The 115,343-nt window shown below is 42.4% G+C and carries 94 protein-coding genes and 11 pseudogenes (1 of these 105 running past the window's edge); 83 read left to right on the top strand and 22 right to left on the bottom strand.

Annotated features, from left to right (window positions below; all coding sequences use genetic code 11):
• The 6 genes and pseudogenes from AB5618_RS10885 to AB5618_RS10860 all read left to right on the top strand — a co-directional run.
• Positions 1-99, top strand: partial view of a hypothetical protein gene (locus AB5618_RS10885; protein WP_259893456.1) — the 3' portion only. It extends 30 nt beyond the left edge of the window; only the last 99 of its 129 coding nucleotides appear in the window; the start codon falls outside the window, past its left edge; the stop codon is at positions 97-99.
• Positions 100-461: 362 nt separating this feature from the next.
• A complete protein-coding gene (locus AB5618_RS10880) occupies positions 462-872 on the top strand; it encodes a TnpV protein (RefSeq protein ID WP_368366725.1) in 411 nt (136 codons plus the stop codon).
• A 1,649-nt stretch (positions 873-2,521) separates the two neighbouring features.
• Positions 2,522-7,429 (top strand): annotated as a pseudogene (locus AB5618_RS10875) (SNF2-related protein); the annotation flags it as partial.
• Positions 7,430-7,482: 53 nt separating this feature from the next.
• Positions 7,483-12,843 carry a DUF3849 domain-containing protein gene (locus AB5618_RS10870; RefSeq protein ID WP_059085541.1) on the top strand — a complete coding sequence of 1,787 codons (5,361 nt, stop codon included), beginning with the start codon at positions 7,483-7,485 and terminating at the stop codon, positions 12,841-12,843.
• Positions 12,840-13,013: pseudogene (locus AB5618_RS10865) on the top strand (transposon-transfer assisting family protein); the annotation flags it as partial. The gene AB5618_RS10870 and the pseudogene AB5618_RS10865, both read left to right, overlap by 4 nt.
• Positions 13,007-13,129, top strand: a pseudogene (locus AB5618_RS10860) (sigma-70 family RNA polymerase sigma factor); the annotation flags it as partial. The pseudogenes AB5618_RS10865 and AB5618_RS10860, both read left to right, overlap by 7 nt.
• Positions 13,130-13,274: 145 nt before the next feature.
• On the opposite strand, the gene AB5618_RS10855 reads toward AB5618_RS10860, so the two are convergent.
• Together AB5618_RS10855 and AB5618_RS10850 are read right to left on the bottom strand one after the other, a co-directional pair.
• Complete coding sequence (locus AB5618_RS10855) at positions 13,275-14,639, bottom strand: sensor histidine kinase KdpD (RefSeq protein WP_059085543.1); 1,365 nt, start codon at positions 14,637-14,639, stop codon at positions 13,275-13,277.
• A 4-nt stretch (positions 14,640-14,643) separates the two neighbouring features.
• Positions 14,644-15,345: a response regulator transcription factor gene (locus AB5618_RS10850; protein ID WP_015515120.1), complete on the bottom strand. Its 702-nt coding sequence runs from the start codon at positions 15,343-15,345 to the stop codon at positions 14,644-14,646.
• A 156-nt stretch (positions 15,346-15,501) separates the two neighbouring features.
• On the opposite strand from AB5618_RS10850, the gene AB5618_RS10845 reads away from it, so the two are divergent.
• The 7 genes from AB5618_RS10845 to AB5618_RS10815 all read left to right on the top strand — a co-directional run bounded on the left by AB5618_RS10845 (position 15,502) and on the right by AB5618_RS10815 (position 23,165).
• Positions 15,502-16,266, top strand: a complete 765-nt coding sequence (locus AB5618_RS10845; RefSeq protein ID WP_118511435.1) for an ABC transporter ATP-binding protein — start codon at positions 15,502-15,504, stop codon at positions 16,264-16,266.
• A complete protein-coding gene (locus AB5618_RS10840; protein WP_059085545.1) occupies positions 16,263-16,988 on the top strand; it encodes an ABC transporter permease in 726 nt (241 codons plus the stop codon). The genes AB5618_RS10845 and AB5618_RS10840 overlap by 4 nt, the downstream gene beginning before the upstream one ends.
• Positions 16,989-17,004: 16 nt before the next feature.
• Entirely contained in the window at positions 17,005-17,775 is a 771-nt protein-coding gene (locus AB5618_RS10835; protein WP_059085546.1) for an ABC transporter permease, read from the top strand.
• Positions 17,776-17,779: 4 nt separating this feature from the next.
• Positions 17,780-17,938: a hypothetical protein gene (locus tag AB5618_RS10830; protein WP_171030307.1), complete on the top strand. Its 159-nt coding sequence runs from the start codon at positions 17,780-17,782 to the stop codon at positions 17,936-17,938.
• Between the two features lie 692 nt (positions 17,939-18,630).
• Positions 18,631-20,733, top strand: a complete 2,103-nt coding sequence (locus tag AB5618_RS10825; RefSeq protein WP_059085547.1) for a penicillin-binding transpeptidase domain-containing protein — start codon at positions 18,631-18,633, stop codon at positions 20,731-20,733.
• Between the two features lie 40 nt (positions 20,734-20,773).
• The gene (locus AB5618_RS10820; RefSeq protein ID WP_148461932.1) at positions 20,774-21,931 is read left to right on the top strand and encodes a DUF6070 family protein; all 1,158 of its coding nucleotides are present in this window, start codon (positions 20,774-20,776) and stop codon (positions 21,929-21,931) included.
• Positions 21,918-23,165 carry a DUF6070 family protein gene (locus AB5618_RS10815; protein ID WP_059085548.1) on the top strand — a complete coding sequence of 416 codons (1,248 nt, stop codon included), beginning with the start codon at positions 21,918-21,920 and terminating at the stop codon, positions 23,163-23,165. The genes AB5618_RS10820 and AB5618_RS10815 overlap by 14 nt, the downstream gene beginning before the upstream one ends.
• 27 nt (positions 23,166-23,192) lie before the next feature.
• Here the strand turns inward: AB5618_RS10815 and AB5618_RS10810 are convergent, their stop codons facing one another.
• Together AB5618_RS10810 and AB5618_RS10805 are read right to left on the bottom strand one after the other, a co-directional pair.
• Positions 23,193-24,989 carry a BlaR1 family beta-lactam sensor/signal transducer gene (locus tag AB5618_RS10810; RefSeq protein WP_015541271.1) on the bottom strand — a complete coding sequence of 599 codons (1,797 nt, stop codon included), beginning with the start codon at positions 24,987-24,989 and terminating at the stop codon, positions 23,193-23,195.
• Positions 24,990-24,999: 10 nt separating this feature from the next.
• Positions 25,000-25,374: a BlaI/MecI/CopY family transcriptional regulator gene (locus AB5618_RS10805; protein WP_026077000.1), complete on the bottom strand. Its 375-nt coding sequence runs from the start codon at positions 25,372-25,374 to the stop codon at positions 25,000-25,002.
• Positions 25,375-25,492: 118 nt separating this feature from the next.
• Here AB5618_RS10805 and AB5618_RS10800 point away from each other — a divergent pair, with 118 nt between their 5' ends.
• Complete coding sequence (locus AB5618_RS10800; RefSeq protein WP_019162151.1) at positions 25,493-25,906, top strand: response regulator transcription factor; 414 nt, start codon at positions 25,493-25,495, stop codon at positions 25,904-25,906.
• A gap of 23 nt (positions 25,907-25,929) precedes the next feature.
• Here AB5618_RS10800 and AB5618_RS10795 read toward each other — a convergent pair whose 3' ends face one another.
• Complete coding sequence (locus AB5618_RS10795) at positions 25,930-27,309, bottom strand: relaxase/mobilization nuclease domain-containing protein (protein ID WP_015541272.1); 1,380 nt, start codon at positions 27,307-27,309, stop codon at positions 25,930-25,932.
• A complete protein-coding gene (gene mobC, locus AB5618_RS10790; RefSeq protein WP_005426517.1) occupies positions 27,258-27,599 on the bottom strand; it encodes a plasmid mobilization relaxosome protein MobC in 342 nt (113 codons plus the stop codon). The genes AB5618_RS10795 and mobC overlap by 52 nt, the downstream gene beginning before the upstream one ends.
• Before the next feature lie 400 nt (positions 27,600-27,999).
• Between mobC and AB5618_RS10785 the strand changes: the two genes are divergently transcribed.
• Complete coding sequence (locus AB5618_RS10785) at positions 28,000-28,359, top strand: MmcQ/YjbR family DNA-binding protein (protein WP_019162150.1); 360 nt, start codon at positions 28,000-28,002, stop codon at positions 28,357-28,359.
• A 47-nt stretch (positions 28,360-28,406) separates the two neighbouring features.
• Here AB5618_RS10785 and AB5618_RS10780 read toward each other — a convergent pair whose 3' ends face one another.
• The 3 genes from AB5618_RS10780 to AB5618_RS10770 all read right to left on the bottom strand — a co-directional run bounded on the left by AB5618_RS10780 (position 28,407) and on the right by AB5618_RS10770 (position 29,263).
• Positions 28,407-28,745, bottom strand: coding sequence for a type II toxin-antitoxin system RelE/ParE family toxin (locus AB5618_RS10780; protein WP_019162149.1), 339 nt, complete (start codon positions 28,743-28,745; stop codon positions 28,407-28,409).
• Positions 28,732-28,905 (bottom strand): hypothetical protein, encoded by a 174-nt coding sequence (locus AB5618_RS10775; protein WP_005426514.1) that lies wholly within the window; start codon positions 28,903-28,905, stop codon positions 28,732-28,734. The genes AB5618_RS10780 and AB5618_RS10775 overlap by 14 nt, the downstream gene beginning before the upstream one ends.
• A 94-nt stretch (positions 28,906-28,999) precedes the next feature.
• Positions 29,000-29,263, bottom strand: coding sequence for a helix-turn-helix domain-containing protein (locus tag AB5618_RS10770; RefSeq protein ID WP_015541275.1), 264 nt, complete (start codon positions 29,261-29,263; stop codon positions 29,000-29,002).
• A gap of 171 nt (positions 29,264-29,434) precedes the next feature.
• On the opposite strand from AB5618_RS10770, the gene AB5618_RS10765 reads away from it, so the two are divergent.
• Complete coding sequence (locus tag AB5618_RS10765; protein WP_059085549.1) at positions 29,435-29,770, top strand: hypothetical protein; 336 nt, start codon at positions 29,435-29,437, stop codon at positions 29,768-29,770.
• A gap of 63 nt (positions 29,771-29,833) precedes the next feature.
• Here AB5618_RS10765 and AB5618_RS10760 read toward each other — a convergent pair whose 3' ends face one another.
• Entirely contained in the window at positions 29,834-30,193 is a 360-nt protein-coding gene (locus AB5618_RS10760; RefSeq protein ID WP_015524620.1) for a helix-turn-helix domain-containing protein, read from the bottom strand.
• A gap of 241 nt (positions 30,194-30,434) precedes the next feature.
• Here AB5618_RS10760 and AB5618_RS10755 point away from each other — a divergent pair, with 241 nt between their 5' ends.
• From AB5618_RS10755 to AB5618_RS10725, 7 genes are all read left to right on the top strand, one after another.
• The gene (locus tag AB5618_RS10755) at positions 30,435-30,581 is read left to right on the top strand and encodes a hypothetical protein (RefSeq protein WP_330655682.1); all 147 of its coding nucleotides are present in this window, start codon (positions 30,435-30,437) and stop codon (positions 30,579-30,581) included.
• Positions 30,568-30,840 carry a helix-turn-helix domain-containing protein gene (locus tag AB5618_RS10750; protein ID WP_059085550.1) on the top strand — a complete coding sequence of 91 codons (273 nt, stop codon included), beginning with the start codon at positions 30,568-30,570 and terminating at the stop codon, positions 30,838-30,840. The genes AB5618_RS10755 and AB5618_RS10750 overlap by 14 nt, the downstream gene beginning before the upstream one ends.
• 423 nt (positions 30,841-31,263) lie before the next feature.
• Complete coding sequence (locus AB5618_RS10745) at positions 31,264-31,485, top strand: excisionase (RefSeq protein WP_021650362.1); 222 nt, start codon at positions 31,264-31,266, stop codon at positions 31,483-31,485.
• 104 nt (positions 31,486-31,589) lie between these two features.
• Complete coding sequence (locus AB5618_RS10740) at positions 31,590-32,804, top strand: site-specific integrase (protein ID WP_022214379.1); 1,215 nt, start codon at positions 31,590-31,592, stop codon at positions 32,802-32,804.
• A 215-nt stretch (positions 32,805-33,019) separates the two neighbouring features.
• Positions 33,020-33,496, top strand: coding sequence for a low molecular weight protein-tyrosine-phosphatase (locus tag AB5618_RS10735; protein ID WP_227201020.1), 477 nt, complete (start codon positions 33,020-33,022; stop codon positions 33,494-33,496).
• Positions 33,497-33,970: 474 nt separating this feature from the next.
• Entirely contained in the window at positions 33,971-35,575 is a 1,605-nt protein-coding gene (gene pckA, locus AB5618_RS10730; protein ID WP_148461930.1) for a phosphoenolpyruvate carboxykinase (ATP), read from the top strand.
• A 474-nt stretch (positions 35,576-36,049) separates the two neighbouring features.
• Positions 36,050-37,036 carry a DUF5688 family protein gene (locus AB5618_RS10725; RefSeq protein ID WP_118578494.1) on the top strand — a complete coding sequence of 329 codons (987 nt, stop codon included), beginning with the start codon at positions 36,050-36,052 and terminating at the stop codon, positions 37,034-37,036.
• Between the two features lie 143 nt (positions 37,037-37,179).
• Here the strand turns inward: AB5618_RS10725 and AB5618_RS10720 are convergent, their stop codons facing one another.
• The 3 genes and pseudogenes from AB5618_RS10720 to AB5618_RS10710 all read right to left on the bottom strand — a co-directional run.
• Positions 37,180-37,974, bottom strand: a complete 795-nt coding sequence (locus AB5618_RS10720) for an ABC transporter ATP-binding protein (protein ID WP_118578495.1) — start codon at positions 37,972-37,974, stop codon at positions 37,180-37,182.
• Positions 37,967-38,893: an ABC transporter permease gene (locus AB5618_RS10715; RefSeq protein ID WP_173735980.1), complete on the bottom strand. Its 927-nt coding sequence runs from the start codon at positions 38,891-38,893 to the stop codon at positions 37,967-37,969. The genes AB5618_RS10720 and AB5618_RS10715 overlap by 8 nt, the downstream gene beginning before the upstream one ends.
• Positions 38,875-39,063: pseudogene (locus AB5618_RS10710) on the bottom strand (DUF6783 domain-containing protein); the annotation flags it as partial. The pseudogene AB5618_RS10710 and the gene AB5618_RS10715, both read right to left, overlap by 19 nt.
• Here AB5618_RS10710 and AB5618_RS10705 point away from each other — a divergent pair.
• Positions 38,980-39,336, top strand: coding sequence for a DUF6783 domain-containing protein (locus AB5618_RS10705; RefSeq protein ID WP_334304647.1), 357 nt, complete (start codon positions 38,980-38,982; stop codon positions 39,334-39,336). The pseudogene AB5618_RS10710 and the gene AB5618_RS10705 sit on opposite strands and share 84 nt — an antisense overlap.
• A 112-nt stretch (positions 39,337-39,448) precedes the next feature.
• On the opposite strand, the gene AB5618_RS10700 is transcribed toward AB5618_RS10705, so the two are convergent.
• Complete coding sequence (locus tag AB5618_RS10700) at positions 39,449-40,426, bottom strand: ABC transporter substrate-binding protein (RefSeq protein WP_173715881.1); 978 nt, start codon at positions 40,424-40,426, stop codon at positions 39,449-39,451.
• Between the two features lie 167 nt (positions 40,427-40,593).
• Here AB5618_RS10700 and AB5618_RS10695 point away from each other — a divergent pair, with 167 nt between their 5' ends.
• Together AB5618_RS10695 and AB5618_RS10690 are read left to right on the top strand one after the other, a co-directional pair.
• Positions 40,594-41,358, top strand: a complete 765-nt coding sequence (locus AB5618_RS10695; RefSeq protein WP_118578498.1) for an N-acetylmuramoyl-L-alanine amidase — start codon at positions 40,594-40,596, stop codon at positions 41,356-41,358.
• A gap of 90 nt (positions 41,359-41,448) precedes the next feature.
• Positions 41,449-42,045 (top strand): YdcF family protein, encoded by a 597-nt coding sequence (locus AB5618_RS10690; protein WP_330590207.1) that lies wholly within the window; start codon positions 41,449-41,451, stop codon positions 42,043-42,045.
• 123 nt (positions 42,046-42,168) lie between these two features.
• Here AB5618_RS10690 and AB5618_RS10685 read toward each other — a convergent pair whose 3' ends face one another.
• Positions 42,169-43,455: an HlyC/CorC family transporter gene (locus AB5618_RS10685; RefSeq protein WP_173718300.1), complete on the bottom strand. Its 1,287-nt coding sequence runs from the start codon at positions 43,453-43,455 to the stop codon at positions 42,169-42,171.
• 423 nt (positions 43,456-43,878) lie between these two features.
• A pseudogene (locus tag AB5618_RS10680) lies at positions 43,879-44,085 on the bottom strand (DUF6783 domain-containing protein); the annotation flags it as partial.
• On the opposite strand from AB5618_RS10680, the gene AB5618_RS10675 reads away from it, so the two are divergent.
• From AB5618_RS10675 to aspS, 14 genes are all read left to right on the top strand, one after another.
• Positions 44,035-44,145 (top strand): DUF6783 domain-containing protein, encoded by a 111-nt coding sequence (locus AB5618_RS10675; RefSeq protein WP_308768498.1) that lies wholly within the window; start codon positions 44,035-44,037, stop codon positions 44,143-44,145. The pseudogene AB5618_RS10680 and the gene AB5618_RS10675 overlap by 51 nt on opposite strands.
• Before the next feature lie 60 nt (positions 44,146-44,205).
• On the top strand, positions 44,206-46,359 hold the full coding sequence (locus tag AB5618_RS10670) for a hypothetical protein (RefSeq protein WP_148461926.1): 2,154 nt from the start codon (positions 44,206-44,208) through the stop codon (positions 46,357-46,359).
• A gap of 88 nt (positions 46,360-46,447) precedes the next feature.
• Positions 46,448-46,798, top strand: coding sequence for a TIGR04086 family membrane protein (locus tag AB5618_RS10665; RefSeq protein ID WP_148461925.1), 351 nt, complete (start codon positions 46,448-46,450; stop codon positions 46,796-46,798).
• Positions 46,799-46,926: 128 nt separating this feature from the next.
• Positions 46,927-47,067: a six-cysteine ranthipeptide SCIFF gene (gene scfA, locus AB5618_RS10660; RefSeq protein ID WP_021926839.1), complete on the top strand. Its 141-nt coding sequence runs from the start codon at positions 46,927-46,929 to the stop codon at positions 47,065-47,067.
• A 92-nt stretch (positions 47,068-47,159) separates the two neighbouring features.
• Positions 47,160-48,521 carry a thioether cross-link-forming SCIFF peptide maturase gene (gene scfB, locus AB5618_RS10655; protein ID WP_118584284.1) on the top strand — a complete coding sequence of 454 codons (1,362 nt, stop codon included), beginning with the start codon at positions 47,160-47,162 and terminating at the stop codon, positions 48,519-48,521.
• A 73-nt stretch (positions 48,522-48,594) separates the two neighbouring features.
• Positions 48,595-51,021, top strand: coding sequence for a protein translocase subunit SecD (gene secD, locus AB5618_RS10650; RefSeq protein ID WP_173769922.1), 2,427 nt, complete (start codon positions 48,595-48,597; stop codon positions 51,019-51,021).
• 704 nt (positions 51,022-51,725) lie between these two features.
• Positions 51,726-53,438, top strand: a complete 1,713-nt coding sequence (gene recJ, locus AB5618_RS10645; RefSeq protein WP_173770070.1) for a single-stranded-DNA-specific exonuclease RecJ — start codon at positions 51,726-51,728, stop codon at positions 53,436-53,438.
• Between the two features lie 204 nt (positions 53,439-53,642).
• Complete coding sequence (locus AB5618_RS10640) at positions 53,643-54,167, top strand: adenine phosphoribosyltransferase (protein WP_118579390.1); 525 nt, start codon at positions 53,643-53,645, stop codon at positions 54,165-54,167.
• A 141-nt stretch (positions 54,168-54,308) separates the two neighbouring features.
• Complete coding sequence (locus tag AB5618_RS10635; protein WP_334285700.1) at positions 54,309-56,588, top strand: bifunctional (p)ppGpp synthetase/guanosine-3',5'-bis(diphosphate) 3'-pyrophosphohydrolase; 2,280 nt, start codon at positions 54,309-54,311, stop codon at positions 56,586-56,588.
• 133 nt (positions 56,589-56,721) lie between these two features.
• Positions 56,722-57,351, top strand: coding sequence for an MBL fold metallo-hydrolase (locus AB5618_RS10630; RefSeq protein ID WP_173735053.1), 630 nt, complete (start codon positions 56,722-56,724; stop codon positions 57,349-57,351).
• Positions 57,344-58,852, top strand: a complete 1,509-nt coding sequence (hemZ, locus tag AB5618_RS10625) for a coproporphyrinogen dehydrogenase HemZ (RefSeq protein WP_330602486.1) — start codon at positions 57,344-57,346, stop codon at positions 58,850-58,852. The genes AB5618_RS10630 and hemZ overlap by 8 nt, the downstream gene beginning before the upstream one ends.
• Before the next feature lie 16 nt (positions 58,853-58,868).
• A complete protein-coding gene (locus AB5618_RS10620) occupies positions 58,869-59,444 on the top strand; it encodes an HD-GYP domain-containing protein (RefSeq protein WP_118579396.1) in 576 nt (191 codons plus the stop codon).
• A gap of 9 nt (positions 59,445-59,453) precedes the next feature.
• Positions 59,454-60,704, top strand: a complete 1,251-nt coding sequence (gene hisS / locus AB5618_RS10615) for a histidine--tRNA ligase (RefSeq protein ID WP_118579399.1) — start codon at positions 59,454-59,456, stop codon at positions 60,702-60,704.
• A gap of 135 nt (positions 60,705-60,839) precedes the next feature.
• Positions 60,840-62,645 carry an aspartate--tRNA ligase gene (gene aspS, locus AB5618_RS10610; RefSeq protein WP_173770072.1) on the top strand — a complete coding sequence of 602 codons (1,806 nt, stop codon included), beginning with the start codon at positions 60,840-60,842 and terminating at the stop codon, positions 62,643-62,645.
• Between the two features lie 197 nt (positions 62,646-62,842).
• Here aspS and AB5618_RS10605 read toward each other — a convergent pair whose 3' ends face one another.
• The gene (locus tag AB5618_RS10605; protein ID WP_173770073.1) at positions 62,843-63,973 is read right to left on the bottom strand and encodes a hypothetical protein; all 1,131 of its coding nucleotides are present in this window, start codon (positions 63,971-63,973) and stop codon (positions 62,843-62,845) included.
• 282 nt (positions 63,974-64,255) lie between these two features.
• Here AB5618_RS10605 and AB5618_RS10600 point away from each other — a divergent pair, with 282 nt between their 5' ends.
• The 6 genes from AB5618_RS10600 (at position 64,256) to AB5618_RS10575 (ending at position 73,806) form a co-directional block, all read left to right on the top strand.
• The gene (locus AB5618_RS10600) at positions 64,256-65,785 is read left to right on the top strand and encodes an efflux RND transporter periplasmic adaptor subunit (protein ID WP_173715893.1); all 1,530 of its coding nucleotides are present in this window, start codon (positions 64,256-64,258) and stop codon (positions 65,783-65,785) included.
• Positions 65,782-66,453, top strand: a complete 672-nt coding sequence (locus AB5618_RS10595; RefSeq protein WP_148461915.1) for an ABC transporter ATP-binding protein — start codon at positions 65,782-65,784, stop codon at positions 66,451-66,453. Before AB5618_RS10600 ends, AB5618_RS10595 begins: the two co-directional genes overlap by 4 nt.
• A 4-nt stretch (positions 66,454-66,457) precedes the next feature.
• A complete protein-coding gene (locus tag AB5618_RS10590; RefSeq protein WP_368366724.1) occupies positions 66,458-68,554 on the top strand; it encodes a hypothetical protein in 2,097 nt (698 codons plus the stop codon).
• An 11-nt stretch (positions 68,555-68,565) separates the two neighbouring features.
• Positions 68,566-69,837, top strand: a complete 1,272-nt coding sequence (locus AB5618_RS10585; RefSeq protein WP_148461913.1) for an ABC transporter permease — start codon at positions 68,566-68,568, stop codon at positions 69,835-69,837.
• A gap of 312 nt (positions 69,838-70,149) precedes the next feature.
• A complete protein-coding gene (locus AB5618_RS10580; protein WP_148461912.1) occupies positions 70,150-72,492 on the top strand; it encodes an ABC transporter substrate-binding protein in 2,343 nt (780 codons plus the stop codon).
• 12 nt (positions 72,493-72,504) lie between these two features.
• Positions 72,505-73,806, top strand: coding sequence for a cell wall metabolism sensor histidine kinase WalK (locus AB5618_RS10575; RefSeq protein ID WP_148461911.1), 1,302 nt, complete (start codon positions 72,505-72,507; stop codon positions 73,804-73,806).
• Between the two features lie 14 nt (positions 73,807-73,820).
• Here AB5618_RS10575 and AB5618_RS10570 read toward each other — a convergent pair whose 3' ends face one another.
• Both AB5618_RS10570 and AB5618_RS10565 read right to left on the bottom strand, forming a co-directional pair.
• Positions 73,821-74,498 carry a response regulator transcription factor gene (locus AB5618_RS10570; protein WP_148461910.1) on the bottom strand — a complete coding sequence of 226 codons (678 nt, stop codon included), beginning with the start codon at positions 74,496-74,498 and terminating at the stop codon, positions 73,821-73,823.
• A 69-nt stretch (positions 74,499-74,567) separates the two neighbouring features.
• Positions 74,568-74,702, bottom strand: a pseudogene (locus tag AB5618_RS10565) (DUF6783 domain-containing protein).
• On the opposite strand from AB5618_RS10565, the pseudogene AB5618_RS10560 reads away from it, so the two are divergent.
• The 9 genes and pseudogenes from AB5618_RS10560 to AB5618_RS10520 all read left to right on the top strand — a co-directional run.
• A pseudogene (locus tag AB5618_RS10560) lies at positions 74,643-74,768 on the top strand (DUF6783 domain-containing protein); the annotation flags it as partial. The pseudogenes AB5618_RS10565 and AB5618_RS10560 sit on opposite strands and share 60 nt — an antisense overlap.
• Positions 74,769-74,800: 32 nt before the next feature.
• Positions 74,801-75,646, top strand: coding sequence for a carbohydrate ABC transporter permease (locus tag AB5618_RS10555; protein ID WP_148461909.1), 846 nt, complete (start codon positions 74,801-74,803; stop codon positions 75,644-75,646).
• A 3-nt stretch (positions 75,647-75,649) separates the two neighbouring features.
• The gene (locus tag AB5618_RS10550; protein WP_256144551.1) at positions 75,650-76,489 is read left to right on the top strand and encodes a carbohydrate ABC transporter permease; all 840 of its coding nucleotides are present in this window, start codon (positions 75,650-75,652) and stop codon (positions 76,487-76,489) included.
• Between the two features lie 133 nt (positions 76,490-76,622).
• On the top strand, positions 76,623-78,029 hold the full coding sequence (locus tag AB5618_RS10545) for an HlyD family secretion protein (protein WP_178090605.1): 1,407 nt from the start codon (positions 76,623-76,625) through the stop codon (positions 78,027-78,029).
• Positions 78,030-78,078: 49 nt separating this feature from the next.
• Positions 78,079-79,062, top strand: coding sequence for an ABC transporter permease (locus AB5618_RS10540; RefSeq protein WP_148461907.1), 984 nt, complete (start codon positions 78,079-78,081; stop codon positions 79,060-79,062).
• A 306-nt stretch (positions 79,063-79,368) separates the two neighbouring features.
• A complete protein-coding gene (locus tag AB5618_RS10535) occupies positions 79,369-80,238 on the top strand; it encodes a DegV family protein (RefSeq protein ID WP_148461906.1) in 870 nt (289 codons plus the stop codon).
• A 172-nt stretch (positions 80,239-80,410) separates the two neighbouring features.
• On the top strand, positions 80,411-82,177 hold the full coding sequence (argS, locus tag AB5618_RS10530; RefSeq protein ID WP_118579438.1) for an arginine--tRNA ligase: 1,767 nt from the start codon (positions 80,411-80,413) through the stop codon (positions 82,175-82,177).
• A gap of 224 nt (positions 82,178-82,401) precedes the next feature.
• Positions 82,402-84,282 carry an ABC transporter ATP-binding protein gene (locus AB5618_RS10525; RefSeq protein WP_148461905.1) on the top strand — a complete coding sequence of 627 codons (1,881 nt, stop codon included), beginning with the start codon at positions 82,402-82,404 and terminating at the stop codon, positions 84,280-84,282.
• Positions 84,263-86,128, top strand: coding sequence for an ABC transporter ATP-binding protein (locus AB5618_RS10520; protein ID WP_330602488.1), 1,866 nt, complete (start codon positions 84,263-84,265; stop codon positions 86,126-86,128). Before AB5618_RS10525 ends, AB5618_RS10520 begins: the two co-directional genes overlap by 20 nt.
• A gap of 207 nt (positions 86,129-86,335) precedes the next feature.
• On the opposite strand, the pseudogene AB5618_RS10515 reads toward AB5618_RS10520, so the two are convergent.
• A pseudogene (locus tag AB5618_RS10515) lies at positions 86,336-86,473 on the bottom strand (DUF6783 domain-containing protein).
• Between AB5618_RS10515 and AB5618_RS10510 the strand changes: the two are divergent.
• The 28 genes and pseudogenes from AB5618_RS10510 to AB5618_RS10375 form a co-directional block, all read left to right on the top strand.
• Positions 86,423-86,542, top strand: a pseudogene (locus tag AB5618_RS10510) (DUF6783 domain-containing protein); the annotation flags it as partial. The pseudogenes AB5618_RS10515 and AB5618_RS10510 overlap by 51 nt on opposite strands.
• Before the next feature lie 58 nt (positions 86,543-86,600).
• Complete coding sequence (locus tag AB5618_RS10505; protein WP_148461903.1) at positions 86,601-87,899, top strand: serine/threonine-protein kinase; 1,299 nt, start codon at positions 86,601-86,603, stop codon at positions 87,897-87,899.
• Positions 87,896-89,191, top strand: a complete 1,296-nt coding sequence (locus AB5618_RS10500; protein WP_173770082.1) for a hypothetical protein — start codon at positions 87,896-87,898, stop codon at positions 89,189-89,191. The genes AB5618_RS10505 and AB5618_RS10500 overlap by 4 nt, the downstream gene beginning before the upstream one ends.
• A gap of 318 nt (positions 89,192-89,509) precedes the next feature.
• Complete coding sequence (locus tag AB5618_RS10495; protein WP_148461902.1) at positions 89,510-90,157, top strand: HAD-IA family hydrolase; 648 nt, start codon at positions 89,510-89,512, stop codon at positions 90,155-90,157.
• A 20-nt stretch (positions 90,158-90,177) separates the two neighbouring features.
• Positions 90,178-90,993, top strand: coding sequence for a CPBP family intramembrane glutamic endopeptidase (locus AB5618_RS10490; protein ID WP_118579453.1), 816 nt, complete (start codon positions 90,178-90,180; stop codon positions 90,991-90,993).
• Between the two features lie 197 nt (positions 90,994-91,190).
• Positions 91,191-91,568: a GntR family transcriptional regulator gene (locus AB5618_RS10485; protein ID WP_330382706.1), complete on the top strand. Its 378-nt coding sequence runs from the start codon at positions 91,191-91,193 to the stop codon at positions 91,566-91,568.
• The gene (locus AB5618_RS10480; protein ID WP_148461900.1) at positions 91,565-92,464 is read left to right on the top strand and encodes an ABC transporter ATP-binding protein; all 900 of its coding nucleotides are present in this window, start codon (positions 91,565-91,567) and stop codon (positions 92,462-92,464) included. Before AB5618_RS10485 ends, AB5618_RS10480 begins: the two co-directional genes overlap by 4 nt.
• Entirely contained in the window at positions 92,442-94,607 is a 2,166-nt protein-coding gene (locus AB5618_RS10475; RefSeq protein WP_148461899.1) for a DUF6449 domain-containing protein, read from the top strand. Before AB5618_RS10480 ends, AB5618_RS10475 begins: the two co-directional genes overlap by 23 nt.
• A gap of 22 nt (positions 94,608-94,629) precedes the next feature.
• The gene (locus tag AB5618_RS10470) at positions 94,630-95,484 is read left to right on the top strand and encodes a pseudouridine synthase (RefSeq protein ID WP_148461898.1); all 855 of its coding nucleotides are present in this window, start codon (positions 94,630-94,632) and stop codon (positions 95,482-95,484) included.
• Between the two features lie 264 nt (positions 95,485-95,748).
• Positions 95,749-96,489, top strand: coding sequence for a 30S ribosomal protein S2 (gene rpsB / locus AB5618_RS10465; protein WP_118579468.1), 741 nt, complete (start codon positions 95,749-95,751; stop codon positions 96,487-96,489).
• 108 nt (positions 96,490-96,597) lie between these two features.
• Complete coding sequence (tsf, locus tag AB5618_RS10460; RefSeq protein WP_148461897.1) at positions 96,598-97,536, top strand: translation elongation factor Ts; 939 nt, start codon at positions 96,598-96,600, stop codon at positions 97,534-97,536.
• A 338-nt stretch (positions 97,537-97,874) separates the two neighbouring features.
• Positions 97,875-98,225: a DUF6075 family protein gene (locus AB5618_RS10455; protein ID WP_118579471.1), complete on the top strand. Its 351-nt coding sequence runs from the start codon at positions 97,875-97,877 to the stop codon at positions 98,223-98,225.
• A gap of 117 nt (positions 98,226-98,342) precedes the next feature.
• Positions 98,343-99,026, top strand: coding sequence for a response regulator transcription factor (locus AB5618_RS10450; RefSeq protein ID WP_148461896.1), 684 nt, complete (start codon positions 98,343-98,345; stop codon positions 99,024-99,026).
• The gene (locus AB5618_RS10445) at positions 99,010-100,569 is read left to right on the top strand and encodes a HAMP domain-containing sensor histidine kinase (protein WP_148461895.1); all 1,560 of its coding nucleotides are present in this window, start codon (positions 99,010-99,012) and stop codon (positions 100,567-100,569) included. Before AB5618_RS10450 ends, AB5618_RS10445 begins: the two co-directional genes overlap by 17 nt.
• A 94-nt stretch (positions 100,570-100,663) precedes the next feature.
• Entirely contained in the window at positions 100,664-101,593 is a 930-nt protein-coding gene (locus AB5618_RS10440) for a hypothetical protein (protein WP_173771875.1), read from the top strand.
• Between the two features lie 363 nt (positions 101,594-101,956).
• Positions 101,957-102,220, top strand: a complete 264-nt coding sequence (locus AB5618_RS10435) for a type II toxin-antitoxin system prevent-host-death family antitoxin (protein ID WP_118579486.1) — start codon at positions 101,957-101,959, stop codon at positions 102,218-102,220.
• A complete protein-coding gene (locus tag AB5618_RS10430) occupies positions 102,213-102,515 on the top strand; it encodes a type II toxin-antitoxin system RelE/ParE family toxin (RefSeq protein ID WP_173715914.1) in 303 nt (100 codons plus the stop codon). The genes AB5618_RS10435 and AB5618_RS10430 overlap by 8 nt, the downstream gene beginning before the upstream one ends.
• A gap of 177 nt (positions 102,516-102,692) precedes the next feature.
• Complete coding sequence (locus tag AB5618_RS10425) at positions 102,693-103,184, top strand: RNA polymerase sigma factor (RefSeq protein WP_173772047.1); 492 nt, start codon at positions 102,693-102,695, stop codon at positions 103,182-103,184.
• A gap of 5 nt (positions 103,185-103,189) precedes the next feature.
• Positions 103,190-104,242, top strand: a complete 1,053-nt coding sequence (locus AB5618_RS10420) for a hypothetical protein (RefSeq protein WP_227199046.1) — start codon at positions 103,190-103,192, stop codon at positions 104,240-104,242.
• A complete protein-coding gene (locus AB5618_RS10415; protein ID WP_226837628.1) occupies positions 104,184-104,684 on the top strand; it encodes a hypothetical protein in 501 nt (166 codons plus the stop codon). Before AB5618_RS10420 ends, AB5618_RS10415 begins: the two co-directional genes overlap by 59 nt.
• Positions 104,685-105,103: 419 nt before the next feature.
• A pseudogene (locus tag AB5618_RS10410) lies at positions 105,104-105,394 on the top strand (TrmH family RNA methyltransferase); the annotation flags it as partial.
• Between the two features lie 119 nt (positions 105,395-105,513).
• Positions 105,514-105,975: a hypothetical protein gene (locus AB5618_RS10405; RefSeq protein ID WP_173715916.1), complete on the top strand. Its 462-nt coding sequence runs from the start codon at positions 105,514-105,516 to the stop codon at positions 105,973-105,975.
• Positions 105,976-105,985: 10 nt separating this feature from the next.
• Entirely contained in the window at positions 105,986-108,226 is a 2,241-nt protein-coding gene (locus AB5618_RS10400; protein WP_368365955.1) for an NHLP family bacteriocin export ABC transporter peptidase/permease/ATPase subunit, read from the top strand.
• A gap of 12 nt (positions 108,227-108,238) precedes the next feature.
• On the top strand, positions 108,239-110,425 hold the full coding sequence (locus AB5618_RS10395; RefSeq protein WP_173772046.1) for an NHLP bacteriocin export ABC transporter permease/ATPase subunit: 2,187 nt from the start codon (positions 108,239-108,241) through the stop codon (positions 110,423-110,425).
• A 24-nt stretch (positions 110,426-110,449) separates the two neighbouring features.
• Positions 110,450-111,856, top strand: a complete 1,407-nt coding sequence (locus tag AB5618_RS10390) for a radical SAM protein (protein WP_173772045.1) — start codon at positions 110,450-110,452, stop codon at positions 111,854-111,856.
• Positions 111,857-111,971: 115 nt separating this feature from the next.
• Positions 111,972-112,310, top strand: coding sequence for a hypothetical protein (locus AB5618_RS10385; protein WP_118579495.1), 339 nt, complete (start codon positions 111,972-111,974; stop codon positions 112,308-112,310).
• A gap of 27 nt (positions 112,311-112,337) precedes the next feature.
• Positions 112,338-112,529, top strand: a complete 192-nt coding sequence (locus AB5618_RS10380) for a bacteriocin (RefSeq protein ID WP_118579498.1) — start codon at positions 112,338-112,340, stop codon at positions 112,527-112,529.
• A 276-nt stretch (positions 112,530-112,805) separates the two neighbouring features.
• Positions 112,806-113,180 carry a hypothetical protein gene (locus tag AB5618_RS10375; RefSeq protein WP_148461890.1) on the top strand — a complete coding sequence of 125 codons (375 nt, stop codon included), beginning with the start codon at positions 112,806-112,808 and terminating at the stop codon, positions 113,178-113,180.
• A 193-nt stretch (positions 113,181-113,373) separates the two neighbouring features.
• Here AB5618_RS10375 and AB5618_RS10370 read toward each other — a convergent pair whose 3' ends face one another.
• Both AB5618_RS10370 and AB5618_RS10365 read right to left on the bottom strand, forming a co-directional pair.
• On the bottom strand, positions 113,374-114,957 hold the full coding sequence (locus tag AB5618_RS10370; RefSeq protein WP_173772044.1) for a glucose-6-phosphate isomerase: 1,584 nt from the start codon (positions 114,955-114,957) through the stop codon (positions 113,374-113,376).
• 168 nt (positions 114,958-115,125) lie between these two features.
• Positions 115,126-115,317: pseudogene (locus AB5618_RS10365) on the bottom strand (DUF6783 domain-containing protein); the annotation flags it as partial.
• Between the last annotated feature and the right edge of the window lie 26 nt (positions 115,318-115,343).

Below are 115,343 nucleotides of genomic sequence, written 5' to 3'. Positions count from 1 at the left end.
GATCCTTACGCATCTGGAAGAGGTCTATGGTCTGGAAGAAAAGGATACGGCAACCTTGCAGGACGCATTGATGGCGGTCGCAAGGGAGATGGTCAGTGACAATCTGGAAGAATATCTGGATGGATTGGAATATGCAGTAGAAAATACTTATCTGGAAGATTTGGATGAGGTGACGATCCGCAGTGATTTCCGTCAGCTGGTAACAGACAGTGTTTACTATATGCTTTCCAGACGATGTGGGATTGAGCCAATGGAACTTCTGGAAGAAGAGGATTTCATGCACATCACAGATTACAACCATCTGTCTGCCCTTACATTCCTTGGAAATGCAGTGAGTCAGCTCAGTGAGAGTATTCTGATCGATATTGGAAGAATTGTACATAAAATTTCTCTGGAAGAAGCGAGAAAAGAGGTTGAAATTTCAAAGGAAAGGAATTATAATAACTTTACCACGTTAATGCATGAAACTAAAAACCGGGATGCAGAAACGAAAAAAGAAGAAAATATTGAAAATGAAGGAGGAACCGATTATGGAACTGACATATCATCGCAAGGGAGATTACCTGTTTCCGAATCTGACCGTCGAAGAGGAAGAAGTGACGATCGGGAAATACGGGATGCTGCGGAGGACATTTCTGAAGGAACACAAGAACAGCCTTTATCAGAGCCTGTTCCTGACCGGGAAGCTGAACAGCCATCTGGAACAGATCGAGAAAGCAGCACAGGAGAGAATGGACAGCCAGATGGAGAAATTACTGGAGAAGAATCCGGCACCGGACAAGGAAGCAGATCCGATGGCATGGACAGCACACATGAACGCACTGATGGCAACAGCGGAAGAGAGCATCTTGACGGAATTGGTATACAGTTAGTCGAAGATACAAGAGAAGATGGATTGAGTAAAGCAGAGGAAGAGATCGCCTCTGCTTTATCTTTGCCCGAATATCCAACCGCAAATGAACAAAGACGGCAGATCGAGGAAAGGGCAGCTGCCCTTTATGCCGGAGAAATCCCGATTCCAGAGGAAGTTGTTGATGAGATCTTACGGACAGGAGGAAACCGGAAAGCCAGCCAGCTCCGGATCATCTATAATTTCATGAGCGAACAGACACCGGAGGAATATACGGAGTTTGTAAAGCGTGAATACCGTAAAGGTGGAAAAGGCTTTCAGATTGATGGAAATGAATATTCAGTCTGGTTTGATGAAACTGGGATGCAGATCTCAGTGGGGCATACGGTTACAGACCATATCTTAGATAAGGCATTTTTATCATGGGAGGATGTCAGCGGACGTATCCATCAGCTTTTAGACCAGGGTGAATATGCACCACAGTCTGTATTGGATGCGGCAAGAAGTAATGCAGTAAAAGAACACGCCCAGGCTCTTGCCTATATGAAAGGGGATATGGCAGAAGGAGTAGCGGAGATTGTCTTTGACGAAGAGGACTTACCACATCTTCGCAGTATTTATCCAGAGATCACGGATTATTTAGAAGAAAAAATAGAAGATCCCCAGTGGCTTTCGGAACTGAATGAGAGACTGGATGCACTGGCAGAAGCCTATGAAATGGACAGCTCTCTTATGCGTTTCCATCACTATAATCCGATAAATATCTCAAAGCAGTTTCAGAAGTTTGCTGCGGAGGTCATCCCTTATCAGGCAAGAGATGGGTTTGCATGGAAAGAACATCAGATGTTCATTACCCAGGATGAGATAGATGCTTTTCTCGCAAGGGGTGGCCCTTATTCAAAAGATAGGCTCAAAACTTATTCTTTTTATTTGTTAAATGAAAATGAAAAATCCAGAACGGATTTTATTAAAGAAAAGTATGGAACCAATAAAAGGATTCATGCACTGCCTGATGTAGATGAGTTTTATGTAAATTATGATAGGAAAGGACTGCTTCTTGCAAGAGGTGATGATAATAGTCCATATACTTCAATTTCATTATCTTGGAAGAAAGTTGCCAATAGAATATCCTATCTGATAAAGAACGACCAGTTCCTGCAGGCAGAAGATTATGTCCATATGTCGGAGTATGAACGGGAACAGATGGCGAATAAGATACTTAGTTTTTATGCTCGTCTTCCGGAAGGAATAGACAGACCATTTACCAATGACTTTTTTGGGGATGTGTCGAGAGCAGAATTGATGGCAGTGTTGGAAGGAACAGAGCAGACAGAGGAACTGTTACAGAAGATGGATGCGGCATTGGCAGCTCTGCCATTGGATTTTGAAGCATATGGGACAAACTATCAGCAGAAAACAGAACTTCTTTCGGAACTTCATCAGTATGTAGAGGGGACTTACACAATATTCCCAACACCGGAAGCAGAACCATCCTTTGCGGGGCCGTCTGGTCATCAGATGACCATGTTTGATTTCTTAGATACTAAGTCGGTAACAGAACCGACCGTAGTAGATATGTCAGATGTAGAGGAAATAGAAGAGGAAGAGGTTACTGCCAAAGAAGATATTCCGGAAAGTCAGGAACAGGAAAAAGCTGTGTTAGAACCACACAACTTCCGTATCCAGGATAATGACCTTGGTGCAGGCGGTCCGAAGGCAAAGTATAAAACAAATATGGAAGCCATCCATTTGTTGCAGACTTTGGAGAAAGAAGAACGTCTGGCAACACCCGAAGAACAGGAAATCTTATCCCGTTATGTTGGATGGGGTGGCATCCCACAGGCATTTGAGGAGAGTAACAGCAGCTGGGCGAATGAGTATCTGGAATTAAAGAATACCTTATCATCAGAAGAATACAGTGCAGCAAGGGCATCGACCTTAAACGCTTTTTATACGTCCCCGACCGTGATCCGAAGTATGTATGAAGTACTGGAAAATATGGGACTGAAACAGGGAAATATTTTGGAACCGTCCTGTGGTGTCGGTAACTTTATGGGACTGATCCCGGAGAGTATGGGCAAAGCCAATATGTATGGTGTGGAACTTGACCCGGTTTCGGGCAGGATCGCAAAACAGCTTTACCAGAAAAATAAGATTGCAGTACAGGGATTTGAGGAAACCAGTTATCCGGACAGCTTTTTCGACTGTGTGATAGGCAATGTTCCATTTGGGGCGTATCAGGTCAGTGACCGCAGATATGACCGGCATCATTTTATGATCCATGATTATTTTATTGCAAAATCCCTTGATCTGGTGCGTCCGGGCGGCGTAGTTGCAGTGGTAACTTCCAGTGGAACGATGGATAAGCAGAATCCGGCAGTGAGACAGTATATCGCAAACCGGGCAGAACTGCTTGGAGCCATCCGATTACCGAATAATGCATTCCAGAGAAATGCCAATACCAGCGTTGTTTCTGATATTCTGTTTTTCCAGAAAAGGGACAGGGCATCCATTGAGGAACCGGAATGGTTAAATCTAAAGGAAACACAGGAAGGCTATTCAGTCAATGCTTATTTTGCAGAGCATCCGGAAATGGTGCTTGGTGAGTTTACTACAGAAAGTACCCAGTATGGAAAGCAGGAAGTGACCGTAAAACCAAAAGAAGGAATTACCTTAGAAGAACAGTTAAAAGAAGCCGTCCAGAATATCCATGGCACGATCACGGAACTGGAACTTTCGGATACAGAGCTGGAGGAGGATGTTGTCTCTATCCCGGCAGACCCGGAGGTAAAGAATTTCAGTTTTACCGTAGTGAATGATGAAGTCTATTACCGGGAAAATTCTGTGATGAACCGCATGGAGCTTCCGGCAATGACAGCGGAACGTGTCAAAGGGATGGTGAAGATCCGTGATGTTACGAATGAACTGATCCAGTGTCAAATGGAAGAGGGAAGCGCTGAACAGATCACAAAGCTGCAGGAAAAACTCAATGAAGAATATGATGCCTTTACAGCAAAATATGGTCTTATCAGCAGCAATGCCAATAAGCGGGCATTCAGCCAGGACAGCAGCTATTGTCTTTTGACTTCTCTGGAATTTCTGGATGATAAGGGAGAACTGAAACGGAAAGCGGATATTTTTACCAAAAGGACAATCCGCAGGGCAGAAACGGTAACTTCTGTAGATACTGCCAGTGAAGCACTTGCGGTTTCTATCGGTGAGAGGGCAGGCGTTGACCTTTCCTATATGGCACAGCTTTCCGGGAAAACAGAAGAGAAGCTTACCGAAGAACTGGCGGGGGTAATCTTTAAGAATCCGATTAGTGAAAAATGGGAGCCATCGGACGAATATCTTTCTGGAAATGTAAGAGAGAAACTGCAGATCGCCAAACAGTTTGCAGAAGATCACCCAGAATATCAGGTGAATGTGCAGTATTTGGAGCAGGTACAGCCAAAAGATCTGGATGCGTCAGAGATTGAGGCAAGACTTGGAGCAACCTGGATTTCAGAGAACTATATCACACAGTTCATGGCAGAGACATTCCATACACCAAGATATTATGTAGGGAGCAAGGTCAAAGTCCAGTATGCCGAAGTGACCGGACAATGGAATGTTATGGGAAAGAATGTGGACAGCTACGGAAATGCCCTTGTCACTTCCACTTATGGAACACAGAGAGCCAATGCCTACCGTCTTTTGGAAGATGCCTTAAACCTTAGAGATACCAAGATTTATGACACGGTACAGGATGCCGAGGGGGAACACCGGGAATTAAACCGGAAGGAAACAATGCTGGCACAGCAGAAGCAGGAGCTGATCAAAGAGGAATTTAAAGAGTGGATATTTAAAGACCTGCACCGACGGGAAGATCTCTGTAAGATTTATAATGAACGATTTAACAGCATCCGTCCACGGGAATATGATGGAAGCCATATTCAGTTTGTCGGCATGAACCCGGAGATCACCTTGATGCCGCATCAGAAAAACGCAGTGGCTCATGTGCTGTATGGAAATAATACGTTACTGGCTCATTGCGTAGGAGCAGGAAAGACGTTCCAGATGATCGCAGCCGGTATGGAATCAAAACGGCTGGGACTCTCACAAAAGAATCTTTATGTTGTGCCAAACCATCTGACCGAGCAGTGGGGCAGTGATTTCCTACGTCTCTATCCGGGAGCAAATATCCTGGTGGCAACGAAGAAAGACTTTGAGCCGGCAAACCGAAAACGGTTCTGTTCCCGTATTGCGACAGGGGATTATGATGCCGTGATCATCGGCCATACGCAGTTTGAGAAAATCCCTCTTTCAAGAGAACGGCAGATTGCCATGCTGGAAGATCAGATCGCAGATATTACGTTTTCCATTGAAGAAGCGGCACATCAGGCAGGGCAGAATTATACCATCAAGCAGTTGGAAAAAACAAAGAAGAGTCTGCAGGCGAGGATGAAGAAACTCAATGACCAGACCAGAAAGGATGATGTGGTAACTTTTGAGCAGTTGGGTGTAGACCGGCTGTTTGTGGATGAGAGCCATAGTTTTAAGAACCTTTTTTTGTATACAAAAATGCGGAATGTGGCGGGTATCTCACAGACGGATGCACAGAAAAGTTCGGATATGTTTATGAAATGCCGGTATATGGATGAACTGACAGGCGGCAGAGGAATCACCTTTGCTACAGGTACTCCTGTATCAAATAGTATGACCGAGCTTTACACTATCATGCGTTATCTCCAGTATGACACACTCATGCGTATGGGTATGGGACACTTTGATTCCTGGGCGGCAACGTTTGGGGAGACAGTAACCGCAATCGAATTATCACCGGAAGGAACGGGCTATCGTGCGAAAACACGGTTTGCCCGTTTTTTTAATCTTCCAGAGCTGATCTCCATTTTTAAGGAAGCTGCGGATATTCAGACATCGGATATGCTGAATCTTCCTGTACCGGAAGCAGAGTTTATCAATGAAGTCTTAAAACCAAGTGAAGAACAGCAGGAAATGGTCAGTGCCTTTTCGGAACGTGCGGAAGAAGTAAGAGCCGGTCTTGTGAATCCAACGGTGGACAACATGCTCAAGATTACCAATGACGGAAGAAAATGTGCATTGGATCAGAGGCTATTAAATGAACTCCTTCCGGATGCAGAAAAAAGCAAGGTCAATACCTGTGTGGAAAATGCTTTTCAGGTATGGGACGAGGGAAAAGCAGATCGGACAACACAGCTGATCTTCTGTGACTTGTCTACTCCAAAAGGGGATGGGACTTTCAATGTATATGATGATGTCCGAAACAAACTGGTTGCCAGGGGAATCCCGAAAGAAGAGATTGCGTTTATCCATGAATACAACACGGAGACAAAGAAAGCAGATTTGTTTGCAAAGGTACGGGCCGGGCAGGTGAGAATCCTTATGGGTTCCACTCCAAAACTCGGTGCTGGTACCAACGTACAGGACAGGCTCATTGCCCTCCATCACCTTGACTGTCCGTGGAAGCCGTCTGATCTGGAACAGCAGGAAGGACGTATTTTAAGACAGGGAAACCAGAATGACAAAGTAAAGATATTCCGGTATGTGACGGAGAACACTTTTGATGCGTATATGTGGCAGATTTTGGAGAATAAGCAGAAGTTCATCAGCCAGATCATGACCAGTAAATCACCAGTCAGGGCTTGTGAAGATGTGGATGATACGGCACTGTCCTATGCGGAAATAAAGGCACTTGCCACAGGCAATCCGTACATTAAAGAAAAAATGGATCTGGATGTGCAGGTGAGTAAGCTGAAACTCTTAAAGGCAAACCATACCAGTCAGATTTACCGTCTGGAATCCGATATTGCAAAGAATTTCCCGGTACAGATCAGTGCATTGAAAGAGCGGATTGCCGGGATGCAGGTGGATTCGCAGGTAGTAAAAAGCGTGGATTTACAGGATAATGACACGTTTGCCATGACGGTAGGGAATGTTCTTTATGAAGATAAGAAAGAAGCAGGCGAAGCGTTGATTGCCGCCTGTGCAGGGTTAAAAACCGTCAGCACCGGCGGAAAAGTTGGGGAATATCATGGGTTTACGTTATCTGCTTCCTACAATATGTTTTCCAATGTGTTTGAACTGACGATCAAAGGAAAATGCTCTTATAAGCTGGAGATTGGAAAAGACCCGGTAGGAAATATGCAGCGTATCCATAACACCCTTTCTTCTATCGACAGGAAGCTGACGGAAAGTGAGCAGAAATTGGAAACTGTACAACAGCAGCTTGCTACTGCACAGGAAGAGGTAAAGAAGCCATTCCCGAAAGAAGCAGAGCTGAATGAAAAGATGGAACGATTATCCGAGTTAAATGCCCTGCTGAACATGGATGAAAAGGGCAATGAGACGATTATGGCAGATGAGGATATTGGCAGAGAAGGAAGCAGCACAGACAGCAGGGATGCCGTAGAAGAAAAAGAACTTCCGGAAACAGCAGACAGAATCCATAAGCCGTCTATTCTGAAACGCTTAAAACAGGAGAAGGCACAGCAGAATACAGCGGAACCGACCGTTACACAGAAAGCTGCAAAGAAAAAACACGAACAGGAGTTATAAAAGATTTCCCGTCAGAGTTTTCTCTGGCGGGACATAAAATGGAGGGTTTGTTTATGGCAAATAATATAGAAAAACAGTTAAAAGAAATATCGGAACGGCTGGAGCAGGGAGTAAAAGAAATCTTTACTTCGGAGAGATATACCGAATATCTGAATACCATGTCAAAGTTCCACAATTACAGCTTTAATAACACGCTGCTGATCACCATGCAGAAACCGGAAGCAACACTGGTGGCCGGGTATCATGCATGGCAGAAGAAATTTAACCGTCATGTAAAACGTGGAGAGAAAGGAATCCAGATCATCGCACCAGCACCGATACGGGAGAAACAGGAGATTGAAAAGATCGACCCGGTAACAAAAGAGCCTGTGATCGGGGATGATGGACAGCCGGAAACAGAGATCGTGGAGATGGTGATACCGAGATTCCGTGTAACGACAGTGTTTGATGTCAGCCAGACAGAGGGGGAACCGATCGCAGAACTGGAGGTGCCGGAGCTTACCGGAAGTGTACAGTTTTATGATACGTTCATGCAGGCATTGCAGAATATTTCTCCTGTGCCGATCCGTATGATGAATGTGGAAGGGGATGCAAAAGGCTATTATCACCAGACAGAAAAATATATTGCGATAAAGGAAGATATGAGTAATGTACAGACGATGAAAACCGGAGTCCATGAGGTGAGCCACGCATTGCTGCATGACCGGGAAGTAATGGATGCGGAAGGAGTCTTAAAAGACCAGACAACAAAGGAAGTGGAAGCAGAAAGTATTGCTTATATTGTCTGCAACCATTTTGGTCTGGATACTTCAGAATATTCGTTTACCTATATCGCCAGCTGGTGCGAGAGCAGGGATATGAAGGCGTTGAAAGCATCTATGGATACCATCCGAAAAACATCGGCAGAGATCATTGAGAATATCGAGGCACAGATGTACGAGTTGGAAATGGAAAGACCAATCCGGGATACCTTCCATAAGGAAGATTTGATTCTGCATCTTTCGGGCAGCATGGGTTCCGAGTTTACTTATGATCTGATCGAAAATATGAGCAGGGAACAGTTAGAACAGAATGTGGGTGAATACGTCCGCCTTCTGGAAAGTGGTGAGATAGAGGAAAATGAGAAACCACTGGAAAGTTTTCTGGAAGAAAAAGGTGCTGCCGTCACACCACTCTATGACAGCAGTGGGCACGGAGAGAACTATCCGATTGATTTTTATGATGTGGAATATGATGCGGACACAGGCGTTACTTCTTTTTCTGACCTTTCTCCGAAAGATCAGGCAGAGATGTTGGTGCAAAAAGCAGAGTTTCCAAGAAATATTTTTTCGGAAAATGAAAAGGCATTTGTAAATGAATATGCAGAAACCTTCCCCGGACAGGTGGAAAGACTGAATGACCTGGTATGGGATATGAGGGAATCTTACGATGAAGCCGGTTCAAAGCTGGTGTATGAAGTGATCCAGGCAGCAAGGGCAAACTTCCCAGTGAAGGAACCGGAGATTGCAGAAGAAACAGCCATGCAGTATGCCCACCGTCTGATTGAAACGGCAGAAGCTGCAAATACAGGAAATTTCACAGATTCCCAGAGAAATCTTATTGTGAATTTTGCATATAAGATGGATGACAAAGACGAAGTGCTTGGACTGGTGAACCGTATGATGACCGCAATCCGCAGACCGGAAAGTGAATATACGAGAAACCTTATGAATGAAACACAGGCACAGATTGACAATTTCCCAGATGGCATGATCGGTTTTATAGAAATGCACGAAGCAGGAATCCGACTGGAACACATGTATCCTCTTGAAAAAAACAGGGCAGTAGAATTGTATCGTGAGGGTGCGGAAGTTTTTCTCTTACATGGAAATCCAGACAATCCAGAGCAGGCAGGACAGATTCTTGCAGAAACAGAAAATGCAATCCTGGGACATGACGGTATTTTTGGTATCACGGAAGCAGAATGGGAAGTACATAAAGAAAGAGAAGCAACTGCCGCCAGACAGGAAAAACTGGAACAGGACAGTGCGGAAAAGATTGATGAGACACTTCTTCTGCATGGAGAAAGCAGAAGGTTTGCCATTTATCAGATGGATAGTGGAGATGAGCATACTTATCAGTTTATGGGAATAGAATCCGCAAAGAGTCTGGGCTATACCATTGATGGAAAGGATTACCGGATGGTTTATGCAGCACCATGGATGCCAACGATCACGTTAGACAATATATTTGAACGATTTAACATTGATCGACCGGAAGATTTCCGTGGTCATTCCTTATCGGTAAGTGATGTGATCGTGATAAACAGGGGTGCAGAGATTACAGCCTATTATGTAGATTCTTTTGGATTTCAGGAACTTCCGGAGTTTGTCCAGCAGAGAATGAACATGCTGGAACATAATTCCGTCAGGGCATATCCGCCAGTTTATAAAGGAACATTGGAACAGGCAATGGGAGAACGGGATGTGGATGCTTATCTGGATTCCAGAAAGTTAAACCTGGACTGTAAGAAAGCCATCGAAGAAGCCATCCGGGAGAATTTTGACGGACTGCACTTAAAGCAGGGTGCGGCAAAAGAAGTCGTGGAACGCTTTGGGGAAGAACGTATGAATTTTGTTATGGCAAACACCATCCGTGAACTTTCTCATGATGGAAGATTTTCCAGACAGAACAAAGACTGGGCGGAGCATATCGAAATCCCGGAAAATATCAGCCGGGGCAGAAATCTGAACCTGGATTATGTGATTGAAAGCCACCCGGCAGTTTTAGATGGGTTTATCGACATGGCAAGAGCTGAGATCCGGATGCAGAGGATAGAACAGGCGATAGGAGAAAACGAAGTGACGATCACAGCAGAGACAAGAGGATATGAAGCAGAAGGACATAACGGGACATGGCATACGGTTGATAAAAAGGAATATGCTGGGGAAAAGTTTTTCTTAATGGAACATGATGAATTTGGCTCCGATGTGGCTGGCATTATCGTAGCAGAAAATGGACAGCTTGTAGCGGAGGACTTATGGAATGGATTTGATGAAGGAGCGTTAGAAACTGTATCAGAATATCTGCAGGAAAATGGAACAACACTTTATGACTTGACGGAATTCCCGAAAGATTCTGTTGTAACCCTGCGGAGTGGACAGACACTTACAATCGAAGAAATACAGGCAGTACAGAAAGACATATGGGAAGAAACGATGGCAGGAAAAAATGAATCGGGAACAGATGTCCGGTTTAATTTTCATGCAGTCAGTGAGGTGCAGCTGCCGGAAGGCATAAAGTTAAAAATGCCAGAGATTCATTACATTGATAATTTTTATGTGATGGAAGATGTAAATGCAGAGGGTGTAGTAAAAGTAAACCGGTATGAATCACTGGATGAAGCGATGCAGGAATATTTACGTCTGCCAAATCATCAGAAAAAAGTGCTTGGTATCCAGAATACGGAAACGATGCAGGAAAGCATGGATTTTATCCGATGTGAAAACGGGATAGATCGGCTGACCCATGCGTATGAACAGATCGGAGGGTGGCTGAATCCAGAAATATATGAAGCGGTAAATAAAATGGAAAACATGCTGGACTGGAATGAGGTACAGATTGCATATCAGATTGGAAAACAATACTTTACAATCCAGACCGCAGAAGATGGCTATGACTATACATTTTACAATGAAGATTATCAGGAGGATGATGGAGGAATCTATGACAATCCGACAATCTATGTGGATGAAGCTGCCAGTGATATTTTAGAAGATAAAGGGTACTCACTGGAAGATGCAAAAGTAGTGGATTATGAAGAACTGATGGCAGATGTGGAAGAAGTTCAGGAAGAACAGATGCAGCGGATACAATTAGAAAAGAACTGCCCGGCAAGTATTTTTGAAGGATTTCGCAGAGAAGAAGCACTGCAAACCTATGAGGGAATCGCAATGCAGTTTACCAGGAGTAAAGGGTATCTGACCATACAGGCAACAGAAGAAGGATATTCTTTTATTTTTTATGACTTTGACCTGCATGAAATCCAGAGAGGTGATTATGATAATCCCGACGCATTTATCCAGGAAGCCGCTTATGAAATTCTTAAAAGTGAGAGAATGGATGACATGGAATGTGTCAAAGTGGATTATAAAGAATTTGAGGAAATGACGATCCAGCACTCTAAAGATTTATTGCAGGAGGGGGAACTTCGTGTGACTTCTGAGATTGGAAGAAATGAACTGGCATTAAATAGCCTGAGCAGGGCAGAAGTAGAAAGAGGGGTTCTGTATCATGCACAGGCAGTATTAGAAGATATGGGAATGGAACAGGAGGTAGAGCTGCTTGCTGCAAGAGTGTATGGTTCCAGAAGCAGACAAGATCTTTACCGGGAAGATTCTGACCTTGATATAGCTCTTTCCTATAAAGGTGATATTCGAGAAGATAGCTTTTTCAATGCCTTAAATGAATCTGGTATAGCGATGGCAGGAATCCAGGTGGACATTAATCCGATAGCAGAGGAGCGAATCACTCTGGCAGAGTATATAAAAGAATCTGAAAAATATCTTGACCAGCAGGAGATTAAAAAGCTCGCTGCGGATCTGGATAATTTTAGTTATGACGTTGATACCTATGAGTATAACGATACGATTGAAAATAGAGAAGAACAGGTGGAAAAACTCACGGAGGATATTTTGAATAAGAAAACAGAAGCTATCAAGGACTGGCTGCTTGAGGTATCCGAGGAATCCGATATAGACAGCGATGTGATAACTGCCCGTTCTTTACTTTCCCGTTTGGAAGATACAGAGCGACTTTCTATCTTTGACAAACAGCCAGAACAGGAACAGCCAGAAGCTACGATCAGTTTTTATGTCGCAGAGTGCATGGAGTTTCCAGTCATGGGAGAGTACCATAATAACCTCACTTTAGAAGAAGCCATTAAAATATATGAGAGTATCCCAGCAGAGAGACTGCATGGGATTAAAGGAATCGGATTTGATCTGCAAGATGGTGATGAAGATTATTCCGGGGAATATGAGTTGATGAGTGCAGACCGGATACAGCGTGATCTGATAGATATGATTCCTCACTATAAAGAAAGCTCTCTGGTGCAGAAAGCAATCGCAGACATGGAAAAGTATCTGGATGAAAAGCATGGAAGGGTAAAGGAAACGGAACATACGGCAGAAACAGTAATAGGAAGTGGACAGAAACCTTCTGCGGTTACGGCAGACAGAAGGGCAAAGCAGGAACCGGTATCTGTAAGTCAGAGCCAGACACAAAAGGCGGAACCTGCAAGCAGAGCAAAAGGTGAAGTGAAGAAGTCTGTGCTGCAGTCTTTAAAAGATTTTCAGGCAAAGGCAAAAGCACAGGAGCAGAATAAGACAACAGAAAAATCCAAGACACATAAGAAAGGAGAGGTGGAATTATGATGGATCTGGCGATGAATTTTGATGCGGATGAATGTTTAGTAACCGCAATGTTTGATAAAGGAAACAGAAATGACACGATGGAGGCAATCGACCATATCATTCCTTTTTTAAAAGGCGATGCGGATATGATTGGTCTTGTCTGCAATACCATAAGAAAACTGTTCTGCATGCCCGATACTATCTGGGAATGGCGGTAAACGAAATTGCCGAAGTAGAAGGTGTAGACCCAAGCCGTGTCCGAGACAGTATCCGCCGTGGATTAAAGCAGCTTGTAAAATATTTTTGATAAAATTTCATTTGATGAGCCTGTTTTTTGTCAGTGTTAATAAGAAGGTTATACCGATTTGAAGTGCGCTTATTAAGACAACGCCAGATCCAGGGGCGTAGCACCTCTGCATCTGGCGTTGTCTTATAGATTTGTACTTGCCTGTTTATCCGATATACGGGAATATTAAAGTGGCTTCACACCCTTTCGGGAAAACATTAGTAAGTTTGAAAGTGCCGTTATGAGCTATGGCGACTTGTTGGACAATCAGCAATCCAAGCCCATGTCTTAAATCAAGCCGTTCATCTGTGCTTTCCATATAATGCGGTTTTTCTTCCAGCTCTTGCAGCTTTTCAGCAGACAGACCCGTTCCGTTATCCGTAACCGCCAAGATAAGATGGTTTTGCGATGCTGTAAGCGAAAGGCAGACTTCACAGCCCTGTGGGTTGTGTTTCATGCTGTTCTGGACAAGGTTGTTTACAGCTCGCGAAATCAATCTGGCATCACATTCCAACACAGCATTTTCGGCGTCAGGAGTGATCTTAATTCCGATGTTGTAGCTATCGGAAATTCCTGTATTCAACAGGTCTGCTACATAGGATCGCAGTAGTTTGGATAAGCGAACCATCTCTTTATGAAGCGGCTGCATCTCATATTCCAACTGCGATACTAAATTCAAATCCTGCACCAGCTCTTTGATTTTTACACTTTGCTTCCGTACTATTTCCGCCTGTTCACGGATGCTCTTGCTGGCAGCTTTACTTTCTGCAATACGGTCCGCATACCCCATAATCATGGAGAGAGGTGTGCGGATGTCATGGGAAACGCCGCTGATCCAGTTCGCCCGCGCTTCATTTTGCCTATTCAAAATGGAAGAAGCTTTGTTTACACTGCTTGCAATTTCCGATAGTTCTCCGCTGATATGAAGTGAAACTGGCTTTCCGTCTGCCAAAGTTTTCACAGCGGACACAATCGGTTCGGTATTGTGAATGATTCTGCGTTTGGAAAAGTAATAGGCTGAAAAGAGGCACAGCAAATCCAAGCCAAGCATCCCCAGCACAAAGATGGGGAGTCGTTGAAGTGCTGCAATGGAATAGTAATTGCTGGTGAGTTTTGTGTAGCTGTCTGTGGGATAGCCCAGCACCAACAACCCATCATCGGTGTTCCAAATAAAAACCGGGTAATCCTCAATATACCCTTTTGAAAATAGTGCGACATCTTGAATTGTGTAATTTTTCGGCACATTGTCCGGCAAATCAACCGACCAATAACATTGACCATCTGTGTTCAAGTAGATCGCCCAAATATGATTCTGTCGGAGCATTTGCACCGCCTCATCCGATAATTGTTCCGGTGTAGCAGCGGTAGCAGTCATTTCCAACATGGCTTGCGGGGATGAATCGCCATAATCCTCGGTCACAATCTTTTGAAAAGTCAGACCGAATACTACTGCATTAAGAAAAAGCAATATCAGAATAAAGGCAACGAACGACACAAGATATTTAGATATATAACTTCCGAATGATTTCATGACATCACTTCCTTGCTATCAGCTTATAGCCTAATCCTTTAATGGTTATTAGGGACACGGGTTTTGATGGATCGGTTTCAATTTTTTCCCGGACGCGCCGGACATGAGCATTGAGGCTGTTTTCGTAGCCAAAAGGATTATCCCCCCAGAGGGCTTCACAAAGCGCATCTACGGTAACAATCTTTCCAGCATTACGGGCAAGCGTTTCAAGTAAAGTATGTTCTTTGGCTGTCAGGGAGATAATTTCGCTGCCCTTATGGACTTCGGCCCGGCTGAAATCAATCGTACATCCATCCAAAACAAGCAGCGGTGAATCCTCTTTGTAGGTCCGCCGCAGTACCGCATAGATACGCAGTAACAGTTCCTGCGGCATAAAGGGCTTAGAAATGTAGTCATCTGCACCAAGCCCCAATCCCGATAATTTGTCTGCTGCTTCGTCCTTTGCTGTTAAGAAAATGATCGGCACATTGGTAAAAGTGCGGAAATGTTGCATCAGAGAAAAGCCATCCCCATCCGGCAGCATGACATCCAAAACAATTAAATCGGGAGTTTCCTCTTTTGCGGTCAAAATAGCTTCTTTGACTGTCATTGCGGTAAGGACAGTTTCAAATCCTGCATCTTTCAATATATCTGAAACCATTTTCAATAGTTCCTGTTCATCATCTACCAACAGGAGCCTTTTAGTATGTAAAAAGGAATTATCCATAGCAGTTTCTCCAATCTGATTTTGTTTGTTTCTATTATATCATGGGCTGTCCATTCTGCGTTCTTGTTCCTTGAAAAGTAAGGTAAAAGTAAGGACGGGAGAATGTAGATGTCAGGTTGAAGTTGTACCATAGAAGCATCGAAAGGAGATGTTTCTATGGACTATATCATTACAACGGAACAGTTGACCAAGAAATATAAGAACTTCACTTCGGTCAATCATGTTTCGCTTCATATTCGCAAGGGCAGCATTTATGGTTTTCTTGGCCCGAACGGGGCAGGCAAATCCACTACCATGAAAATGCTGTTGGGGTTGACCACTCCCACAAAAGGCAGCTTTACCATTGATGGGAAACAGTTTCCGCAGGATCGGATTGCCATTCTCAAAGAGATCGGCTCTTTCATCGAAGCGCCGTCTTTCTACGCGAATCTCACCGGGCGGGAAAATCTTGACATTATCCGCCGCATTTTGGGACTGCCGAAAGCTGATGTGGAAGATGCTCTGGAACTGGTAGGGCTGACCGAGTTTGGCGACCGGCTGGCAAAACAGTATTCGCTGGGAATGAAGCAACGCTTGGGCCTTGCCGGGGCGCTCTTGGGGCGTCCGCCGATTCTGATTCTGGACGAACCCACAAACGGTCTTGACCCGTCTGGTATCCATGAAATCCGCAATCTGGTAAAATCCTTGCCCAGCCTTTACGACTGCACGGTGCTGATCTCGTCCCATATGCTGTCTGAAATCGAATTGATTGCAGATGACATTGGAATTCTCAACCACGGGCGGCTGCTGTTTGAGGGAAGCATGAATGATCTGCGTCAATACGCCCTGCAATCCGGCTTCGCTGCGGACAATCTGGAAGATGTGTTCCTTTCTATGGTTGAGAAAGATAACATGGACAGAAAGCAGAGGGCAAAATTATGAAAACGCTGGCAATCGAACTTCGGAAAGAAAAGCGAACCGGCGTGATTCCTGTGCTGCTGGCCGTTGGTGTCTTGGGAGCCGCCTACGCATTTGTCAATTTCATTGTGCGGAAAGACACACTTCTGAATCTGCCGCTGGCCCCGATGGATGTCTTGTTGACCCAGCTCTACGGCATGATTATGGTGCTGAATCTGTTCGGTATCGTGGTTGCTACCTGCATGATCTACAACATGGAATTTAAGGGAAGTGCCGTAAAGAAGATGTATATGCTTCCCGTCAGCGTCCCAGTCATGTATCTGTGCAAATTTCTGATTCTGACGGTCATGTTTTTGGTTGCAATCGTGCTGCAAAACCTGGCACTTGCACAGATTGGAATGACGGACTTGCCGGACGGAGCATTTGAGATGGGTACGCTGGTACGCTTTGCCGGATACTCTTTTCTCACATCCATGCCGGTACTGTCGTTTATGCTGTTGATTTTCTCGCGCTTTGAAAATATGTGGGTGCCGCTTGGAATTGGTGTTGCCGGTTTTCTGAGTGGTATGGCCCTTGCAAATTCGGGGCTGATGCTTTTGCTGGTGCATCCTTTTGTGATTATTCTGAAACCAGCAGTAGCCATGAGTGCCCAGCCTGATTCGACGGTTGCCCTTGTCGCTTTGGTGGAAACACTGTTGTTCCTTGCTGTGGGCTTGTGGCTGGCGAAGTACAGACGCTACGAGTAAGGAGGGATAATAAGAAATGAGCTTTTTGGATTTACTCAAAATCGAGTTTATGAAAGTAAAACGCTCCAAAATCGTACCCCTGATTTTCATTGCACCTTTATTGGTGGTGGTTTCCGGGGTTGCGAATTTGAGCAACTACTTTACACCGGAATACACCAATGCGTGGCCTGCCATGTTTATTCAAAGTGCGCTTGTTTACGCCTACTATCTGCTTCCATTCAGCATGATCGTGGTTTGCGTGATGATCGCAGGACGAGAAACAGGAAATAACGGGATTCTGAAAATGCTGGCGCTACCGGTCAGCCGCTGCGCATTATCCATTGCCAAATTCTGTGTGCTTACCTTTTATCTGTTTATGGAGATGGTGGTGTTTCTTGTCGTATTTGTAATCGCTGGGCTGATTGCGACACAGACAATGGGAGTAACAGAAACCCTGCCGATCCTATATCTTCTGAAATGGTGCTTGGGGCTGTTTCTGACTATGCTGCCGTGCATTGCGGCTATGTGGGCCATCACTGTGCTGTTTGAAAAACCGCTTCTTTCTGTGGGATTAAATCTGCTGCTTGTGATTCCCGGTGTATTGGTTGCGAATACGCCGCTGTGGATCGCCTACCCGTACTGTTACAGCGGTTATCTCGTTTCCTGCTCTCTCCATGACTTTACAGCAGAAACTTCCGACGCCGCTTTTTCGTTTTCGGTGTTTCCGTTCCTGCCGTGCGCGATTGTAGTGTTTGGCCTGTTTTTCGCGTTGGCTGTCACCCAATTTGGGAAAAAAGAAATGAGGTAAAACTATGGAAAAGAAAAAATTTCAATCAGTTAGTATCGCTGCGCTCATTGTGAGCATCCTACCGCTGGTGGCTCTTGCCCCATCGCTTCTGCACCTTTCGCTGTCGGATGGAGTCCGAACCGCTTGGGCCGGAGCCAATATCGTTTTTGTCCAGTATGTTTAATAGGGTCTGACCCCAATGTCGGGAACTTTGAGAAGTGTTAACAGGTATATATTGGAAGAATTCAGCCAGGGAAACTCTGGCTGATATAAAAACACATCTGCAGAAACAGTGACTGAAGAAATTTTGAGTAGTGGAATTGGGAAGAAGTATTTAGATACTATAATAAAGAGATTAGCTGGCTTGTATACTGACAGAGAGGACATAGTAAACAGATTTGCGTTATTATCAGGGATTGTAGGGAGATTCCGAAGAGCTTTTGTTCAGATGATGAAACAATAGGATTGGTACAGGAAATATATGGAACAAAAGTTAATAAAGGGATTTGTTGCGTTTTCTGCTATAATAATCTGCCAGCAAAGAATGTGTTGTCTGAATATGTTTGTGATTATAAGAAACGAGCAGGGTTATTTCAAAGATCAGCAGATTTAGAGTAGTTCTTTTTTTTCTGAGAGAAAATTAAAAATCGTTTTTGGTTCTTCTGGAGAGTGATTATAGCGTTTGGGAAACATCCGGAGAAACCATTACCTCAGAGTGTCGTAAAGTTCTTTATCAAAGAAGGCTTTGAGATGCCCTTTCTTTTTTATGCAAATCTTTTCTCTTGTCTACATATATAAACCTAAGAAAAAGCTTGACGTTTAAATATTACAAGTGTAATATTTAAGAAAATATGAAAAAAGGAGAAATAAAACTATATGAGAAAAAAGAAAAGAAAAAAACACACGAAGATTATTACAAAAATAGTTTTATTTAGCGGTATATTGATTGGTGGTGGAATCGGTATTGTAACAATAATGAATTGTAATGTTCCTGAAAAAAGACTAATGGAATATATGAAATATATTGAAAAAGGGGAATATGAGCAAATGTATGCCATGCTGGATCAGAAAAAAAGCAGCATGAACAGTAAGGAAGAATTTATAGAACGAAATTCTAAAATATATGAAGGCATTGAGATGTCTGATCTGTCCATAACCGATATTACAGTAAAAAGACAAGAAAACGGAAATGCGGCAGTTTCCTATACAACAAATATGCAGACTGCTGCAGGAAATGTAGAATTTACCAACGATGCGGTATTTTCACATGATTGGACAGGATATCATTTAATCTGGCAGGATCAGTTGATTTTTCCAGAGTTATCTGCAACGGATAAAGTTCAGGTAACGTCAGAAGAGGCAAAGAGAGGAGATATTTTAGACAGAAATGGTCGTCAGTTGGCTGGAGAGGGAACTGCATCTTCGGTAGGAATTGTTCCGGGCAGGATGGAGAACAGAGAAGATACAATAAAAAAACTGGCAGAGTATCTTGGAATTGGAGCAGACGAAATTGAGGATAAGTTAAAAGCCGGTTGGGTAAAAGCAGATTCTTTTGTACCAGTAGCAACAATTCCTAAAATACAAGAGGTCGATCTTTTGACAGTGAATCCGGATAAAACTGTTCTGGAAGAAAAAGAAAAGCAGGACACATTATTGAAGATTCCAGGTATTATGTTATCTGATGTAAAAGTACGAACTTATTATCTAAAAGAAGCTGCCTCTCATCTGGTAGGGTATGTACAGGCGGTTACAGCCGAAGATTTGCAGGAACATAAAGGGGAAGGGTATCGTACAAACAGTGTGATTGGAAAGACTGGACTGGAAACGCTTTATGAAAAAGAACTAAAAGGAACAGATGGGTGTGAAATCTGTATTGTAGATGCAAATGGAAATAAAAAAAGTGTTATTGCATATGAGCCTAGAAAAGATGGAGAAGATATCCATATTACGATTGATGGTGATCTTCAAAGTACTCTTTATGAACAATTTAAAGAAGACAGAGGATGTTCTGTAGCTTTGAATCCTTATACAGGGGAAGTATTGGCGTTGGTAAGTACGCCATCTTATGATAATAATGATTTTGTACGTGGAATGGACAACAGCCAGTGGAGTGCATTAAATGAAAATGAAGACAGGCCTTTATACAACCGCTTTCGCCAGACATGGTGTCCTGGCTCAACTTTTAAACCTGTAATTGCTGCAATTGGATTAAAAGTGGGGGCATTTACTGCAAATGACGATTTTGGAAATGAGGGTCTGGCGTGGCAGAAAGATTCCTCGTGGGGAGATTATACAGTGACTACACTTCATGATTATGAACCTGTGATCTTGAAAAATGCGCTTATTTATTCAGATAATATTTATTTTGCAAAAGCAGCATTAAAAATTGGTGCGGATCAACTGATGCAGTCTCTAAATCAAATAGGATTTAATCAGGAACTTCCATTTGATATTAAAATGTCAGAGTCCCAATATTCTAATATGGACAAGATAGAAACAGAAATCCAGCTTGCTGACAGTGGGTATGGACAGGGACAGATTCTGGTAAATCCTTTGCATCTTGCAAGCATTTATACGGCTTTTCTAAATGATGGAAATATGATAAAGCCATATCTTCACGCGGATGGTGGAAGCACTTCCAGTGAAATCTGGATAAAAGATGCTTTTTCACCACAAATTGTTTCGGAGGTTATGGAGGGGTTAGAGGGTGTAGTGAATAACCCGGAAGGAACTGGTTATGGAGCATGCCGGGAAGACATTAGATTAGCAGGAAAAACCGGAACAGCGGAACTGAAAGCTACAAAAGAAGATACATCTGGAACAGAAATTGGCTGGTTTACAGTTTTTACTACAGATAGAGATACAAAGAATCCTATTTTGCTCATCAGTATGGTAGAGAATGTGAAAGATATTGGAGGAAGCGGTTATGTGGTGGAAAAGGATAAGGCGATACTGGATGAATATCTTGGTAATGAATAATTTTTACCTTTAAATATTACAAATGTAAGAGGAAAATGATATGAAAAAAATTTGGAAAATATTTGTGGGAGTTATTTTTCTTGCTGTCTGTAGTGGATGTGGCATAAAGAAAGAGCAGAAAAAGACAATTGAAGATACGAAAAAAAAAATTTACAGAGAGTGTGAAATGCTAGCAGAAGGCTATCGGAACATATATGAGAATGCTGTGAAAGAAAATGCACTATATGAGCTGAGTACAATACAAAAAAGTATGGATTATTTTGGAAAATATGGATATGCAGTAATTGATTCCTACAATCAGCTGGATATGGTTCAAAGTATTAAAGTAGATGATTTTTTGAAAAAAGCAGAAAAAGAGAAGAATGGAAAAACTACTATATTTCAAGTTATAGCAGGGGATTATTTTATCCGGTATGATCTGAAAACCAAACAGGGGAAAATAGACGTTGAAGTAAGCTCTTTTAAATGGAAAGAGGACACTTGGCAGGAAACATATTATCATGAGTTTAGAGCTAATTCATGGAAATATACAGAAAACGGGCATTTCTTTATAGAAGAATATCATCCGGCAGGATATGATGGACCGTCTGGATATCGGGACTTTCGGGTAGCACCGTTAAATAAAAAATGTCGGGAGTTGAATCGAAAATATATACTTCCTTTTGGATATACACTTAATAAATTGTTTACTTCTAATTGGAGTGAAAAAAATTATGATGGAATAAATTTTTATGATGTTTTTGATCGTTTACTTTCAATGGAAGAAAAAACTGATGAATTTAAGGAAGGAAAGACTTATGAAATCCCAAAAGAATCATTTGAAACGATATTTCAAAAATATTTTAATATAAGCGCAGAGATACTGCAGACAGGAACGGTATTTCACACAGAAATACAGACATATCGGTATCGAACCAGAGGAATCGTATATGATTTTGCTCCCACACCATATATTCCATATCCGGAAGTTGTTTCCTACATAGAAAATCAAGATGGAACAATAACACTGGAAGTAAATGCGGTATGGCCACAAAAAGAATTAGATCAGGCGTTTTGTCATAGCGTAACCATTCGGCTGTTAGATAAAGATAGATTTCAATATGTATCCAATTATGTATCAAGGTCAGAAATAGAGGTTACCTGGTATACGGAAAGATTATCAGACGAAAAGTGGGAGGAATGTTATGGAGATAATTGATATGATTACAAAAAGAAAACTGAAAAAGATGATGAGCGTTTTATTTATTTCGGGATGCTTTTTCATAGGAAATACAAAATGTAAAGGGGCTGATTTAGAATATATTTCACAGGAAACTGCGAATTATGCTGTACAAGAAAGAGGATATGATTTGCCAGTAGATGAAGTCGTGAAAGAAGAAGCTATTGAAGATTGTAAGAATGTTATGAATCAGATGAAAGTCATTTATCAAAAGGCGGATAAAGGGACTTCATCGAATATAGTAGTTTCTGAGACAGTAATGGAAGAAATGCAGGAAGTATTAAAGGAAAAAAATGTCCCCGTTATTACATCAGCACCGTATTCAAATATGGCTAATTATTCTAAAATGGAAGAATTTCTTTTCAGGGCAGAACAGGATCTGACAGGAGATATCGTCTTATATAGGATTAACAGGGATGGTGGGATAGAAAGACTCAAATTCAATTATGATGGGACAGATATGTATTTGCTGGCTGTGAAAGCTGTTTGGGGTATGAACGACAATCCATCTATTGTATATGTTTCGTATACAAGGATAGAAGAATGGAAATATACAGAAAAAGGCTGGTTTGGTTATACGCTATGCGTTCCAAAGTATCCGGAAGTATCAGAAGCGGTTGATGGCAGTTCTATGATAAGAATTAAACCTTTAAGTGATGAATGCAGGGAAGTTTCAAAGAGGTGTGTGTATTTGCTTGGATATCAGGGGAATAATCTTTTATGTTCTGATTGGGATAGATCTGATATGGAAGGGTTAGATTATAATGGTTTATATGAATATTTATATCGAATGAAATACGGGGAGAGATATGAGTTTTCAGGTAACTCAAGTGGAATTCCGGCAGAAGAGTTTGAAAATCTGATAATGGAGTTTTTGCCGATAACAGCAGATCAAATTAAAAAATGGGCAGTATTTGATTCGGAACATCAAACTTATGACTGGGAACGATTAGGCTGTTTAAATTATAGCCCTACTCATTTTGGAACATCTTTACCGGAGGTCGTTGAAATAAGAGATAGCGGAGAGGGAAACAGTGTGTTGGTTGTTGATGCTGTATGTGATACATTTATATGTAATGATGCCGTTATTACAAGTGAGCTGACTGTTAAGTTCAACGATGATAAGAGTTTTAAATATATGGGGAATAAAATTCTGAATAATGGTACGAAAGAAGTTCCCAAATATCAATATAGAATAAAAAGAAAGAACTGATAACAACTATCAGCCCTTTCATATTTGTTAATTCCATATATGTAATTTTTTTAAGATATCAGAAGTGATTTCAAATGCTTTTTTGCCAGTTGCATTAGAATCACTTTGGATATTGGTTGCAAAATAATAGCTGTTATCGGAAGTTTCTACATATCCGATAAACCAGCCGTTGATATCCTGTCCGTTGACACGACCGGTTCCAGTTTTTCCGTAGAAATTACCATTAGGTGTACTGGCAATTTTTATAGCATTTTTAACAGAAAATACATTTTGGAAATTTAGATGGAATTCATTTGTGTTAAATTTTTTTAATAATGTTACTTGCTCTAAAGGCGAGATTTTTAATGAAAAATCGGACCAGTATAAATCCAGATTTGAACTGGTTGTTTGGTTTCCATATTCTATTTTATTCAAAAATTCCTGGACTCTGTTAATTCCGAGCTGCGAATCAATTGCCTGGAAATACCAGTTAACGGAATTTTGCATAGCAGAGTTTAAATCCTGATCAGCTTCCCAGGATGGAAAAGGAAAGGCATCACCATTCCATGTCATGGAAGAGTGTTCTGGTGTGATGATTCCGGATTCCAACCCTAATAATGCATCGTATATTTTGTAGGTAGACTCTGGCGGAATACGTTTGGTGGCTTCTTCAAGATCGTATATTTTCCAGGAATCCAAATTATTGTCATACAAAACAAATGATCCATCATATGTTCCAAATGTTTCGGATATATCTAACAGGGAGATATTTTTGTCTGTATCACTAAAATGATATACGTTTTGAGTAGAGGCATCAATGGATAAAATGGGTGTACATCCAATAAAAACAGCACTAATGACCAGATAAATTATCAATGCTCTCATTTTTTGATAAAGAGTTTCTTTCCTAAAAACGGCGATGTTGAGAATACGTCGTTTCATCTGCCTGAAATTTCCGGACATTCCAACTGCCAGTGGAGAGGAAAAAGAGGATATTTTTTCTGCAAAATTAATCAGTGTAGTTCCATAAGCTTGGTATTCATCAGCAGAAATCATCTGCAATACAGCAGAATCACAGGCTATTTCACGGTCACAGAGAATTTCTTTTAAAGTGTACCAAACAAAAGGGTTAAACCAGTAGAGTATATTACTTATGACCATGAGGAAGCCAATAAATGTATCTTTGTGACGGTAATGCTGTAATTCGTGTAGCAGCATAAAACGCATATCATCAGGATTCAGTTCGGAAATTAAATGGATGGGAATGTAAATTCTGGGATGTATTATTCCGATTAAAACTGGTGATTTTAAAAATGCAGTACTGTAGACTGATACTGGGTGAGAGATTTTAAGTTCCTTTAAACAATTGTAATAAATAGTTTTTACCTGCTGATTTTGAAGCGGGAGAGCAGATCTTTTTATGGAACGTACATAGTTTAATGAATGAAGGGTGAGGACTGACATAATCATAACACCCGTTATCCATATTAGAAAGAGTATGGTATTCAAGCCTCCAGAAAATTGACTACTGATGGAAACTGAAAAATCATTCACCTGGTTTAACAAAATATTTTGTGTATTACTGGTAAGTTCGGATAGCGTGTCGGTACCAGAGTTAAGTCCTGAGTCAGTTTGAAAAAAATGTAACCATGAAAAAAGTTGTGAGCCATGAATCTGTACAGGAAAAAATGGCACGGCAAGTAATAAAAATAAAAGAAAACAGAGATGGTACTGTGTAGTCGCAGATAAATATTTTTTCAGAAGTTTTTTTGTTCCGATTATTACAAGTGTAAAAATACATATGAAGATATTACTGATTAAAAAGTGGATGATCCAGTTGCTCATTCAAAACCTCCTATTTCTGATGTTTTGATAATAAATGGCGTAAGTTATCAATTTCTGTTGAAGAGAGCTTATCGTCTTCAAGGTAAGAAGCCAGCATAGAAGAAAGATTTCCATTATAATATCGCTTTAAAAAAGAATTGCTTTCCTGGCGTATATATTCATCTTCTTGGACTAATGGAGTATAGACAAATACCCGGCTTTGTTTTTCGCAGGAAAGAGCTTTTTTGGAAACAAGTCTCTTGATAAGAGTTTGAATTGTTTTTGGACTCCAGCTGGTAGTTAGAGTAAGTTTTTCTGTAATTTCATTTGTATTGATGGGAGCATATTTCCATACAATTTTCATAACTTCAAATTCGGCTTCTGAAATCTGGGGTAGTGACATAATAAAATCCTCCTGCTAAATCCTACATATGTAATAAATATATTATATTACTTGTAGAAGAAAAAAGTCAAATGGCAGATGATATATAGAATATAAAATTAATAATGTAGAGGCAATAAAGGTGAAAAAGATAGAAATTATTGAGAGAATCACAGATGCTAATGGAAGCATAAGTGAAAACATATTGACTAGCTGGGAACATAAAAACCAATTCATACCGGAAATTATAAGGTTTGGAGAATTAAAAATATATCTACAGGAACGAATTGTTAAAAAGAATGATAGTGATGTTCATCTTTCAAAATATGAATATGATATTTTACTTTTTTTAGCGAAAAGTCCAGGTAGAATATTTGGAAAAGAAATGGTTTATGATCTGGTATGGAATGAACCTTATTCCGGTGATTATAATGTGGTTATGCGACATATCTGCAATATCAGAGAAAAAATAGAAGATGATCCTGGACAACCATTATATATACAAACAGTACGAGGTGTAGGATATCGGTTTAATGGGAATTTAGGCAGCGAGTGAAATCGCTGCCTATTATTATGGTTTTACAAAGAAGGGAGTTGGTTATGAGAAGATCTTTGTATTTCAGGAGCATCCTGTTTGAGATATTTGGACAGGTTTTGATGTATCAATTCCAACTCTTTTATTTCTTGCTTAAAAGAAACGTATTGAGTATTTAGAGATTCTTTTCTGGAAATAAGATCTGCAATTTGCTCTTGCAACTTATTGGAATTAAGATGTTTCAGGTTTATACCATTTTCCTGTAAAATATGTTCAGCACCCGCGAAAAGAATAATTTGAGATTCATATTTACGGAAATAACGATCTGGATCTTTGGAGCTTTTATAATGGTCGTCGTAAATTTTATTTTTCTGATATTGTTCGGCATATTTTAGCATTTCTCGAAGATGGCGTATCTGAGACTCGAGAGAAACAACAGAGGTATTTACCTCTTTTTGCTGCATATGTAACAAGGCTATGCGGTCTTCAAGTTCTGAAAAATTATGTAGATTATGTGTGAACATCTTGTTATATTCAGCAGAGACAATTTTTAAATTTTCCTTATTTGCCCATTTCTGAAGTCCAATGTTTCCTGCTATATTGGGAGCATTGGTATCTATTAATTTGTTATGAACAGAAGGAAAAATAGCTTTCTGACGTTTATTTTCAATGCGTTCTTTGATACGTTCTTTAGTAAAATTTTTTCCTAAAGATTTAGCACTTCCACGCACTGGACGGGACATATCGGGAGAACGAAAGGTAATGTATTTTCTGCTGCTTTCGCCAAATTCTGCGTTTTTTATTTCATATCCTTTAGCTTCCATAAATGCAAGAAATTCTGAGTAAGTGGAAACAATTCGGATTGTCTGGTTGATATCTTTTCGCAGCTGCGCTTTTTTACTGGATTCAGATTTATTTGCAGCCCATTCATTGTATTTCATTCCTTTTTTACCATCTGGCATAATTGTGGACAGGTTATGTTCCTGGCATAAAGTGTCGCTGAGATTTCGTATTTTCCAGTAATTCTTTTTACAGTCATGGTAATGAGAAAAAGTGATGTTATCTGCAGAACAGAAAATTAAATGGTTATGTACATGACCTTTATCAGTGTGTGTTGTCAGAACATAGGAGTATTTTCCCTCCAGTAAGCGATCCGCAAGTTCTTTGCCAATTTGATGGGCTTCTTCATAGGAAACTTCACCAGGGGAAAATGCCTGAATCAGATGAAATGCCTTATTTGTATTGTGCGGATCTCTGCAGTCATGTGTATGATCCAAAGTGTATTTAAAGTCAAGAACGGCTGTTTCGGGAGAGCAGGCAAAGGAAGAAATATATAGATTCTGGTCAGTTTTATCTGGATTGCAGATGTATTCTATTGCTTTATTAACGGTTGTTTTGATACCATGGATTTTTGTAACTGCCATATTTTTTCCATTAACTCCTTTATATCGTCCAGGTCCTTTGGGTAAACTGTATTGGTACTGTTTATACGATGGGTGATCTGATTCAAATTGCTGCTGATATTGCCCAACAGGGTATTCATTTTTCGGATATGAGAGTAGTCTACTTCATATACAAATCCATATAAGATCATTTTCCGTAGAAAGGCAGATTTGCTTTTCATCCTGGAAAGACGATATTTTTCTTCTAAAATGTATTGTTCGTCATCATTCAAATAAAATTGTACGGGATGAATTCTGGTACGTTTGCTCATTGAAATCCTCCAATTCGTTTTTTTCTATAAAAAAGAGTACAAAAAAACTGTCTAACCAGTTCGGTTATGACAGTTATATTACTTGACTGTATGATGTTTTGGATAGATGTGTCTACAGTTTATTTTAACAGGAGTAGGCGGAAGCGTCAAATTAAGAAATTATAAAATATGAGAGGGCCAGGGATACTCCCTGATACATTTTGGTAGAATGAACCGGAAAGGGAATTTGACAAAATGAGCCAGGTGTCATGACACTGGCAGTGCTTGCTTCTTTTGGGGTGTAGCCTGCAAAGCAGGCTATGCAAAAGCTATAAAACATAAATAGAACTGTGAGAAGTGGTTGAGAATACAATCCTGATAGCGTATAATCAGAGAAAGAAATCGTAAGTGAGGGATAAATTTGAAACGTGAAGAAATTTTTCAATATGTAAAAGAGCAATATGGAACTGAACCGGAATATTTATGGAAAAAAGATCCTGATTCTGCGGTGCTTCGACATAAAAATGGAAAATGGTATGCTATAATTATGGTAGTGGAAAAGAAAATACTGGGATTAGAAGAAGATGGAAACATTGACATCCTGGATGTAAAATGTGATCCTGATCTGGTTGGGATGATTATTCAAACGTATGGATTTTTACCGGGGTATCATATGAATAAGCAACACTGGATTACGATTCTTTTGGATGATTCTGTCAGTGAAGCTAAGACGCTGGATTTTCTGGATATGAGTTATGATTTAATTGACAGTGGGAAGTAATAAAAAAGGAAGCCTTTCAGAAAAATCTCTGATCGGCTCCCAGGTATTCATTCTGGATATGTATAAGTTGATCTTTGCAACAGGATATTTTCCCAATCTCGTTCATGGCGCAACACTCGGAGAATATGAATCTCTTTTGTTTCTTCCATTATAATATAAAAAATAATAGATGGCGGAAAAGATCTTTTATGTATGGAATATCCTCTGTACAGAATTTGAGTTCGGGGAAAGGCAGTACTGAACTGGCCTAAATTCTGCATTTGTTCTTTCAGATCAGATTGAAAACGGTCAGCACGTTGCTGGCCGAATTCTTCTTCAATATAATCTGCAATGTCTGTGACATCGTAAATTGCTTCCCAGGTTAAAATAATTTTATATTCTTGCATTTCTTCGTGCATCCCTTAATTCTGTGATTTTGCGAAAAGCATCTTCCAGTGGCAATTCACGACCAGCTTCCATATCATCAATTCCCCGGTCTAACATGCGGAGAAGATGATTGTTTTCCTGGTTTTTATCGGTTGTAGGGACTTTTTTTGTTAATTCCATGAAATCACTCCAATCATACGGTTTATAAATAGTGTATGTTGTTCAGAAGTATCTATCCATAGTTTAGCATAGAATGGGCAGCAATACAATTGAATTATTTTGCAGGAGCGTCCGTCAGACCAAGAAGATATTCGCAGGAAACATTAAATACTTCGGCCAGTGCGACAACTTCGTAGTCGGGAACGAAACGTGTGCCTTGTTCAATTCGCAGGATTGCCAGATCATTAAAATCATATCCTGCAAGTTGTAATTTGGCAGCGAGTGTTTTCTGAGTAAGATTATGAGCCTTTCGTAATTCTTTTACCCGTTGTCCTATTCTGTTTTTACTGTTCGTTTTTTTATCCCAATAAATAATCATTCTGATCCTCAAAAGTTTCTAAAGATGAAGTATTATTATTGATTTTAAGGAAAAATATTGTTACTATACTTCTAAAGATGAAGTTTTTGGAAAGTTTATTTGATTTTTGAAATAAGAAAATGATAATGCTGCCTGTAATGAGAAATAATTCTAGTGAGAGGTGGAAAGAAGATGAATGAATTTTATGAAGCAGTATCGAATTTGTTTGAGGAATTGCGCTGTGACTCCGGAGAAAGAGAATATACAGTACAGCCGGAAGAATGGAAAGAAGCAGAGAAGAATTTGAAACAAATACAAAAGAAGCTGCCACTACATCTGGAAAAAATCCCAGAGCGTGAGCAGAATTTCTGGAATAAATATCTGAATCAGTTAGAACATTTCCATTATGAAGAGGAGCAGCGGGCTTATTACCAGGGAATGATGGATGTAGTTGAGTTTCTTATTAATATAGGGGCAATAAAGAAATCCACGAATGTTAAGAGAATGATGGAAAAATACGCACGTTAAGAGTGGCGGTATGGGAAACCATACCGCTTCTTCAGAATAATTCAGATAGAATTCAAATGAATTTCAGGGATCTTGTTTATCGTGGTCTGTAGGAATTTTGTATGTGCGCAGGTATGCTTCTACGATGGCAAGGATAGCGGTAATTTGCTCATCGTTGCATTTTGACAGGTACATGAGCAGGCGTTGATAATCAAGATTATCTGTATGATTGTTTGGATAAAACAATGGTTCAGGAGGAACATTTAAAGCGCGTACCAGTTTTCTGATTTTATGAAAACTGGGAACTCGGCCCCCATTTTCAATTTCCTTTAAATATCGGCTGGACATTTCTGCTTTTTCAGCTAATTCTTCATAAGTCAATTTTTGCTCGTGTCGGGCGTTCTTAAAAAACAATCCCAGTTCTTTATCTGTTTGTTTTGGCATATGATACACCTCCATGTTTAGTGTATAGTTCCCTTTCTTGAAAGAAAATGAACTAATATTTCACTAAAAAAGAGGGTGATATTTCACTTTTTAAAAGACATATAAAATTCTAAATTTCCGTAAAACAGATCCGGAGTATTGGAAAGATTAAGAATTATATTGTCTGGTATCATATCCGTCATTACGTGACGGATTGATTGCTGAAGCACTGCAGACACTTACTGAAAAGAAAAGGAATGTTGTGTTATTATCATATTTTATGGATATGAGTGATGCAGACATTGCCAGAGAAATGAATCTTGTACGCAGCACAATTAATGAGCATCGTAGACGATCACTGGAACTGATGAGAAAAAATATGGAGGAATCTGCAAATGAAAAAAAGTAAAAAACAGAAATGCACATTTGATTTGCTGCCATTCCATGTTATTGAGGCAGCATCAACTGGTGATACTGAGGCAATCCAGGCAGTGTTGAAGCATTATGAAGGGTACATAACAGTTTTGGCTACCAGAAAAATGTTTGACGAATTTGGACAGGTGCATTACTGTGTAGATGAAACTCTGCGTCAACGCCTGGAAGCAAAACTGATTACTAAGACCTTGGGATTTGATACGAAATCATATGTAAGGAAAAGTAATCAGTAAAGGGAGTATTTAATATAGATTCCTTTTCCCCTTCAGGAATTTTGTACCTTGAAAATTGTATATTGTTTTACATACAGGACGTGAAGATATGTAGAGCCACTAGGTAAATCCGCCATGATATATCTGCTCTGTTAATGGAGTAAATACGAGGAAATGCTGAAATATAACATTGAAGTAAAGGTATGGAGCGAGAAGAATTTGACAAAATGTGCAGCAGCTGCACAGGGCGACGAAGCATATCTGTGATAATGATACTTCCAGAAAAAATCTGGTCATATATAATGACGGTGCAAAACCGATGTGGGCAGAGTACTGAACTGCCACCTGTATTGTAATTTTATCTGCCGATGACAGTGTATAAAATTGTAAATTGTCATGGGCAGATAAAAATGTTTTGTCCAAAGAGAAAAGGAGGAGAGAAGAGTGGCGATTAAAATTGAAAAAGGTAAGATTCCAATTTGGGAAAAATATATGCTTACGGTGGATGAAGCAGTGCAATATTTTGGAATAGGTGAAAAGAAAATAAGGATGCTTATTTCGGAACATCTAAATTCAGAATGTTGCTTTACAGTCCAGGTGGGGTGTAAGTCATTGATTAACCGTAAGAAATTTGAGGCCTTTCTGGATCAGACTACGTCTTTGTAAAAAATATACGAACAATTTAGCACTTTAAAGTGGAAATGCTAGCCCTGGTATGATATAATACCTATATCGTGCTAGGGCTTCTTCGTGGAAAGGGGCGAAGACGTTTGGGTAAAACAAAACGTGACCAAAAACGACGGGATAAAAAAGGTCGAATTTTACGAAACGGAGAAAGTCAGAGAAAAGATGGAAGATATGCGTTTGTATATACAGATTGTTATGGAAAGCAGAAGTTTTTGTATAGTTGGAAATTAGAGCCAACAGATTCTCTGCCAACTGGATGCAGACCATGCTTAGCTCTAAGGGAAAAAGAAAAAAATATCCAAAGAGATTTACATGATGGTATAGTACCTTACGGAGGAAATTTAACAGTTTTAGATTTGGTTCAAAAATACATTGGACAAAAAAAGGGGGTTCGTCATAACACTCAGGCGAACTATGATTTTGTGATCAATATAATAAAAAAAGAAGAATTCGGAACCAGAAGAATAGATAAAATAAAATTGTCGGATGCAAAAGCATGGTTTATTAAGCTGCAAGCAGATGGAAGAGGATACAGTTCCATTCACAGTGTGCGTGGAATTGTAAGACCTGCATTTCAGATGGCAGTTGAAGATGATTTACTGCGCAAGAATCCTTTTGAATTTCAATTATGTACAGTTGTCGTAAATGACAGTGTTACAAGACAGGCAATTACAAAAGAACAGGAAGAGTTATTTCTGGAGTTTATCCGAAATGATGACCATTACTCAAAATACTATAATGGAATGTTTATTTTGTTTAAGACTGGACTGCGTATTTCTGAGTTTTGTGGATTGACAGTGAAAGATATTGATCTTCAGGAGAGAAAAATCAATGTGAATCATCAGCTTCAGAGAACCAGAGGAATGCAGTACGTCATTGAAGATACCAAAACTTCAAGTGGAACACGAATGTTACCGATGACAGATGAAGTTTATGAATGTTTTGAACAGATTGTGAAAAACCGTAAAAAAGTAAGGGTTGAGCCGATTATAGATGGATATAGTCGATTTCTATTCCTGGATAAAAAAGATATGCCTGAGGTAGCACTCCATTGGGAAAAACATTTTCAATGGGCGTTAGGAAAGTATAATCGTACTCATGAGAAACAAATGCCAAAGATCACGCCTCATGTATGCAGGCATACATATTGTTCCAATATGGCGAAAGCTGGAATGAATCCGAAAGCACTCCAATATTTAATGGGACATTCTGATATAGGGGTTACGTTAAATGTATATACGCATCTGGGATTAATTGATGCAAAAGAAGAGATGAATAGGATTGCAAAACTGGCATAGTATGATAAAATAATAGAAAAAAGAATTAAAAATAATCTGATTATAAGGTTCTTAGAAAGCCTGTTTTCCAGGCTGATTATTACTAAGAAGTTACTAAATTTGGATAAGAAAATATACGAATTTATGCTGTGATATACAGGAAAATGACAGGATTGAGGATTATCGGAAAATACCTGTAAACAGCGTAAATACAGCATTTCAAGGAGTTTTAAGCAATGATAAGAGTGTTATTTGTCTGCCACGGCAATATCTGCCGCAGCCCAATTTCTGAATTCGTTATGAAGGATATGGTTACGAAACGAGGCATCAAGGCTAAATTTTACATTGCGTCTGCAGCCACTAGTACAGAGGAAATCTGGAATGGAATCGGGAATCCGGTTTATCCGCCGGCAAAGCGGGAATTGGCAAAGCATGGGATTTCCTGCGAGGGGAAAAGAGCGGTACAGATCACCAAAGCAGATTATGGAAAATATGATTATATTCTGGGAATGGAAGAGAGAAACATTCGGAATATCTTGCGAATTGTAGGAAAGGATCCGGAAGGGAAAGTGAAGCTCTTACTGGATTATTCAGATAATTCCAGAGATATTGCTGATCCGTGGTATACGGGGGATTTTGAATCTACTTATAGAGATGTAGTAGAAGGCTGCGAAGGATTTCTTGCGTATCTGGAGAAAAATGAGAAGATATAGGTTGGAAGAGTATACGCAATATGATAAACGTAATGATGAAATAAAAATAGTAAAAACAAAAAAACAATGCAAAAATGTGCATTTTGAACATTTTCTATTCCCTATTCTAGTGACAATTTTATTCAACAGGGCTACAATAACCTCAATCTAAGAATTTCGCAATGACGATCTAATGCAATAAAAATATCATTAGAAACACGTCTCATAAAATGTCAGAGGCGTGTTTTCTATATGATAAAACTTTAACAAAAATACAAAAAAACGGAAAATTGTGTTGATTTTATCCCTCAGATATGTATAATATAGGATAAGGAAAAGAGGAATCAATCCGGTTCCATTCCTTTGGTTTTGTACCATAGAGGCTGTGACCGCAGGTAATATTCTTTGATATGTATTACGGTGAGATGCGGACTGAAGCTATAAATCTGCATTCGCAGATGAATTCCATTTTAGAGAAAAGAGGTTAAGTGTAAGATGGCAAAAATCGATTTAACAAAGTATGGTATTACCGGAACTACAGAAATTGTTTACAACCCCTCTTATGAAATGTTATTTGAAGAGGAGACCAAACCAGGTCTTGAGGGCTTTGAAAAAGGACGGGTCAGCGAGCTTGGCGCTGTTAACGTTATGACAGGTATTTATACCGGACGTTCTCCTAAAGACAAATATATCGTAATGGATGAGAATTCTAAAGACACCGTATGGTGGACATCTGACGAATATAAGAATGATAACCATCCTGCATCACAGGAAGCATGGGAAGCAGTGAAAGAGATCGCTAAGAAAGAGCTCTCCGACAAGAGACTTTTCGTAGTTGATGCATTCTGCGGTGCTAACAAAGATACCCGTATGGCAATCCGTTTCATCGTTGAGGTTGCTTGGCAGGCACACTTTGTAACAAACATGTTCATCCAGCCTACAGAAGAAGAACTGAAAGACTTCGAGCCAGATTTCGTTGTTTACAACGCTTCCAAGGCTAAAGTAGAGAACTACAAAGAATTAGGTCTTAACTCTGAGACAGCTGTAATGTTCAATATTACAAGCCGCGAGCAGGTTATTGTCAATACATGGTATGGCGGAGAGATGAAGAAAGGTATGTTCTCCATGATGAACTACTATCTACCGCTTAAGGGCATCGCTTCCATGCACTGCTCTGCAAATACAGATATGAATGGTGAGAACACCGCTATCTTCTTCGGCCTTTCAGGAACAGGTAAGACTACACTTTCCACAGATCCTAAGAGACTCCTTATCGGTGACGATGAGCACGGCTGGGACGACAACGGAGTGTTCAACTTCGAGGGCGGTTGCTATGCTAAGGTTATCAACCTTGACAAGGATTCTGAGCCGGATATTTACAATGCAATCAAGAGAAATGCTCTTCTTGAGAACGTTACACTTGACGCAGAAGGAAAGATTGATTTCGCTGATAAGAGCGTTACAGAGAACACTCGTGTATCTTATCCGATCAACCACATTGAGAAAATCGTTCGCCCGATTTCTTCCGCACCGGCTGCTAAGAATGTTATCTTCCTTTCCGCAGATGCATTCGGAGTACTTCCTCCAGTATCTATCCTGACACCAGAGCAGACTCAGTACTACTTCCTGTCTGGATTCACAGCTAAACTTGCTGGTACAGAGCGTGGAATCACAGAGCCTACACCTACATTCTCAGCTTGCTTCGGACAGGCATTCCTTGAACTGCATCCGACAAAATACGCTGAAGAGCTGGTTAAGAAAATGGAGAAGAGCGGAGCAAAAGCATACCTGGTTAATACAGGATGGAATGGAACCGGAAAACGTATCTCCATCAAAGATACTCGTGGTATTATCGATGCAATCCTCAGCGGCGCTATCTTAACAGCACCGACTAAGAAGATTCCATTCTTTAACTTTGAGGTTCCTACAGAGCTTACAGGCGTTGACACAGGTATCCTTGATCCTCGTGACACATACGCTGATGCTTCTGAGTGGGAAGTTAAAGCAAAAGATCTTGCAGATCGTTTCGTTAAGAACTTCAAGAAATATGAAGGAAATGCAGCTGGTAAAGCACTTGTTGCAGCTGGTCCTCAGGCATAATCATTTAAGATTATTTATGGGTCTGCCGTATTTACGGCAGGCCCTTTGTTGTTTATACTGGCAATATTTATAAAATGTTTTCTGTGAATGAAGAAAACAACCACCACAGCTTGTTGCTATTCACTGTTAACGTCCCGCGAGGCGTTTTTTTTGGTGAACAAAGTTTAAAGCAAATACGAGAATTACAGCGCGAAATCATGTGAACATGATTTCTGTGCATCGCGAAGCGTGCTGCTGTGAAGGTCGTGAACAGTAATAACAGCTTTTATTGCAAGGGGAAATTGTCGATAGAAAATCCTTTACAAACACATTCATATCTTATATACTATCCATACAGCAACTCAAATGGAAGCCTTATCTATTTCTAAATATCTGCTTCCATCTTTTATTTCAAATACGGATCATTTGCAGTGCACAGCAAGGTCAGTATTCGTTAGGGCATTTCGCCCGTTTTTATCAAGAAAGGAATTATATATGAGCAGAGAGTATGAGGTATTTGTGGAGAGTCTGCGCCAATCTCTAATGGAACGGCTTGGACTTAATGAGAAACAGATTTACTTTGAAGAACGGGACGAAAATGGCATGACACCAAATGGCGACCGGTTGTTTGTAGAGTGCAATGCGTCTTCAGTGGGAAAAGAAGTCTGCGGAATTCACACGGAAGAGCTTTTTGAGGACTATGAGGATGGTGTTTCACTGGAACAGATTGCAAAAACAGTGGAAAGTGAAATACGTAAATTAAAAACAGCTGGATTTTTTGAGAAAACCAAAAATCTGAATAACTACGAAAAGGTGAAAAATGATCTTTTTATCCGGGCACTTAATGTAGAACGCCATGAACGGGAACTGTCGAAGGCAGTATACCGTGTAGTGGGCGATATTGCACTTGTGCTATACATGCAGGTGGGAAATTTGGATGGCCGGATCAGCAGCATGAAAATACGCACGGATAACATAAAAGAATGGGGAAAGGATGAAAAGACAGTTTTTGACGCAGCTCTTCTAAACACGTATTTTATTTCGCCGCCCAGAATTTTTTATTGGGAAAAACTGGTCTACAATCCAGATTATGATGGAGAATGCTTCATGGATCTGAACCATGAATTCTATCTGACAAGGGACAGCATCGGAAGCTGTCTGAGCACTGCCAGAAGGACAAACGGAGCCGTTGCAATATTCTTGCCAGGCGTGGCCAAAAGGCTTGCAGATCTGATGGATGCAGATTTCTATATGGTTTTTACGAGCATTCATGAGGTGATGATCCACAACGCTGATCATTCCTATCCGGAGGATCTTGAAAATGTTTTGAGAGAAACTTTGCGGGAGGCAACTCCGGAAGAAGATTTTCTCACGGACAAAATATACAGATATTGTAGAGAGACCGGAGATTTTCTGATGTATAAAGGCACCGTATTTATTGATTTAAACAAGTTGAAATCTGACAGTGAAGAGAACGGATAAACAGATAGAAACAAGTGTAGTTACGTCATTTTCGGACTTTTTGTACAATGGGTGTTTTCGGCAGAAATTTTGATTGCAAAAAAGAACTGCAGTCAGATTGTAAACCAATCTGCTGCAGTTTCTAAAAACCAAATTATGAATTTCTATCCGAGAATTGCGGAATCGTTGGAGAACTCTTCTCCGCTGGCTTCCTCAAATTTATCAAGAAGCTGTTTTACGGTAAGCTTTTTCTTTTCTTCTCCTTGGATATCAAGAATGATTTTTCCATTCATCATCATGATCAGGCGGTTGCCGTGAGCAATAGCGTCCTTCATGTTATGCGTAATCATCAGTGTAGTAAGGTGATCGCGGTTGACAATCCTGTCTGTGATATCCAGCACCTTGGCAGCTGTTTTTGGGTCAAGGGCTGCGGTATGCTCATCAAGAAGGAGAAGCTTTGGCTTCTGAAGGGTTGCCATGAGAAGCGTAAGTGCCTGTCTCTGACCTCCGGAAAGAAGACCTACCTTAGAGGTAAGACGATCCTCAAGACCAAGATTCAGAATCTTCAGAAGCTCTTTGTACTCTTCACGTTCGGCTTTTGTAATACCAGAACGAAGAAATCTTGTTTTTCCGCGGCGTTTTGCAAGAGCAAGGTTTTCTTCAATACCCATGGTAGCCGCAGTTCCGGTCATGGGATCCTGGAACACACGTCCCAGATAAGCTGCTCTTTTGTACTCGGAAAGCTTGGTGACATCTGTTCCGTCAATGATGATCTGTCCCTCATCTACTGGCCATACACCGGCAACTGCGTTCAGCATTGTGGATTTTCCGGCACCGTTGCCGCCGATGACAGTAACAAAGTCGCCTTCATTTAATTTCAGGGAAAGTCCGTTCAGAGCCACCTTTTCGTTGATGGTTCCTGGATTAAAGGTTTTATATATGTTTTTGATCTCAAGCATTGTTCTTACCTCCGCGTTTTGCTGGTTTTGCGAAATATTTTCCCTTCCAGTAAGGCACTGCCAGGAATACAGCTACTACAAGTGCAGACAGCATTTTCAGAAGGTCAGTGTCGATACCCATCCAGATAACAGTCTGGAGAACCAGATAGTAGAGAATGGAACCAAATGCTACGGCCAGAAGACGGAGCGCGAAATTGCGGAAAATACGGCTGAAAACCGCTTCGCCGATAATAACAGCAGCAAGTCCGATTACGATAGCACCACGTCCCATATTGACGTCTGCAAATCCCTGATATTGTGCAAGCAAGGCACTGGAAAGAGCAACAAGTCCGTTGGAAATCATAAGTCCAAGTACTTTGCAAAAATCAGTGTTGATACCCTGTGCACGGGACATGTTTGGATTGCATCCGGTAGCTCGAAGGGAGCATCCAAGCTCTGTTCCGAAAAACCAGTAAAGAATTGCGATGATCACAACAATAAATAAAGCGACGATAAGAATTGTGTTCTGAGTGATCGGTACATTTTTTATACGGCGTAAGGAAATCAGAATCGGGTATTTATCAACGTTGATAGCCTGGTTTGCTTTTCCCATAATTTTCAGATTAACGGAGTACAGGGAAAGCTGTGTCAGGATTCCAGCAAGGATCGCGGGGATTCCCATAAAGGTGTGGAAAATACCGGTAACAAGACCGGCTGTCATACCAGCCAAAGTGGCAACTAAAAGAGATACCCATACGTTATGTCCGCTGGTCATCATCATGACACAGACAGCACCTCCGGTACACATGGTACCGTCTACGGTCAGATCGGCGATGTCAAGGACACGGAATGTAAGATATACGCCAATAGCCATAATACCCCAGATCAGACCCTGGGCAGCAGCACCCGGAAGTGCCATGATTAAGTTTGCAATTTGCATGTCTTTATCCTCCTGCATGCGTGATTTGTTTGCTGGAGCGTGTTTGAAAAAAACATTTTCGCAATCTGTATGCCCCACTGTGCGGTATGTTTTGTCTGAATTCGGTTGTCGTAGCCCGTTACGACGACCTCACCCGGACAAAATCTTCCACAAATTGTGACACACATCTTGCAGAAAGCCTTTTACAAATACACTCTGGTGTTCACTGTGTGAACATCAACATTTGTTTTGTGGACAAATGTTTGAAAAAGACAGTTACTGGAATCTTTATAGTGTTTTGTATGTGGAGTAACTGGCTTTTTGTTATTTGCGTAAACAGAAATATTCATTTTGGAAGAAATGCTATTTTATGCATAATTATGCATAAAATATACTTAAAAATACATTCCTTCAGAAACGACACAAACAGCGAGAGAGGCTTCCCTTCCCGCTGTCTGTGTTGATTACTGTCAGAGTCTTTTGACAAGCTCTAAAAGCAACTGAATGTCTAAATTAACTGTCAAACAAATATGAAAATTTTTATTGTGCATTACTGCATATGTTATAAACCAGTAATTATTCTGCGTCAGCACCGATTGCAACATAGTCATCCGGAACTTCAATTCCCAGCTCAGCACAGATGTCTGCATTGTATTCTTTTGTGAAGTTTGGTGCATATTCGATTGGCATTGTAGAGATATCTTCACCGTCTTTCAGAATTTTAACTGCCATTTCACCAGTTGCTTTTCCAAGATCATAGTAGCTGATGGAAAGTGTAGCAACACCGCATCCGGAGCAGATTCCTTCTTCACCTGCGATTACCGGAACCTTTGCCGGAAGGCAGATGTTGTTGATCAGCTCTGTGTTGGAAGCTGCTGTGTTATCGGTAGGAACATAGATAACGTCACTGTCTGCAACTGCATTTGTTACAACAGAAGAAATATCGTTGGAGTCAGAGAATGCGTAGTATTCGCAAGTGTATCCAAGATCTTCAAGAGCTGCCTTCACCGTATCAACCTGATACTGGGAGTTTGGTTCTGCGGAGCAGTACAGAAGTCCTACAGTCTTAGCATCCGGGAAAAGTTCATTCAGCATTGCTGCCTGCTGGTCGAGAGGAGCAAGGTCTGAGGTACCGGAAATATTGCCGCCTACAGTACCATCAAAATCTGTAAGGTCAAGAGCTACGCCATACTCTGTAACTGCAGTTCCAAGAATCGGGATATCGCTTGTTCCGGCAGCAGCTGCCTGAAGAGAAGCAGTAGCATTTGCAAGGATAAGGTCTACGTTACTGGATACGAAGTTGTTGATGATCGTACTACATGTTGCGGAATCACCCTGTGCATTCTGCTCATCAAATGTTACGTTTTCTTCGCCAAGACCTTCTTTTACTGCATCTTCAAATCCCTGTGTTGCTGCATCCAGTGCTTCGTGCTGAACTAACTGGCAGATACCAATATTGTATGTTTTCTGCTCTTCAGCGTGTACGGTTACTGTACCTGCAAGACCTGCTACCATAGCTCCGGTCAGAATTACTGACAAAACCTTTCTTTTCATATTTTATTTCCTCCTTAAAAAGTGTTTTCGTGTTTTAAAGTGCTTTTTCTGCTTTAAAGTATTGCCTGAACAAAATAATACCGCTTTAAAGCGCAAAAGTCAAGTCGCTTTTGTAATTTTTTCACATATCCTAATAGAGAAATAGTATTTGAAAAGGAAATTTTGACATGCCATATTCTATTATGATTGACGCCGGGCATGGCGGCAACGACCCGGGAGCGGTATATAAAGGGCGCAGAGAGAAAGATGACAATTTTGCTCTGGCTATGGAGGTTGGAAGAATTCTGTCTGAAAACGGAGTTGATGTTTTATATACAAGAACTACAGATGATTACATTTCTCCTTTTGAGCGGGCAAGGCTGGCAAATGAGGCAAAAGTGGATTTTTTTATCTCTTTTCACAGGAACAGCAGCCCTGAGGTGAATCAGTATAATGGTGTGGAAGTGCTGGTTTATGATAAAAACGGAATTAAGTATGAAATGGCACAGAATATTGTAGGTGCTCTGGGCGAATTGGGATTCCGTGAAATTGGAGTTCAGGCAAGACCGGGCCTTGTTGTGCTGCGAAAAACAAAAATGCCGGCGTTGCTTATTGAAACCGGATTTTTAAATTCTGACAAAGATAATCAGCTTTATGATGAAAAAAATGCTGAGATCGCGCAGGCTATTGCCGGGGCGATTCTTGGAACTCTGGATCAGCAGCAGGGTGAAGAACCTTTGTATTACCGTGTACAGACTGGAGCTTTTCGCAAACGGGAAAATGCGGATCGAATGCTTTACTTGCTTCAGGAAAAAGGTTATCCGGCATATATTTTGCAGGATGGAGAACTTTATAAGGTTCAGGTAGGTGCATTTTTACAGCTGGATAATGCTATCCGTATGGAACAGAAATTGCGGGAGGATGGGTACTGTACGTTGATTGTGACGAAGTGAAAAGAAAGTAGAAAAAAGCAGGAAAAAAAGTTATAATGGAAAATCATAAGTGCAGGGGAAAGTCCTCTGGCAGAAAGAAGGAACAAAAGCGTGAATTATAATGAATTTATGAAAAATGTGGAGGAGTTTGTTTTTGCCGAGAGCCAGCCGGAAAAAGCAGATATCATTTTCGTGCCGGGAAATGGTTTCCCGGATATGGCAGAAAAAGCAGCTTCTTTATATAGAGAAGGATATGCCCCCTATATTTTGCCAAGCGGAAGATACAGTATTACACTTGGCAAATTTGCAGGTGTGCAGTCAAAAAAAGAAATATATGGCGGAGATTATGAGACGGAATGGGAATTCCTGAAAAATGTACTTTTGAAAAACGGAGTTCCGGAAGAGGCTATTCTGATGGAGAATCAGGCTACCTTTACCTATGAAAATGCAATTTTTTCCAGGCAGGTGACAGACCTTCACAAAATTCAGGTGAAAAAAGCGATTCTGTGCTGCAAAACTTACCATGCCAGAAGATCACTGATGTATTATCAGCTTTTATATCCGGAGACGGTAATTATGGTATGTCCGGCCTGCCCGGATGGAATTACCAGGGAGAACTGGAGAGAAACAGAAACTGGTGTGGAGGCTGTTACCGGCGAAATAGACAGGATTGTCAAGCAGTTTTGTTTAATGCTGGGAAATCGGTGAGATAAGAAAAATCCGAATGATCCGTTTTGGAAACATTCGGATTTTTACAATTGAAATCTACCGGAAATACCGGCATTTGCAGGCTTGCAGATTATGAAAAAATCAGCAGTATGACAGATTCATTTATGCGTCAGCAGCTTCTGGATTTTCTTTATGCTCTGGCAGCCAGATATGCACCAGTTCAATACGGTTCTTATCCAGTTCATCTACAACAAGATGCATGCCGTCTTCCAAAGTGACAGATTCGCCCTCGCGTGGGAGGCAGTCAAGCTGTTCAATAATATATCCGCCTACAGAATCGTAGTCCTCTGATTCAAGTTTGGTACCCAGTGCTTCGTTGACATCATCCAGTTTGGCAGAACCAAGAACTTCATACTCCCGTCCAGGCTGAATCTCACGGATCGGTTCTTCCTCATCTTCGTCATATTCATCACGGATTTCACCTACGATTTCCTCCAGAAGATCCTCAAGAGTGACAAGACCGGCAGTGGAGCCGTATTCGTCGAGAACAATTGCAAGGTTTACGGAAGCTTTTCTCATTTCCATCATAAGATCTGTGGTACGCTTATATTCATAAGTGAAATAAGGCTCACGGAGAATCTTACGGATAGAAAACGGTTCATTTTCCGGATAGAGAAGAAGATCCTTAATATTGATAATTCCAATCACATTGTCTGTGTTATCCTCATAAACAGGAAAACGGGTGTGCATATCTTCTTTGAAAATATCCATAAGTTCCTGATAAGTGGAATTCACGTCAATAAAAGTCATGTCAATTCTGGGAATCATTACATCTTTGGCAGCAGAATCACCGAAATCAAACACATTATAGATCATCTGCTTTTCTTCCCGCTCAATAACACCGTTTTCCTGCCCTGCATTTACCATAGAACGAAGCTCATGCTCTGTGATGGTGTCTTTCTTCGCATTGGGGTCAACACGAAGGAGGAAAAGAATGCCGTTAGCCAGTTTTCCCACAATGAAAATAACCGGGGTCAGTACTGTCATAAGCGCATATATAGGTCTGGCATAGGTGAGCGCCAGATCATCCGCTTTCAGTGTGGCAATGGTCTTCGGGGTGATCTCGCCAAACAGAAGTACCAGCAATGTCATAACGCCGGTAGCCACGCCGATATACATGCTTCCAAATACTTTCATGGTAAAAGTGGTAGCAAGGGAAGAGGCTGCAATGTTTACAATGTTGTTTCCGATTAAAATTGTACTGAGCATTTTTCCAGAATTGGAAATTATTTTTTCCAGGATAATGGCTCGCTTGTTTCCCTGTTCAGCCAGGGAATGGATCCGAATGCGGTTGGCAGCCGTCATGGATGTCTCCGCAGAGGAAAAGAAGGCGGACAACAGCACCAGAATCAGTATGGTGACCGCCTGTATAGGGACACTTGAATCCAAACTATATTCACTCCTTTTTTATGTATTAAAAAGAATATACATGATTCAGGCTTAAAATGCAAGGAAAAAGCATTTGAGTTGTTACATTGAGTTGTTACTGTTCAATGGTAACGTTCCGCGAGGTGCTTTTTGTGAACAAAGTTCACAGAAAACCCGAGAATTAAGTTTGCGCAGCAAACGCTACTTCTTGTGCTTGTCACAAGAAGGTTCGTTTTTCTGTGCATCGCGAAGCGCGTTACTGGTCACGGAGTGAACAGTAACTTTGAGTTTATGGATTGCGAAAAGTAACGAAAAAAGTGGAATTGGGGGTGTCGAAAAAAGAAGAACTGTGTTATAATTCAGTTCGGTAAAAATAAATTATTACAGAATATTTACAAAAGAGTAAAGATTTGATATAGTGTAGGTTAAGGGATGAATAAATAACTAACTACTGTGAATCACAGTGTGAAAATTCACCTGTTTATAATTTGAGATTGATTTTGGACAGTTGTACTGCCTTTGGATTATATAGATTTTATGATTGATGTGGATCTGGCTAGAGCGTGTTTGAAAAAGGATTTCTGCAAGATGTGCGTCACAATTTGTGGGAGATTTCGCTCGGATGAGGGCGCCGTAGCGGGCTACGGCAACCGAATTCGGGTGAAATCTCCCGCAAAGTGGGGCGTGCAGATTGCGGGAATGATTTTTTAAACAGGCTCTAGGGATGTGGGCAGTTACATTTAATATACATATTACGACAGAGGTGCCAGGATGAAAAAGAAGAAAAACGTTATGTACAGAAAAAGCGTATCATTACTTGCGGCAGCTGCGATGACAGCAGTACTTATGACAGGACAGGTTTATCCAGTAGCTGCATGGGGGCAGAGTACAGAGACCAGACTTGAGAAATCCAGTCTGATTCCGGAAAATATCACAATTGATCAGCCAGTTGCTCTTTCGGAAGTGGCATTGCCCAAGAGTGATTATGGAACGCTTTCCTGGGCGGATGATTCATATATACCGGATAAAAGAGTGCAGACCTGCGAAGTAGTATTTAAACCAGCAGCAGACGTGGATCTTTCTTATATTTCCGGATGGGATTCTGAGAAAAAAGTTGTGAAAGGTAAGATCACAGTTGTTGTCAGCAGCATAGAAGAGAGTTCTGAAGATCAGCCTTCTGATACTGCTGCAGATGTGGAAACAGGTGACGAGAGCAGTGAAGCATCTGTCCCGGACGACACAACTTCTGACAATAAAGATACAGATATAAAATCAGATGACGCAGCAGTTACAGGTGAGAATCAGCAGAATGATTCAGAAGCTTCAGGGAAGACAGAAGATCAGACTGAGAATGCGGGAAACAAGCAGAACAGTGAATCAGATAAGAAAGAAGAAACCATCGAGAGCACTCCTGCTTCCAATGAAGTAAAATCTGAAGAGAACACCGAAGCGGCTGGAATTACAACCCCGGCAGAAAAAACAGAAGCAACGGCTCCTGCAATGGAAGAAACTGTAGATTCTGAAGATATTCAGGAAGAAGCCCCAGAAGAGTCAAAAGCTGATACAAATTTAGATACAGCTGCAGAAGAGTCAAAAGCTGATACAGGTTCAGATACAGCCGCAGATAGCATAGAGAGTACAAATTCTGATAATGGTGAGGATGCAGCATCTGACAATGTGCAGACCGCAGATTCTTTAGAAGATACTGGAAAACTGAACGAAACTTTTGGTGAGATGATGCCTGGTGCTACCATTCTTGATGGTACAGGGGATTCTGGAAAAAATGAGAACACAGAAGAGAAAAAAGATACCACAGATACAACAGACACCACGGATGTAAAAGACACAACAGACCCTACAGAGGATGACCAGAAAAATATATTTGATAATCCTCTTGACTTTACCACAGCGGATACAAGACCGGCAACTGCTGAGGACGATCTCACAGAAGAAGAGCAGGCTGCAAGGGCTGCTCAGAATCATAGTTGTGAGGGAATTTCTGTATCAGGCATAGATCTTCCCTGGTATGTCCAGTTCCAGGTGACCAGTGGTGAAAATTACGAATTTAAAAATGAAGATAATGCTACGATCTTCCAATCCTATGAATTTAAATTATGGGATCTGAAGAATAATACAGAGTATGAAATTCCGGATGGACAGTATGTAAGCGTAACGATTCCTGTCAAAGAAGGATATAAATATTCGATTGAGCATCTTCTTGATAATGGTGCGACAGAGACCATTATTCCCAGTGTAAACGGAAGCACCATGGTATTCAGCACACATTCTTTCAGCCCGTTTGGAATTGCAGGTTTTCGTCCAATCGTAGGAGAGGACATTGCAAATGGAGCGTATGGCGATGGAAGTACACCAACTCCTACACCTACTGTGACGATCAGTGGAACACCTACCCCGTCTCCATCTGTGACCGGAGCTGGTACGAATGGAACAAATGGATCCGGAACGGGTAAAACGGATAGCAATAGCGGAAATGAAACTGGTGGAAATACAGGTGATTCAAATGGAATCAGCAATGGAAATACAAATGGCTCTTCCAATGGGACTTCAGGAACCGGAAATGGTGGTTCTTCATCTGGTACCGGAAGCTCTGACGGCAGTGACAATTCCGGAACCAGCAATACACCAGGTGTGGCATCTGATGGAACTATAAATTCTGGCACAACAGATGGCAGTTCTTCAAATGGAACAGGTTCCAGTACAAATGCGGGACAGACTGCAGGAAACACTACAGGCAACACTGCAGGAAATACGGCTGCTACCTCAAACGGAAATAACGGTCAGAGTCAGACCTCAAATGCAGTAAAAACTGGTGACAACACTATGATCCTTCCCTTTGTGATCCTTGTGATCGCTGCAGCCGCTGTGATCATTATTGTGATTATTGTCCGCAAAAAGAAAAGATAAAGCAGACAGGATAATTAAAACGGACATTCATAATCCATGAATAACGAAGCCAGCCCTTCCATATATTACATATGGGAGGGCTGTTTTTATGAAGGTAAAAGTCATTTTAAAATCTTTACTTTTTTCCTATGCAGTTACCGGAGCGTTTCTTTTGTTTCTGGCATTCCTTTTATTCCAGTTTGACTTGGGAGAAAAGCCTGTGTCAGCAGGAATTGTAGCTGTGTATATTTTGTCCTGTTTTTCAGGAGGCTTCATGTCAGGAAAAATTCTGCGCAAAGATAAGTATTTATGGGGAATTCTGGTAGGGGCTTTTTACTATTTGCTTTTGATTACGGTATCTTTTGTAGTGCAGGGAAAATGGGAAATGAGTCTGGTACATGCAGTAACTACTTTTTTTATGTGTCTGGGTGGTGGTGCTCTTGGTGGGATGTTGTCTTAGAGCGTGTTTGAGAAATCATTCCCGCATTTTTTGAAAAGATTCGCACTCTGTCCAATAAAAAATGCTTTAAAAATAAAAAAAAATATGATATACTAGGCAAAGATTATATACATAAGGAGGCTAATACTATGCAGCATATCAAAACATTAAATACAAAGAACCTGCAGAACACTGTAAAGAAAGGCGGCTGCGGCGAGTGCCAGACATCATGTCAGTCCGCATGCAAGACATCCTGTACAGTAGGAAACCAGAGCTGCGAGAACAAATAAGTCGGGCAACTGGAAACGTATGTAAGCAGCGGTGTAAAAGCCGCTGCTTATTCATGCAATAGGAAAGAATGAAAGGATATACTAACATGAGTCTGATTCACCGTTATCAGAACAATGGCTACAACATCGTGCTGGACATCAACAGCGGATGTATCCATGTTGTGGATGAAGTGACCTACGAAGTACTTCCTTATATGGAAGAAGGTCTGGACACAGCTGCCATTGTAGGAAAACTGGGAGATCAGTTTTCAGAAGAAGATATTAAGACATCAGTGGCAGAGTGTGAGAAGCTGAAAGCCGATGGCATGCTTTTCACCAGAGATGTATATGAGAATGCTATTGATACATTTACCAAGAACCGTCAGACAGTGGTAAAAGCGCTCTGTCTGCACATCGCCCATGATTGTAACCTTGCCTGTCGCTACTGCTTTGCAGAAGAAGGAGAGTACCACGGAAGACGAGCTCTCATGTCTTTTGAGGTAGGGAAGAAGGCACTGGATTTCCTGATCGCTAATTCAGGCTCCAGACACAATCTGGAGGTGGATTTCTTTGGCGGCGAGCCGCTTATGAACTGGCAGGTTGTTAAGGACCTGGTAGCATACGGCCGTGAGCAGGAGAAAATCCACAATAAAAAATTCCGTTTTACCCTTACTACCAACGGTGTTCTGCTGAACGATGAGGTAATGGAATTCTGCAACAAAGAGATGGGAAATGTGGTCCTCAGTATTGATGGCCGTAAGGAAGTTCACGATTTTATGCGCCCATTCCGCAAAGGGGCAGGAAGCTATGATCTGATTCTTCCGAAGTTTCAGAAATTTGCAGAGTCCCGTAACCAGGACAAGTATTATGTAAGAGGAACCTTCACTCATCATAATCTTGATTTCTCCCAGGATGTTCTTCATCTTGCAGACCTTGGATTCAAGCAGATTTCTGTAGAGCCTGTAGTGGCAGATCCATCTGAGGAGTACGCACTTCGGGAGGAAGACCTGCCGAAGATCATGGAAGAATACGACCTTCTTGCGAAAGAGATGATAAAACGCGAGAAAGAAGGCAAAGGTTTTAATTTCTTCCATTTCATGATCGACCTTACCGGTGGCCCTTGTGTATACAAGAGACTTTCCGGATGCGGAAGCGGCACAGAATATCTTGCCGTAACTCCATGGGGGGATTTCTACCCATGCCACCAGTTTGTTGGGGAAGAAGAATATCTGATGGGAAATGTGGATGAAGGGATTACGAGACCTGACATCCAGAAGGATTTCGGATGCTGCAATGTTTACACCAAGCCAGCCTGCAAGGATTGTTTTGCAAGATTCTACTGCAGTGGCGGATGCGCAGCAAACGGATATCATGCCCATAAGGATATCAGAAGCAATTATGAAATCGGATGCGAGCTCCAGAGGAAGCGTGTGGAGTGCGCCATCATGATAAAAGCTGCACTGGCAGAAGACTGATAGCACTTCGCCAGCTGCGAAGATTTCTGTCAGTCCCTGCTTTTGCGAAAAACAAAAAAGAAGGGACAGAACAATGAAAAAATCAAGAGGTATCTTAGTCCTGATCCTGACTGCCATCGTTACCGTGTTCTTCTGCTATACGGCTGCTGTAGGCATTGGCCCTACAGGAACCGGTGCTATGAAGAATATCAAGACCGGACTTGATCTGGCTGGTGGTGTCAGCATTACATATCAGGCAAAGGACAGTAACCCAAGCAGTGAAGACATGAGTGATACTGTGTACAAGCTGCAGAAACGTGTTGAGCAGTACAGTACAGAGGCTCAGGTATATCAGGAAGGATCTGACCGTATCAATGTAGAGATTCCTGGTGTAACAGATGCAAATGCTATTCTGGAAGAACTTGGCCAGCCAGGTTCCCTGTGCTTTATCACACAGCAGGATGAGGATGGAAACGCAAATTTCCAGGCAGATTCCAGCAGCGAGACCGGATACTCTCTGGCAAGAAGTCTTGACGAGATCCGTGCAGCCGGCTCTGTGGTTTTGGAAGGTACAGATGTGGCAGATGCTACAGGCGGTGCAATCCAGCAGCAGAATTCCAGCAGCAGAGAGTACGTGGTAGATCTGACTCTTACAGACGAGGGAAAAACAAAATTCGCAGAGGCAACTCAGAACAATGTTGGAAAACAGATCGCGATTATCTATGACAACGGCGTATTAAGCGCTCCAAGAGTAAATGAAGCCATCACAGGCGGTAAGGCACAGATCAGTGGTATGGAAAGTGTTGAGAGAGCACAGGAGCTTGCTTCCTATATCCGTATCGGATCCCTGAGCCTTGAACTGACAGAGCTTCGTTCCAGCGTTGTAGCTGCACAGCTCGGTGAAGAAGCAATCTCCACCAGCCTTATTGCAGGTCTGATCGGTCTGATCATCGTAATTCTGTTTATGATCATCGCTTACCGTGTACCTGGTGCAGTTGCAGGCCTTTCCCTGATTTTCTACACAGCGACCATTCTGCTTACCTTAAATGCATTTGACATTACCCTTACGCTTCCGGGTATTGCAGGTATCATCCTTGGCATTGGTATGGCAGTAGATGCGAATGTTATTATTTATGCACGTATCCGTGAGGAAATCGGTACAGGCTCTACCGTAAGATCCGCGATCAAAGCTGGTTTCTCCAAGGCTTTTTCCGCAATCTTTGACGGAAACATCACAACCCTGATCGCAGCATTCGTTCTGATGTGGCTGGGTACTGGTTCTGTTAAAGGATTTGCATATACACTGGCACTTGGTATTGTGATTTCCATGTTTACAGCTCTGGTATTTTCCAGACTTGTGATCAATGCATTATATGCAGTTGGCGTTCGCGATGAGAAATTCTATGGAAAGACTGAAGAGAAGAAAGTCATTAACTTTGTTGGAAAGAGAAGATTATGCTTCACCCTTTCCATTATCCTAATCCTTGCCGGACCAGCCACTATGCTGATCCACAAGGCTACAGGCGGAAAAGCCCTGAACTACAGCCTTGAGTTTTCAGGTGGTACTTCTACCAATGTCACCTTTAACGAAGATATGGACATTAAGACCATTGATTCTGAGGTTACACCTGTAGTGGAAGAGGTTACAGGAGATAAGAATGTACAGCCTACTAAGGTTGTTGGAACAAATCAGGTTATCATCAAGACACGTTCCCTGAATCTTGACGAACGTGAGGCACTGAATAAGGCACTTGTTGACAAGTTTGGTGTAGATGAATCTCTGATCCAGGCAGAGAGTATTTCCTCCACTGTCAGCAACGAAATGAGAAGAGATGCTGTAGTAGCCGTTTTTGTTGCCACTATTTTCATGCTTCTTTACATCTGGTTCCGTTTCAAGGATATCCGTTTTGCAGGCAGCGCAGTACTTGCACTTCTTCATGATGTTCTGGTTGTCCTTACATTCTATGCGATTTCCAGAATTTCCGTAGGAAATACTTTTATCGCTTGTATGTTGACTATCGTTGGTTATTCTATCAACGCCACGATCGTTATCTTCGACCGTATCCGTGAGAATCTTCACGGAAGCAAGCGCGTAGATGAGCTCGAAGAAGTGGTAAATAAGAGTATTACACAGACACTTACCAGAAGTATTTATACTTCCCTTACTACCTTTATCATGGTAGCTGTTCTTTATATCATGGGTGTATCTTCCATCCGTGAGTTCGCAGCTCCGCTGATGGTTGGTATTATCTGCGGTGCTTATTCTTCTGTATGCATTACCGGAGCCCTCTGGCTGGTAATGAAAAAGAAAATTGGCGGCGGACAGGCTCAGACTGTAAAAGCTACAGCTGGTGCTGCTCCGGTTAAACAGTCTGTTTCAAGTGCAAAGGCACCAAGTGCTCCAGCTGCAAATGGACAGACCCAGCCGAAGAAGAAAAATCGTAAGAGAGTTCAGGAGCGTCTTGCAGCCCAGGAGGCGGCTAAGAATACTGAGAATGGTTCTTCTGAGGAAGACAGATAATTAAATAAACTTAAGCCAGGACAGGTGGAAACATCTGTCCTGGCTTGCTTTTTATGTAAAATTCTATTACTATTTAGTGGGTTGAAAAGTTCTTTAGGAGGGACGCATTTGGACAATGTGTATTACTCACTCGCCGGCGCAACGCTCCGATGAACTAATCGCTAACTGCGACTAATGCGTTCGGGAGAGCCCTCACGCATAAGTCTCCGTAAGCGCTGGATTTCATCTGCGCTAAAAACGCGCCTGAAATGGCTCGCTGGAGTAATACACATTGCCCAAATGCTGTGTACTGGCTGGGACTGATGTTATATAAGAACTTTTTACGAAGGGGGAGGATGAGTGACTGGCTTCCCTATACTTTTTTGACAACGATAGATTGACAAAAAATAATAAAGTTGCGGGATACCAATTACTTCCCCCACCCTCGTTGTTGTCGTTACTGTTTCTTTCTTCCCTTTCCAGCATCCAGCGATTTTGCAATGTATATTCGCAAGCCGCGCATTTCAGGAGCGGTTTTAGTGGAGGCGAGATCCATGACTTACGGAGACTTAGGCGCGAAGGCTCTCCTGAGCGTCTTAGTCGCAGTTAGTCATTAGCTTGCCGGAACGTTGCGACGCGCGGCGGTGAATATACATTGTGAAATCGCGTCCGGGATAACGACCAACCAATTAAATAGCAATACAATTTACAACAGGAGACAAAGCATGGAAAAATGGGTATTAGCGGCGAAAAGAGCTGATTTTCAGGAGATTGGCCGGAAGTATGGAATAGATCCGGTGATCGCCAGGATTATTCGGAACAGGGATATTACAGAAGATGCAGAAATTAATCAGTATCTGAACGGAACCCTGGATGACATTCCATCCTGGAAAAGTCTGAAGGATATTGACAAAGCTGTGGAAATTATTTCGCAAAAAATAGATCTGGGAACCAGGATGAGAATTATAGGAGATTATGATATTGACGGTGTAACTGCAACTTATATTCTGTTAAAAGGATTTAAACGCCTGGGGGCGAATGTAGATACTTATATTCCGGACCGCATTGCAGATGGATATGGAATTCATAATCATCTTATAGAGAAAGCAAAAGAGGATGGAGTAGATACGATCGTGACCTGTGACAATGGAATTTCGGCTGCAGATCAGATTGCATTTGCAAAAAAAATGGGCATGACAGTGGTAGTGACGGATCACCACGAGGTCCCTTTTGAAGATACAGAAGAAGGGCGAAAATACAAGCTTCCTCTGGCAGATGCAATTATCAATCCAAAACAGTCTGACTGTACGTATCCAAATAAAAATATCTGTGGCGCAGTGGTTGCAATGAAACTGGTTTTTGCATTGTATGAAAAATATGGAATCCCGGAGAGTGAGAAAGAAGATTATCTGGAACCTGCGGCTATCGCTACAGTTGGAGATATTATGGACCTTCAGGGAGAAAACCGTATTCTTGTAAAAGAGGGACTTTTACGTCTGCCTCATACAAAAAATAAGGGACTGAAAGCTTTGATAAGAGCAATTGGTCTGGAAAATCAGAAAATCAGTTCCTATGATATTGGTTTCCGCCTTGGTCCGTGCATTAATGCCAGCGGAAGACTGGATACAGCCATGCGCTCCCTGTCCCTTTTGCAGTGTGAAGATGAAGAAGAGGCTGCAAAGCTTGCAAACGATCTGAAAGCATTGAATGACAGCCGTAAGGCACTGACGGAACAGGGCACAGAAGCTGCTTACAAGCTGATTAATGGCAGTGATCTGAAAAATGACAGAGTAATGGTTGTATTTTTGCCGGATTGTCATGAGAGTCTTGCAGGAATCATAGCAGGAAGAATCCGTGAAAAATATCACAAGCCTGCTTTTGTTCTTACAAGAGGGGAAAAATCGGTGAAAGGCAGCGGCAGATCTACAGAAAATTATTCCATGTATGAGGAACTTGTAAAATGTGACAGTCTGTTGCTCCAGTATGGCGGCCATCCTATGGCAGCAGGTCTTTCTATAGAAGAAGCAAACGTGGAAGCATTTCGCCGTCAGCTCAATGAAAACTGCACCTTGACAGAAGAAGATATGATCCCAAAAATCGTGATCGATGTACCAATGCCCATTTCTTACATAAACGAGAATCTGATCCGTCAGCTCTCTGTTCTGGAACCCTTTGGAAAAGGAAATGCGAAGCCTGTTTTTGCCCAGAAAAATCTCCGCGTTTTAAAAACCGGAATATATGGAAAGACTCAGAATACAGTGAAATTGCAGCTGATGGACGAATCCGGCACGGTGATGGATGGGGTTTACTGGGGCGAGGCAAAGGAGTTTGCAGAGTTTGCAAGGTCTCATGGAACTATTTCTGTAACCTATTATCCGAAGATCAACTCCTATATGGGAAGAGACTCTTTGCAAATTGTCATACAAAATTATTGCTAAAAAGGGGATAATCATGTAAAACCACGAAAAATGCAGTATTTCCAGTGAGCCTGTCGGTTTTGCGTTGATTCCCGATTTAAAAAGTGTTATACTAAAAAATATTTATGATGCTAGAGCATGTGTGAAAAAGGCTTTCTTTTTTTAAACACGCTCTGGGGTGGCTGAGGCTTTCCCCACAACATCCATTAATCTGAGGAGGCTATTATGAAAAAAATAGAAGAATATATAAGAAGTATACCTGATTTTCCAGAACCAGGCATTATTTTCAGAGATGTTACCAGTATCCTTCAGGACGCAGACGGACTGAAGCTTGCAATTGATTCCATGCAGGATTGTCTGAAGGATGTGGATGTGGATGTAATAGTGGGAACAGAATCCCGTGGATTCATTTTTGGAATGCCAATTGCTTATAATCTTCATAAGTCTTTTGTACCAGTACGTAAGAAAGGAAAACTCCCATGTGAGACCGTTTCTGCAAGCTATGATCTGGAATATGGCAAAGCTGAGATTGAGATTCACAAGGATGCCATTAAGCCAGGACAGAAGGTAGTTATCATTGATGATCTGATCGCAACAGGCGGTACAGTTGAAGCTGCAGCGAAACTGGTAGAGCAGCTTGGTGGAGTGGTAGTGAAGATCGTATTTCTGATGGAACTTGCAGGTCTTGAGGGGCGTAAGAAACTGGAGAAATATGACGTTGCTTCTGTAATCCGTTATGAAGGTAAATAAAGGATGTGTCTGTTTCGCCAGATTCCCCCGGGGAAACAGGTGGGCGGATGCTGACGCAGATAGTATTTAAACAGGCAGGTGTGAAATATGGCTGATATTGTTAACGAGCAGGGCAAGGAGCCTGAAGTATCAAAAGAGGATATGGAGAAGCTGGAGTCTGTGAAGAAAGCAGATGCAGCTGTAAAATCCATGCACGACTTTACAAGCCCTGAAGTATTATATAATGAGCTGATTGCCAGCATAAAGAAATATCATCCTTCTACGGACATAACCATGATCCAGAAGGCATACGAGACTGCAAGGGAAGCCCACAAGGATCAGAAGAGAAAGTCCGGGGAACCCTACATTATTCATCCTTTATGTGTTGCCATTATTCTGGCGGATCTGGAACTGGACAAGGAGACCATTGTAGCAGGCCTTCTTCACGATGCTGTTGAAGATACCTGGATGACCTGTGATGAGATCACCAGAGAATTTGGTCCTGAGGTTGCGCTTCTGGTAGATGGGGTAACTAAGATCGGTCAGCTGTCCTATTCCAAGGATAAAGTAGAGCTACAGGCAGAGAGCCTTCGCAAGATGTTCCTTGCCATGGCAAAGGATATCCGTGTTATTCTGATCAAGCTTGCAGACCGTCTTCATAATATGCGTACTCTTCAGTACATGACTCCTGAGAAACAGAAGGAGAAGGCAAGAGAGACGATGGACATCTATGCGCCTATCGCACAGCGTCTTGGTATTTCCAAGATCAAAGTAGAGCTGGATGACCTTTCCCTGAAATATCTGAAACCAGATGTTTATTATGATCTGGTTGAGAAAGTAGCACTTCGTAAAAGCGTCCGTGAGGAATTCGTAGGGAATATTGTCAAGACTGTGCATCAGCATATGGTAGAAGCCGGAATTAAGGCACAGGTTGACGGCCGTGTAAAACACTTTTTCAGTATCTATAAAAAGATGGTAAATCAGAATAAGACGATTGATCAGATTTACGATTTGTTTGCAGTGCGTATCCTGGTAGATACAGTGAAGGACTGTTATGCGGCACTTGGTGTGATCCATGAGATGTATAAGCCAATTCCAGGACGTTTCAAGGACTATATTGCAATGCCCAAACCAAATATGTACCAGTCTTTGCATACCACGCTGATCGGACCGAATGGACAGCCTTTTGAAATTCAGATTAGAACCTTTGAGATGCATAAGACTGCCGAGTACGGTATTGCTGCACATTGGAAGTATAAAGAGGCTTCTGACGGTAAGGCTTCCTCAGGCAATCGTGAGGAGGAGAAGCTGAACTGGCTGCGCCAGATCCTGGAATGGCAGAGAGACATGTCTGATAATAAAGAGTTCATGAGTCTTCTGAAAAATGATCTGGATCTGTTTGCAGACAGTGTATACTGCTTTACTCCACAGGGAGATGTGAAAACCCTTCCTAACGGCTCCACCCCCATTGATTTTGCATACAGCGTGCACAGTGCTGTAGGAAACAAAATGGTAGGTGCCAGGGTAAATGGCAAACTGGTGCCCATTGAGTACCGGATCCAGAATGGTGACCGTATTGAAATCATTACTTCCCAGAATTCCCAGGGACCAAGTCGTGACTGGCTGAAGGTGGTCAAGAGTACACAGGCCAGAAATAAGATCAATCAGTGGTTCAAGAAAGAACTGAAGGAAGATAATATTCTGAAGGGCAAGGAAATGCTTGCCCAGTATGCCAAGAGTAAGGGCTTTAAATTCGCTAATTACACCAAGACTCAGTATCTGGACGCAGTCCTTCGTAAATATGGTTTCCGTGACTGGGATTCTGTACTTGCCGCCATCGGACATGGCGGACTGAAAGAGGGACAGGTATTTAATAAGCTTGTAGAAGCTTATGATAAAGAGAATAAAAAGAATCTCACAGATGAAGAAGTTCTGGAGGCAGCAGCCGCAGAGAATCAGGATAAGAAGCATCATATCAAGAGCAAGAGCGGCATTGTAGTACGGGGCATTCATGACGTTGCAGTACGCTTCTCCAAATGCTGTAATCCGATTCCCGGTGATGAGATTGTTGGATATGTTACAAGAGGCCGTGGTGTTACCATTCATCGAACTGACTGTGTAAATGTGATGAATATGTCTGAAATGGACAGAAGCCGTCTTTTGGAAGCTGAGTGGCAGGATCCGGAGATCAAGCCGGATGAGCATTACATGGCTGAGATCAATGTATATGCTAATAATCGTACCGGTCTTCTGGTTGATATTTCCAAGATCTTTACAGAGCGTAAGATTGACATCCGAAATATTAACTGCCGAACAAACAAGCAGGAGAAGGCCACTATTTCTGTAAGCTTTAACGTCAGCTGTAAGGATGAACTGAATTCCCTTATCGAGAAGATACGTCAGCTGGAAAGTGTTTTGGATGTAGAAAGAACTACAGGCTGAGAAACAATGGAAATGTGAACTGGTTGGAGATATACAGTACGTTGAGCATTGGATGGTATGTTACCGGTCAGGACACGGACAATAACGGAATAATAACATAAATGGCATATCAGCTGCCATGAAAGGATAATCTATGGGAAAACTTGAATTACAGCAGATGGTTCTTGGCCCTGTATATACCAATTGCTACTTTTTAAAAAATAAAGAAACTGGTGAAACACTGATTGTTGATCCGGCAGATTCACCGAAGAGAATCTTTCAGAAGGTGGAAGATATGGGGGCAAAGCCGGTAGGAATCCTTCTGACTCATGGACATTTTGACCACATTATGGCAGTACAGGCTGTGAAAGCTGAGTATCAGATTCCGGTTTATGCCTGTCGTCAGGAAGAGGAAATGCTTCGGGAGCCTTCTGTGAATATGACTGACCGGATGCATAAACCATGTTCTGTGCGTCCTGATGTTTTTCTGGAGGACCTGCAGGTATTTGAAGCTGCTGGATTTTCTATTCAGATGCTCCACACTCCAGGACACACGAAAGGAAGCTGTTGCTACTATCTGAAAGACGAAAGGGTTCTGTTCAGCGGGGACACATTATTCTGTGGTTCTGTTGGAAGAACGGATTTTCCTGGCGGCAGTTCCCGTGAAATCCGGGAGAGCCTTCATAAGCTGTTAAATGCCCTTCCAGATGAAACAAATGTTTATCCGGGGCATGATACATCTACAACTATCGGTTACGAAAAGAGGTACAATCCATTTGTGTAAAATAGGAATCCTGCTGCTTGACAGGGATTTCGAGCATGATATATATGAATTAATAAAAGCATTTTATCCGGAAGGAGATATCCACAGCCTCTACGAAAAAGACGAAGCGGTATACGATATCTTCTTTACTGTGAAAAAAGATAATGACAATTTTGTTATAAAATATGAGACGAAGGATCAAAAAGGTGTTGCCAGCGCAGAGGTGATCCGGGGGGCAGACGGGGATTCCAGTCAGGAAACTCATGAGAAACTCATGGATGCCCATGAGCTTCGTAAAGCCAACAAGGACAGTCTGAAATATGCACTGTACAATGTTCTGGTGAAGCTTACCGGCAGAACCCTTCCATGGGGGAATCTTACGGGAATCCGTCCGGCCAAGCTTGCCATGGGGATGATCGAGAGTGGTATGAAAAATACCGAGATCGCACAGGAAATGCGGGAGCGTTATCTGGTAAGCGCAAAGAAAACTGCTCTTGCCATCACCATAGCAAACAGGGAGCGGGCACTTCTTCAGGATATTGATTATGAGCATGGTTACAGCTTATATGTAGGTATTCCCTTTTGTCCAAGTATCTGTCTGTATTGTTCCTTCAGCTCCTACCCTTTGAAGCTCTGGGCAAAAAGAGTAGATGAATATCTGGATGCTTTATGTCTGGAAATTCGCGAAACGGCCAGGATGATGAAGAACTACAAGCTGGATACGATTTATATCGGCGGAGGCACACCTACCACGTTAGAGCCGTATCAGCTGAAAAGGCTTCTTGAACAGCTGGGAGAGTCCTTTGGTTTTGATGGACTTGTAGAATTTACCATTGAAGCTGGCAGACCAGACAGTATTACAAGGGAGAAGCTTGAGACAATTAAAGAATTTCCTGTGACCAGAATTTCTGTTAATCCCCAGACCATGAATCAGGATACTCTGGAAATCATTGGAAGACGTCATACTGTGGCACAGACCATAGAAGCTTTCCATCTTGCCAGAGAGCTAAATTATAACAATATTAACATGGATCTCATTGTAGGACTGCCTGGAGAGGATATTTCCAAGGTGAAATACACATTGGAGAAAGTAAAAGAGCTTTCCCCGGACAGCCTTACCGTACATTCTCTGGCTGTGAAGCGTGCAGCACGCCTGAATATGTTTAAGGACAAATATCAGGAGATGACATTTGAAAATAACCAGGAGATCATGGATCTGACACAGCAGACTGCATATTCCATGGAAATGGGACCTTACTATCTGTACCGTCAGAAGAATATGAAAGGAAATTTTGAAAATGTAGGCTATGCAAAGGTTGACAAAGCCGGGATTTACAATATACTGATTATGGAAGAAAAACAACCGATCATTGCTCTTGGAGCAGGCGGTTCTTCCAAACTGGTCTTTGACCATGGCAAACGTATTGAGCGGGTGGAGAATGTGAAAGATGTCACAAGCTATATTGCCCGTATTGATGAGATGATTGAAAGAAAGCGAACAGGAATTGGAACCTGGTTGTAGGAGGGAGGGAAAATTCTTGGAAAAGCTTTCCAGTGAACAGTCAGAAACATCCGACAGAGTTCTGGAATTTGATTTATCAGCAGAGTTAAGGCATGGAATCGCAGTGAGTAATCTGGCGTACGCGTTAAGTAAGGAGCTTGGACTTCCTCATGAGCAGTGTTACGATCTTGCAATTGCAGGAATGCTTCACGACATAGGAAAGCTGAAACTGAGAAGCTATATCAACGGGCAGGAAAGTAATCCCATGGTAATTGAGGAATTGAAATATGTCCGCATGCATTCTACACTTGGCTATGAGGAACTGAAAGACCAGGGCTATTCGGATTTTGTTCTTGAGAGTATTCTTTATCATCATGAAAATTACGATGGAAGCGGTTATCCGTCCAATCTGGCAGGGAAGGAGATTCCCATTGGTGCCCGGATTCTTCGTGTATGCGATGTATTTTGTGCATTGAGTCAGGAGCGGTCTTACCGCAAGGCTTTTGATAAGCATACTGTGATGGAATTGATGATAGACGAAATAAAAAACTTTGATCTGGAAGTATTTCTTGCATTTCAAAGAGTAGTACACGCCAGCCAGGCTGGTAAATAAGGAGGACACATGGCATTAAAGAAGAAGCCGGTTACCGGCATGAAAGATATTTTACCAAAGGAGATGGAAGTCCGTAACTATGTTACAGGACTGATCCGTGAAACATATGGTTCCTTTGGATTTACTTCAATTGAGACTCCGGGAGTGGAGCACATTGAGAACCTGTGCAGCAAACAGGGCGGTGATAATGAGAAGCTGATTTTCAAAATCCTAAAAAGAGGTGAGAAGCTGAAGCTTGACCAGGCAAAAGAAGAAGCTGATCTTGTGGATTCAGGTCTTCGCTATGATCTGACAGTACCTCTTTCCAGATATTATTCAAATAACTCTAATGAACTGCCTGGACCATTTAAGGCACTTCAGATGGGATACGTATGGAGAGCTGATCGTCCGCAGAGAGGACGTTTCCGTCAGTTTATGCAGTGTGACATTGACATTTTAGGTGAGCCTACTTATATGGCAGAAATCGAGCTGGTACTTGCGACTACTACACTTCTTGGCAAGCTTGACTTCCATAATTTCACTATCCGTATCAATGACCGCCGTATTCTGAAGGCTATGGCTGAGTATAGCGGATTTCCGAAGGAAAGCTTTGATACTGTATTTATCATTCTTGACAAAATGGATAAGATTGGTCTTGAGGGCGTAGCGAAAGAACTGGAAGAGGAAGGCTTTGCAAAAGAAAGCATTGATACTTATCTTGCGATGTTTAAAGAAATCAGCTCAGATATCCAGGGCGTAAGATATTGCAAGGAGAAGCTGGCAGATGTTCTTGACGAACAGATCGCAGCAGATCTTGAGACAATCATTTCCACTGTGGAAGCTGTGAAGACTGCTGACTTTAAGATGGCATTTGATCCTACACTGGTTCGCGGCATGTCTTATTACACCGGTCCGATCTTCGAAATTTCCATGGATGAGTTTGGCGGCAGCGTTGGCGGCGGCGGACGTTATGATGAGATGATTGGTAAATTTACAGGAAACAATACAAGTGCATGCGGATTTTCTATTGGATTTGAGCGTATTGTTATGCTCCTTCTTGAAAGAGGATATCAGATTCCTACAGCAAAGACTAAGAAGGCATATCTTATTGAGAAAAATATGCCGTCAGACAAGCTGATTGAGATTTTCCGTCAGGCAGAAGAAGAGAGAAAGACCGGAGTTCAAGTCAATATCTCTATTATGAAGAAGAATAAGAAATTCCAGAAAGACCAGATGACAGCTGAAGGCTATACGGAATTTGTGGAATTCTTTAAACGCTGATAAAGAGATTTAACGTGTTGTTTTTGAAAAACAGCCGTCAATGATATTTTATGGATTATTTAAAGCAATACAGCTGAATGGTTCATAATCTGAGAAAGCTGGGGGAAACCCCATAGAATAAGGAGGCGCCTTAAAATGGCTGAGAGTATGCAGGGACTGCACAGAACCTGTCGATGTGCAGAAGTGACCACACAGATGGTAAGCAGCGAAGTAACACTTATGGGATGGGTTCAGAAAGCAAGAGATAAAGGAGGAATCATTTTCGTAGATTTACGTGACCGCAGTGGTATTATGCAGCTGATCTTTGAAAATGGTTCCATTGATGAGGAAGGCTTTGCCAAAGCCGGCAAGCTGAGAAGTGAGTTTGTGATCGCAGTTACCGGAACTGTTGAGAAACGTGGTGGTGCAGTAAATGAGAATCTTGCAACAGGTGAGATCGAAGTGAGAGCAAAATCTCTCCGTGTTCTTTCCGAGGCAGAAGTTCCGCCATTCCCGGTTGAGGAGAACAGCAAAACAAAAGAGGATGTACGTCTGAAATACCGTTACCTTGACTTAAGACGTCCGGATCTTCAGAGAAACCTGATCCTGAAGAGCCGTGTAATGCAGCTGACAAGATCCTTTTTCACAAACGAGGGATTCCTGGAGATTGAGACTCCTATGCTTGGAAAGAGTACTCCTGAAGGTGCAAGAGATTATCTGGTGCCATCCCGTGTACATCCTGGCTGCTTCTATGGTCTGCCGCAGTCACCGCAGCTGTACAAACAGCTTCTGATGTGTTCCGGATATGACAGATACATCCAGATTGCAAGATGCTTCCGTGATGAGGATCTTCGTGCTGACCGTCAGCCGGAGTTCACACAGATCGATATGGAACTTTCTTTCGTAGATGTAGATGATGTAATCGATGTAAATGAGAGATATCTTTCCTACCTGTTCAAAGAGGTTCTTGGTATCGATGTGAAACTTCCAATCGAGAGAATCACATGGCAAGAAGCAATGGATCGTTTCGGTTCTGATAAACCGGATATGAGATTTGGCATGGAGCTTCATGATGTAAGCGATATTGTGAAGAACTGTGGATTCTCTGTATTTACAGGTGCACTTGAAGCGGGTGGAAGCGTTCGTGGTATCAACGCAGAAGGCCAGGGCAGCATGCCTCGTAAGAAAATTGACAAGTTAGTAGAGTTTGCCAAGGGATATGGTGCAAAAGGTCTTGCATACATTGCAATCGCAGAAGATGGCACCAGAAAGTCTTCCTTTGCCAAGTTTATGACAGATGAGGAGATGGATGCTCTTGTAGCTGCCATGGACGGTAAAGCAGGTGACCTGCTTCTGTTTGCAGCGGATAAGAAGAAACTGGTTTATGATGTTCTTGGCGCACTTCGTCTGGAGCTTGCAAAACAGATGGATCTTCTTGATAAGAACGAATACCGCTTCGTATGGGTAACGGAGTTCCCGCTTCTTGAGTGGAGCGAGGAAGAAAACCGTTTCACAGCTATGCACCATCCATTTACAATGCCGATGGATGAGGATATCCCGCTTCTCGACACAGATCCAGGCGCTGTTCGTGCGAAGGCTTACGATATTGTACTGAATGGTAACGAGATCGGCGGCGGCAGTGTTCGTATCCATCAGGATGACATTCAGGAGAGAATGTTTAAAGAGCTTGGATTTACCCCGGAAGCTGCCCATGAGCAGTTCGGATTCCTTCTGGATGCATTCAAATACGGAGTTCCGCCTCACGCCGGACTGGCTTATGGTCTTGACCGTCTGGTTATGCTCATTGCCAAGGTTGACAGCATTCGTGACGTAATTGCATTCCCGAAGGTAAAAGATGCATCCTGTCTGATGACTCAGGCACCGCAGCGCGTAAGCGAAGCACAGCTGGACGAGCTGGGACTTGAAGTTGAGAAAGAAGCTGCTCCAGAGACTGAGGAATAAGAAAAGAAATACAACAAGAGATAATCTAGCTTATAATTTGGAATAAGCTGACTGAAAAATCCTGCCTGCAAAAATGGGTGGGATTTTTCTTTTGGAAGAATGTTGTCAGGGTCTGTCAGGTATGGACTTTGGATCTGCTGTCAGCACAAATAAAAACGCCCCTGCACAAATTTGCAGAGGCGTAAATTTTAATTATATCATTCATTGGTTTCCTGTTCGTCTTCTACCGGGCTGGAACTTAAAGTTCCAAATAATGCCTGTCCAAACACCGTTCCTGCGTCTTCAAGTTTCCAGGAAGCGCCATCGTTGATCAGTGTGAAAGTTGTTTTCACTGTTTTAGTAGCTGTATTTTCTTCAATATATTCAAGAAGCAGACTGTAGGACTTTTCATATCGTTTTTGGGCACCGTCGATAACAGCATCCACAGAGGCAAGATAGGTATCCAGCTCCTTCTGATAATTTTCCAGAATAGCATCACTGTCAAAGGTGGTAATATTGGCTGTAACTGTGGCTGTATAGCCGGAAACAGTGGTTTCCCCAATAGAATAATCAAAGGTAGAGTGAACCTGTTTTACCAGTGCTTCTGCAAGGCTGATCTTTGCAGGGTCTTCTGTGCTGATAATGGAAGCTGCATTTAAATAATTGCCCAGTTCCTCTGCAGTCATATTTTTCAGGGTATTCAGATAAACTAAGATTGTGTCTTCCGGTGATAAAATATCCGGGTCTGTGAGATCGTTCATAAGACCGCCGACAAGGTCATTTTCCAGTGTATTGGTGCGCCGGATCTCCCAACTGGTTTCGCCGTCTTTATCTGAGGCGTCTAAGGAGATGGTGCAGTTACGCTCCACAGTCTGGTAGTCATTACTCTTAAGCAGTTCATCCAGAAGCGTGTAGCGCTCTTCAAGGGAAATGGTCTGTTCCGTGGCTTCTTCAGAGGAAGCGGACTGGGAAATTTCATGCTTCAGCTGCGCCTTGGAAAAATCTTCGGCAAGCGCATGGGCATCCAGAGTGACCAGCCTGAGATTCGCCTGTGCGGATTGTTTGTCCTTGTCTACGTTAACATCCAGAATTTTATAATCAAAATCCTGGAAAAAGAGAGAAAAGACTTCTTCAATATCAGAAGAAATAGCGATATCTTCGGGTTCACCGGGGAAAAGCTCCTGGTAGGAGATGTATTTCTGTGTGGTAACGGAATCCAGATTCTTTAGCTGATCCAGTTCCTGCTTTACTGCGTCCTCGATTTTTTTCTCCTCTTTGCTGGTACAGCCGCACAGTGAAAAAGTGCAGAGAAGCAAAAGAAGAGGAAGCAGAAATCTGACTGACTTCATACAGAGTTCTTTCCTTTCAAATTATTACGTAAAATGTTTATAAAACTTTTTTATTATACCATTTTTTTTCATAAAAGTCAAAAATGCCTAAAATTTAGACGATATTTCTAAAAAAAGAGTGAATAAATTGTGAAAAATGCATTATCAGCTTAGAATGCTTTTCTTTTGAGGCTGAATCTGTTATTATAAACAGGGTAAATGCAGATGACAGATGTGGAGATATATCTGTTATAATTGCAAAAGATATTGAAAAACCATTGAGTTATCGTATAGGAGGTAACCATGAAGAAAAAAGGTTTTGTCATCGGAGGGCTGATCATTCTTGCTGGAGCAGCTGGTGCCGGTGGCTGGTATTACTATAAAGAAAATTATGGGGATTCTGCAGCGGCTTCTGGTGAAGTTGCATATGTGACTAAGATCAGCACTCTTCTTGGAGAAGATTCCGGAGTGCTGAACCGGTTCGCAGGCGTGGTAGAACCTCAGGAGACGGTAAAGGTAAATATTGAGAACAATCGGACTGTTACCGAAGTAAAGGTGAAGGTTGGAGATGAGGTAAAGAAGGGACAGCTGCTTTTTGAATACGACCTGAGCAGTATCCAGGACAGCCTGAAGGAAGCGCAGCTGGCTCTTGACCGGTTGAAGAATGAAGCGCTCAGCCTTAATGAACAGATTTCCACTCTTGAGAAAGAGAAAAAGAAAGCCAATAAGAACAGCCAGCTTTCTTATACCATTGAGATTGAGACGAATAAGATGAATCTGAAGAAGAACGAATATGACCAGGTGAGCAAGCAGGCAGAGATTGATAAGCTGCAGGCAGCTACCACCAATACAGAAGTACGAAGCGAAATCGACGGAGTCATCCAGAAAATTGATACCAGTAAGCTGGGAAGCGATGATGGAGATACTCTGGATGACAGCATGGGAGCTGATTACGGAAGTGAATCTTCTGATAATTCTTTTATCACCATTCTCAGTACAGGTGCTTACCGTATTAAGGGTCAGGTAAATGAGCAGAATCGTAATACGGTTGTTCCAGGCTCTGCAGTTATTGTGCGTTCCAGAGTTGATGAGAATCAGATCTGGCATGGAACTATGGGGGCTGTGGACGAGCAGAATTCTACGAACAGCAGTAGCAGTAATTCCTATTTTGGAATGTCCAGCGGCGATGATACTACAAGTTCCAGTAGCTATCCTTTCTATGTAACTCTGGATTCATCAGAGGGACTTATGTTAGGACAGCATGTATACATAGAAATGGATGAGGGACAGGAAGAGCAGAAGAAAGGTATCTGGCTGGGAGATTATTATATTGTGGATGCAGATACAGAAAACCCATATGTGTGGGCTGTAGATTCCAAGGGAAGGCTGGAGAAGCGCTCTGTTGTTCTTGGGCAGCATGATGATGATCTTTCAGAATATGAGATCGCAGATGGTCTTACTGAGGATGACAGTATTGCGTTCCCGTCAGACAGCCTGGCAGAGGGAATGCGGACAAAGGACGTATCTGAGATGACAGATGAGGATCTGGAGGCTGTTGATATGGAAAGTAATCTGGATGGCAGTGAGTACTCAGACGGGGATACCATGGAGCCTATGGATGGAGACTATTCCAGTGCGGACTTTGAGACAGGTGTTTCTGATGAGAGCATGGATGCAGCCATTGATGGTGATTATACAGACTTTTCAGAAGATTTCTCAGATGAAGATTTTATAGAGGATGATTCAGAAGGGGACGATTACGAAGATTTTACTGATGAGAGCATTGATGAGCCTGGACAGTATGGTTCTGATGATACGGAGGCCGCAGGATGATACTTGAACTGAAGGGGATTTATAAAGATTACCAGCAGGGAAAAATGATTGTCCCCGTATTGAAGGACGTAAACTTTTCCATGGAAGAGGGCGAATATGTAGCCATTATGGGACCTTCCGGTTCTGGTAAATCTACATTGATGAATATAATCGGTTGTCTGGATCAGGCAACCAAGGGAACTTTTTTCCTGGATGGGCAGGACATCAGCAAATGTTCTGAGAATGAGATGTCAGATATCCGTCTGAACAAGATTGGATTTGTATTTCAGAGTTTTCATCTTCTTCCGAGGCAGTCTGCTATTTCCAATGTGGAAATGCCGCTGAACTATGCTCATGTGCCGAAGAAGGAGCGACGCGAGCGCGCTTTTGCAGCACTTGACAGGGTGGGGCTTGCAGACCGTGTGGATTTCAGACCCAATCAGCTCTCAGGTGGACAGATGCAGCGAGTTGCCATCGCCCGTGCCATTGTAAATAATCCAAGACTTCTTCTGGCTGATGAGCCTACCGGTGCACTGGACAGTAAGTCTGGCAGACAGGTTATGGAGCTTTTCCAGAAGCTGAATGATGAAGGTGTTTCTGTTCTTATGATCACTCATGATCCGGATATTGCAGCACATGCCAAGCGGGTAGTTATGATCCGTGACGGTGAGCTTCAGGAAAAGAGGTGATCCTATGGGAAAAGCGAAGAAAATTATAATAGGTGTGGTAGTCACAGCCCTTGTAGGAACCGGTATTGGCGGCGGACTGCTGTATGTACGGAAAGGAAGCCAGAAGGAAGTGCTGGTGGCAAGCGTCAGTGATCTGGCAGGTGAGAGATATGATTCCGATGCTACATTGAGTGGAACTGTATATGCCAATGCAACACAGAGGATTTCCGTAGAGAAAGACATGATCATCCAGGAAGTTTATGTGAGCAAAGGGGATGAGGTAAAGCCGGGAGACAAGCTGATATCCTTTGATATGACTCTTGTGGAAATGGAACTGAATATTGCCAAGCTGAAGCTTCAGAAGCAGCAGCAGGATCTTGCTGCTGCAAAGAAAAGACTTGCCAGCCTGCAAAATGGCGGACCGATTCTTGATTCCGATTCTTCCTCCGCAGACAATCTGATTGATTCAGGAAAGGATTCTACAGAAGATGACAGCTCCGATCTTACGGGAGATGATGAACTGTCTTCTGCAGTAACCGCTTCTGATCATTATCTGGCGGCTGTTTTGCAGCCAATGCTTCTGGCTGCTGTGACAGATGGATTTGCAGACGCTCAGGCAGTTGGAAATGAGGAAATTACTTCTGCGGATACCCAGGAAGTGGGAAGCGAAGATATTGGTTCTGCAGATGAAATGACAAGCGGTGACACAGGAGATCTTTCTGCTGATACAGAAGCTGATTCCGGAGATGATTCTGAAGACGATTCAGAGTATAGCACCGGCGATCCGGGTACTGCTTCCGGATTTTATGACGAACCTTCCAGTGATGGTTTTAGCAGTGATATTTCAGACACGAATCAGGGAGGATTTTTCGATGGAAGCAATTCTGGTTCCTCACAGAATCATGCTACCGTTGGAAATGACGGATTTGTAGATGGCGAGGAACCTTTTTACCTGACTCTGGATTATGATACAGAACCTTATCAGGGAACAGGAACCGAAGAAGATCCTTATCTGTATCTTTGTTCCAGTGCAAAAGGCAGGGTAAATGTAACCGGTGCCTTTCTGAACAAGATGGCTGGCTATAATGCTGACGGAACCATTCTTCTTCATCCGGGTGGATACTGGTATCTGTTGGAGTTCCATCATAATGATACCATTGCTGATTACACGAATCGAAAGAAATCCTGTACAGGATATTATCTGATTGATGGAAATATGCTCAGCAATCCAGTTGACCGCTTTGCGGAAATGGATTTTACCCTTGACGGGGCTATGCAGTATGATAATGGAGATGAAGAGCCGGATATTCCTGGTGATGGAGGCAGTGGTGGCGGAAGCTCTTCCCTGTCCCGTTCAGAGGCCATTAAGATCCAGAAGAACCGGATCGCCAGTCTGGAACTGGATGTGCAGGAGAGTGAGATCAGTATCAGTAAGCTTCAGAAGAAAGCTGACAGAAAGTTGATCACCAGTAAGCTGGATGGTATTGTAACCACTGTGGGAGATGCAGCTACAGGTACCAATTCAGAATCTGATTCCTTTATGATCATTAAGAGCAAAGACGGCTATTACGTACAGGGAACTGTAGGGGAGCTTATGCTTGACCAGGTGAAGGAAGGCACAATTTTGAACTGCAATTCTTATGGTGAGAATGGATATATGAATTTTGAGGCTGAGGTGATCCAGGTTTCTGATTATGCAGTTGATGGAGACAGCTCCTATTATTACTATGGAGACAGCAATCCAAATGTTTCTTCTTATAATTTTACTGCCAAGATCACAGATGACACCGTGCAGGTAAGTGTTGGAGACTGGGTGGATATCCAGCTGGAGCAGCAGGCGCAGAGCACGGATGGCATTGTTCTTTCCAAGGCTTTTGTCCGTACGGAAGACGGCGTAAGCTATGTGTATAAGGATGACAATGGCGTGCTGAAGAAACAGATCGTTAAGGTAAAAGAGAATGTAAACGGTGGTGCTTATGTATTGGTAAGCGGCGGCTTGTCCATGGATGACAAGATTGCATTCCCTTATTCGAAATCCATCAAAGAAGGTATGAAGACAAAGGAAGGATCGCTGGATACGTTTATGGGATATGATTCCACATCATATGGCGGTCTTGGTTAAGGAGGGATTTCATGTTTGAAAATATACGTCTGGCATTCCAGGGAATCTGGTCACACAAGATGAGATCTTTCCTTACAATGCTGGGTATTATTATCGGTATTGCATCTATTATTGCCATTGTTTCCACGATTAAGGGAACGAGTGAGCAGATTAAGGATAACCTGATCGGTTCTGGAAATAACACGGTAAATGTAACTTTGTCACAGGGTGACAGTGCTTACAGTGTGGATTATTATGATGGCGGTTCTTCCGGCTCTACACCGATCCTCAGTCAGAGCCTGAAAGATGAAGTGTTAAAAACAGACCATGTGGAGAATGCAACATTTTTCTACAGCAGAACAGACTACAACAGCAGTGTTTACTATGAGAACAGCAGTTTTTCCGGCGGTAAGGTCTATGGCATTGATACCAATTATCTGAATACTTGCGGTTATCAGGTACGTTCCGGAAGGGGATTTGTACAGGCTGATTATGATAATTTCCGCAAGGTGGCACTGGTGGACAGCTATGCTGCTGATACCATGTTTCCGGGAGCTAATCCAGTGGGGAAAATCATTGAGATCGGTTCTGAACCCTATACAATTGTAGGAGTTGTACGCCAGTCGGCTGACAGCTTGCCAAACATGGATACACCGAGTGATTTTGACAGCTATTATGAAAATGTGATTGGAACCGTAATGATTCCAAATAAATGTTGGCCGATTTCTTACAAATTTGATGAGCCTGAGAATGCGATCGTCAAAGTAGACAGCACGGACAACATGAGTGAGACTGGTTCTGCAGTAGCGAAGATTCTGAATAAATCCATCAGCAGCACTGGCAGTGGAAGCAGCGGCTTCAAGTACAAAGCAGATGATGTTATGCAGCGGGTAAAGGATCTTCAGGATTTAAGTGAGAGCACCAACTCCCAGCTGATCTGGATCGCAAGTATTTCTCTTCTGGTTGGAGGTATTGGTGTTATGAATATCATGCTGGTATCTGTAACCGAGCGTACCAAGGAGATTGGTCTGAAGAAGGCAATTGGTGCCAGAAAGAAGGTGATTCTGGGACAGTTCCTGACGGAGGCAGCAGTACTTACCAGTGTGGGAGGTATTATCGGAGTTGTTCTTGGAATCGGACTTTCGAAAGTAGTATCCAAGGTAGCAGGCTCACCTACAGCCATCAGTGTTCCGGCGATTATAGGCTCTGTAGTATTCTCTATGCTGATCGGTATTATCTTTGGACTGCTTCCTTCTGTTAAGGCAGCTAACCTGAATCCGATTGATGCACTTAGAAGTGAGTAATGGTTTATATTTGCAATAAATGTTAATATTGTTATAAAAATGAACAGCTGAAAGCATGGATCAGATGATTTGTGTTTGGAGCTGTTCTTTTTTTATGAGTCAATTCATGTGTCAAAGTATGTTTTTGAGTTATTTGTGTAAAGTGGAGCGTGCAGATTGTGAGAATGCTTTTAGGACAGGCTATAGAGAATGTTATGCTTTGCCGGTTAAGATTTTGCAAAATATAAGGGGAAACATGATATACTTGTTTAGAGATTACATAGAGATTCCTTTGGTAGGATTATTGCATACCACTGGAAGGAGAATTTTAATATGCAAAAATATAAAAAATGGAAACAAGTTCTGTCTGTTTCTACAGCAGTAAGTCTATGCATTGCGGGTGCGGGAAGCCTAATGGGCTGCGGCAGTACTGACAGAGGGAAGGACAAGGCAGATTCCGTGGAATCCAAAGCAATGGGACGGTATCTGGAGAATGAACTGTCTGTGCCGGAAGGATGTATGGAGATTGTGGATTTGCAGGTTATGAAAGAGGGAAGCCTGAAAATGCTTGCAAGAAACAGTGACTACGAATTGATGCTCTACCAGTCCTCTGACAAGGGAAAGACTTGGGAAGAAGGGAAGAAGGTTGCCGGTTTTTTCGGTGTGGAAGGGGGATCCATTTATAAAGCAGCGCTTGGGAGAGACGGAAGTATTCTGATTGGCGTGTATATAGAATCTGAAGATGAGAACAGCATGGGAAGTATGGAATATTATTATTGTCCCGCTGACGGTGAAGGAAAGAAGGTTGAAATCGGAGGAGATTTGGATGAAACCATGGCCTGGAGTATAGATATTGGGGAAAATGGCAACCTGTTTTTACAGATTTCAGGAAATGGAATCATGGAAATCAATCCTGTTGACGGGGCTGTGGTTCATGAGTATGAGAAAGGAAAATCCACAGATTATATGTGCGTGACTTCAGAGTATCTGATCGTGATTGCAGATGGAGATGTGCATTATTACGATGTGGCTTCCGGTAAGCCGGCAAGTGGAGGCGATGCACTGACTGCGCAGTTGAAAAAGACTCCTGCAAATCTGGAATTTGGAAATTCCTCCGGTACTGCCTTACTGTTTTTGGAGGGGGATGAGAAAGATACCATATTCTATGTGGATCAGACTGGTTTATACCGCTATGCATTTGGCGGCAATGTAATTGAGCAGGTAATTGATGGAAGCCTGAATTCCATAAGCTCTTCGAATAAGGCATTTAATTGCATGGCAATGGATTCGGAAGGCGTATTTTACATTGGTGAAGTTGATTACAACTCTGGCTTAAATGGTGGAAGGCTGGTTTCTTATAAGTATTCTGCAGATACTCCAACCGTACCGGATACAGAGCTCACAATATATTCCCTGGAAGAGAATTCCGGTATTCGACAGGCAGTTGTTATGTTTCAGAAGAAATATCCGGATATTTATCTTACATTGGAAACCGGAATGTCTGGAAACGATGGTGTAACACGTACAGATGCGTTAAAAACACTGAATACGGAGATTATGGCAGGAAAAGGACCGGATATTCTGATTCTGGACGGAATTTCTTCTGAAACCTATGCAGAACAGGGAATGCTGGAGGATTTAAGTGGAATTCTGAAAGAGGCAGGATTGCTGGACAACATAGAAAGTGCTTATACAAAAGAGGATGGAAGTATCTATGAGATGCCGGTGAAATTTGGAATTCCTATGATAGAGGGAAACAAGGAGGATGTGCAGGCGGTGACAGATCTGGTTTCTCTTGCTGATGTGCTCACGAAGCACAAGGATGAATATGGACTGACTTCGGAAAACATCTATAAGCTGCCCTTACTTTATTCCATGTATCCGCAGGCACTTCTGGAAAAACTGGCAGATAATAATTCCGCAGCATGGCTGAAAGAGAATGGAACTCTGGATGAAAAAAAGATCAAGGAATTTCTGGAACAATCCGAAAGGATTTATCAGGCTGGAAAGGATGCTATGGATGAATTAAAGACTGCTTATCCACAAGCTTTTGATGACAGTGAACAGCCAGTATATGAAAGAGCTGGCAGTATTTCGGGAGAAACTGCCGTGTTGCTTTCCCGAAACTGTGAATTTGCTTTAGGTGATATTTTTTCGCCTTTGGATTTTGCATTTGTAAATTCTATGGCAGAGATAGATACTTCCTTGTCCTATGCACTTTGGAATGGGCAGATGGCAAATTGTTTCATTCCGGTTAACCGAATCGGAATCAGCTCCAGAGCTTCCCAGAAAGCTGTTGCTGAGAAATTCGTGGAATATTTATTTTCCGAGGAAGGACAGATGCTTTCCAGAGAAGATGGTTTCCCTGTAGTGGAATCTGTTTACAATGGAGAGGACTACTGGAATCAGGGAGAGGCTGGAAACGTGTTAGTTACTGGCGGCAGCAGTAACAGTGAGAACGGTCAGGAATTGGTATACAGTATAAAAGTTCCGTCCGCTGATAAGGTGAATGAATTAAAACAGCTTGGAAAAATGCTTACAATTCCGGTTTTGGATAATACAATCATTACCAGTGCTGTCTGTGAAAACGGAGTGCGTTACCTGAATGGGGAAATCAGTCTTGATGAGGCTGCGAATGCAGTCATGCAGCAGGTGAACCTGTATCTGGCAGAATAGAAGGAGTAAGAGATGTTTAAAAAGCTTCACAGGCAAATGACCATATTTGCATCACTGATCACAAGCGGAATACTGATCCTGATGGCAGCTTCCTGTCTTGTGATCTCAGAGAGGGGGCTTACCCATAATACTTACGAGAGATTTATAAATAATGGAAATTCCTGTGTGGCTTATCTGGAAAATCAGACTGTGCTTTCTCACAAGTGGATACTGGAAGCAAAGCAGGAATACAAAGTGGAATTTCGCATTCTGAATAACGGAAAAAAGCTGTATTTTGATAAGCTGGATACAGAAAGCCGGAATCAGGATAAAAAGGAAGATGATCTGAGCTCTGTAGGAAATATGCTGACAGAGGCTGCCAGAATTTCCAGGGAAGAGCAGGGGCTTGATGTGGACTATATGGGAAGCCTCTCTCTTTCCAAAACGGTTTATTTTGAAACTTCAGATTTTTATGCTTGTACAGCCTTGATTCCTAAGGGAAGCGGCGTGTTAAGTCTGGTGCTGGTATATCCTCGTGATGGGTTGAAAATACAGATCTTTCATCAAAGAGTCTGGTTTGGAGTCATGGTGCTGCTTGCAGTTCTGGCTTTGGTTACATTTTCCTGGTTTTTTACAGGAAAAATGCTTCGCCCTCTGGAAGAGAATCAAAGGAAACAAACCCAGTTTATTGCTTCGGCATCCCATGAACTGAGATCTCCGCTGGCTGTGATATTGTCAAGTGTACAGGCAATGGAATCTGACTGGGAAAATGCCGGCAGATTTTTGAAAACCATAAAAAGTGAGGGAGACAGGATGTCCCGGCTTATCGGGGATATGCTTTCTCTTGCAAATGCGGACAATAAATCCTGGAGTATTATGAAGACAGATTGTGAGCTTGATACATTGCTTCTGGATACATATGAGAAATACCAGCCTATTCTGCATGGGAAAAAGATTTCCCTGAAAGTAGTTCTGCCAGAGGAGCCTCTTTCTATCTGTAAGTGTGACAGTGCCAGAATCAGTCAGGTACTGGGAATCCTTTTGGATAACGGGGCAAGCTATGTGTCGGCTGGTGGCAGGATGGAAATGGGAGTAAAAGAAAATGAAAAATATTTTCAGCTTTATGTACAGGATAATGGTCCGGGAATTCCGGATGAGAATAAGGAGGCTGTATTCCGAAGATTTTACAGGGCCGATCCGGCCAGAAAGGAGAAACAGCATTTTGGACTTGGACTTTGTATTGCCAGGGAAATCGTGACGTTACATAAAGGGAGTATCCATATTCTGGATACTCCGGGTGGCGGCAGTACATTTGTGATAAGATTACCGAAATAAAATGAGATTTCTGTTTACTGGCAGACCTCCAACTGATAACCTATCCCGCGTATGGTTTTGAGAACCACTGTGCTTTCCACAGATTTCAGGCGGCGACGGAGAAAATGTATGTAGTTGTCAAGATTTCCTTCTTCTACGTCGGATTCCATGCCCCATACGCGGGAGAGAAGAAGGTTTCTGGGAAGAACCTGACCGGGATTTCGGAGAAATACTTCCAGAAGGGCACTTTCGCGGCCGGAAAGAGTGCATTCTTTTGCACCCTTGGTAAGGCGTCCGCATTCAGGATCAAAAGCAATATCTCCCAGCTTCAGAAGATTTAAGTCACCCCATTTTCCGGGACGGCGCATAATGCTGTGGATTCTTGCAAGAAGCTCTTCAAAGGCGAAGGGCTTTACCATGTAATCATCTGCTCCGCAGTTCAATCCGTTGACCTTGTCCTGTAATTCGCCAAGTGCCGTAAGGAAAATAACAGGGGTTGAGATGTTGGACTGTCTGGCTTCTTTCAAAACCTGAGTTCCATCCATGGAAGGAAGCATGCGGTCCAGAAGTACCAGATCATACATATTTTCCTGCATATAGTAAAGACCTTCCGCACCATCCAGACACATATCTACCGTGAAATTTTCTTTTTCAAGTGCAAGCTTTGTAAGCTGTGCCAGATCTTTGTCATCTTCTATTATTAATATTCTCATAGGAAACACCTCTTCTTATAATCTGTTATCCATTATATACGCAAATCTCTAAAATTTCTCTAATTAATTCTAAAGCCTGTTTGAAAAAATCATTCCCGCAATCTGCACGCCCCACTTTGCGGCATATTTTGCCCGAATTCAGTTGCCGCAGCCCGCTACAGCACCCTCATCCGGACAAAATCTTCCACAAATTGTGGCGCACATCTTGCAGAAAGCCTTTTTCAAACACGCTTTAGAGAAAGAATAGAGATTCCTCTGCTATTTTTATGATGTTGAATGAAAGATAGAAAAGAGGAAATTTTTTGAAAAGAAAACATGCCCTGAAAGGGATTTTATTTATTCTCCCTAGCTTTGCAGGAGTCTGTGTATTCTGGCTGCTTCCTTATGTGGATGTGATCCGCAGATCTTTTTTTGGAGCTTTAAATGGAGTGTTTACTGGATTTATGAATTATCAGATGATATTTTCCAATCAGGCATTTCTTCTTGCTGGGAAAAATACCTTGCGGTTTTTCGGAATCTGTATTCCGTTACTGGTGGTTTTGTCACTGGCAACTGCTGTCCTGTTAAACGGACTTGGGGAAAATCAGAAGCAGCTGATGAAAACAGCATTTCTGCTTCCAATGGCTATTCCAGTTGCTTCTGTGGCAATTATATGGAAAGTACTCTTTAATGGACAGGGACTTTTGAACCATTTTCTGGAAATGCTGTCGTTGAAAAGTATAGACTGGTTGAATACAAAGGCTTCCTTCTGGGTGCTGGTGATCAGTTATATTTGGAGAAATCTAGGGTATGACATTGTACTGTGGCTGGCAGGCCTTTCCACAATCCCGGAATCTCTTTATGAGGCAGCAAAGGTGGATGGAGCAGGTGCCTGGAAATGCTTTACCAGAATTACCTGGCCCAATCTTTTGCCCTCTCTTTTTACCATTGTAGTTCTGTCGCTGCTGAATGGATTCAAAGTATTCCGGGAGGCTTATCTGGTCGCAGGAGATTATCCACAGGAGAACATGTATCTTCTACAGCATCTGTTCAATAACTGGTACAGAGACCTGGCCATGGATAAGATGGCGGCTGCGGCAGTGGTTACCGGAATTGCGATCATGGTACTGGTACTTTTACTGCAAAAAGCATGGGAAAGAGAGGAGTAAGAAGTGAAAAAGATAACTTGTTTTTTTCTTGTACTTTTAGCTTTGATTTTTATATTTCCCATTTTATTTCTGGCAGTTGGTTCTCTTATGGGAAAAAATGAGCTTACGGATCTGCTGTTTCCAGTGCTGCAGGAGGGGGCGAAAGGATATGCTTCCTGGAAGCTGTTTCCGGAATATCCGACTCTGAAACATTATGTGGAAGTATTGCTGGATTCACCGGAATTTTTCGTGATGTTCTGGAACTCGGTGAAGATTACCGCTGGTGCCCTCGCTGGCGGGCTTCTGGTTGGAATGCCTGCTGCCTGGGGATTTGCCAAATTTGATTTTCCCGGGAAAAATATATTGTTTACTTTGTATATTGCGCTGATGATGATGCCGTTTCAGGTTATGCTTCTCGGCAATTATCTGGTGCTGGATAAAATTGGGCTTCTTGACTCGCTTTTGGGGATTATTTTCCCAGCGGTTTTTTCTACATTCCCCATATTTATTATGTACCGCTTTTTCAAAGGGATTCCACAGGCGTTTCTGGAAGCGGCAAGACTTGACGGTGCAGGTGAGCTTAGACTGTTTTTTATAGTTGCCATCCCCTTGGGCTCACCTGGCGTCATTTCTGCCATCGTACTTGGCTTTCTGGAATACTGGAATCTGATCGAACAGCCGATGGTATTTTTGAAAACAAAAGAATTGTGGCCATTGTCTTTGTACCTGCCTAATATTGAGTTGGAGCAGGCAGGTTTTGCATTTGCGGCCTCTGTGGTGGCGCTGGCCCCGGCAGTTCTGGTATTTTTGTCCGGACAGGACTATCTGGAGCAGGGAATTGTCTCTACGGCGGTAAAAGAATAAAAAGAGAAACAACTGGAAAGTGACGATAAAAAAACGACAGTTTGATAAAATATATTGTCAATGGAATTTAAAAGAAATAGTTAGAATGCAGAGTGTTTTACAAATATGTTCAGGAACAGAATGGGAGTTTGACATGAAGAAAAAATTAATTCAGGCAACTTGCCTGTTTTTTGTAATGATGCTGATTTTTACCATATTGTCAAGAGTTTCGGATTCTGTAAATGTGATACAGATCCAGACTAAGAACCCGGTAAATCAGATGATCACTCATGAGGTGAAAGGCTCTGGAAAAGTGGAGGGTAGTCAGGAAGTGGCGGTGTTTGTACTGGAAAATCTGCAGGTGGAGCAGGTGATGGTACATGCAGGGCAGACTGTGAAAAAAGGGGATATTTTGTTGAAGCTATCCCAGAACAGTATTCAGGCGGCTTTGAAGAATCTGGACGATAAAGTAAAAACTCTGGAAGGACAGGAAAAGGATCTGGAAAGCCAGAAAAAGGTGAACAGCCAGAAGCGTGCAGCGGAGCAGGCATGGGCTGGAAACTCTTACGATCTGGCTGTGCAAAGCGGAAATGTTTCTGTGGATAATGCAAGAGCGGAAGTTCAGATAGCCCAACAGCGGATTGACGAATTTTATCGGGAAAAAGAGGCGAAGACTTCCGGAGACGATTTAAGTGGATTTACAGATGGAGAGGAAGGGTTTAATGATGGTGAGACCATTGCAACACAGGAGGACGATTCCGTCACAGAAACTGCTCTTCAGGATGATCTGCGAGCCAAACAGGAAGCATTAAATGAAGTGATCGCGGGAAGAAATCAGACTTTGGCAAGTGCCGGAAAAGCAGTGTCTGATGCCAGTACGCCGGAGGCTTCAGACAGTACCTTGGAGAACTTACAAAGAGAACTGGAAAATGCCAGAGCAGATATGGAAAAGGTCACAGTGCTTCAAAGTACAGAAGGAGTGATTTCGTCTCCTTCTGACGGTGTGATCAAAAGTCTGTCTGTGCAAACCGGAGACCTTACAGGACAGACTGCAGCAGTAGTTTTATATTCAGCCGATGGTGCTCTGCGAATGACTGGTACCATCTCAAAAGAAGATATAAAATATGTATCTGCCGGTGCAGATGTGAAAATCACAGATAATAACAATAATGATATTTCTGGCGCAACAGTGGAAAATATAACAGAAAATAAGGAGGATAATGATATTCGTGACCTGTCCATCATAATGCCGGCGGACAGTCTGTCCATCGGTCAGAGCGGAGATTTTTCCATATCAAAAGATGCTGGACCTTATTCCTGCTGCGTTCCGCTTTCGGCGCTGTACTCGGAGGAGGGAAAGGTCTATGTGTATGTTACAGACACAGAAAATACAGTGCTTGGAACGGTAATGGTTGCAAGAAAAGTGGAAGTTACTGTGCAGGATAAAAACCAGACAACTGCTGCATTGGGTGAGGGAATCCTTTCTACGGATCAGGCTGTGATCGTCCAGGCAGACAGGGAACTGAAGGATGGAAGCAGGGTGAGAATTTCTGAAAATTAGCATGGAAAGTAAAAAGAAGAATTATTTTTTTAAATATATGAGAATAATTATGACAGCATTGCTGGCCTCCTTTTTATTTTATTCTGGAATGAAAGATTATGTGAAGGTGGGAAAAACAGATACAGCGGTGGTTGAACTGTATGGAAATTATCCCACAGTAAACCAGGCGAAGCAGATCTGGGAAAATTATCAAAGTGGTGATGAGATTAAAGATTTCTGTTTTGTGTGGAATGGAGGAGTTCAGGTGGTTACGAATTCAGAGGATTTCAGACAGACAAATGCCCGGGTGACAGGCGCTGTGGGAATGGCTGCCTTGTACGACCGACAGGCCGCTTTATTAGAAGAGAATGATGAAACCGGATGCGTGATCGATAAAGACACAGCCCTGGAGCTTTTCGGCAGTGAAAATTGTGCGGGAAGTCAGTTGACTGTGGGAGAGGAGATTTACGAAGTGCGAGGCGTGGTATCCTGGAATCAGCATATGATCCTTATCCGTCCGTTGCAAAAAAATCTGGTTTGTACTCAGGTTCTGCTCCGAGGGAAAAAAGGTCAGAATCTGGAGGGGATTGCATCTGATTTTCTCATGGGAAACGGACTGTCTGGAATATTAGTGGATGACAGCTGGCTGGATGTGATTTTGCCTTGGTTTCCAGTGGCTTTTCTTGTAATGCTTATAAGAACTGTTTCCAGGTGGCTGTATGAGATAGAGCGCGGAACCTGGGAAAATGGAATTCAAAGAAATAGAGAAAAGAAAATTGATTTTAGAAAATGCAGTTGCTTCGTTATTAGAATTTTACTGTGGGGAATCGGCCTCTTTTTTTGCGTAAGGCTTTTATCCCATATTCCCCAGAGCTGGCTGCCGGACAAATGGTCAGATTTCTCTTTCTGGTCTGCAAAGCTCCGGAAAACAATGGAAGCTTTCCGCTGGTACATCGTGTTCCCGAAAACTATGGCGCAGGCGGAGCGGCTGATGAGCGGAATTGGCTGTATTATAAAATGTGGGGCAGCAGCACTGCTTATAGGGGCGGTGTAGGCTGTCTTTTTTTCTTTTTTGCCAAAAGAATTTTACAGATGAAGAAATATTTTGGTACATTTTTTTTCGAGACTTTTCTTTAAAGTGTTTGCCAGACTGGAGCGCAGGTATTATAATAGACTTTAAGACCCTGAATAGGGAAAGAAGATTTACAGTCGCTGTTTACTGGGAAAAAAGAACCAGCTGCCAGAAGAAAAGGCAGGACAGCGGCGAGTTTGTTACTGTTCATTGGCAAGGTTCGCGAAGCGTATTGCTGTGAACGGAGTGAACAGCAACATGAGTTTTTATGAGATAAGGAGAGATTGAATGAGTAAGATTGCCATTGTAACGGACAGTAACAGCGGCATTACACAGGAGGAAGGACGCAGACTTGGAGTGTCTGTTATTCCTATGCCTTTTTTTATTAATGAAAAAATGTATCTGGAAGGAATTACTTTGAGCCAGGAAGAATTTTATAAGTGGCTGAAAGAAGATGCTTCCATTTCCACTTCCCAGCCAAGTCCGGGAGAGACTATGGGGTTGTGGGATAATCTTTTGAAGGAATATGATGAGATCGTACAGATTCCCATGTCAAGCGGACTTAGCGCTACCTGCGCCACTGCTATGGGACTTGCCCAGGAGTATGAGGGCAGGGTGCATGTGGTTGATAATCAGCGAATTTCTGTAACCCAGCGTCAGTCTGTGGAGGATGCAATCGCCCTCCGCGATGCAGGTAAGAACGGAGCTGAAATTAAGAAGATCCTGGAAGAAGAGAAATTCAATTCCAGTATTTATATCACTTTGGAAACCCTGAAATATCTGAAAAAGGGCGGCAGAATCACACCTGCTGCAGCTGCAATCGGTACCGTTTTGAATTTGAAGCCGGTACTGCAGATCCAGGGTGAGAAGCTGGATGCTTTTGCCAAGGTAAGAGGCAAGAAGCAGGCCAGACGTACTATGCTGAAGGCTATGAAGGCAGATTTTGAGGGACGTTTTGCATCGTTTGTCCAGAATGGAGAAATGTGTCTTCAGGCTGCTTACACAGGTAATCCAGAAGAGGCAGAAGAGTGGAAGCAGGAGATGCAGGAAATCTTTCCTGGTATGGAAATCCATATGGATCCGCTGTCACTTAGTGTGGCATGCCATATTGGATATGGTTCTCTTGCAATCGCATGTTCTAAGAAAGTAACTGCATAGAAGCTAAGAAATGGCTATAGTTTTTAAACATTAGTTTTGGATGTCACCTATAGATAGTAATTGAAAAGAATTGATTTTTTTAGAAAAGATTCCGAAATAGAATATATATTTTCGGAACGAATTCAGAAGAAAACAGAAGTATTCTCTCTGAGAAGAAAATTTAGGAGGATTTATGAAAAAACTTACAGACTACATGGCAGAAGAGCTTTCTGCAGCATTTGAAAAAGCAGGATACGATTCATCCTACGGTAAAGTAGGCGTTTCCAACCGTCCTGACCTTTGCGAATACCAGTGCAATGGTGCCATGGCGGGAGCTAAGGCTTATAAGAAAGCACCATTTATGATCGCAGATGACGTAGTGGGCAATCTGGCAGATTCCAAAGTATTTTCCATGAAAGAAATGGTAAAGCCCGGATTTATCAACCTGAAAGTCAGCGAAGAGTTTCTTGCAGATTATCTGAAAGAGATGGAGAAGGATGAGAAGCTTGGTGCAGACACAGCCAAAGAGCCGAAGACCATCGTAATCGATTACGGCGGACCGAATGTTGCCAAACCTCTTCATGTAGGTCATCTCCGTTCTGCAATTATTGGTGAAAGTATTAAGAGAATCGGTCGTTTCGTAGGCCATAAGGTGATCGGTGATGTTCATCTTGGTGACTGGGGACTTCAGATGGGACTGATCATTACAGAGCTGAAGCACAGACAGCCGGAGCTTGTATATTTTGATGACAGCTATACAGGTGAATATCCTGCAGAGGCACCTTTTACTATCAGTGAGCTTGAGGAGATTTATCCATGTGCAAGCGGCAAATCCAAGGAGGATGAGGCATACCGTCAGGAAGCACTGGAGGCAACTCATCTTCTTCAGCAGGGTAAGCCGGGGTACATGGCTCTCTGGAACCACATTATGAGTGTTTCTGTTACAGACCTTAAGAGAAACTATGCGAATCTGAACGTATCCTTTGATCTGTGGAAAAAAGAGTCTGATGCGCAGCCTTACATTCCGGACATGGTAGAGATGATGAAGGAAAAAGGCTTTGCATATGAGGATCAGGGAGCGCTTGTTGTAGACGTTAAAGAGGAGACCGATACCAAGGAAATCCCGCCATGTATGCTTCTGAAATCAGATGGAGCATCTCTTTATACTACTACAGACCTTGCCACAATTGTAGAGCGTATGAAGCTGTTCCAGCCAGATGAGATCCTTTACGTTGTTGACAAACGTCAGGAGCTTCATTTTATCCAGGTCTTCCGCTGCGCAAGAAAGACCGGTCTTGTGAAAGAAGACACAAGGCTTTCCTTCCTTGGCTTCGGTACTATGAATGGAAAAGATGGCAAACCGTTCAAAACAAGAGAGGGCGGTGTTATGCGCCTTGAGAACCTGATTGCCGATATTGATGAGGAAATGTTCACAAAGATCGTAGAGAACAGAAGTGTCCGTGATAAAGATGCAAGAGATACTGCTAAGATTGTAGGTCTGGCAGCAATTAAATATGGCGATCTTTCCAATCAGGCTACCAAGGATTATATTTTTGATGTAGACCGCTTCACCTCTTTCGAGGGAAATACAGGTCCGTACATCCTTTATACAATCGTTCGTATCAAATCCATCCTGAACCGTTATGTGGAAGCAGGCGGAAACCTTGAAGCAGGTGAGATACTTCCGGCATCTAACGGCAGCGAGAAGAACCTGATGCTTCAGCTCAGTGGATTTGGAAGCATGATCGAGAGTGCATTTGAGGAAAAAGCTCCGCATAAAATCTGTGCATATATTTATGAGGTTTCCAATGCATTCAACAGCTTTTATCATGAGACCAAGATCCTCAGTGAAGAGAATCAGGCGCAGAAGGAATCCTATATCCGTCTTCTGCAGCTGACCAAGAGAGTGCTTGAGACAAGTATTGATCTTCTTGGATTCGAGGCACCGGATAAGATGTAATAAAAGAATAAGCAGATTATGAGGGCATGGTCTGTGGTATGGAGCTGTGGCACTTTCTGGAAAAACTGGAAGTGAGCAGCTCCCTTTTTCTTTACGCAAGCGACGTGACCAGGTTCATGCCTGCATGAGACGCTGACGGCTGCTGTGATAAGAGGTAAAGCTTACATAGTGTGTTTTGTCTCATTTTTGTATCGTTATGCTTTAAGGCAGAAAGGAAATGTCAGATGAAAGCGAAACATCATACAAATTTTCTGCCGGACAGGGTGTTTTCCTATTTTCAGAAAGAATGGAAAGTGCTTCTGGCAGTGACTATATCCGGTTTGATCTATAATATCGGCCTTCTGGCAGGTCCCTGGTTTGAGGGGAAAATGACCGGCTGCCTGGTGGATATCCTGAAAGGGGCTGACCAGTTTTCAGATATGCTGGTTCTGGTGCTGGGCTATGTGACCGCCATTGCAATTGTCCAGACTGCCAGATATATCAAGAGGTTTTATGTGCGGCGTTTTGCCAACAATGTAAATCGCAGAATGAAAGAAATCCTGTATGCTAGTCTGGTGCGGAAAAGTCGTGCAAGCCTTCGGGAAGAGGGGGAGGGAAGCATTATGACCAAGGCAATACTGGATGTGGATGACTGCGTAGAGGGAATGCGTAAATTCACTACGGAGATTTTTGATACAGGAGTTGCCCTGGCTGCTTATGCAGGAATGCTTTTGTGGTATGATTTCAGGCTTGCCTTGCTTTGCATGATTTTCCCGCCGGTTTCTTATATGACGGCGGAAAAAATGAAAAAAATGATCCAGATAACCGGAACTGCATACAAAGAGCAGTCTGGACATTTAAGTACAGCGACTCTGGATCGGGCGGAAAATGCTGTTACATACCGTGTTTTTGGATGTGAAGAGGATCGCCGCAAGGCATATGAAGAAAATCTTACCGCTTATGAAAAGTCAGCAGTAAAAGCGAATATCTGGAATTCCATCATGCCGCCTTTGTACCGGATCATTTCCATGACCGGGGTACTGTTTATCCTGTATTTTGGACAGAAAAATGTTCTGGGAACAGGCTGGAGCACATGGACGATTGCATCTTTTACTACTTTCCTGGCATGTTTTGTGAAGCTGTCCGTGAAGTCATCCAGTGCAGCGAAGCTGTTTAATGCAGTGCACAAGGCGCAGATTTCCTGGAAGCGTATTAAGCCGCTTTTGACAAAGCAGGAAGAAATTCCAAAGAGTGAGAAAAATGTGTCTGGAATTCTGGAAAATGGGAAAGTGGAAAAGATCGAAAATGTGTCTGCTAAACATGCAGAAGAAACATTGTCGCAGAAGGAACTATCTCAGCTAGAGATAGCCCAGTCAGAAATTCGTTACAGGAACGTAAAACAATTGCAGGTCCGTCATCTGAATTTTGCTTATCCGGATGGGAAACAGATTCTGAAGGATATTTCCTTCAAGGCTGAAAAAGGGCAGATGATCGGAATTACCGGACCAGTGGCCTGCGGAAAGTCTACTTTGGGAAAAGTATTTTTGTGCGAGTATCCATATGAAGGTCAGATTCTTGTGGATGGCAAAGAGCTTCAGAATATGCCCCAATCCTGGCAGACGAATATCATAGGCTATCTTGGTCATGATCCGGAGCTGTTTAACGACAGCGTGGAAAACAATGTGCTTATGGGTGAACAGAAAAAGACAGAGGATTTCCTGAAAATGGTTTGCATGGCAGAAGAAGTAAATGAGATGGATGATGGTTTACAGACTCTGGTAGGAAATGGTGGCGTACGTCTTTCGGGCGGACAGGGAAAACGTCTGGCTCTTGCAAGAACTCTTTGCCACAAAAAGCCAGTTCTGGTTCTGGATGATCCTTTTTCGGCTTTGGATAAGAGCACCGAGAGACAGATTTTTGCCAATTTGAAAGCACAGGCGAAAGAGAATATTGTGCTGCTGATTTCCCACCGTCTGTATCTGTTTCCGCAGATGAATCAGATCATCTGGATGGAAGATGGAAAAACAGTGGTGGGTACGCATGAAGAATTACTTGTGAAGGTACCGGAGTATAAGAAATTATTTACTGAGGAAGGAGGTGCAGAGAGTGAAGACAGACAGAAATAAGAACAACGTGAAATCAGAAGAAAATATGATTTTGGAAAAGAGCAGAAGGTCAGATGCAAATGTTTTTCCGGTAGAAAACAAGGGAAAAGGGAAAATTGCAAAAGCGAAAAAAAGACAGGTAAAAGGTGTGATCTGGAAAACAGTTCTGCAGCAGAAATGGCTGTCTATGGGTATTGTCTTTGCTGTAGCAGGCGCAGTGGTAACGGCTCTTATCCCGCCGCTGATCCTGGCAAAAATCGTAGATACAGTCACAGCGGGAAAAGCCGTGACATTCTGGGTGATTTTCCTTTATTTTGCAATGCTTGCACTTACCGGATTCATGGAATCTGCCAGGGAAGGTCTGCTTACCGTATTTGGGCAGAAAATCACACATGCACTTAGAAGCAGCCTTATGGAAAAATTCATATGCCTTACTTCTGACAAACTGACAGGGCTGGAACCTGGAACTCTGGCTTCACGCTTTGTTGGTGATGTAGATACTGTGGAAAATCTTTTTACCTCAGGGATCATCAGTATGTTTGCTGACGCCTGCAAGATTATCAGTATTCTGGTGGTGATCTGGTTTGAAAATAAGGGTCTCGCTGTGGTGCTTCTTGTAATACTGCCATTTCTTTTCTGGTTTACCAGACATGTGCAGAAAAACATGCTGGCAGCCCAGATCGAAAACCGTAAGGCTGTGGGAAGAGCCTCTGGACATGTGCCGGAAACCCTTCATAATATCCGTACCATCCATTGCCTTGGCAGGGAAAAATATATGGAAGAGCGTTACGACACTTACATCGGTGAAAGTTACCAGGCAATGGAGAGAACCAATTTTTATGATGCAGTATATTCACCGGTGATCTTGATTTTAAATGCAGTCGTGGTTGCAGCTGTGATGCTGCTTTCAGCATCTGGAAATAAGATGGTGCTCACGTTTTTTGGAATGTCTGCGGGAACTGCAGTGGCTGTGATCAACTATATTTCACAGATTTTTTCGCCGGTGGAAAGTCTTGGAATGGAGATTCAGACCATCCAGTCCGCGGTAGCTGGAATCCATAGGATTAATGAATTCTTTGGGCTGGAGGAGAAAGAAAATGGCGCACAGGAGAATGGAGATACCGAGAAAACCTGGAATAATCCGGCAACAAAAATAGAAGAAAACAGAAATGAAAAGATTAGCCGAAAGGAAGCGATGGCTGATATGGAAGAAAGGCACAGACTGGGAGCTTCTGGCAGTAATAGTTTTCCGTTTGTAGAATTCCGGAATGTAACCTTCGGCTATGATGAGCATGTGGTGCTGGAACATCTGAATTTCAAGGTGATGGATACCGATCAGGTGACTCTACTCGGACGAACTGGTGCAGGAAAGAGTACGATATTGAAGCTGCTTCTTGGACTTTATGAGCCGGATCAGGGACAGGTACTGCTCCACGGCATTCCGGCAACGGCTGTGAGGGCTGGAGAACGACGGAAACTCTTTGGATACGTAGAGCAGACTTTTCACATGGTGCCGGGAACCGTACGCGACCAGATTACATTATATGATGACCGGATCTCTGAGCGTCAGGTAAAGGCTGTTGCAGAGCTTACAGGTTTAAAAGAGGCGATTGAGAGTCTGGAAAATGGTTACGATACTTATTGCACCCCGGAGATTTTTTCCCAGGGACAGTGGCAGCTGCTATCCATCGCCAGGGCAGCAGTGGCAGAGCCCAAACTGCTTCTTCTGGATGAGATCACTGCAAACCTGGATGCGGAGACAGAGAAAGCTGTTCTGGCTGCATTGAAACGTGTGGCAAAGGATCGTACCGTTATTTCCATTTCACACAGAACGTCCGCAGAACTGGGAAAGACGATTCAGATTTAATTTGAGATTGTGAAAAGCACTTATAAAATTTTTATAAAGTGCTTTTCACAGTGGACTTTAAATGTTATAATTCTAATTACATTCTTAAATGTCTGATTCGAAGCTTTTTCAATCGCGCTTCGGAATAGCGGACATTTCATAATCACTAATTTTTTATCTTATTTATATTTATCATTTGCCGGAGATCGCCGACAGTATTCACTTAATTTATGCAGACAACGAGCTAGAGCCTGTTTGAAAAATCATTCCCGCAATCTGCACGCCCCACTTTGCGGGAGATTTCACCTGAATTCAGTTGCCGTAGCCCACTACGGCGCCCTCATCCGGGCGAAATCTCCCACAAATTGTGACGCACATCTTGCAGAAAGCCTTTTTCAAACACGCTCTAAAGCCTGTGCTTGCGTCAGACCTTGAAGCGTGTTTTGTCTCATTTTTGTTATTGAAAATAGTTACATGTTTTTATGAAAAAGAGGTGATTATCATCAATCTTACAGGTATGATCTTGAAAATGCGTTACTGTATCCTGGAGCAGGTAGGCGCAGGTGGGGAGGGGCATTTGTACCTTGCCAGGGATATGGAGCTTGGAAATTACTGGGCAGTAAAAGAACTTCCCCTTGAGAAAAAGCGTGAAGCCAGACTGCTGCGGCTTCTGGAACATCCATCCATTCCACGGATGGTAGATTATGTGGAAAATGGAGATCACTGTTATCTGATCATGGAATATATTCGTGGAAAGTCCCTTGGACAGATGTTAAAGGAGGGACATGTTTTTGCAGTGGATGAGCTTCTTTCCTACGGAGACACTGTGCTTGCAGTTCTGGAATATCTTCATGGGCAAAAACCGCCGGTATATTATGGGGACTTGAAACCGGATAATCTTATGCTTTCAGATTCGGGCAAATTGTATCTGGTGGATTTTGGGAGCGCGGTGTTTGGATTTGGAGAAAATCAGCGGATCTGTATGGGAACAGAAGGCTTTGCCGCTCCAGAACAATATGAGGGAAAAGTAAACAGCTCCAGTGATCTTTATGCTTTGGGAAAAACATTACAGGCGCTGGCAGGAAAAAACTGGTTATCCGTTTTGTGGAAAGCTCCGGGATTTGCTTTGTTTCTCTATAAATGTACCCGGCCTCAGGGGAAAAGACGATTTGAAAATGCGGCACAGGCAAGAAAAATGCTTTCTGGTATAGGAAAAAGAAAAGGGCTTGCCAGAAAAAATGCAGCGGTGGTGATTGGAACTACGGGGATTTTGCTGGCTGCAGGTGTATTTCTTGCAGGATCAGAGCAGCAGGCAGCTTTCGAAAGTGCATTGGCAGAAGTAACGAAAGGATATTACGAGATAGAGGAAAATGAGTCTTCTTCGTTGTCAAAGAAATTTGCAGCAGAAGCGGATAAAAAAAGTACAGACAAAGAAGCAGATAAATTTCTTCTTAAAAAATGCGAGCATGCAGAAAGTGCTTTGCAAAAACTGCAAAAAGAATATACGAAAGATGAAGAGCAGAGAAAATTGCTTTTATTATTGGCGGTAAATGCGGAACTTCAGAAAGAGTGGGAACGGGCAGCCGTGTATTATGAGCAGCTGCTGTTGTATGCGCCGGAATTTGCAGAAGGGTATGGGAAATATGGACTGTTCCTTTTGCGAAGAGGTCAGAAGAATTCCAGCAGGAGACTTTATGTTTTATACAGAAGCAGTAAGGCAGATGGGACGGATTGTAAGAGCGTTGAAATCTGGGAAAAACAGATGGAAAGTGAAACAGGTGAGGGAAAATGAAAAGATGGAGAAGCATAAGGAGAAAAATTGCGAAAAATTCAAATCGAAAAGGTATATATTCACACAGCATCTGGAATAACTTTCGGAAACCTGGAATTTATCTGATGGTGACAGTGATTTTACTTATTACCAAAGTTGGTATACTTTACACTTATGGTGGAGAATTTGGAGGATTTGATATCGATATTGGTGCTGATGAAGGTATATTTGATAATTGGGAGGAGGCTGAAGGAAATCAGGAAACTACGGAGCCAGAGCAGAAAGAAAATGGGGGCAGTAATGGTAATGAAAGTAATAACAACAGCAATAATGACAGCGCGAATAGCGGTAATAGCAGTAATGACATAGAAAATGACGGTAATAATAACAGTCACAATAGCGGCGGCAGTAACGATAACAACAGCGGGAATAATAACAGTAACAACAATAATAACAGTAACAACAATAATAACAATAATAACAATAACAGTAATAGCAACGCGGGAGCTGGCTTGTCGAAAACTGAGAACGGTGACAACACAGGTGATAAAGAGGGCTGGGAAAAACCTCAAGCTGCGGGTTCTGAGAGAAGACCAAAAGAAAACAAGAAAGAAAACAGTGTCACGGCAGCCTCATCGGCAAACAAAAACGCAGAGAATGAGAAAACGAATATAAATGCAGACAACAGTGCCAATGGAACTGAGTCTAAAAGCAATACTACAAAAAACACTCCCCGTGTAAAGAAGGATAGCTCAAAAAGCAAAGAAGAAAAGTCAGAAGATACCGCAGCAGATGAAAATATAAGTGAAAGCAGGATTACTGCCAGAGAAACAAAGAATACTGATCGGAAAAAAGCAGATAGGTCCAAAGCAAAAATTACGGAAAGTCCTAAAAAAGAAAATACCAGTGAGCATTTGAAGCTCACAGGAGCCGGCACGGTTTTTACAGCAGTAGGAATGACAAAGATATCTCATGGACTTGGATTCTATAACAAAAATGATGAAAATAGAGAAAAAAATGAAAACACAAATAAAAACAATAACATAAATGATAATAAAAATAGCACAATACGTTTTGTACACGAAGAAACAGTCCCTGTAAATGAATATCCTGAAATACAAGTTATAAGAACTACCGGTGAGCAGGATGTTACAATTCTGTCTTTGAACTTAAATGGTGATGAGATTTTCTGGCACCAGGAGGGGGATACCCTTATATTTGACCAGCCGATTACAGCGAAGGAAAATACTGTGAAAGTGATTGCTGTAATAGATGGGAGAAGAATTGTGCATATGCCTATATGGGAGTTTTGAAAGTGTGCATCAACTGTTACTGGTCACGGAGTGGTTACTGTTCATTGGTAACGTTCCGCGAGGCGTTTTTTGTGAACAAAGTTCACAGAAAACCCGAGAATTGCGGCGCGAAATCATGCGAATGCATGATTTCTGTGCATCGCGAAGCGCGTTACTGTGAACGGAGTGAACAGTAACACGGAGTGAATGGTAACCCTCAACTAAGATTTTGCCATCTGGACGTTATAAAGAAATGATGTTATAATTAACACCCATATAGCGAAAGACTTGAAAAATCAACGACAAAAATTACATGACGGTACAGGAGGCAAAACACAGATGTACAAAGCTATTTTATTTGATCTGGACGGAACTCTCACCGATTCCGGGGAGGGAATCACCAAATCCGTACAATATGCTCTGGAGAAGGTAGGAAAACCAGAACCAGATCTTCAGAAGCTGCGCATTTTTGTGGGACCGCCCCTTTTGGAGCAGTTTCAGGAATATGCGGGAATTGACGAAGAAACAGCAAGAAAGGCAGTTGAGATTTACAGAGAACGATACGCACCAGTGGGGATTTATGAGAATGAACTGTATCCTGGCATTCCGGAAATGTTATCCGGACTGAAACAAAGAGGATACAAGCTTGCCATTGCGTCTTCCAAACCAGAGAATTTCGTGAAGATCGTTGCGGAATATTTCCATATTGATTCTTATTTTGACGAGATGGTTGGAAGTGAGCCTGAGGGTAGACGAACCAATAAGACAGAGGTGATCGAGGAAACTCTGAAGCGGCTGGGATTTTCTGAACACCGTGACCAGGTGATCATGGTGGGGGATAAAGAGCATGATGTATTTGGGGCAAGACGCGCCGGATTGGAATGCATTGCAGTTTCCTATGGGTACGGAACCGAAGAAGAACTGAAAAATGCCCATCCTTTTAAAATTGTGAATTCGGCAGAGGAAATACTGGATTTTTTCGCCTGAGCCCCAGAAGAAAACAGAAAATGCCGGTTTTGGCATGGAAGTGTCTGTATCCGGTGGGAATCCATTTTGTGCTTTCCCAGCTTGTCTCCTATCTGGGACTGTATTTTCTGGTGCAGCGGACTGGCGCAGATATGAGTGCATATTACCAGCATGTGCTTATGCTGACTGGTCTGACAGGGATTTTGGCTGCAGTTCCCTGCATATTGTTGTATCGGGGCGATTTTTCAAGAAGAAAAGAAACCGGGATATTATATCCTGCAGCTGATCGTCACCTTCCTGTTCCTGAAATTCTGGGGTTTCTTATAATTGGCGCATTTCTTGGTCAATATGGAAACATTCTGGTAGGGCTTTTTCAGCAATATTTGAATCCGGAAGCTTATCAGGAAACTCAGTCCTTGATTTCCGAGGGGAAAAGTATCTGGAGTCTGATTTTCTGGATGGGGATTGCAGCACCTTTTGCAGAAGAGGTTATTTTCCGCTGGCTGGTATTTCTTCGTATGAGAGATAATATGCGCGTGATCACAGCTGCACTGTTTTCAGGACTGACATTTGGAATTTACCATATGAATCTGCTCCAGGGAGTGTATGCAACTATTATGGGATTGCTTTTCGCATTGATCCTGGAATGGAGAGGAAATCTGTTTGCCAGTGTATTTCTTCATATGGGGGCAAATATCTGGAGCCTGCTGGTCAGTGATGTGATGCTGTACATGCTGGATCATACAGGAGCCACATCCGTAATTGCACTGAATCTGTTTCTTGTTTTTGCAGGAACTTATGGTATCTGGAGATGCTATAAGAATTATCAGAAACGAGGATGTACGAGGCTGATATAAAGCATAATCAGAAATATATTAAGAAAAATAGAAGACCTTCTTACAAAATCCTGGAAAAACAGGGGAGATTGTGAGAAGGTTTTTTGTTGGCGCATTCCACTTTATAAACATTTAAGAATTTCCCGTCTTGAATTTAAAGTACACATATGCTATCTTAAGTGTATTAAATGTATTAATACACTTAGAAAGGAGGAAGCATGTCTATGATCGTTTTGGATTATCAGGACAGAAGGCCACTGTACGAGCAGGTGGAGGAGAAATTTCGGAATCTGATCCTGATGGGAGTACTGGAGCCAGGCTCCAGAATGCCCTCTGTGCGGCAGCTGGCCATGGAATTATCGATCAACCCAAACACCATCCAGCGTGCTTACATGCAGCTGGAACAGGAGGGACTGATCTACCCGGTTAAAGGAACAGGAAACTTTATCGCAGACAGTGAAGAAGTGCGTAAACTTAGCAAAGCTTCCTATATAAAAGAACTGAAAACCCTGATCCGGAAGGGAAAGGCTATGGGAATGGAAGCGGAAGAGCTGATCTACATTATTAGGGAGTGTTACAAGGAGGAGAAGCCATGATAGAAGTCAAAGAATGCAGTAAGGCGTTTGGCACTGTCAAAGCGGTCAATAAAGCAACTCTGGATGTTGGGGTGCGGGAAGTGTTTGGTCTTGTGGGCAGTAACGGCGCCGGGAAAAGCACCCTGCTTCGGATGATGGCTGGAATTATAAAGCCAGATGAAGGGGAAATCCAGATTGACGGTATGCCAGTGTATGAAAATGAAGAAGCAAAGAAACTGTTTTTTTATATCTCAGATGATAGTTATTTTCCGACAAATTATACAGCAATGGATCTGGTGCGCTTTTACCGAAATTTTTATCCTCAGTTTCGAACCAGGCTTTTTCATGAACTGATGGAACAATTTCATCTGGAAGAAAATCGCAGAATTGCAACTTTTTCCAAAGGTATGAAAAAACAGGTTCTGGTAATCATCGGTGTGTGCGCGGCAACGAAATATCTGTTTTGCGATGAGACCTTTGATGGACTTGATCCGGTAATGCGTCAGGCAGTAAAGAGCCTGTTTGCAGCGGAGATCATGAACCGGGAATTTACGCCTGTGATCGCGTCTCACAATCTGCGCGAACTGGAAGATATTTGCGATCATGTCGGACTTTTGCATAAAGGGGGGATTCTTCTTTCCAAAGATCTGGAAGACATGAAATTTCACATTCACAAGATCCAGTGTGTGCTTAGTGGAAGACAGCAGGAAAAAGAACTGGAAAAGGAACTTCAGGTTTTGAAGGTGCAGCATCAGGGTTCTCTTCTTATGATAACGGCCCGGGGAACCAGAAGTGAGATCATGGAGAAAATCCAGGCGAAAAATCCTCTTTTCATGGAGGTGCTTCCTCTGACCCTGGAGGAAATTTTTATCAGCGAGACGGAGGTGGCAGGCTATGAAATCAAAAATTTATTCTAGCAGATATATGAAGGTAACATCAAAAGGGCTGGTGTGGATACCGGCTTTTGTGACCATTGGATTTCTTCTGGCCTTTCCGGTGGCAGAGCTGATCATGCTGGGAAACTGGTTCGGAATGGAATACACGGCCAGAGAAATAAATGCCCTTTATGTAAATCTGTGGCAGAATGGATTCATGATTACCGGACTTGCGGTTGCAGCGCTTGCGGCACTGTTTAATGGGATCAGCCAGTTCTGGTACCTGTATTCACTGCGGAAAATTGACTTCTACCACAGTCTTCCTGTGAAACGAAACAGGATGTTCTGGTACAAGACTTTGCAGTCACTTTTATATTTTTTGGTGCCGTATCTGGTGATGGAATTTTTTGCCATCTGTATCGGGGCGATGAGAGGATTTTTCAGTCTTCATCTTATGAAACTGGCGTTCCTTATGATGGTATTTCATCTGATGTTGTATTTACTGATGTATTTTTCTGTTGTGCTGGTGATCTGCATTACAGGGCATCTGCTTATGGGAGCGCTGCTTCTGGTGGCTGCTGTAGCTTATGGACCAGTGCTTTCTGTGCTGTTGGATTTATATGAAATGGCATTTTATTATACACGCAGTGAGAGTTCTTATGGTTTCGTAAAATGGCTGAAAGAGATGGCTTCACCATTTACCATTTCTTATACCTTCGTGAAAAAATATGCAGAGGGAAATTACGGCGGAATACTGATTGCAGTGATTCTGGTAACTGCGGCATTGGGAGGTCTTGGATATTACGCCTTTGTACATAGAAGATCAGAGAGAACAGGGATGGCTTTTGTTTTTCCATGGATCGGTACTGTAGTAAAATTTCTGATCGTGGTACCTGGAGGCCTTGGAATTGGATTTATTTTCTATATGCTGTCAAGTGACAGTTCCAGAACGATCTGGTGGATTTTTGGATTGATTCTTGGAACCCTTCTTGCTGGCGGTATTATGGAAATTATTTATTACAGGGATTTCCGGAGATTCTTTTCCCATAAGATCCAGCTTGTGATAAATGGGGCATGTGTAGCACTTGTGGCGTGTGTGTTCTTTTTTGACCTGACAGGATATGACGAATATGTTCCTTCCTATGACAAGATTGAAAATATCGCAATCGGATCTGTGGATACCGAAAAGGAAACTACTTATAATGTGAAAGTAAATGAAGATGGTACTGTTGCCATGCTGGATTCCGGATATTATTTGAATGGGGATTCGACGGGAAATGATCTGGGAATTGACCAGAATCTTTTTGACAGTATAAAAGAAATTGCAAAAGAGAGCAAGGAGACATGTAAAGAAATTATAGGAAACAGCACAGCATTGTGGTTCAGCAATCTGTGGGATCCTTCTAGAAATACATTAGGACTTAAGGTACGGTATGACCTGAAATCAGGAAGTGCCATCTATCGTTACTATATGGTAAGCCTGGATGACATAAAGAATTTGTGGAAAGAGGGCATGGCTGAGGGACCCCTGAAGGCTGAGCGTTATTCCATTCTGAATCTGGATGACAAATATGTGGATGAGGTAAGATGTGATTTTATAACCGGACAGTCAATTTTCCTTTTCCAGGATAATAAGGCGAAGAAACAGCTGCTGGTGGATGCTTTCCGGCAGGATGTGGAGGAGGCTGATCCAGAGGTGCTGACAGGGGAACCTTGCGCAAGCCTGACCATTGGCTATTCTGATGTACCATCTGTGGAAGGTACGGACGACATGGTAGTGGGCAAAACAGGAGATTATTCTTTTTCTCCATGCTTCTATGTATTCCCACAGTTCAAAAGGACAGTTGAAATTTTGAAGGAAACAGGGTATCCTATTTCTATGGATGATGTGAACTTAAGTTCTGTGGAAGTTCAATATTATATGAATGAGAATCAGAATGAAGTTTCTTCCCCGATTATTTACAATAAGCCGGAGCAGCTGAGTGAGCTGAAAAAAGCCTTGAGATGTTATCAGATGGTACCGTTCTGGGAAAAACAGGAACTGGACGGCTGGGCCAGCCTGAAGGTTGTGATCGACGGCATGGAAACAGAGGTGGCCTGGTCTATCATGGCGAAGGATGTTCCGGAATTTATGAAGGAAGATTCTCAGCGGGCATTGTCCTTTGAGGTTTTGGACGAGGAATAAAGTAGAAGGTAAGGTAGTATAAATGGGAAAAGCAGTGAGACTGGATAAATTTCTGGCAGATTCCGGAGCTGGCACGAGGACAGAAGTGAAGAAGCTGATCCAGAAGGGAATGGTTCAGGTAAATGGTGAGACGGCGAAAAAGCCAGAGCTGAAGGTAGACCCGGAGAGGGACGTGGTGGAATTTGGCGGAGAGCGCCTGGGCGCTCGGGCAGAATTTGTGTATTATCTTTTGCACAAGCCTGCCGGGTATGTAAGCGCCACGGAGGACATCAGGGAAAAGACGGTTCTGGAACTGGTGCCAAAGGATGGCAGGCGGAATCTTTTTCCTGTAGGACGTCTGGATAAGGATACAGAAGGCTTGCTTCTTATTACAGATGACGGCCAGCTGGCCCACCAGCTGCTTTCTCCGAAGAAACATGTGGATAAAACTTATTTCGCTGTGACGGAAGGCAAAGTAGTGCCGGAGGATATAGAGAAGATCCGGGTAGGTGTGGATATTGGAGATCAGGAGCTGACATTGCCGGGAAAGCTGGAGATTCTTAAGAGTTGGGAAGAAAACCCAGAGCAGGGAGTTGCCAGTGGTAAAGATTGCGAAGGAAAAAATGTTAAAGGTGACTCTGAAACAATGACGGCCAAAGCAAATAATGAGGAATATAAAGCAGACGTGGAAAAGAGTTCCTGGCGCTCGGAAATCCTTCTGACTATTCAGGAAGGACGTTTTCATCAGGTGAAGAGAATGATGGAAGCGGTTGGAAAGAAAGTAATCTACTTGAAACGGATTTCTATGGGCTCGCTGACTTTGCCAGATGATCTGCCAAAAGGCCAGGCACGAGAGCTGACACCTGGTGAACTGGCGGCGCTCAGACTGGGGAAATAGCTTATCTGAAATGCTTTTGCAGAAATGAAAGAACCCTGTTGGGAGAACGGGGGAATGAATTTGTTAAAACGTTGAAAAGCCTAAAAATAGCGGAAAAATTTGCAAAAACCCTCTTTACACGGAGGGTTTTGTCATGTTATAATGCAAAAGTTGTAAACCATCAAACACGCATGGAGATTCCCAGGATGGTGCCCTGCGGTGTGAGGCTGGGTCCGAGAGGAAAAGGATCCATGCGGAAGAATTTAACCAAAAGGAGAAAAAGACATGAGCGTTATTTCAATGAAACAGCTTTTAGAGGCAGGTGTTCATTTCGGACATCAGACAAGAAGATGGAACCCTAAAATGGCTCCATACATCTACACAGAGAGAAATGGTATCTACATTATCGACTTACAGCAGTCTGTAGGAATGGTTGACGATGCTTATAATGCAATCGCTGATATCGTAGCTAACGGCGGAAATATCCTTTTCGTTGGTACTAAGAAACAGGCTCAGGACGCTATCAAGACAGAGGCTGAGCGTTGCGGACAGTTCTATGTAAATGAGAGATGGTTAGGCGGTATGCTTACCAACTTCAAGACTATCCAGAGCCGTATTGCGAAACTGAAAGAAATCGAGACCATGGAGTCTGATGGAACATTCGATGTTCTGCCTAAGAAAGAAGTTATCGCTTTAAGAAAAGAATTAGATAAACTTCAGAAGAACCTTGGCGGTATCAAAGAAATGAAGAGACTTCCAGATGCTATCTTCGTAGTAGATCCTAAGAAGGAAAAGATCTGCATTCAGGAAGCTCATACACTGGGAATTCCGCTTATCGGAATCTGCGATACTAACTGTGACCCAGAAGAACTGGATTACGTAATCCCGGGTAACGATGACGCTATCCGTGCTGTAAAACTGATCGTTTCCAAGATGGCTGACGCAGTTATCGAAGCAAACCAGGGACAGACAGACGCTGAGGGAGAAATCCAGGCTGAGTCTGAAGAGTTCGCTACAGAGGAATAATTTGTAAAAATTCTGGACGTCAGTTGTGAATGAGCTATGCCTGCATAGGCATATCCACAGCTGACGGACAGGTCCTTACAACACACTATCAATCAGGAGGAAATGAAAATGGCTATTACAGCAGCACAGGTAAAAGAGTTAAGAGAGATGACCGGCGCTGGTATGATGGACTGTAAGAAAGCTCTTACAGCTACAGAAGGCGATATGGATAAAGCAGTAGAGTTCCTTCGCGAGAAAGGTCTTGCTACCGCTCAGAAGAAAGCAAACCGTGTTGCGGCAGAGGGTCTTTGCAAGACACTTGTTGCTGACGATGCTAAGAACGCAGTTGTTGTTGAGGTTAACTCCGAGACAGACTTCGTTGCTAAGAACGAGAAATTCCAGCAGTATGTTGCAGATGTTGCAGCTCAGGCTCTGACAACTACAGCAGCTGATATTGATGCTTTCCTTGCAGAGGCATGGGCACTTGATACCACTAAGACTGTAAAAGAAGCTCTTGCAGCTCAGATTGCAGTTATCGGTGAGAACATGAATATCCGTAGATTCGCTCAGATGAAAGAGGAGAACGGTTTTGTTGCTTCCTACACACATATGGGGGGAAAGATCGGTGTTCTTGTTGACGTTGAGACAGATGTTGTAAACGACGCTGTTAAAGAGATGGCTAAGAACGTTGCAATGCAGGTTGCAGCTCTGAAACCTCTTTACACAAGCGACAGCGAAGTAAGCGCTGAGTATATCGAGCATGAGAAAGAAATCCTTATGGCTCAGATCCAGAACGATCCTAAGGAATCCCAGAAACCGGAAAAGGTTATTCAGGGAATGATCACAGGACGTATCAAGAAAGAGCTTAAAGAGATCTGCCTTCTTGACCAGATTTACGTAAAAGCAGAAGACGGAAAACAGTCCGTTGGAAACTACGTAGCACAGGTTGCTAAAGAAAACGGCGCTAAGATCACAATCAAAGGCTTCGTTCGTTACGAGACCGGAGACGGAATTGAGAAGAAAGAAGAAAACTTTGCTGAGGAAGTTGCAAAACAGATGGGTAAATAATCCATTAACTTAAGTTTTCATTCTATTTTTTAATAAGTCTGAATTTGAGTATTTAAAGGCCCTGAAAGCCTTATAAACACTACGTTTCACAGTGATTATAAGGTTTTCGGGGTTTTTTTCTATATTTTTCTAAAAAAATCCTAAATACCGCCAAGCATCGCTGGAAATCACTAAGAATCTTCTAAAATTGAGTATTGAGTAAGGAAAAACTGAGTAAAAGCAAAGGCTTGCAATCTTCAGCGAAGTTACTCAAATTATCAGCGGTTTCATCAGATCGCCATAATTTTCAAAAATCAAATTATAAACTTAAAAACTAATTGCATAAGGAGGAAATCAATATGGCAAGTACAGCGATAGGCGCAGCTGGCGAGGATGCTCGCACAATAACTTTTATGAGCAAAGAACATAAGGAATTCTATTTGGAATATCTGCCTAAATGCAGATGGAAAGACGTATATCATGAAGCATTGGTATATTGTCTTGGAATTGACAGAGATACACGAAAACACGTTAACAAAATTTATGATTTTAAAAATGGCAGTGTGAAGCCAGAATGTCTGCAGGAAGGTGGAGGAAAGACCACTACCACTATCAATCTTGGAGTAGTGTTCCGATTACTTAGCCAATTATGTTGTAACATCGGAATGATTAAAACGCATTGCCATGAAAAGAAAATGGTTTTATTATAATGATATAGATTTTATGTGTGAAAATAATTCTATATTTTTTATTAACTCCATCGTAACTCCATATATCTAATGTATAATTACAGGAAATATTAAAAAGAAATTGTGGGGAGTGATTTTATGTATCGAATATTGGTTGTTGAAGATGAGGATGACATTCAGAAAATATTAGAAAACTATTTGATAGATCAAGGATATGCAGTTACACTGGCGTATGATGGTGTGGATGGGATTACAAAATTTCACAATGGCGAGTTTGATCTTGTGCTGTTGGATGTTATGATGCCAAAGATAGACGGTTTTGGAGTATGTGAATTAATCCGTAGAGAATCGAATGTACCAATTATCATGCTTACGGCATTAGATGAAGAAGCGTATCAGATCAAAGGCTTTGATATGAATGCAGATGATTATGTCACCAAGCCGTTTTCTATACCCATTTTATTGAGAAAAATTGCAGCAATCTTGAGAAGGACACAAAGAGAAGATGAATTGCAGGTGATTTCTTATAAAACGTTAAGCGTGGATGTGAAGGGGCATCATGTTTATATTTGTAAAGCAGAAAAGGGAGAACAGATAGAGGTTGAATTAACACAGAAAGAATTTGAAATGCTATATGTTCTGCTGATTAACAAAGGAATCGTTTTGACACGCCAGAAACTTCTAAATATGGTATGGGGAGAAGATTATTATGGGGAAGAGCGAATTGTGGATACACATATTAAGAATATCCGCAAAAAGCTGGGAGTAAATCTGATTAGTACAATAAGAGGGGTGGGATACCGGATTGATAAAGAGAATTAAAAACAGTCTGACCATAAAAATTTGCACACTGATTGCTGTAGTACTGGCAGTATCCAGTGGAATTACATATGCGGTAATTGTAGGATTCCTTCCAACCTATTATAGTAAACAGCTACAGAAGGATATTGATTCGGTTTCACAGGAAATGATTGAAACCATTCATTCTTATGAAACGATTAATGAAGCTTCTTATGCCATTGAATTGTTTGAAGCAGGTTCGAAAGTTTCAGTCGTGATTTTGGATGAACAGGGAAATAGGATATGGCCGGCTGAGAGTACAGCCGTGACAGAAGATGTATTGGATAATGGTGTGGTAGAGCAGGGTTATATGGGTGATATGATATTGACACACGAAAATAGCGCAGAGCAAACCACTATCGTACAGGAAGAAAATGCGGCCTATGAAGAGGGAGTAATCGGCCAGGCGGACGTCGTAACAGAGGATGTCGTCCAACAGGCTGATGGAATTGCAGAAGTCGGAGATAATTCAGCAGTGAAACGGTACAGCGTTAAAGTGGGTGGAGAAACATATACAATGATTGTTTCTGGGGGAATGCAGCCCGTCAATCAGGCTCTTGAAATATTATATCAGATACTGCCGTATATCCTTGGAATCGCTATTGTAGTTTCCATATTGTTTGCACTGGGGGCATCCCTTTATTTGACATTTCCAATCGTTAGGTTAAGTCAACTGGCTCAAAATATGGCTGCGCTTGATTTTGACAGTTCCTATCAGGGGAAAAGAACAGATGAAGTAGGAGTATTAGGGGAAAGCTTGAATGAGCTTTCCAAAAACCTCTCACGAGCATTGGAAGAACTGAAGAGTGCAAATGAAAAGCTTAAGTCAGATATCGAAATGGAACGCAAGATAGAGAAAAAGAGAATTGCATTTTTTTCAGCAGTGTCCCATGAACTGAAAACACCGATTACAATATTGAAAGGGCACTTGTCCGGAATGCTGCAGGGAGTAGGGGAATACAGGGACAGAAATTACTATTTGCAGCGGTCACTGGAAACCACAGAAAAAATGGAAGACATGGTAAAGGAACTTCTGACTGTTTCACGGATCGAGAATAACAAATTTATTACACAAAAGACCGATATAGCAGAACAGCTCCGCTTGCAGATTGCTGATATGGCTGAACTGATAGAAAATAAAAAACTGGAACTGCAAGTGGAGATCCCAGAACATTTGTATGCAGATGTGAATCCGGTGATGATGGACAAAGTTTTTTCTAACCTTCTGCTTAATGCCATCCGTTATACGCCGGAAGAAAAAGGAAATCATATCAGAGTTTTGCTGAAACCGGGAACAGATACCGAGACGGTATATTGCCAGATTGAAAATACCGGGGTGTTTATTCCGGAAGAAGCATTAGTCCATTTGTTTGAAGCATTTTATCGTGTGGAACAGTCCCGTAACCGCCAGACCGGTGGAAGCGGATTGGGTCTTTATATTGTAAAAATGATCTTGGACCAGCATGGAGCAAGCTATCGTATGGGTAATACATGTGATGGGGTTTGTTTTTCCTTTTCTCTATAAATCACACACGAATCACATATAAACTCCAATTACATTACAAAATTCAATGGTATGGTATGGACATAATAAAAAATGTAAAGGAGTTGGATGTACAATGAAAAGAAAAATTGCAGCTTTATTAATGGGAACTACCTTATCTGTGGCAGTATGCGGCTACAGTGTGCAGGCAATGACTTACGGATATGATATGGGAGGAAAGGTATTTATCTCCGAAGATTCTTCATCTTCCAATCTGACAGAGGAAGAAAAGGAAAAATTATCCGACTGGCATAAGGAAGAAATGCGTAATGAACTTGCTTATCTTGAATGCTACGGTGTTACTTATGATGCAGACAGTGATACACTGTATTATCAGGGGAAAACCGTAAGATGGCTGATTGACCGACAGCTTGAGGATACTTATAAGTCGATCCAGATGCCGGAAGGTGAAATTGATGTCTATACGGTAAGGGAAGACGATTACAGATTAACGGGCGTTCGGATTGCTACACAGGAAGAATATGACCAGCGGACAAAGGAAATGGAAGCGTTGGAAGCAGCGGCTGGAAAAGAATCATCTTATGAACAAGAAGCTGTGGATACAGAAACGGGAAGTAGTATTCATATGTTTGCTTACGATGAGGAAACAGTAACGGAAGCCAATGATGGGTCAGCGACGGAAACAGCAGTAGTGACAGAAGATGTGGTGTCAAATTATGCGGAACAGAAGGATACAGTTGAAAATGCAGTGGAAACAGCAGAGGGTACCTGTGTAGTAGGAGATAATCTTAATTCAGAAATAAAGATTCAGGAATATAAGCAGAATGGCATAGACCTCGATTCTGCGACAGGTAGCTGGATGTGGCATGGAAAAGAAGTTCATTTACTAATGGACGAGGATGGAAGTTTTTACCAGAATGGAAGCAAGGAGGCAAAAGATAATAAGATATATCTGATAGTGAAACGGGAAGATGATGGCAGGATTAAAACTGTGAGACAGATTACAATGGAAGAAGTTATGGCACGTATAGCGCATTTGAATTAGAAATTAGATATAAACGTTTGCAAGGTGAAGCATATTGGGAAAATGTTGATTTTGACATTTGAGGATCATGAAGAGAACATGATTGACTGGATTGTGTCATGTTTAGGCATAGGTGTAAAGTCTTTTCAGATTCAGAATACTAAAACGGAAAAATTAAAATTTCGAGATCTAAGAATAGATTTTAGTTGTCGTAAGGTTATAAAAAATAATAGACAAGAATGCACCACAGCTGCGGCTGTGGTGCGAGTTTTAGGCGGAAAATTTCTGGAAGTTTATACATAATTTTCAAAAATTCTAGAATAAGAATTTACACCGACTCATAATTATGATACAATTATAGCACAAGAAAGAGAGGTGTTCATTATGCCAACAATTATGCCGATTAGAGATTTAAGAAAAACCAGTGAAATATCGGAACTGGCACATAAAAAGCAGGAACCAATATTTATCACGAAAAATGGATATAGTGACTTAGTTGTAATGAGTTCAGAGCTGTATGAACGTTTTGCCCAGACAAACAAGATTGATCAGGCAATTTATGAAGCAGAACAGGAAGTAACAGAAGGAGCAGAGCCGATTTCATTAGAAAGTGCAATGGAACAGCTCAACAAGAAATATTATGGATAAATATGAGATAATGCTGTATCCAAGAGCGTACCGGGATATTCATGATATTTATGCTTATATTGCACTTGAAAAATTGTCACCTGAAACTGCAAAAGAACAGACGGATCGGATTTGGCAGGCAATAAAAAAGCTGGAACTGTTTCCAAAATCGCACCAGGACCGTCTGGTAGGCCGCTATGCCGGAAAAGAATATAAACAGCTGATCATTGACAATTATATTGCTATTTTTAAAGTTGATGAAAACAAGAAAAAAGTATTTGTATTGACAGTGCAATATCAGGGAAGGCAGATGTAAACGAAAGGGTTGAACTGCTGTACAAAATAACATTTAAGAATGATAGTCAGATATAAAAAGGACACAGACAGTCAAGTTTCGATTGCCTGTGTCTTGTTTTGTAAAAATAAAAAATTTTTGAAAGCAAATTCCCATATTTTAAGTCTAATAGTTATAAAAACAAAAAGGGGGAATAAAATGGAGGCTTTGGTAACAGCTGCTAAAAATGGAGATAAAGAAGCGTTCGTTCAGCTGATCCGGATAAATAAGCAGAGCATGTATAAAGCTGCCTGGGTTTATCTTCGGAACGAACAGGACATTGCAGATGCACTGCAAAATACGATCCTGTCCTGTTATGAAAAGATACAGGGATTAAGGGAAGTGAAATATTTTAAAACCTGGCTGATGCGGATTCTGATAAATGAATGCAAAGACATTCTCCGTCAAAAGAACCATGACGCGGAACTGGATAATTTCTCAGAAGGTGTACAGTGTGAAGATCTGGATCTCTGCGAATGGAAACAATTGCTTTTATGTCTGGATGAAGAAAGCCGGAAAATCGTGGAACTCTATTATTTTGATGAATTTTCCGTAAAGGAAATTGGTAATCTTCTTGAAATGAACAACAACACCGTATCAACCAAACTTTCCCGGGCAAGAGCAAAATTAAAAAAGGTGATCAGGAGGTGAAGACTATGGATGAAAAAGAAATCAGAAAAATTTTAAAAGAAGAAACTGTGATACCGGACAATATTGATAAAGCTATGGAAGATGTTCTGAAGGGAATTTTGGATTCTCCAGATGAGAGAATGAGCAGCACGAAGAATCTAATTGTAAAATCAGATAAAGGAAGATCAAAAAATTCAGGGAATAAGAAAAAAATAATCCGGATTCTTCTTCCTGTGGCTGCTGTATTAGGCGTCAGCACCGGCGTACTTGCAACAAAACTTGGATGGCTTCACAAAGAACTGGAGCAGCAGGGGGTTACAGAACAGGAAGCTGTTCAAATGGTTGTCACAGAACCTGATTCAACTGCAGAAAATGTGGAAGATGTGACTTCTTATCATATAACGCCAAAGGAGAGGGATTGGAACCAGTCTATGCTGTCTGTTACAGAAGCGTATTTTGATGGCAGCGGTTTCAGCTTTCTTGGAGATCCTTCCGGGGCGGTGGAGAATTATACGCTCAGCTGCCGTGACCATGCGACAGTGAATGGAGAAGATGCACTTGCAACTTTGAATAAGATAGACGGGGAAGATCTCTATTATGGACATATTACCCTGTATGATGATGCTTTGACAGAGAAAATATTAAATGAAGATTCCCAGGTAGAGGTTTCCATGACCATTCAGGCATATCCGGATTATAACGGCAGGATCTATTACACCTGGAAAGATGATGAAGCTTTCAGAAAGATTTTTAAAACTGGTTCTTTTACAGATTCAGAAGGAATGCTGGCTTATGCACTGCCTGCGGAGGATGCTTACAGAGGATATACGCCGCAGACCCTTACAGTAACCCTTCCGTTAAATGATGAAGTACGGGATATTATAGAAAAATACAGAAAAGAAGGAAAGATGCAGGCGGAAGATACTGGTGTAGAACCCATTTCGGATTCTACGGAAGAGAGTACACAGGAAACAACAGACTCAGAAAATCCTTCAGATGCTACGGGAGCGAATGAGAAATATGATCCGGAAACAGCAGTATGTAAGAAAATCAATCAGCAACATGACGGAGGGATATGATTATTACGATACAGAGATTCTGTTGAATGGGATCCCGGTGGGCGGGCTTTCTCAGCATGGTTATCTGGGAACTGCAGGCTTTGGCCCTGCGCCTGAAGACTGTTATTTCAACATACCGATTCCGCTTCAGTTGAAAGTGGAAGAAACAGTTACTATGCTTCCAATGGAAGAAATTATGAAGTCAGTGGAACAATATGTAAAAGAAGGCAAAATTGGTCTCTTCACGGAACAGGACACTGCGGAGGAAACAGAATCCACCACGATTCCAGTTACAAAAATATGTTTGGAATACTATATTGATGAAACCGCAGACGGAATCACATACAGACCTGTCTGGAGCTTTCGCTGCCCTTACCAGTGGAAAGATTCCCCGGACGAACAGGAACTGTTTTACATAGACGGGGAAACGGGGGCACTGATTCGTGATGCGTTTGGCTGGTAGGTATGAAAAAAAGAGCCGGATCCATTCCGAATTAGAATAAGTTCAGAACCCCCAGTTTATTCAGTAAGTTGCGTCAAATTTGCGTAAGCTTTATGAGCAGAACCGCGCAAATCCATATAAATAAAGCCTGTTCACAAATACTTCGCAAAGCAGATGGGTAAATAATCCATTAACTTAAGTTTTTATTATATTATTTTAATAAGTCTGAATTTAAGTATTTAAAGGCCCTGAAAGCCTTATAAACACTACGTTTCACAGTGATTATAAGGTTTTCGGGGCTTTTTTTGTATTTTTCTAAAAATCTGCCTGTTGAGGACAAATATATTGCATTTTCATCCATATTCTCTTACAATTACAAGTAGAATAAATAACGAAAACAGAATTGGAAAATGGATTTAAAATGCAGAACACTTTTGAAAAAAACTGCCTGGCCCGGAGAGGGAATGCAGCTGCTGAAAAATATGGGGTTTAAAACAGCTGCCATGGCATTGCGTGATGATTCTGTGGGAATTGACAACCAGACACTTCAAGCAGAAGAGAAGCTGGCTATTGTTCTCGGAACAGAGGGAGACGGGCTTTCCTCACAGACGATTGCAGATTGCGATTATACAGTGAAAATTCCCATGTCTCACGGTGTGGATTCCTTAAATGTGGCTGCCGCAAGTGCAGTAGCATTCTGGGAACTTGGGTATATTAACAGACGGAAATAATTGTGTATATAGAAATCGCTTTCAGGATAGAGTTAAAACAGAGATGCAGGATAGAGTTAAAGCGGGGACGCAAGACAAATGAAAGATAATAACTATAAGCAAAAAGGAGGCTGCAGGTTATGAGTGATCAGATATTTCGGAAAAAAAGTCTGGACCGGATTTCCTCCCCGGAGCAGCTGAACGATTATATCCGGGTGGCAAACCCGGGCATATGGATGATTCTGGCGGCTGTCATCATACTGCTGGCCGGGGTGTGCGTGTGGGGGATATTCGGTCATCTTGATACAAAAACAGAGACTGTGGGAACTGCAAAAGCAGGAAAAATCACATGTTATATAAAAGAAACAGATATCCGGAATGTCAAAAAAGGAACTCCAGTGTATATAGATGGGAAAGAATATGAAATTGCGGAGATATCCGAAATCCCTGTGAAGCTAAAAGAGGAACAGTTGGAAAGTGCTGCTTTTGCAGTGGATGAAAGCGTATACACAGCAACCATCCATACAGGGCTGGCAGACGGAATCTACAAGGTAGAGCTTGTTACGAACCGGGTGTCACCTATGTCATTTGTAATAAATTGAGGTGACCATAATGAGTGCTGAGAAAAAAGTAAAACAGCCGATCACAAAAGGGGTGGCGAAGGTTCCTGTAGTCATGCAGATGGAGGCTCTGGAATGCGGTGCAGCAAGTCTTGCCATGATACTCGCCTACTATGGGAAATGGATCCCGCTGGAGCAGGTTCGCTTCGAATGCGGCGTATCCCGTGACGGTTCCAGTGCAAAAAACGTACTGAAAGCTGCAAGAAGCTATGGGCTTACAGCCAAAGGATACCGCTATGAACCGGAAGATCTGAAGAAAACAGGCCGTTTTCCCTGTATCATCCATTGGAATTTTAATCATTTCGTGGTACTGGATGGCTTTCGAGGAAATAAAGCTGTTATAAATGATCCTGCCAAAGGAACCTATGCGGTTTCAATGGAGGCTTTTGATGAAGCTTTTACCGGAATCAGTCTGCAGTTTGAGCCTTCTGAGAATTTTGAGCCAGGAGGAAAGCCAGCCTCTGTACTTCGTTATGCGAAAAGACGCTTAAAAGGCACAGGCACAGCGATTGCATTTGTTGTCCTTACTACATTGATCTCTTCCTTGATCGGCATTATAAATCCTGCTTTTTCCCGTATTTTTATGGATCGGCTGCTGACCGGAGAGAATCCGGACTGGGTATTTCCTTTTCTCATAGGAATGATTCTCATGGGAGTGGTACAGTTGACTGTTATGTGGATTCAGCAGGTATATTCCCTGAAAATCAATGGAAAGCTGGATATGGTTGGAAATGCCACATTCATGTGGAAAATACTGAGAATGCCTGTAGAATTTTTTTCACAGCGCATGGCAGGGGATATTCAGGTACGCAAGAATACCAATGCTTCTGTTGCAGAAGGGCTGGTGAATACGTTTGCGCCGCTGGTTTTGAATTCGCTGATGATGATTTTTTATCTGGTGGTTATGATAAGGTACAGTCCTGTTCTTACGCTGATGGGTGTAACCTCTGTATTTCTGAATCTGCTTCTTTCTAACATAATATCGAAAAAAAGGGTAAACATTGCCCGTGTCCAGCTGAAAAATGCAGGCAAACTTGCAGGAGCAGCCGTGGCTGGTATTGAGATGATCGAAACCATTAAGGCTACCGGCGCAGAAAATGGCTTTTTTGAAAAATGGGCAGGTTATCAGGCCGGAGCCAATACAGGAGCAGTAAAATTCCGGAAACTGAACAGTGTGCTGGGACTTCTTCCAGGGCTTATCAGTACTCTGTGCAACACAGCAGTTCTGATGACAGGAGTGTTTTTTGCAATGCAGGGAAGGTTTACTGTGGGTATGATCCTGGCATTTCAAGGCTTTCTGAATTCGTTTATGGCTCCGGCAGCCAGTCTCATCGCAGCAGGTCAGACTTTACAGGAAATGCGTACGGATATGGAGCGTGTCGAGGATGTTATGAATTATCCGGAAGACGTTATATGGGGAAAAGCAGATGGGAAAGAGCCTGAAGCCTGTTTGAAAAATCATTCGGAAAGCCTGTTGCAAACAGAATCCAGTCCGGAAGAGGAGTACAGAAAATTATCCGGTCACATTGAACTGAAAAATGTCACATTCGGCTACTCCAGGCTTGCCCAGCCGCTGATAAGGGATTTCAATTTGTCCCTGAAGCCGGGCAGCAGAGTCGCTTTCGTTGGACCTTCCGGCTGCGGCAAATCCACTTTGTCCAAACTGATATCAGGTCTGTATGCCCCATGGAGCGGCGAAATCCTTTTTGACGGTAAAAAGATATCAGAGATAGACCGGAATGTGTTTACCGGTTCCCTGGCTGTGGTAGATCAGGACATTATCTTGTTTGAGGACACTATAGCGAACAATATTAAAATGTGGGACAATTCCATCGAAGATTTTGAAATGATCCTGGCTGCACGGGATGCACAGCTTCACGATGATATTATGATGCGTGAGGGAGGTTATCAGTACAGGCTGACAGAAGGTGGAAAGGATTTTTCAGGCGGACAGCGCCAGAGAATGGAAATTGCCAGAGTTCTGGCACAGGATCCTACCATTGTTATTCTGGATGAAGCCACCAGTGCACTTGACGCAAAAACAGAATACAATGTGGTGAAATCTATAAAGGACAGAGGTGTTGCCTGTATTGTGGTCGCACACAGACTTTCTACCATCCGGGACTGCGATGAGATCATTGTGCTGGATGAAGGCAGAGTCGTGGAGAGGGGAACACATGAAGAACTTATGAGGGCCGGCGGAATGTACACCATGCTGGTATCAAATGAATAGGAGGCGGAAGCATTGGGCTGGTTTGACGAACAGATAAAACTTAGAAAGCAGAGCGATGACGATGCTTTCGCAGATTCTTTTGTGAAAATGGCAGGTGCCGTTATGGGGGAGAAGGTGCTTGCCTCGCTGAATGACGACCGTATTGTTGCCAAGAATGAAATCGATGAGATCCTGAAATTTTACCATGTAAAAAGCAGGGAGGTTCCGGATTCCATTGAGGATATGAATGAACAGCTGGAATACCTTATGCGCCCCTATGGAATCATGCGCCGCACGGTTTATCTGGAAAAAGGCTGGTATAAGGATGCAATTGGTGCCATGCTGGGCGTTATGAAAGAAACCGGAAAGATCGTAGCTCTTCTTCCCGGAAAAGTGTCTGGTTACAGCTATTATGACATTGAAGCTGGAAAAAGAAGAAAGATAACCCATGGAAATGAAGATTTGTTTGAAAAAGAGGCCCTTGCATTTTATAAACCTTTTCCCATGAAAAAGATGGGAATCCCTTCTCTGGCAAAATACATAATGGAGACACTTTCCGGGGCCGATTACGGGATGATGGTTCTTGCCGCACTTGCAGTGACTTTTGTGGGGATGCTGACACCGAAGATCAACCAGCTTATTTTTTCGGAGGTTCTGCCTTCTGGAAGCATGCAGCTGTTTTTTGCAATTTCGGTTTTTATGGTGTGCACTGCAATAAGCAGCCTGCTTTTTGAGGCAGTAAGTGCGATGGTAACTGCCAGGGTGGAAACGAAGCTGAGCCTGTCTGTAGAGGCTGCAACCATGATGCGGGTAATGTCCCTTCCGGCAAGTTTTTTCAGAAAGTACAGCGCAGGTGAGTTGTCCAGCCGTGCCAGCCAGATCAACTCACTTTGCAATATGCTGGTTTCTACAGTATTTACAACAGGGATTACTTCCGTTTTTTCCCTTATCTATATCTCACAGATTTTTGCGTTTGCACCGGCACTTGTGGCACCGGCGCTGATTATTGTAGCGGTGACGGTTGCGTTTTCTGTTATTTCTTCCCTGGTACAGATGGGAATTTCCAGAAGACAGATGGAGCTTGCAGGAAAAGAAAGTGGAATGACATACGCCATGATCACTGGTGTCCAGAAAATAAAGCTTTCAGGGGCTGAGAAAAGGGCTTTTGCAAGATGGGGAGATTTATATGCCAAAGAAGCAAAACTTAAATATAATCCTCCTGTATTTATTAAAATAAATGCTGTGATCAGTACAGGGATTTCCCTTGCGGGTACTATTGTGATGTATTACGCAGCAATCCGGTCTGGCGTTTCCGTAGCGGATTACTATGCTTTTAATACTGCATACGGCATGGTATCCGGAGCTTTTCTGTCATTGGCAGGAATTGCTCTTACAGTAGCAAGGATAAGGCCTACACTGGAAATGGTAAAGTCGCTTTTTGAGACAGTGCCCGAGGTTTCCAGCGGAAAACAGGTGATTACAGGGATTTCAGGCGGGATCGAGCTGAATCATATATCGTTCCGGTACAATGAAAACATGCCTCTTGTACTGGATGACCTGTCTTTGAAAATCCACCCGGGACAGTATGTGGCAATTGTAGGCCAGACTGGCTGCGGGAAGTCCACCCTTATGCGTCTGCTCCTTGGATTTGAGAAACCTATGAAGGGAGCCGTTTATTATGACGGAAAAGATCTTGATAAAATTGATCTGAAATCGCTCAGGCAGAAGATTGGCGTAGTCATGCAGAATGGTAAGCTTTTTCAGGGGGATATTTATTCCAATATTGTGATCTCGGCGCCATGGCTGACACAGAAGGATGCCTGGGAGGCAGCAGAACTGGCGGGTATTGCAGAGGATATCCGGAAAATGCCTATGGGAATGAATACAATGATTTCTGAAGGCTCCGGCGGAATTTCCGGAGGACAGAAGCAGAGACTGATGATCGCCCGAGCTATTGCACAAAAACCCAGGCTGCTTATGCTTGATGAAGCCACCAGTGCCCTTGACAATCTGACCCAGAAAAAAGTGTCAGAAGCCCTGGATGGTCTGAAGTGTACCAGAATTGTAATCGCCCATCGGCTTTCTACTATTAAACAGTGTGACAGAATTCTTGTGCTGGATAAAGGGAAAATCATTGAAGATGGAAAATATGAAGAACTGTTAGAGAAAAACGGCTTTTTTGCAGAACTGGTAAAACGGCAGCGTCTGGATGCGCTGTAATAAAAAGAGATAAGGGGATATTTTATGCGATATATACTTGATTCCCGGATTGCCTTACGCTCCTGGCAGCAGGTTCCCTATGCATATTACCGGAAGGGAAGTCCATATGCCAAAGGGCTGAAAAAAGAAGAATTTGAGCTTTTGCGTTCCTGCGACGGAAAAAGGGAGCAGGAGGCGGATGATTTATTGGAAACTATGGCAGCCAGAGGCTTTATTCATCCCTGCAGAGGGGAAGAGAATCTGACAGACTGGCAGAAATACAGACATTGCGAGAATCGGTATTTTCCAAAAGTAAACTGGATGATAACCGGGAAGTGTAACTATAATTGTCTTCATTGCTTTAATGCAGCTGACAATGCCCCATCCATGAGCGAGTGGTTCCTGAAGGAAGCAGAAAAATTTCTGGATGAGGCGAGGGAATGTGGGGTAAATGCATTTACTATCACAGGCGGGGAGCCGATGCTTCACAGGAATTTTATGGACATCCTGACGGGAATTTATGAAAGAGGAATGTATGTAGAAGAGATCAATACCAACGGCTATTTTCTCAGGCAGGAAGTGTTGAACCAGATGAAGGAAAGAGGAATCCGTCCTTTAATGAAGATCTCTTTTGACGGAATCGGACATCATGACTGGCTTCGTGGACGAAAAGGAGCTGAGGAGGATGCAATCCGGGCCATCCGTTTGTGCAGGGCAAATGATTTTCCAGTAATGATTCAGACAAATGTGCACAGACACAATCTGGATACGCTTCTGGAAACAGCGAAGCTTATGGACAGCCTTGGGGTGTGGAAAATGCGCATCATCCGCACATCGGAGGCCCCAAGGTGGAAGGAAAATGCAGGTGATGCTGCTCTGGGACTGACGGAATATTATGACAGAATGCTGGAATTTGCCAGTGCATATATGAAAACGGGCTGCAGAATGGATGTGATCATCTGGCAGTTTTTGCGTCTGTATCCTGTATCTGGCAGTTATGGGATGATTCCTGTTTTGTACCGGGAAAAGGAATACAGGGATTCGCTTCCAGTATGCAAGGGGGTCAGAGGCATGGTGGCAGTTGCAGCCAATGGAAATATATTTCCCTGTCATCAGCTGTCTGGCACCTACGAACTGAATGGGGATATCCCTGGCAATGTGAAAAAGGAATCTTTGAAGCATCTGCTAAGTGACAGCCAGTATCTGTGTGAGGTATGTACGACTGTGGACAAAATCCGGGAGCACGACAGAAAATGCAGAAATTGTAAGTATTTCAAATACTGTGCGGGAGGATGCCGGGCACTGGCAATTGTGCTGACCGGGGACAAACTGGGGGCAGATCCCTCCAAATGTGTGTTTTTCGGACAGGGATATTATGAGAAAACTGTCAGTGCATTGCAGGAATATGAGAATTATACGGAAATTGCTTATAATCCGGGTACTGATATTTAATGGAAATTTAGAGCACATTTTTTCAGGCATGATGCAGACTGCAGATACATATGGAGTGGACCTGCCGGGGAAAAGGTGGCTGTAAATCTAATATAATTTTAAGGAGGATTTGACTATGGCAGAGAACAAAATGACAAAGGAAGTTTTAAAAGCTGCAAAGGGAACCGGATCTGTGGAAGAACTTCAGAAACTGGCGAAGGAAAACGGCATGGAGCTTGATGCTGCACAGGCAGAAGAAATGTATGCCAGATTACACCCGGTAACCCAGGAACTTTCAGATGATGAGCTGGACAATGTAACAGGCGGTGATTCCTGCGACGTAGGATACAGCTGCCCGAAATGCGGAAGTACGGAGGCTTCTTCCAGAGAGCCGCTTTATGGCTGCACCTATGTAACCTGCGCCTGCTGCGGTGCAACCTACTGGGATCCTACTTCCACCAAAACACAGAATTAATTGATTTTGGATGGAGGGATATTTTTGATGGAAGACGAAATAACAAAAAGAGAGCTTTCAGATGATGAGTTGGACAATGTGTCCGGTGGAGGATGCGAGGAGAATGCGCGAAACTGCTGTCCACAATGTGGGAGTACAGAAGCGAAAACAATTTTCAGTAGAGAAGACGGTTCTCTGGTTGAATGCGCTGTTTGTGGTACGGGGTACTGGAAAATTTAAAGCGCATTCCCAAAGTCCCTGGCTCGCAGCCTTTTAGTGGAAAATCCCGCAGTCCGTATTGATGATAACGGATTGCGGGATTTTTTATAAAAAAGATACTTTAATATTGCTCTTTACAATAGGTATAATTATTTTAAATATGTTTAACATTGGCAATACACAGAATTTAACATAGACAGCTATAATATCTTTCAGAAAAGGAAAAAAGAATGATATTTTTGAGTTGCTGCGAAGTAATCGAACAGTAACGCTTTTTAAGGCAAGGAGGCTTCTTTTATGAGAAAGATATTACAGAGAAATGAGAAAGTGGAGCTTAACAGTTTTATAGATGAATTTGTAAAGGCAAGACAGAAATACTTTACACCAGGTCAGGAATGGCTGGAAGCAGAGCTGGCGGAGGAAAAGATTAGCGTGTATATGGATAAAGCACAGCTGGAAAAAGATCTGGATGAGCTTGTAAAGACCAGTTTGATGTATGGCAAGGTACGGAATCTGGAAATGAAGATTCAGGTGAAAAAGACTGCAGATGGTGCTGGAATCTGTTTCTCGGATAATGGTGTTGGAAACTGGAGAAATAAGAGTATCTGTGTAACAGGAAAGCCTGGCAGAGGCCTGGAAACAAAGAAAATCTGGGGCGTGCAGGTTGCCTGAGTGTCAGTTTATTAATGGTTTGAAAAAGGTTTTTTGCAAGACAAGTCAATATGGAAATCAGATCGCAGAGGATTATGAAAATACAGGATTTCTGCGGTCTGTTTTTATAGTATGTAGCATAAAAAAACGGCAGCCCGGAAATTCCCGGGCTGCCGTAAATTTTTCAAATATGCTTTAGAGCCTGTTTGAAAGATCAGATGTTCAGAAGATCGCTGAATACCTTAAGAGCACCGTCTGTATTGTGTGCAAGTACACGTTTCGCAAGAACTTTACCAAGCTGAACGCCTTCCTGGTCGAAGCTGTTCAGATTCCATACGAAGCCCTGGAACATGATCTTGTTCTCAAAGTGAGCAAGCAATGCACCAAGGGAAGCAGGGGTAAGCTGCTGACCGATGATAATGCTGGACGGACGTTTACCCTTGAAGTTCTTGTTCAGGTTCTCATCCTCTTTACCGCAGGCAAATGCAACAATCTGAGCTGCCACGTTAGCGCAGAGCTTCTGCTGGCTGGTGCTGTTCTCAATGTCAACATCTACGCCAAGCTGGCTGTTCTTAAAGCCGATGAACTGAAGCGGGACAATGTCAGAGCCCTGATGCAATAACTGATAGAAGGAATGCTGACCGTTGGTTCCTGGCTCTCCGAAGATAACCGGACCTGTTACGTAGTTAACCGGCTCGCCGAAACGGTTTACGGTTTTACCATTGGACTCCATGTCACACTGCTGAAGGTGTGCCGGGAAGCGGCTTAATGCCTGTGAATATGGAAGAACAGCTGTGGAAGGATATCCCTGCACATTTCTCTCATAGATACCGATAAGGGCATCCAGCATATCTGGGTTCTTCATAAGGTCACGGTTTGTTGCAAGCTGATCCTCAGCTGCAGCACCTTCAAGGAGCTGAGCAAATACTTCCGGTCCGAATGCCAGGGAAAGGATTGCTCCGCCTACGCCGGAAACAGAAGAGTAACGGCCTCCGATGTAGTCATCCATGAAGATGGCGGTAAGATAATCTTCACTCTTTGCAAGAGGGGAAGTCTCACTTGTAACGGCAAGCATGTGTTTGGAAGGATTCAGACCTGCTTTTGTCAGGGCATCCTTTACAAATGCTTCGTTGGTCAGTGTCTCAAGGGTTGTACCGGATTTGGATACAACGATGAATAAGGAGTGTGCAAGGTCTACAGAAGCAAGTACTGCAGCTGCATCATCCGGGTCAACGTTGCTGATGAACTTCGCTTCCATCTTGAATGTGTTATTGGCCTTCGCCCAGTTCTCCAGTGCGATGTAAAGAGCACGGGGACCAAGGTCACTTCCGCCGATACCAATCTGAACGACTGTGGTGAATTTCTCACCAGCTTCGTTGGTGATCTCACCAGCATGAACCTTATTTGCAAAATCAGCAGCTTTTTTCTGCTGGGCAACGTAGAATTCACGTTTGTCTACACCATCTACAACAACCGGGTTACCAAGCTGCTTACGTGCAAGGTGATGAAGAACCATACGTTTCTCTCCGGTGTTGATCACTGCACCATTATATAATTCCTGAAATTTGTCGATCAGCTGTGCCTCGTCAGCCAGTTTCGCAAGTGCGGATAAAACGGTTTCGTCTACTTCTTTGGCTGCATAGTTGTAAGAAAGACCAGCTGCCATTGGTGTACTATAATCAGCTACACGCTTGCCACCTTCTTCACCAGACAGAGCTGCCGCAATGTCTACGTGATTCTTAAGCTCTTTCAGTTTGCCAAAAGAATCAAGTGTGTCAAGATTTTTCCATGTTGCCATAATATAATTCCTCCTTTAAATGGTTGAGACTATAGTTGCTGTTCAAAGCTTGTTCAGCAACGGATTATGCTCTCAAAGGAGTCTCACTGTGAGACCCGTATCGAAATCATTATACTGAAAAATTTATAGAATTTCAATGCAAGGATGAAGATTCTTGAAAAATTAACATTAATATAAGAAAGAATGGGGCTGATATGAAAAAAAGAACATAAAAGCTGGAGAAAAAGAGGGGATAGAAGTAAAAAAACAGCCGACAGAAGCTGAAAAATGTTTCTGTCGGCTGTTTGAACGGACCTTTGCACTAGAGCGTGTTTGAAAAATCATTCCCGCAATCTGCACGCCCCACTTTGCGGTATATTTTGCCCGAATTCAGTTGCCGTAGCCCG

Origin of the sequence: Ruminococcus sp. J1101004sp1_RTP21198st1_B9_RTP21198_201120 (genome assembly GCF_040924245.1) — a bacterium.
Classification (GTDB): Bacteria; Bacillota; Clostridia; order Lachnospirales; family Lachnospiraceae; genus Blautia_A; species Blautia_A faecis.
The sequence above is the reverse complement of the archived record's forward strand: the minus strand, read 5'-3'. Positions and strand labels throughout refer to the sequence as shown.

Bases quoted from the DNA above. Each gene is read 5' to 3' on its own strand.
- AB5618_RS10880 (WP_368366725.1), top strand. From the start codon at position 462: ATGAAACTAAAAACCGGGATGCAGAAACGAAAAAAGAAGAAAATATTG.
- AB5618_RS10760 (WP_015524620.1), bottom strand. From the start codon at position 30,193: ATGCCAAAACAAACAGATAAAGAACTGGGATTGTTTTTTAAGAACGCC.
- AB5618_RS10480 (WP_148461900.1), top strand. From the start codon at position 91,565: ATGATAGAAGTCAAAGAATGCAGTAAGGCGTTTGGCACTGTCAAAGCG.
- AB5618_RS10475 (WP_148461899.1), top strand. From the start codon at position 92,442: ATGAAATCAAAAATTTATTCTAGCAGATATATGAAGGTAACATCAAAA.
- AB5618_RS10595 (WP_148461915.1), top strand. From the start codon at position 65,782: ATGATACTTGAACTGAAGGGGATTTATAAAGATTACCAGCAGGGAAAA.
- scfA (WP_021926839.1), top strand. From the start codon at position 46,927: ATGCAGCATATCAAAACATTAAATACAAAGAACCTGCAGAACACTGTA.
- AB5618_RS10485 (WP_330382706.1), top strand. From the start codon at position 91,191: ATGTCTATGATCGTTTTGGATTATCAGGACAGAAGGCCACTGTACGAG.
- AB5618_RS10670 (WP_148461926.1), top strand. From the start codon at position 44,206: ATGAAAAAGAAGAAAAACGTTATGTACAGAAAAAGCGTATCATTACTT.
- AB5618_RS10770 (WP_015541275.1), bottom strand. From the start codon at position 29,263: ATGATTATTTATTGGGATAAAAAAACGAACAGTAAAAACAGAATAGGA.
- AB5618_RS10570 (WP_148461910.1), bottom strand. From the start codon at position 74,498: ATGAGAATATTAATAATAGAAGATGACAAAGATCTGGCACAGCTTACA.
- AB5618_RS10385 (WP_118579495.1), top strand. From the start codon at position 111,972: ATGGCAGAGAACAAAATGACAAAGGAAGTTTTAAAAGCTGCAAAGGGA.
- AB5618_RS10705 (WP_334304647.1), top strand. From the start codon at position 38,980: ATGTTTTGTCTGAATTCGGTTGTCGTAGCCCGTTACGACGACCTCACC.
- AB5618_RS10780 (WP_019162149.1), bottom strand. From the start codon at position 28,745: ATGCAAGAATATAAAATTATTTTAACCTGGGAAGCAATTTACGATGTC.
- AB5618_RS10640 (WP_118579390.1), top strand. From the start codon at position 53,643: ATGAAAAAAATAGAAGAATATATAAGAAGTATACCTGATTTTCCAGAA.
- AB5618_RS10605 (WP_173770073.1), bottom strand. From the start codon at position 63,973: ATGAAGTCAGTCAGATTTCTGCTTCCTCTTCTTTTGCTTCTCTGCACT.
- AB5618_RS10815 (WP_059085548.1), top strand. From the start codon at position 21,918: ATGGAGATAATTGATATGATTACAAAAAGAAAACTGAAAAAGATGATG.
- argS (WP_118579438.1), top strand. From the start codon at position 80,411: ATGAAAAAACTTACAGACTACATGGCAGAAGAGCTTTCTGCAGCATTT.
- AB5618_RS10380 (WP_118579498.1), top strand. From the start codon at position 112,338: ATGGAAGACGAAATAACAAAAAGAGAGCTTTCAGATGATGAGTTGGAC.
- AB5618_RS10835 (WP_059085546.1), top strand. From the start codon at position 17,005: ATGAGCTTTTTGGATTTACTCAAAATCGAGTTTATGAAAGTAAAACGC.
- AB5618_RS10435 (WP_118579486.1), top strand. From the start codon at position 101,957: ATGCCAACAATTATGCCGATTAGAGATTTAAGAAAAACCAGTGAAATA.
- AB5618_RS10450 (WP_148461896.1), top strand. From the start codon at position 98,343: ATGTATCGAATATTGGTTGTTGAAGATGAGGATGACATTCAGAAAATA.
- hisS (WP_118579399.1), top strand. From the start codon at position 59,454: ATGGCATTAAAGAAGAAGCCGGTTACCGGCATGAAAGATATTTTACCA.
- AB5618_RS10375 (WP_148461890.1), top strand. From the start codon at position 112,806: ATGAGAAAGATATTACAGAGAAATGAGAAAGTGGAGCTTAACAGTTTT.
- AB5618_RS10725 (WP_118578494.1), top strand. From the start codon at position 36,050: ATGAGCAGAGAGTATGAGGTATTTGTGGAGAGTCTGCGCCAATCTCTA.
- AB5618_RS10545 (WP_178090605.1), top strand. From the start codon at position 76,623: ATGAAGAAAAAATTAATTCAGGCAACTTGCCTGTTTTTTGTAATGATG.
- AB5618_RS10495 (WP_148461902.1), top strand. From the start codon at position 89,510: ATGTACAAAGCTATTTTATTTGATCTGGACGGAACTCTCACCGATTCC.
- AB5618_RS10715 (WP_173735980.1), bottom strand. From the start codon at position 38,893: ATGCAAATTGCAAACTTAATCATGGCACTTCCGGGTGCTGCTGCCCAG.
- AB5618_RS10665 (WP_148461925.1), top strand. From the start codon at position 46,448: ATGAAGGTAAAAGTCATTTTAAAATCTTTACTTTTTTCCTATGCAGTT.
- AB5618_RS10400 (WP_368365955.1), top strand. From the start codon at position 105,986: ATGAGTGCTGAGAAAAAAGTAAAACAGCCGATCACAAAAGGGGTGGCG.
- pckA (WP_148461930.1), top strand. From the start codon at position 33,971: ATGGCAAAAATCGATTTAACAAAGTATGGTATTACCGGAACTACAGAA.
- AB5618_RS10630 (WP_173735053.1), top strand. From the start codon at position 56,722: ATGGGAAAACTTGAATTACAGCAGATGGTTCTTGGCCCTGTATATACC.
- AB5618_RS10765 (WP_059085549.1), top strand. From the start codon at position 29,435: ATGAATGAATTTTATGAAGCAGTATCGAATTTGTTTGAGGAATTGCGC.
- AB5618_RS10735 (WP_227201020.1), top strand. From the start codon at position 33,020: ATGATAAGAGTGTTATTTGTCTGCCACGGCAATATCTGCCGCAGCCCA.
- AB5618_RS10775 (WP_005426514.1), bottom strand. From the start codon at position 28,905: ATGGAATTAACAAAAAAAGTCCCTACAACCGATAAAAACCAGGAAAAC.
- AB5618_RS10575 (WP_148461911.1), top strand. From the start codon at position 72,505: ATGTTTAAAAAGCTTCACAGGCAAATGACCATATTTGCATCACTGATC.
- AB5618_RS10420 (WP_227199046.1), top strand. From the start codon at position 103,190: ATGGATGAAAAAGAAATCAGAAAAATTTTAAAAGAAGAAACTGTGATA.
- AB5618_RS10830 (WP_171030307.1), top strand. From the start codon at position 17,780: ATGGAAAAGAAAAAATTTCAATCAGTTAGTATCGCTGCGCTCATTGTG.
- AB5618_RS10525 (WP_148461905.1), top strand. From the start codon at position 82,402: ATGAAAGCGAAACATCATACAAATTTTCTGCCGGACAGGGTGTTTTCC.
- AB5618_RS10810 (WP_015541271.1), bottom strand. From the start codon at position 24,989: ATGAGCAACTGGATCATCCACTTTTTAATCAGTAATATCTTCATATGT.
- AB5618_RS10600 (WP_173715893.1), top strand. From the start codon at position 64,256: ATGAAGAAAAAAGGTTTTGTCATCGGAGGGCTGATCATTCTTGCTGGA.
- AB5618_RS10580 (WP_148461912.1), top strand. From the start codon at position 70,150: ATGCAAAAATATAAAAAATGGAAACAAGTTCTGTCTGTTTCTACAGCA.
- AB5618_RS10370 (WP_173772044.1), bottom strand. From the start codon at position 114,957: ATGGCAACATGGAAAAATCTTGACACACTTGATTCTTTTGGCAAACTG.
- AB5618_RS10825 (WP_059085547.1), top strand. From the start codon at position 18,631: ATGAGAAAAAAGAAAAGAAAAAAACACACGAAGATTATTACAAAAATA.
- AB5618_RS10855 (WP_059085543.1), bottom strand. From the start codon at position 14,639: ATGAAATCATTCGGAAGTTATATATCTAAATATCTTGTGTCGTTCGTT.
- AB5618_RS10840 (WP_059085545.1), top strand. From the start codon at position 16,263: ATGAAAACGCTGGCAATCGAACTTCGGAAAGAAAAGCGAACCGGCGTG.
- AB5618_RS10720 (WP_118578495.1), bottom strand. From the start codon at position 37,974: ATGCTTGAGATCAAAAACATATATAAAACCTTTAATCCAGGAACCATC.
- AB5618_RS10540 (WP_148461907.1), top strand. From the start codon at position 78,079: ATGACAGCATTGCTGGCCTCCTTTTTATTTTATTCTGGAATGAAAGAT.
- AB5618_RS10455 (WP_118579471.1), top strand. From the start codon at position 97,875: ATGGCAAGTACAGCGATAGGCGCAGCTGGCGAGGATGCTCGCACAATA.
- AB5618_RS10415 (WP_226837628.1), top strand. From the start codon at position 104,184: ATGATCCGGAAACAGCAGTATGTAAGAAAATCAATCAGCAACATGACG.
- AB5618_RS10470 (WP_148461898.1), top strand. From the start codon at position 94,630: ATGGGAAAAGCAGTGAGACTGGATAAATTTCTGGCAGATTCCGGAGCT.
- AB5618_RS10430 (WP_173715914.1), top strand. From the start codon at position 102,213: ATGGATAAATATGAGATAATGCTGTATCCAAGAGCGTACCGGGATATT.
- AB5618_RS10440 (WP_173771875.1), top strand. From the start codon at position 100,664: ATGAAAAGAAAAATTGCAGCTTTATTAATGGGAACTACCTTATCTGTG.
- AB5618_RS10845 (WP_118511435.1), top strand. From the start codon at position 15,502: ATGGACTATATCATTACAACGGAACAGTTGACCAAGAAATATAAGAAC.
- AB5618_RS10700 (WP_173715881.1), bottom strand. From the start codon at position 40,426: ATGAAAAGAAAGGTTTTGTCAGTAATTCTGACCGGAGCTATGGTAGCA.
- aspS (WP_173770072.1), top strand. From the start codon at position 60,840: ATGGCTGAGAGTATGCAGGGACTGCACAGAACCTGTCGATGTGCAGAA.
- AB5618_RS10695 (WP_118578498.1), top strand. From the start codon at position 40,594: ATGCCATATTCTATTATGATTGACGCCGGGCATGGCGGCAACGACCCG.
- mobC (WP_005426517.1), bottom strand. From the start codon at position 27,599: ATGAGCAAACGTACCAGAATTCATCCCGTACAATTTTATTTGAATGAT.
- AB5618_RS10425 (WP_173772047.1), top strand. From the start codon at position 102,693: ATGGAGGCTTTGGTAACAGCTGCTAAAAATGGAGATAAAGAAGCGTTC.
- AB5618_RS10750 (WP_059085550.1), top strand. From the start codon at position 30,568: ATGAAAAAAAGTAAAAAACAGAAATGCACATTTGATTTGCTGCCATTC.
- AB5618_RS10635 (WP_334285700.1), top strand. From the start codon at position 54,309: ATGGAGAAGCTGGAGTCTGTGAAGAAAGCAGATGCAGCTGTAAAATCC.
- tsf (WP_148461897.1), top strand. From the start codon at position 96,598: ATGGCTATTACAGCAGCACAGGTAAAAGAGTTAAGAGAGATGACCGGC.
- AB5618_RS10405 (WP_173715916.1), top strand. From the start codon at position 105,514: ATGAGTGATCAGATATTTCGGAAAAAAAGTCTGGACCGGATTTCCTCC.
- AB5618_RS10585 (WP_148461913.1), top strand. From the start codon at position 68,566: ATGTTTGAAAATATACGTCTGGCATTCCAGGGAATCTGGTCACACAAG.
- AB5618_RS10500 (WP_173770082.1), top strand. From the start codon at position 87,896: ATGAAAAGATGGAGAAGCATAAGGAGAAAAATTGCGAAAAATTCAAAT.
- AB5618_RS10390 (WP_173772045.1), top strand. From the start codon at position 110,450: ATGCGATATATACTTGATTCCCGGATTGCCTTACGCTCCTGGCAGCAG.
- AB5618_RS10590 (WP_368366724.1), top strand. From the start codon at position 66,458: ATGGGAAAAGCGAAGAAAATTATAATAGGTGTGGTAGTCACAGCCCTT.
- AB5618_RS10850 (WP_015515120.1), bottom strand. From the start codon at position 15,345: ATGGATAATTCCTTTTTACATACTAAAAGGCTCCTGTTGGTAGATGAT.
- recJ (WP_173770070.1), top strand. From the start codon at position 51,726: ATGGAAAAATGGGTATTAGCGGCGAAAAGAGCTGATTTTCAGGAGATT.
- AB5618_RS10870 (WP_059085541.1), top strand. From the start codon at position 7,483: ATGGCAAATAATATAGAAAAACAGTTAAAAGAAATATCGGAACGGCTG.
- AB5618_RS10535 (WP_148461906.1), top strand. From the start codon at position 79,369: ATGAGTAAGATTGCCATTGTAACGGACAGTAACAGCGGCATTACACAG.
- AB5618_RS10490 (WP_118579453.1), top strand. From the start codon at position 90,178: ATGCCGGTTTTGGCATGGAAGTGTCTGTATCCGGTGGGAATCCATTTT.
- AB5618_RS10820 (WP_148461932.1), top strand. From the start codon at position 20,774: ATGAAAAAAATTTGGAAAATATTTGTGGGAGTTATTTTTCTTGCTGTC.
- AB5618_RS10795 (WP_015541272.1), bottom strand. From the start codon at position 27,309: ATGGCAGTTACAAAAATCCATGGTATCAAAACAACCGTTAATAAAGCA.
- rpsB (WP_118579468.1), top strand. From the start codon at position 95,749: ATGAGCGTTATTTCAATGAAACAGCTTTTAGAGGCAGGTGTTCATTTC.
- secD (WP_173769922.1), top strand. From the start codon at position 48,595: ATGAAAAAATCAAGAGGTATCTTAGTCCTGATCCTGACTGCCATCGTT.